Genomic DNA, 112,667 nt, shown 5'->3' with positions numbered 1-112,667 from the left:
GCAGGGCGCCGCTGGCAAGGTCGAGGAAGTGGGTGCCTCGCTCCCGGCTGTCCAGAGCGGCAGCCAGCAGATCGAGGTCGAGGGTGAGGGGGCGCATGGCAGGACTCCGGCACAGGCGAACAGGAGCGGAGTTCTATCTCCGCTCCTGTTGCGACCTGGCACCGGAAGCTGCGTTCAGCCTTTCCGCTGATAGGGGAAGAAGCGCCGCTCGCGCAGGTCGTGCTCGATCTGCTCCAGGCTCTTGCCCTTGGTCTCCGGCACCAGGCGCCAGATGAACAGCAGCGCCACCAGGGAAATCCCGGCATAGAGCCAGAAGGTATGGGCGGCGCCCAGCTTGGTCACCAGGCTCAGGGTAGTGAGGGTCACCAGCAGGTCGAAGCCCCAGTGGCTGAAGGCGCCGACGCTGGCGCCCTTGCCGCGCACGAACAGCGGATAGACCTCGGCGTTGATCAGCCAGATGCAGACGCCGAAACCGCCGCAGTTGAGCATCAGGTAGGCGGCCAGGCAGGCCACCACCGTCCAGCGTTCGACATCGGTCTGGGGACCGGCGCCCTGGAACAGGTAGCCCATGATCGCCAGGGCGATGATGGAGCCGGGAATCAGCGTCAGCAGGTAGCGGCGACGACCGATGCGATCCACCAGGAAGCTGCCGACCACGGTCATGATCACCACCAGGATGGTGCTGCAGCCGGTGGCCAGCACCGCGGTCTGGTCGGAGAAACCGGCCTGGGTGAGGATGGTGGGTGCGTAGTAGATCAGGGCATTGTTGCCGGTGATCTGCGAGAACATGGCGATGCCGGCGCCCACCAGCAGGGCCGGACGGACCCAGGGCGAGAAGAGGTCACTCCAGTTGCCTTCCGGGGCGTTGCTCACGGTCTTGATCTCGGCCAGTTCGGCCTGGGCGGCAGCGGCGCCGCCACGAACCCGTTCCAGTACCGCCAGGGCGTCGCCCTCGCGACCCTTGACCAGCAGCCAGCGCGGACTCTCCGGCAGTACCGCCATGCCCGCCAGCAGGATCAGCGCGGGCACCAGGCCGAGGCCGAACATCCAGCGCCAGTGTTCGTCCAGGGCGAAGCCGGTGAAATAGGCCACGGTGATGCCGAACACCACCATGAACTGGAACAGCACCACCAGCTTGCCGCGGTGCTCCGGCGGCGCCACCTCGGCGATGTACACCGGAATGATCTGGGTGGAGCTGCCGGCCGACAGGCCGAGCAGGAAGCGCGACAGGATCAGCAAGGTGACGTTGGGCGACAGCGCCGAGAGCACCGAGCCCAGGGCGAACACCAGGGCCACGCCGATGATGGTCTTGCGGCGGCCGAGGCGGTCGGAGATCGGGCCGGTGCCGAGGCAACCGAACAGGGCGCCAAAGATGATGGCGCCGGTCACCAGTTGCTTGACGGTGTCGTCCATGGCGAATTCGCGGCCGAGGCCGAGCAGGGCGACGCCGATGATGCCGGTGTCGTAGCCGAACAGCAGACCGCCCAGGGCGGCGATCACGGCGATGAGCACGACCAGCCCCTTGCGCGGGGTGGCCGCCACGGGTGCGGCGAGCGAGGGTGATGAAGCGAGCATGGGGAAATCCTTTCTTGTTTTGCCAGGGCAAGGATCGCGGCGGCGACCTGATCCACCCGCGCGGGCGGGCCGTGGGGGAGCATGGCCCAGGGAAAAGCGCGATGCGGCAGGCAGAGAAACGTTAGGTGAATCGTTTCACCTAATGATGCCAGTTGTAACAGGACTTGTGAAAAGCATCACGCTTGGCGACCGGCAGCGGCTAGCTGCCGATGGTCAGTTCCTGGAAGCGCTGCTCGGGCAGCGCCGCTGCGCCCTGCCCCGGGCGCAGGGCCTGATCGCCCAGGCGCTCGACCAGGAAGTCGATGAACACCTTGAGCTTGGGCGGCAGGTGGCGCGTCGCCGGATAGAGCAGCCAGGCGCCGCCGTGGTAGTGCGGCAGAAAGGACCACTCCGGCAGCACCTGGATGATCTCGCCACGGGCCAGGGCCGCCTGGGCGGTGAACAGGGGCAGACTGCCGATGCCGATGTGGCTGAGCACCGCGTCCAGGCGCACCCCGGTGTGATTGGCGGCATAGCGACCGCGCACATTGACGTGGACCACCTTGGCGCCCTGGCGAAACTTCCAGCGTGAATCGGCCGGTTCCTCCGCCAGGTAGATGCAGCTGTGCCCGGCCAGATCGCGGGGATGGGCGGGCTGACCGTGCTCGGCCAGGTACTGCGGCGTGGCGCAGAGCAGGTGCTCGATGGTCAGCAGCTGACGACCCACCAGCCCGGGCGGCGGCCGATCGGTGATGCGGATGGCCAGGTCGACGTTCTCGTCGATCAGATCGACATAGCGGTCTTCCAGCAGCAACTGCACGTCCACCGCCGGATAGCGGCGCAGGAAGTCGGCCATGTGCGGATGGATCACCGTGCTCCCCACCGCCTTGGGCACCGACAGCCGGACGATGCCGGCCGGCGCCTGGTTGAACTGGCCACTGACCTCCAGCACCGCCCGCGCGGCGCCGACCATGTCGCTGCAGCGCCGATAGACCTCCTCCCCCGCCTCCGACAGGCGCAGCTTGCGCGTGCTGCGATTGAGCAGCCGGGTGCCCAAAGCCTTCTCCAGGCGCGCCACGCTGCGACTGGTGGAGGATGGGGTCAGACCCAGCTGACGGGCCGCCGCAGAGAAGCTGCCGCTCTCCACCACCCGCACGAAGATGGCCATCTCGCTGAGCAGCGGCAGGGGAAGATTTATGCTCACAGCGCAAAATTCCTTTGGAGGGAGGGTGGATTATCACCCTTGCGTGCGCTCTTTAGAATGAGGATGTTTCTCGTTTTCTAGGTAGTAGACGTATGACCGAGCGCCTGTATTTCCTGAGCGACAGCTTGATCGCCGAGGTCGAGGTCCACGCCTGTAGCGCCGCCGAGGACGGTTATGTCGTCGAATTGCTGGCCACGCCCTTCCATCCCCAGGGCGGCGGCCAGCCCAGCGACACCGGCTGGATCGGCACCGCCGAGGTGACCCGGGTGGTCCAGGACGGCGACCGTATCCTGCACCACACCACCCGCCCGCTGACGCCCGGTCGCGTGCTGGCCCGGGTCGACGAAGGCCGGCGCCAGCTGCATTCGCGGCTGCACTCGGCCGGGCATCTGCTCGGTCACATCGGCGAGACCCATGGCTGGAAGCCGGTCAAGGCCCATCACTGGCCGGGCGAAGGCCGCATCGAATTCATTCCGGGCGAGGCGTCGCAGCCTCTGGACAGCGAAGCCCTGCAGGCGCACTTCGACGCCCTGGTGGAAGAAGACCTGCCGCTGCAGATCGAGGTGCAGCCCGATGGCCAGCGCCAGGTGCGCTTTGGCGAGGACGTGGCGCGCTATGCCTGCGGCGGCACCCACGTGCGCTCCCTGCGCGCGGTCGGTGCCCTGAGCGCCCTGGGCGTCAAGGAAAAGAAGGGACGCCTGCTGGTGAGCTACGACATGGCTGGCGCCTGATCAACCGCTCACCTCACCCGCAGAAAGGAAGCGCCATGCTGCTCGAACTCGACGCTCTCGACACCGAGAGTCTGCTCCGTCTCACCGATGAACGCCTGCTGGCCGTGCGGGTGCGCCACTTCGTGCCGCGTCCGCTGGCCGACGACCTCGGCCAGCAAATCCTCGGCAACGGCTTCGCCACCTACACCAACGCCCCCAGCATCGGCCGCATCGGTATGGCCTTCTACGAGGCGGAGCACCAGCGCGCGCAGATGGACGACTACTTCGCCAGCGTCACCAGCAACCTGGAAGAATTGCGCCGCCGCTGCCGCCCCTACCTCAATCCCATCGACCTGGTGCGCTGCACCCTCGACGAGGTCTGGCCGGCCGGGGCCCGCCTGCAGACCCTCTGGGGCCGCAAGATGTACGTCGGCCTGTCGCGGGTGGTGAAGCCGGGGGTGCGCTTTCTCGCCCACCACGACATCTTCGCCAAGGACGCGCCGGGCAGCGAGGAAGCCGAAAGTCTGGTCGCCCAGCTGGCCTGCAACGTCTACCTGACCATGCCCAGTGTCGGCGGCGAACTGCAGCTCTGGTCGCGCGAGCTGTCGCCGGAGGCCTTCGACGCCATGCGCGGCGACAGCTACGGCATCGAACCCGACCGCCTCGGCCCGCCCTGCCTGACCATCCGCCCCGAACCGGGCGATCTGATCCTCTTCAATTCCCGCCGCATGCACGCCGTGACCCCCGGCAACGACCAGCCGCGCCTGTCGCTGTCGTGCTTCGTCGGCTATCGCGGGGCGGCCGAACCCCTCACGTACTGGAGCTGACATGTCCCCCTACCTGAGCGAATTCCTCGCCCTGGCGACCATCCACTTCCTCGCCGTGCTGGCGCCCGGTCCGGATTTCGCCGTGACCGTGCGCCAGAGCGTGAGATTCGGCCGCCTGATCGGTCTCTGTACCGCCCTGGGCATCGGCGCCGGCATCTCGGTGCACGTGCTCTACACCCTGCTCGGCATCGGCGCCCTGATGCATGCCACGCCCTGGCTGTTGGATGCCGCCAAGGTGCTGGGCGGTGCCTATATCCTCTGGCTGGGCTTCAACCTCATCCGCAGCAAGCCCACCGCCGCGCCGCTGGACGACAGCCAGTGGCAGGCCGCCGACCTGGAACGCCAGGCACCGGGCAAGGCCTTTCTCACCGGGTTCCTGACCAACGCCACCAACCCCAAGGCCACGCTGTTCTTCCTGGCCATCTTCACCACCGTGGTCAGCGCCGAGACGCCGCTGGCCATACAAGGGCTCTACGGCCTGTGGATGTGCGCGGTCAACGCCGGCTGGTTCGCCCTGGTCAGCCTGCTGTTTTCCAGTCCGCGTGTTCGCCAGACCTTCCTGCGCCTGGGCCACTGGTTCGAACGAACCATGGGCCTGGTGCTGGTTTTCTTCGCCGGTCGACTGCTGTTGTCGGCGCTTTGACGTTAGCCACCCCTGTTATCTGGAGGTCCGCCATGCCTTACGTCCACCGCGCTCCCGCTGGTATTCCCACGGAAAAGTTCGTCGTCCGCCTGCCCGATGGCATGCGTGAACGCATCGCCGCCGTGGCCCGTACCCATCGCCACAGCATGAACACCGAGATCGTCGCCTGGCTGGAACGCAGCCTGGTGCAGGACGGGGTCCTGGAGCAGCAGCAGGTCGACGCGGACGATGAGTTGCTCAATGCCAGCGAGCAACTGCTGCTGCAGCGCTTTCGCCAGCTCAACGAGCGTCAGCAGAATGCGCTGATCTCGGTCCTGGAGCTGGAGTTGCCCGTGCCGGTGAACACGCGCGAAACCGCCTGAATCCGGCCGGTTCGGGCCCCGTAGCGAACCGGCCGTCGGTTCCGGAGCCGCCAACCAGGCGGCTCTGACGTGCGGCTTTCAAGTATCGATCGGGACAGCCGATGAAGGGGGTCTTCGCACTCTCTTCCGGAATTCCCATGTCTGTATCCAAAGCCTCCTGGCTGAGCAATCTCGGCATTTCCAAGAAGCTGGCCCTGGGCTTCGGCGCCCTACTGGTCATGGTGACGGTGGTGGCCCTGTTCGGCTATTTCACCGCCAATACCCTGCTCGAGCGCATCAACAAGACGCGCTACAGCGGTCAGCTCAAGGCGGATGTCCTCAGCGTCAGGATCGACGAAAAGGCCTATCTGCTCGATCCCAGCGCCGCCAATGCCACCCGGCAACAGGCCACCCTGGCTGGCGTGACGGAAGACATCGGCAAGGGCCTCAGCCTGCTGACCAACCCGGCCAACGTCGCCATCCTGCAGGATATCCAGCGGGAGATGAAAACCTATCAGGAGCGCTTCGCCGCCCTGCAGCAGGCCAACCAGACCAGCGCCGGGGCGCAGAAGGAACTGACCCAGGTTTCCGACACCGTTACCGAGACCCTCGATCAGCTGTTCGAGCTGGTCTTTGCCCCGGGTGGCAGCTACAGCACCGCCGACCTCAAGGCCTTGGCCGAGATGAAGGCGCAGATGGTCGGTGTGCGTCTGGCCATCCGTCGCTTCCTCGGTACCCCGGATGACAGCAAGTCCCAGGCGACCCTCAAGGTCATCGACGAGCTGCTCAAGACGCTGGCCACTGCTCAGAAGCAGATCGACGGCGACACCGCCGCCCGCCTCTACAGCGCCACCCAGGACGTGACCCGCTATCGCGCCTTCTTCGAATCCATCGTCGCCCAGAACCGTCAGGCCCAGGCCGCCGTCGCCAGTCTGCAGGAGCAGGGCAACAAGCTGGTGCAGTTGCTGGATCAGCTGGGCGAGGGTCAGCTCAAGTCCGCCGCCGCCGAGCGCCAGGCCGCCCTGCTCAAGCTGCTGCTGAGCAGCCTGATCGCCCTGCTGATCGGCATCGCCGCCGCCTGGCTAATCACCCGCCAGATCACCCAGCCGCTGGCGACCGCCATGGCCATGCTCAAGCGCGTCGCCGCCGGCGATCTCACCCAGCGCAACGAGGTGAGCCGCCGCGACGAGCTGGGCGAACTGCAACGCACCACCCAGGCCATGGCCGATGACCTGCGTCAGTTGGTCGGGGGCATCGCCAATGGCGTGGGGCAACTCAGCAGCGCGGCCGACGAACTCTCGGCCTTTGGCGTCCAGACCAGCCGCGGCGTCACCCAGCAGCGCGACGAGATGCAGCAGGTGGCCACCGCCATGAACGAGATGGCGGCCACGGTGCACAACGTGGCGCAAAACACCGCCAACGCCTCCAGCGCCGCGCAGAACGCCGACAGCATGGCCCGCGAAGGCAGCCGCACGGTCAAGCGCGCGGCCGAGGAAATCACCCTGGCCGCCGAAGAGGTGCAGGGCCTGGGCGATGCCATGGAGCGCCTGGACAGTGCCAGCGGTCGCATCGGCAGCGTCATCGACGTGATCAAGGCGATCGCCGAGCAGACCAACCTGCTGGCGCTCAACGCCGCCATCGAAGCCGCCCGCGCCGGCGAACAGGGCCGCGGCTTCGCCGTGGTGGCCGACGAGGTCCGCTCCCTGGCGCAACGGACCCAGGAGTCCACCCAGGAAATCGGCGAACTCATCGCCACCCTGCAGCAGGGCACCACCGAAGCCAGTGCGCGGATGCAGGCCAGTCGCGACCGCACCCTGGGCACCGTGACCCTGGCCCAGGACGCCGAGCGCGCCCTGGAGGTCATCTACCAGGCGGTGGCGGAGATCCAGAGTCTCAATCAGCAGATCGCCACCGCGGTGGAAGAGCAGAGCCTGGTGGCCGAGGAGATCAACGGCAACGTGGTCAAGGTCAGCGGCCTGGCCGAGGAGTCGGCCACCGCCAACGCCCATGCCGCCGCCTCGGTCAACGAGCTGGCCCGCCTGGGCGGCGATCTGCAGCAGATGGTCGCGCGCTTCCGCGTCTGACCCTGCTCGCGACGACGCCAAGCGCTGGCGTCGTCGGGTTCAGACCTTGGGCGTCAACAGCTGCCCCTGGATGCCGTCGCCGATCACTAGGAAATGGCCGCCGGCGACGTGGTGCAGGGTGCGCAGGCCGTCCTGGCCGCGAAAATCCCAGCGCCCCTCGCGAAACACCCGGGTATCGGCCCGGGCGGCGACCACCTCGCCGAGGAACAGGTCGTAGTCCTGCTGATTGTGCGCCTCGGGCAGCAGCCGGCATTCCAGCCAGGCCACGCAGCCGGCGATCAGCGGCGCGCTGACCTGTTCGCCCGCCAGCGTCTCGATGCCGTAGGCGGCGAACTTGTCCAGCTCGCGGCCGCTGGTGTTGCCCACCGTCTGCACCAGATCCACCTGGGCGGCGCAGGGCACGCTGAGCACGAAGCTGCCCTCGCCCTCCAGCAGTTCGCGGGTCCAGGTCTGCTTGTCCAGCACCACCGCCACCTTGCCCGGTTCGAAATCCACCGCCATCGCCCAGGCCGCGGCCATGACGTTGCGCCGACCGGCATGGGCGGCGCTGACCAGCACCGTGGGACCGTGGTTGAGCAGCCGATAGGCCTTGGCCAGGGGGACGGCGGCAAGGATCGAATTCATGGAGGGACTCCGGCGGGAAAAGCCCCAGGGTAACGCAGCCCTTGCCGTTCGGCGCCGCGCGGGTAAAAAATTGCCGCTTGGCGACGCGCTCGCCAAACGCCGGGAGACATCAGGGGTCTATCGCCCACTCCCGGCCCGGGACCAACAAGAAACCTGCGTTAAGGATGACCCCTATGCCCACCTGCCTGGCCCGCTCCCTCCTGCTGCTCTGCGCCTGCTGCCTGGGTCTGCCGCTGGCCCATGCCCAGGTCGCCAAGCCGGCGCACAGCGCTCCGCTCACCCAGCCGCTGCTGTCCAGCTCCATCAACGATTTCAGCAACGAAGACTGGGATCGCGGCGTCCTGCGCCGGGTGGCCGGTCTGACCATTCCGGCTACCCCGGCCAACGTCGAAGGCTTCATCAGCGGCCGCCAGGTCCAGCTGGGCGACGGCGAATGGCGCGCCATCACCGAAGTCCAGCGGGTCGGCGACAACCTGGCGGTGTTCGTCGAGGGCAAGCCGCTGGACGCCGAGACCGTGGGCTATCCCAGACGCCTGGCGGTGGATGACGCCCCCGGCACCGGACGCCATCTGCAGCGCCTGCCGGGTCGCTTCAACACCCCGATCAACGATTTCACCAACCAGGACTGGCTAAAGGGCATCTACCGCAAGGCAGCCGGCATCTCCATCCCGGTCACCGAGCGCAATCGCGAGGAATTCAAGCCGGGCGCCATCGTCCGCCTGGCCGACGGCCAGGACTATGCCGTCACCCATGTCAGCGAATTCGGTCGCAGCATGGGCGTGTTCCTCGATAGCCCCGTGCTGCCCGGCGAGAAGTACGGCTATCCGCGCCAGCTGACCTTCGTCGCGCCACCGCCCAAGCCCTAAGGGCCTGTTCAAAGTCTCGCGAGCTAGAGCCAAACGAGGCGAAAAGGCCTGAGGAAGCGGAGTTTACATAGTGTAAATGAGCATTCCGAAGGCCTTTTCAACTCAGGTTGGCCGACGCGCAGCAGACTTTGAATCAGGCTCTGACCGCGGGGACCGGCGCTGGTAGAATTCTTGCCCAGCGTCGTCACCCCGGTCCGCCATGTCCAAGCTCAACCCCCGCCAGGCCGAAGCCGTGGCCTACATCAGCGGTCCCCTGCTGGTGCTGGCCGGTGCCGGCTCCGGCAAGACCAGCGTCATCACCCGCAAGATCGCCTACCTGGTCCAGCAGTGCGGCATCCGCGCCCAGTACATCTGCGCCGTGACCTTTACCAACAAGGCGGCGCGCGAGATGAAGGCGCGGGTGGCCAGCCTGCTCAAGGCCGGCGAAGGCCGCGGCCTGACCGTGTCCACCTTCCACAACCTCGGGCTGAACATCATCCGCCGCGAGTACGCGCACCTGGGCTACAAGCCCGGCTTCTCGATCTTCGACGAGGGCGACATCAAGGCGCTGCTCACTGACATCATGCAGAAGGAATACCAGGGCGACGACGGCCTGGACGAGATCAAGAACTACATCGGTAACTGGAAGAACGACCTCATCCTGCCGGACGAGGCCCTGGAAAAGGCGCGCACGCCCAAGGAGCAGACCGCCGCGGTGGTCTATCTGCACTACCAGCGCACCCTCAAGGCCTACAACGCGGTGGATTTCGACGACCTCATCCTGATGCCGGTGAAGCTGTTCCAGGAACACCCCGAGGTGCTGGAGCGCTGGCGCAATCGCATCCGCTACATGCTGGTGGACGAATACCAGGACACCAACACCAGCCAGTACCTGCTGGTGAAGATGCTGGTGCAGGAGCGCGCCCAGTTCACCGTGGTGGGCGACGACGACCAGTCGATCTACGCCTGGCGCGGCGCGCGACCGGAAAATCTGATGCAGCTCAAGGACGACTTCCCCTCGCTCAAGGTGGTGATGCTGGAGCAGAACTACCGCTCCACCAGCCGCATCCTCAAGTGCGCCAACGTGCTCATCGCCAACAACCCCCACGTGTTCGAGAAGCAGCTGTGGAGCGAGATGGGCCACGGCGATCCGATCCGGGTGCTGCGCTGCAAGAACGAGGACGGCGAGGCCGAGCGCATCGCCCTGGAGATCCTCACCCTGCACCTCAAGACCCAGCGCCCCTACGCGGACTTCGCCATCCTCTATCGCGGCAACCACCAGGCCAAGCTGATGGAGCTCAAGCTCCAGCACCACCAGATCCCCTACCGACTCTCCGGCGGCACCAGCTTCTTCGCCCGCCAGGAGGTCAAGGACGTGATGTCCTACCTGCGCCTGCTGGTGAATCCGGACGACGACAACGCCTTCCTCAGGGTCATCAACGTGCCGCGCCGGGAGATTGGCTCCACCACCCTGGAAAAGCTCGGCAACTATGCCGGTAGCCGGGATCGCTCGATGTACGCCGCCGCCGACGAGATCGGCCTGGGTGAGCACCTGGACGCCCGCTTCACCGAACGCCTGGGGCGCTTCAAGCGCTGGATGGACGGGGTACGCAAGAATTGCGCGGGTGAGGATCCGATCGGCGCCCTGCGCAGCATGGTGATGGACATCGACTACGAGAACTGGATCCGCCAGAACGCCAGCTCTGACAAGGTCGCCGACTTCCGCATGGGCAACGTCTGGTTCCTCCTGGATGCCTTGAAGAACATCCTGGAAAAGGATGAAGACGGCCAGATGACCATCGAGGACGCCATCGCCAAGCTGGTCCTGCGCGACATGCTCGAACGCCAGCAGGAGGAAGAGGAAGGCGCCGACGGGGTGCAGATGATGACCCTGCACGCCTCCAAGGGCCTGGAATTCCCCTATGTGTTCATCATGGGCATGGAGGAGGAAATCCTGCCGCACCGCTCCAGCATCGAGGCCGACACCATCGAGGAGGAGCGCCGCCTGGCCTATGTGGGCATCACCCGCGCGCGCCAGACCCTGGCCTTCACCTACGCCACCCGGCGCAAGCAGTACGGCGAGCTGATCGACTGCACCCCCAGTCGCTTCCTGGATGAGTTGCCGCCCGAGGACCTGCAGTGGGAAGGTCTGGAAGAAGCGCCCCAGGAACAGAAGGCCGCCCGCGGCAACGATGCCCTGGCGGCGATGCGGGCGATGCTCAAGCGGGGTTGAGGGGGAAGGTCCTCAGTGGGTGGCTCCCTCACCCCAGCCCTCTCCCGGAGGGAGAGGGGGTATCCGAAGTCACCCCAGGTTTCGCTCCATGCTGATCAGTCCCCTCTCCCCCTGGGAGAGGGTAGGGTGAGGGTCCGCCCCACGCCAGACTGACACCCTCACCCCAGCCCTCTCCCGGAGGGAGAGGGGGCGTCCGAAGTCATCCCAGGCTTCGCCCCACGCCGATCAGTCCCCTCTCCCCCTGGGAGAGGGTTAGGGTGAGGGCCCGCCCCACGCCGGACTGACACCCTCACCCCAGCCCTCTCCCGGAGGGAGAGGGGGCTAACGCGTGCTGCGTCGAGCTTCGGCGCGCTATCCCGGGTCCAGGCGCCATACCCAACTATTCCCAGCACTGGAGCTATCCCCTCTCCCCCTGGGAGAGGGTCAGGGTGAGGGCCCGCCCCACGCCGGACTGACACCCCCCCATTTCTAGCCCCCAAAACGACACCGCCCCCGCTACCGGTCAGGTAGCGGGGGCGGTGGTCTGGCCGCGCCGGGGTCTTACTTGGCGAAGCTGGTCACCATGTCGAAGATCGGCTTGGGACGCTTGAGGTCGTACATCATCCCGAAGTGGCGCTCGTGGATCACCGAGAGGCTCGGCTCGTCGAGCAGTTCGTAGACGTTGATCTCGGCCACCACGTCCTTGTAGCTGGTGTTGAGCACCGTGAGCATCTGCTTGACGCTGTCGTAGCAGGCCCGGTCGCCGTCACGGCCGCCGTCGGTGTTGCCCTGGTAGACGTTGCCGCAGTTCATCTCGTTGAAGAACACCTTGGTCTTGTACTTGGTGGCCATGGCGCGCATCTGCCCCAGGTACATGTCCATCCAGTAGCCCTTGTCATCGAAGTACGGGTAGTAGTGGAAGCTGATGTAGTCGAAGTTGAAGCCCGACGCCCTGGCCTGATCGAGGAACCACATGGCACCGTTGCGATCACCCGGGCAACGGGCGGTGGCGGTGCGGTCATCCGAGTTGCACGCCATCACGTTGATGGTGGTCTTGAGGTTGGCGCCCAGCTCGTCCGAGGCCTGCTTGATGCCACGGTAGATGCCGACCAGGGTGTTGATGCGATCCTGCGCTCCCGCCTTGGAATAGTCCTGCTCGTTGCCGACTTCCCAGATCTTGATGTCGTTGGCGTAGCGCTTGGCCAGGGCATAGGCCTGCGCCTGGGTCAGCTTGTGGGTGATGACCGGTCGCAGGGTGATGTTGTACTTGCGGGCCAGGGCCACCAGGCGGTCCAGCTCGGGCAGGTTCATCACCAGGTACTCGCCGGAGCGATAGGTGCGCAGGTTGCGCGCAGCCAGGACCTGCAAGCGGGCTTCCATTTCGGCCGGCGGATAGGCCGCGCTGTTGTCGTGGCCGACCACCCCCAGCGGGATGTTCTTGTAGCCGCTCAGCGGAGCCGAGGCAACAGTCCCACCGGTAACCGGCTGGACCACGTTCTGCACCGGTTGCACGCTGGCCGCGGGGGTCGGCGTGGTCGTGGTGGCAGTGCCCTGGGCCAGCGCGGTGCTCACCTTCTTGTCGAAGGCGGTCTTGTCGTCGCCCGCCGCAGCACGCATGACGTCCAGCGGCAGGGTGGCACGCGAGCTGACGCCATTGGTGAGGCGACTGCTCCAGTAGGCACTGCCGCTGCTGTCGGCGCTGCGGCCATAGAGATTCTGGTAGACCTTGTTGACCAGAGCGGCGCCGCTCAGCGCGCCATAGAGGGCGGTCGACTCGCCATTGGCGGCAAAGGTGGCTGCCAGTTGCTCGACGCTCATGTCGCTGGCCAGGCGCGAGGCCCAGTAGTTGAGGCCACCGGCATCGGCCGCCCGGCCGTAGTAGGCCAGGTAGAGCTGCTCGACGGTGGTCAGCTTGGACGAGGTCGCGGCATTGGCGGTGGTGCCGGTAGCCGTACCGGTGGTAGCGCCTGTCGTGGCACCGCCCGTGGTGGTGCCGGTGGTGCCGCTACCCGTGGCGGGCACGGCGCCGGTGGTGGTGCCGGTGGTCGCCCCGGCAGTGCCCGAGGCCCCGGTCCCGCCGGTGGTGCCCGCGGTCGCGCCGCTGGTAGCGGTCTCGGTCTTGGGCGGTGTGGTAGCGGTCGGAGTCACCTGCGGGCCGATGCCGGCGCAGCTGTCCTTGTCCAGGTACTTGGCCAGCACCGCCCATTGCGGACGATCCTTGCCATTGATCGGCTCGACCGCCTGGTTGTAGGTGCCCCAGCCCGGGCCGGCGGCCCAGTAGGTGGCCGGAATGCAGTTCTGCTTCAGATAGGCCAGCATGCCGTCGAGGATGGGCAACCAGCGCGCATCGGTGTCAGGTACGCCGAAGCCGCCGATGAAGCCGCGCTTGTTGTTGGTCTTGAGCCAGGAGACGAAGGGCTTGAGGCGCTCGACGCCATAAGTGGGCGAAAGGGTCGCCACGTTCAGGCTGGTGTCGAAAAAGGCCTGGGCCATGAAGATCAGGTTGTTGGCCGGATCCTTGAGCTTGAGCAGCGCATCGTTCCACTGCGGCCAGCGGGTGGTGTCGGCCCAGCCGTTGCCTTCGATGAAGATCGGGTGGGTCGAATCGACCACGCGCACGCCGTCGATGCCGTACTGGGCAGCGGTCGGCCAGTTGCTCACGGCGTCGTGGGGCTCGTTCATGATGTCGTAGCCATAGAGCGCCGCATGGGTGCCCCAGCGCTGGGCGACGCGGGTCATGAGATTCTGGAAGGCCTCGTAGGGGACTTCGCCCGCGCCGATGACCTTGCCCTGGTAGCGGGCGTAGTTGTGCAGATCGAGGATGACCTTGACGCCATACTTCTGAGCGTAGCCCAGGGTGCGATCGATCAGGCCGGCATAGGTGGGATCGAGATTGACCCCCATGGACGGTTGCAGGCGCTCCCAGAGAATGGGAAAGCGCACCAGCTTCACGCCCTTGGCGCTCCACTGCTGGAAATGGCTCTCGGCCGGGAAGATGAAGTTGCGGTCGTTGACACCGGGCAGTACCTGGGCGGCGAAGGTGGCGCCGGAGAAGTTGAGACCGACCAGGTCAACGGCCTGGGCGGAGGTGGCAAGCGAAGCGGTGGCGAACAGGGCAGGCAAGAGCAGCGCCTGACGCGGCAGGCGGCGGGAGATGGAGCTAAGGATTGTCATGCAAAGGAACCAGATAGGCCGAGGTGCGCGATTCGATCCGTGCATCCCACCTCGGTACAGCAGGAAAACTGCCGGGGAAGATCGTTTCCCCAACACCTGCAAAGCCTAGTGCAAGCGCTAGACCAATAAGAACCCGTGCCATCACGAAGCAGGGGTAAACGCAGCGTTTTGCCAGATGTACGGTGCCGATGATGGCACTTTGTCTACCGTTCGTCGGTGACCGCCTGGTCACCCGAAAGACCTGTCCCAGCGATAAAGTCAGGTTTGTCCGCTTTCTGGCGGCTCAGGGCGTGCCGGCATAGCGACGGACCAGTTCCATGACCGGTTTGGGCCGGTCCAGGTCGTACATCAGCCCGAAGTGACGCTCATGGGCAACTGGATGGGTCGGCTCGTCGAGCAGCTCGTAGACGTTGATCTCGCGCACGATGTCGCGATAGCGCCCATTGAGCTCGGAGAGGATGTATTCGAGGCTGTCATAACAGCTGCGATCCCCCGGCCGGCCACCGTCGGTGGTGCCCTTGTAGATCTCCGCGCAATTGACCTCGTTGTAAAAGATCTGCGTCCGGTACTTTTCCGCCATGGCGCGCATCTGCCCCAGGTAGAGATCCATCCAGTGGCCGCGATCCTGGTAGTGCGGGTAGTAGTGAAAGCTGATGTAGTCGAAATCGAAGCCGGCCGCCTTGGCCTGATCGAGAAACCACATGGAGCCCAGGCGATCGCCCGGGCAACGCGCCTTGGGCCCGGTGTCGTAGGAATTGCAGGACATCACGTTGATGGTGGTCTCGAGGCCGGCGTCCAATTCGTCGGAGGCGCGGCGGATGCCACGGTAGATGTCCACCAGGCGACTGATGCGGATACCCGCGCCGACCCGCGAGTGATCCTGCTCGTTGCCGATCTCCCAGATCTTGATGTCCTTGGCATAGCGCTTGGCCAGGGCATAGGCCTGGGCCTGGGTCAGCTGCTGGGTGATCACCGGTCGCAGGGTGATGCGGTACTGGCGGGCCAGGGCCACCAGGCGATCCATGCGCGGCTGATCCAGCAACAGGAATTCGCCAGAGCGGTAGCTGCGCAGGTTGTAGCGGTCGAGCAGTTGCAGGCGCCTTTCCATCTGCGCATCGGGATAGGCGGCGTTGTTGTCGTGACCGACCACGCCCAGGGGGATGTAGGGCAGCTCGGGCAGGGCAACGGATTCGGCAGCCCGGACCGGGCCACCCAGGCACAGGGCGGCGACCAGGCCGAACCAGGGCAACATTCGAGGCATCAGGCGCATCCTTGCAGGTGGGCAGCAGAGCGGCGGAGCATGGCAAAGTGCCGACAGCCCCTCAATCATGGACGCCTCCAGGCTGCGACCCCCCGCACAACCAGGCGCGTTACAGTAGGTGTCCGCGCGCCTTGTCGAGGACCTGCCCATGACCGCTCTCCTGCTGCTGGCCCAGGCCTACAACAATCGCTGGTCGAACCATCGCCTGCTGGCGGCCTGCGCCGGTTTGTCACCGGAAGCCCTGCGGGCGCCCCAACCCGCCGCCTTCTTCGGCTCGCTCTGGACCCTGCTCGGCCATCTGCTCGACGTGGATCGCTTCTATCTCGATGCCCTGCACGACCAGCCCCGGCCCTACCAGGACACGGACTGGCCCGACCTGGCGACGCTGCATGCAGCCCAGACCGCCAGCGACCAGCGCCTGATCGCGCTGTGCCGCGGCCTCGCTCCGCCGCAACTGAGCCAGCTCATCACCCTGCCCCGCGCCAGCGGCCCGGTCCGGGAAGGGCGACTGCGCACCCTGCAGCATCTCTTCGTGCACCAGCTGCACCACCGCGGCCAGGCCCACGCCCTGCTCCTGGCCAGCGGCGTGGCGCCACCGCAACTGGACGAATTCTTTCTCGTCCAGGACGAACCACTACGCCGGGCGGAGTTGGCGGCGCTGGGGATCGATGAGGAGGGGTTGTGGGGGACTGCTTTGTAGAAGCAACTGTCTTTATCGCGGCCATGCCGGTGCGCCGTAGCGACCGCTCCTACAAAAGCATCACCCCTGTAGGAGCGGCCCATGGCCGCGATTCGCTGCTGAAATTCCTAGCGCGGCGGCCGATCGCAATCTGTCCAGGAGCGCTGGGGACAAACGCCCACTCGGACAGCCCCCTCTCCCTCCGGGAGAGGGCTGGGGTGAGGGCGCCCCCAGGCACCGGCTTCCACGTGGAAAAGACTGCGCCGTTTTCCACCCTACGCGGACAGAAGAACTCAAGCGCCCACTCGGACAGCCCCCTCTCCCTCCGGGAGAGGGCTGGGGTGAGGGCCGCCCCAGACACTCACTTCAACGTGGAAAAGGCTGCGCCGTTTTCCACTCTACGCGGACAGAGGAACTCGAGCGCCCACTCGGACAGCCCCCTCTCTTTCCAGGAGAGGGTTGGGGTGAGGGCTGCCCCAGGCACCGGCTTCAACGTGGAAAAGGCTGCGCCGTTTTCCACCCTACGCGGACAGAGGAACTCGAGCGTCCACTCGGAAAGCCCCCTCTCCCTCCGGGAGAGGGTTGGGGTGAGGGCGCCCCCAGGCACCGGCTTCCACGTGGAAAAGGCTGCGCCGTTTTCCACCCTACGACCGCCATAGCGCAAGCGCTTAGAAATTCGCCGGAGTGGTCGCGCTGATCAGCCGGGCGGGGGCTTCGAAGGGATTGCGGAAGCGGTGCGGGCGGCTGCTTTCGAAGTAGTAGCTGTCGCCGGGTTCGAGGATGTGCACCTCGCCGCCCACGGTCAGCTCCAGGCGGCCTTCCACCACCAGGCCGGCCTCCTCGCCATCATGGGCGTACATCTCTTCGCCGGTGTCGGCGCCGGGCGGATAGGTCTCGTCGAGAAAGGCCAGGGCGCGACTGGGATGGGCGCGGCCAACCAGGCGCATGCGCACGGTGTGGGCGCCGCTGGAGATGTCGATGAGCTCATCGGCGCGATAGACCACCTGGGTCGGCGTGTCCTGCTCCAGGTCCAGGGAAAAGAATTCCACCAGGGACATGGGAATGCCGGCCAGCACCTTTTTCAGCGAACTGATGGAAGGACTGACGCTGTTCTTCTCGATCATCGAGATGGTGCTGTTGGTCACCCCGGCACGCTTGGCGAGTTCGCGCTGGGACAGGCCCTTGAGGGTACGGATGGTTTGCAGGCGGGCACCGACGTCCAAGGTGGAAAAGACTCCTCGAGCAGGCGGGTGAGACGTGGCCAGGCCACGCGCTGAAGGCGTGCCGTGGCACGGTGTTCAGCATCATGGCAACGCTGTTCGAGATTTACAACACTACGGCGGACGTGCGGCCCCGGGGCGGCGCCCGCCTGGCCGCGGCAGCGGGCAAAGGCCCCGTCCAGGGCCTAGTCGCGATAGCTGCGCGCCACCCGCTTGAGGTTGCACAGCAACTGGTAGGGGATGGTGTCGCAGCGCTCGGCCAGGTCCGCCACCGACACCTGGCGGCCCCAGAATTCCACCTCGCTGCCCACCCCGGCCTGGGGATGATCGGTGAGGTCGACGGTGAGCATGTCCATGGACACGCGGCCGATCAGCTGGCCGGGACGCCCTTCGATGGCCACCGGGGTGCCATTGGGCGCATGGCGCGGATAGCCGTCGGCATAGCCCAGGGCGACCACCCCGACCCGGGTCGGCCCGGCGGTGACGTAGCGGGCGCCATAGCCTACTGGCTCGCCAGCCGGCAGTTCGCGCACGGCGATCACCCGCGAGGTCAGGGTCATCACCGGTTGCAGGCGTTCGGCGGCGGCCTGGGCCGAGGCGAAGGGCGAGACGCCATAGAGCATCAGCCCGGGGCGCACCCAGTCGCCGGCCGCCTGGGGCCAGCCCAGGGTCGCCGGCGAATTGCGCAGGCTGGTGGGACCGGGCAGGCCCTCGGTGGCCGCGCGGAAGGTGGCGATCTGCGCCGCGGTGGCCGGGCTATCCGGTTCATCGGCGCGGGCGAAGTGGGTCAGCTTGACGATGCCGCTGACCTTGCCGCTGGCCAGCAGTCGCCGGTAGGCGGCGGCATAGTCCTGGGGAAAGAAGCCGACCCGGTGCATGCCCGAATCCAGCTTCAGCCAGACCTGCAGCGGTCGCGACAGGGCGGTCCGCTCCAGGGCCTCCAGTTGCCAGTCGGCGTGGATCACCGTCCAGAACTCGTGCTCGGCGATCAGCGGCAGCTCGTCGATGCCGAAGAAGCCTTCCAGCAAGAGGATGGGCGCGCGGATCCCGGCGGCGCGCAGTTCCAGGGCCTCCTCGATGCAGGCCACGGCGAAGCCGTCGGCCTCGCCCGCCAGGGCACTGGCCACCGCCACGGCGCCATGGCCATAGGCATCGGCCTTGATCACCGCCAGGGCGCGGGCGTCGGAGAGTTCAAGTGCCAGGCGATAGTTCTGGCGCAGGGCGGCGAGGTCGATGACGGCGCGGGCGGGACGCATGGGAGGTCTCGGCAGGGGAAGAGTGAGGGACAGGAGGGCTGGACAACGCCCTCACCCCGGCCCTCTCCCAGGGGGAGAGGGGGAATAGCGGTCTTACGCCTTGACGGCGGCGATGACGTTCATTTCCACCAGGATGTCCGGCTTGGCCAGCTTGGCCTCGACGGTGGTGCGACCCGGGGTGGCGCCCTGGGCGGCCCACTCGTCCCAGGCGCGATTCATGCCCTCGAAGTGCAGGGCGATGTCGCGCAGGAAGATGGTCACCACCAGGATGTGCTGCTTGTCGCTGCCGGCCTCGGCAAGAAATTTGTCGACGTTGGCCAGGGTCTCGCGGGTCTGCTGATAGATGTCGCCGGAAAAGTCGTCGGCCAGTTGGCCGGCCAGGTAGACGGTGCCGTTATGGATATTGATTTCGCTGAGGCGGCGATCAGTGTGCAGACGCTGTACGGGCATTGCGCGGGGACTCCTGGGTGGCGGAATAACGGGAGATGTCGAGACCCTCGGCGCTGATCTGCGGCTGCTTGCGGGCGATCAGATCGGCCAGCAGGCGACCGGAGCCGCAGGCCATGGTCCAGCCCAGCGTCCCGTGCCCGGTATTGAGGAACAGGTTGCGATAGCGGGTGGCGCCGACGATGGGGGTCCCGTCCGGGGTGGTGGGTCGCAGACCGGTCCAGAAGCTGGCCCGGGCGAGGTCGCCACCGCGAGGATAGAGGTCACCGGTGATCATTTCCAGGGTCGCGCGGCGGCGTGGATCCAGGCTCAGGTCGAAGCCGCAGATCTCGGCCATGCCACCGACGCGGATGCGATCGTCGAAGCGGGTGATGGCGACCTTGTAGGTCTCGTCGAGGATGGTCGAGGTCGGCGCCATGGCGGCATCGACGATGGGCACCGTCAGCGAATAGCCCTTGAGCGGATAGACCGGCGCGCGGATGCCCAGGGGTGCCAGCAATTGCGGCGAATAGCTGCCCAGGGCCAGGACGTAGTGGTCGGCGGTGAGCAGTTCGCCATCGACCCTGACGCCGTCGATGCGATCGCCATTGGCGCTGAGTTGCTGGATCTCGGCGCCGAAACGGAATTCCACGCCCAGGCGGCGGGCTTCCTCGGCCAGGCGATTGGTGAACAGGAAGCAGTCGCCGGTCTGGTCGTTGGGCAGGCGCAGGCCGCCGGCCAGCTTGTGCTTGACCGCCGCCAGCGCCGGTTCGACCCGGGCCACGCCGTCGCGGTCGAGCAATTCGAAGGGCACGCCGGAACGCTCCAGGACGGCGATGTCCTTGGCCGCGGCCTCCACCTGCTGCTGAGTGCGGAAGATCTGGGTGGTGCCCAGCTGGCGGCCTTCGTAGGCGATGCCGGTGTCCTGGCGCAACTCGTCGAGGCAGTCACGGCTGTATTCGGACAGCCGCACCATGCGCTCCTTGTTGACCGCATAGCGCGCCGCGGTGCAGTTGCGCAGCATCTGCGCCATCCACAGGTACTGGTTGCTGTCGCCGGTCAGGCGGATGGCCAGGGGCGCATGCTTCTGGAACAGCCACTTCAGCGCCTTGAGCGGCACGCCGGGCGCGGCCCAGGGCGAGGCATAGCCAGGGGAGACCTGACCGGCGTTGGCATGGCTGGTCTCCAGGGCGGGACCGGCCTGGCGATCGACCACGACCACCTCGAAACCCTGACGGGCCAGATAGTAGGCGCTGGTCGTGCCGATGACGCCGCTCCCCAAAACCAGTACACGCATCGCTAGCTCCTGGCCGGTGAGAGGATTTCGCCGGCTTTCGTCGGAATGAAGGCAGATACGGCAAGTATAGAAAGCCGCTCGCAGTGCTAATCACTGAAGAATTGCCTATATTCGGAGTAATTTTCCGGTAAAGACCCCTTTGGCAGAGACCCCCGCGATGCGTACCCATCACCAGGCCAGACGCGAGCTGGACAAGATCGACCGCAACATCCTGCGCATCCTCCAGGACGATGGCCGCATCTCCTTCACCGAGCTGGGCGAACGGGTGGGGCTGTCCACCACGCCCTGCACCGAGCGCGTCCGCCGGCTGGAGCGCGAAGGCATCATCCAGGGCTACAACGCCCGCCTCAATCCGCAGCACCTCAAGGCCGGGCTGCTGGTGTTCGTCGAGCTGAGCCTGGACTACAAGTCCGGCGACACCTTCGAGGAATTCCGCCGCGCCGTGCTCAAGCTGCCCCAGGTGCTGGAATGCCACCTGGTCTCCGGCGAATTCGACTACCTGGTCAAGGCGCGCATCTCCGAGATGGCCTCCTATCGCAAGCTGCTGGGTGACATCCTGCTCAAGCTGCCCCATGTGCGCGAATCCAAGAGCTACATCGTGATGGAGGAGATCAAGGAGACCCTGAGCCTGCCGGTGCCGGACTGACGGCTGGCGACCCCGGGGTTCACCGTCTAGGCTGCGGGTTTTGCATCGACAGCCAAGGAGGCCGCCCATGGATCCCCACCAGCGTCAGCTCATCACCGCCGCCAATCGCCAGGCCTGGGAGGTGTCGGCGCCGCTGCATGCCCAGGGCGAGGACTGGCAGCGCCTGCTGGAACAGGCTCGCCAACCCGGCTTCTCGGTCCTCGATGCCTGCCTGACCGCCACCCTCACCGCACTGGACATCCGCGGCCTGAGTTGCGCCCAGGTCGGCTGCAACAACGCCCGCGAACTGCTTTCTCTGGCGGCCTTCGGCGCCCGGCCGGCCCTGGGCATCGACCAGTCGCCGGCCTTTCTCGCCCAGGGCGAGCAGCTGGCCACAGCCGCGGGCCTGGCGCCGCGACTGGTGGCCGCCGACATCTATGCCCTGCCCGCCGGGCTCGGCCAGCACGACCTGGTGCTGATCACCATCGGCGTGCTGAACTGGATGCCGGACCTGCCGGCCTTCTTCGCCGCGGTGCGGGGCCTGCTGGCACCGGGCGGACGCCTGGTGATCTACGAGACCCACCCCTTCCTGGAAGTCTTCGAGCCCCATGCGGACCAGCCGCTGGTGCCGCGCTACAGCTACTTCCGCCGCGAGCCGCTGGTCAGCGCGGACCTCATCACCTACGACGGCCTGGATCACGGCCAGGGCGCGCCGAGCTACTGGCATATCCATACCCTCGGGGCCATCGTCACCGCCTGCCTGGACGCCGGCCTGAGCTTGCAACGGCTGGAAGAGCATCCGCACTCCAATCGCGAGGCCGACTATGACGGCTACATCGGCCAGACCGCCCAGTTGCCGATGAGCTTTACCCTGGTCGCCCAACGCCCGACGGCTTAGAACCTATTCAAAGTCAGCTGCGCGTCGGCCAAACCGCGTCGAACAGACTTTCGGAATGCTCATTTACTCTGTGTAAACTCCGCTTCCTCAAGTCTGTTCTCCTTGTCTGGCTCTAGCTCGCAAGACTTTGAACAGGCTCTTGTCCCTTTCGCCTGCTAAATCAGACGCCGCCTATGCAGCCCCACGCGCCTTCCTACTACGCCGCCACCGCCAATCTGGACCTGGACTTTCCGCCCCTGGAGGGCGAGGTCCAGGCGGATGTCTGCGTGGTCGGCGGTGGCTTTTCCGGGCTCAACACCGCCCTGGAACTGGCCGAGCGGGGCGCCCGGGTGGTGCTGCTGGAAGCCCGCCGCATCGGCTGGGGTGCCAGCGGCCGCAACGGTGGTCAGCTGATCCGTGGCGTCGGCCATGACGTCGAGCAATTCGAGTCGGTCATAGGTGCCGAAGGGGTACGCGAACTCAAGCGGCTGGGCTTCGAGGCGGTGGATCGGGTCCGCCAGCGCATCGCCCGCCACGGCATCGACTGCGCGCTCACCTGGGGCTTCGCCGACCTGGCCAACAAGCCGCGCCACTGGCAGCATCTGCAGGAAGAGCACGCCGCGCTGCAGGCGCTGGGTTACCCCCATCCGCTACGACTGGTGCCCAAGGCCCGGCTGGCGGAGGTGGTGGGTTCCGAGCGCTACCAGGGTGCTCTGATCGACGAGGGCTCCGGCCACCTGCATCCGCTCAACCTGGCCCTCGGCGAAGCCGCCGCGGCCCGGGCGCTGGGCGTGCAACTGCACGAAGACAGCCAGGTCACCCGCCTGGAATACGGCCCCCGGGTGCGCGTCCACACTGCCCGCGGCCGGGTCAGCGCCGACACCCTGGTGCTCTGCTGCAACGCCTATATCGACGACCTGCAACCCGACCTCGCCGCCCAGGTCCTGCCGGCCGGCAGCTATGTCATCGCCACCGAGCCGCTCTCCGCCGAGCGCGCCGCGCGGCTGCTGCCGGGCAATCGCGCGGTCTGCGACCAGAACGTGGCGGTGGACTACTTCCGCCTCTCCGCCGACCGCCGCCTGCTGTTCGGCGGCGCCTGCCACTATTCCGGGCGCGATCCCCGGGACATCGCCGGCTATATGAGGCCGAAGATGCTGGAGGTCTTCCCCGAACTGGCGGATGTGCGGATCGACTACGCCTGGGGCGGCATGATCGGCATCGGCGCCAATCGCCTGCCGCAGATCGGTCGGCTGCGCGAGCACCCCAACGTCTTCCATGCCCAGGCCTATGCCGGTCATGGGGTCAACGCCACCCACCTGGCCGGTCACCTGCTGGCCGAGGCCATCCTGGCTCAGTCGGCCGGTTTCGACCTCTTCGCCCGGGTGCCCCATGCGCGCTTTCCCGGCGGTCGCCACCTGAGGTCGCCGCTGCTGGCCCTGGGCATGCTCTGGTATCGCCTCAAGGACAGCCTGTGATCCGCCTGCTCGTCCCCCTGCTGCTGGCGCTGCTGGCCGGCTGCGCCACGCCGATTCCGCGCCACGCCTCCCAGGTGCTGCCGGTCGCCGGCACCGCCCTGGACAGCCAGGTGCGCGCCGCCGGCGCCGCCCATCCGGGGCTGTCGGGACTGCGCCTGCTGGAAACCAGCACCGACGCCTTCACCGCCCGCGCCGAGCTGATCCGCAAGGCCCAGCGCAGCCTGGACATCCAGTACTACATCGTCCACGACGGCCTGACCACGCGACTGCTGGTCAACGAACTGCTCAAGGCCGCGGATCGCGGCGTGCGCATCCGCTTCCTCATCGACGACACCAGCAGCGACGGCAACGATTACCAGATCGCCGTGCTGGCGGCCCATCCCAATGTGCAGATCCGCGTCTTCAATCCGCTGCACCTGGGCCGCAGCACCGGTCCGACCCGGGCCCTGGGCCGGCTGGTGGATCTCAACCACCAGCACCGCCGCATGCACAACAAGCTGTGGCTGGCCGACGACAGCGTGGCCATCGTCGGCGGACGCAACCTGGGCGACGAATACTTCGATGCCCGCCCGGAGATGAATTTCACCGATCTCGACCTGCTCGCCGCCGGCCCGGTGGCGCGCCAGCTGGGCACCAGCTTCGACCAGTACTGGAACAGTCCGCTGAGCCAGCCGGCCCGGCGGCTGCGCTGGTTCGCCCCCTCGCCCACCGCCCTGGTGCGGCTGCGCGCGCGGCTGCATCATTACCTCGACAGCGAACGCACCCGCGACCTGGCGCTGTACAACCGCCTGCGGCGCTACGCCACCGCGCCCCAGCTCGACGGCTGGCTGCAGGAGCTGACCTGGGCCCACGCCCAGGCGTTCTGGGATGCGCCGCGCAAGGTCTTGGCCGAGGACGAACCGGACTGGCAGCTGCTGCTCACCCATCAGCTGCAACCGACCCTGGACGGCGCCCAGCACGAACTGCTGCTGGTCTCTTCCTACTTCGTGCCGATGAATCAGGGGGTCGCCTACCTGGGCGGCCTGGCCGCCCGCGGCGTCGATGTGCGGGTGCTGACCAACGCCCTGGAAGCCACCGACGTGCCCGCCGTGCACGCCGGCTACGCGCCCTATCGCGCGGCGCTGCTGGCCCGGGGGGTCAGGCTCTATGAGTTGCGCGCCCGCCCGGACCAGAAGCGATCCGCTCTGCCCTACAGCTTTGGCGAATCCGAATCCAGCCTGCACAGCAAGGCCATGGCCATCGACGGGCGCTGGTCCTTTATCGGCTCCTTCAACTTCGATCCGCGCTCGGTGCTGTGGAATACCGAGGTCGGCATCCTGGTGGACAGCCCGGTCCTCACCGGCCGCCTGCGCCAGCTGATGCTGCAGGGCATGGACCCGAGCGTCTCCTATGCGGTCAAGCGCGTCGAGGATCGCGGGCAGGTGCGCCTGGAGTGGGTCAGCGAACGCGACGGCCAGCCGCGGGTGCTGCACCACGAACCGGGCAGCGCCTGGCGCCGTTTCAACGCCTGGGTGGTCAAGGCCGTGGGGCTGGAGCGGATGCTCTGACGTAGGTTGGGCTGAGCATAGCGAAGCCAACCAGGTCGCTCAGGTTGGGGCTATTGCGGCCATGACGGTCCACCGCTGCGGCCGCTCCTACGGAATATCCGGCTGCTGTAGGAGCAACCGTCTTTATCGCGGCCATGCCGGTGCGCCGTAGCGACCGCTCCTACAGGGAGTGATGCCTTTGTAGGAGCGGCCCATGGCCGCGATTGGCTTCAGTCCTACGACTTACCCCATACCGAACCCGGTGAAGCTCAACGGACCCGATCCACGCGCCACCGTGTCCCAAACCACACCCCATCAATCTCCCTGCAAAAAATCCGGCAATTGCTCATTTTATGAGCAGTAGTCGACCAGGACTTCGGCTAAGGTCGACCGCATTCATCGGCCCCGCTCCGGCACCCGGCCGTCCTATGCATCGAGGATCTCCCATGAGCGCTACCGCCCTGCGTCACGACTGGACTCTCGCCGAAGTCCGCGCCCTGTTCCAGCAGCCCTTCAACGACCTGCTGTTCCAGGCCCAGGGCGTGCATCGCCAGCACTTCGATCCCAATCGCGTGCAGGTCTCCACCCTGCTGTCGATCAAGACCGGCGCCTGCCCGGAAGACTGCAAGTACTGCCCCCAGTCCGGCCACTACAACACCGGTCTGGAAAAGGAAAAGCTGATGGAGGTGCAGAAGGTGCTGGAGGCGGCCGCCGAGGCCAAGGCCATCGGCTCCACCCGTTTCTGCATGGGCGCCGCCTGGAAGCATCCCTCCGCCAAGGACATGCCCTATGTGCTGCAGATGGTGCAGGGCGTCAAGGCCCTGGGCCTGGAGACCTGCATGACCCTAGGCCGCCTGGACCAGGAGCAGACCCGCGCTCTGGCCGACGCCGGACTGGACTACTACAACCACAACCTGGACACCTCGCCGGAGTTCTACGGCAACATCATCACCACCCGCACCTACGGCGAGCGCCTGCAGACCCTGGCCTACGTTCGTGAAGCCGGGATGAAGATCTGCTCCGGCGGCATCCTCGGCATGGGCGAGTCGGTGGACGACCGTGCCGGCCTGCTGATCCAGCTGGCCAACCTGCCCGAGCACCCCGAGTCGGTGCCGATCAACATGCTGGTCAAGGTCCAGGGCACCCCGCTGGCCGAAGAGAAGGACGTCGATCCCTTCGACTTCATCCGCACCCTGGCGGTAGCGCGCATCCTCATGCCCAAGTCCCATGTGCGCCTGTCCGCCGGTCGCGAGCAGATGAACGAGCAGATGCAGTCCCTGGCCTTCCTGGCCGGTGCCAACTCCATCTTCTACGGCGAGAAGCTGCTGACCACCGGCAACCCCCAGGCCGACAAGGACATGCAGCTGTTCGCCCGCCTCGGCATCCAGCCCGAAGCCCGCGAAGAACACGCCGACGAGGTGCACCAGGCCGCCATCGAGCAGGCCCTGGTGGAACAGCGCAACAGCGAACTCTTCTACGACGCCGCCACCGCCTGACCCCTGTCGTCCCCCTCTCCCCCTGGGAGAGGGCCGGGGTGAGGGTAAACCACCGCCCAACCCGCGCTCCAGACCAACCCCCTCTCCCCTCGGGAGAGGGCTGGGGTGAGGGGCCTTCCAACGCTACCGAGACTCCCCATGGCCTTCGACCTCGCCGCCCGCCTGGCCCAGCGTCACGCCGAGCACCTCTATCGGCGCCGCCCTTTGCTGGAAGCGCCCCAGGGCCCCGAGGTGGTGGTGGATGGCGAGTCCCTGCTGGCCTTCTGCAGCAACGACTACCTGGGCCTGGCCAATCACCCCCAGGTGATCGCCGCCCTGCGCGCGGGCGCCGAGCGCTGGGGCGTGGGCGGCGGCGCCTCGCACCTGGTGATCGGCCACAGCGGTCCGCATCACCAGGTCGAAGAAGCCCTCGCCGACCTCACCGGGCGGCCACGCGCCCTGCTGTTCTCCACCGGCTACATGGCCAACCTGGCAGCCGTCACCGCCCTGGTCGGGCGTGGCGACACCGTGCTGGAAGACCGCCTCAACCATGCCTCCCTGCTCGACGCCGGCCTGCTCAGCGGCGCGCGCTTCGGCCGCTATCTGCACAACGACCCGGCCAGCCTGGCCACGCGCCTAGCCAAGGCCGAGGGCGACACCCTGGTGGTCACCGACGGCGTCTTCAGCATGGACGGCGATCTGGCCGCCCTGCCCGAGCTCTGCGAGGTCGCCCAGCGCCACGGCGCCTGGACCCTGGTGGACGATGCCCACGGCATCGGCACCCTGGGCGCCAGCGGCGGCGGCATCGTCGAGCACTTCGGCCTGGATCAGGGCCAGGTCCCGGTGCTGGTCGGCACCCTGGGCAAGGCCTGCGGCACCGCCGGGGCCTTTGTCGCCGGCAGCGAGGAACTGATCGAGACGCTGATCCAGTTCGCCCGCCCCTATATCTACACCACCAGCCAGCCGCCAGCGGTGGCCTGCGCCACCCTCGCCGCCCTGCAGCTCGTCCGTGAGGAGGGCTGGCGCCGTGAGCTTCTGCACACTTTGATCCAGAGATTCCGCAGGGGCGCGACGGCCCTCGGCCTGGACCTTATGCTCAGCGCCACGCCGATCCAGCCGATCCTGGTCGGCGACAGCGCGCGCGCCCTCGCACTCTCCGCCGCCCTGCGCCGACGCGGGATCCTGGTCACCGCCATCCGACCGCCCACCGTACCGGCCGGCAGTGCCCGCCTGCGGGTGACCCTGACGGCGGCCCATCGCGAAGCGCACGTGGACCTCTTGCTCGACGCTCTGGCCCAGGCCATGGCCGAATTACCGCCTGACGCGGATAAGTGACCGACCAATGCGCGATACCCTGATCTTGCTGCCCGGCTGGGGCCTGGGCAGTGCTCCGCTGGAGCCCCTGCGTGACGAACTCGTCGAGCAGGCACCCTTTCTCGACGTGCTGATCGAGCCGCTGCCGGCCCTGGCCGACACCCAGGACTGGTTCACCGACCTGGAAGCCCGCATCGCCGAAGGCGGCTGGCTGGCCGGCTGGTCGCTGGGCGGCATGCTCGCCAGCGAATTCACCCTGCGCCGCCCCCAGGGCGTGCACGGTCTCATCACCCTGGCCAGCAATCCCTGCTTCGTCGCCCGCGCCGGCTGGCAGACCGCCATGGCGCGCAGCGTCTTCACCGACTTCTTCGAGGCCTGCTCGCTGGACGCCGAGCAGACCCTCAGGCGCTTCACCCTGCTGGTGGCCCAGGGCGCCCGCGACAGCCGCACCCTCGCCCGCCAGTTGCAGGTGACCCTGCCGGAGATCGAGCCCGAGGTGGTCATCGCCGGCCTGGAGTTGCTGGCACGCCTGGACACCCGCGCCGCCCTGCAGGCCTTCAGCGGTCCCCAGCTGCACCTGTTCGGCGCCCACGACGCCCTGGTGCCGGCCGCGGCGGCCCAGGCCCTGCGCGACGAGCTGCCCAATGCCCAGGTCGAGGTCCTGGAGCACGCCAGCCATGGCCTGCCCCTGGAACGCCCGGACGAGGTGGCCACCCGTATCCGTGAATTCATCTATGCAGGACGCGATGGCTGACGTATTGCCCGACAAGCGCCAGGTGGCGCTGTCCTTTTCCCGCGCCGCCGCGCAGTACGACGGCGCCGCCCTGCTGCAACGCCGGGTCGCCGACGGCCTCTTCGCCCGGCTACACGCTCTAGAGGAGCGAGTCTGGCTTGACCCGCAACGCTGGCTGGACCTGGGCAGTGGCACCGGCTATTGCAGTCGCGCCCTGGCCCGCCGTCATCCGCAGGCCGAAGGCCTGGCCCTGGACCTGGCGCCCGGCATGCTTAGCCATGCCCGCGCCCAGGGCGCCGGGGCCCGGCACTACCTCACCGCCGACGCCGAACGCCTGCCGCTGCGGGCGGAGAGCTGCGATCTCATCGTCTCCAGCCTGGCCCTGCAGTGGTGCCCGGATCTGCCCAGGGTGCTCGCCGAGGCGCGGCGCATCCTGTGCCCGGGTGGCGTGCTGGCCTTCAGCAGCCTGGTCGCCGGCACCCTCGACGAACTGCGCCAGAGCTGGGCCCGGGTGGACGACCAGGTGCACGTCAATCGCTTCCGCCCCCAGACGGCCTATGTCGCCGCCGCCCAGGCCAGCGGCCTGCAGGGGCTGACGCTGGAGGTCGCGCCCGAGCGGCTGCACTTCCCCGATCTACGCGCCCTGACCCAGCACCTCAAGGCCATCGGCGCCCACAACCTCAACCAGGGACGTCCCCAGGGCCTCACCGGTCGCCAGCGCCTGGCCGCCTTCACCCAGGCCTACGAGAGCCTGCGCGAGCCCGCCGGGCTGCCCGCCACCTACCAGGTGATCCACGTCCTGCTGCGCAAGGAATGACCCCCATGTCCGCCTACTTCGTCACCGGCACCGACACCGAGATCGGCAAGACCACCATCGCCGCCGGCCTGCTGCACCGGGCCCGGCTGCAGGGTCTCGCCACCGCCGGGGTCAAGCCGGTGGCCTCCGGCTGCGAACGGACCGCCGCGGGCCTGCGCAACGGCGACGCCCTGGCCCTGCTCGGCGAGACCTCGCTGCCGCTCGACTACGCCGACATCAATCCCATCGCCCTGGAACCCGCCATCGCCCCGCATCTGGCAGCCCGCGAAGCCGGCATCGACCTCAGCGTCGCCGCCCTGGCCGCCCCGGTGCGGCGGATCCTGGCGCTGCAGGCCGACTTCACCCTGGTGGAAGGCGCCGGCGGCTGGCGCGTGCCCCTGGCCGGCCGGGAGTCCCTTTCCGATCTGGCCCGCGAGCTGGGTCTGCCGGTCGTTCTGGTGGTGGGCGTGCGCCTGGGTTGCATCAACCACGCCCTGCTCAGCGCCGAGGCCATCCTCGCCGACGGCCTGACCCTGGCCGGCTGGGTGGCCAACCTGGTGGCACCGGCCACCCTGCGCCTGGACGACAACCTCGCCACCCTGCACGAACGCCTGCCGGCGCCCTGCCTGGGCACGGTGCCGTACCTGGCCGCGGCCACGCCGGCGGCGGTCGCCGCGCACCTGCGCCTGCCCGGCTGATATCAGTCTTTCGGGCGATGGCCGGTGGGCCAGGCCGGCGGCAGACTGCCCTGTCTGCCGCTGCCGGATCGCCCGAGTGCCTACCTTCAAGTTCCTGACCTGCCTGGGCCTGCTCGGCCTGACCAGCACCACCTGGGCGCTGGACAACCAGACCCGCGTGGAGCAGCGCGGCGAGCGCCTCGGCGCCTTCCTGAGCCAGGCGCCGGATACCCGCGAGGGCACCCTGGAGGTCAGCCAGAGCGGTCGTGCCAGCCAGGCCTATCTCACCCAGAGCGCCTCCCGGGGCGACCGTACCCGCGTCGAGCAGGGCGGCGTGGGCAACTTCACCAATGTCACCCAGGCCGCCGGTGGCGCGCGCGAGGTCAGCATCGACCAGGGCGAAGCCAGCCAGAGCCACGCCTATGTCTACCAGGGCCATGGCCAGCGCAATACGGTGGAGATCGTCCAGCGCGGCCTGCTCGACGAAGCCCTGGTGCGCCAGGGCGGTGACGACCAGCGGCTGCGCATCGAGCAGGAGGGCGCGCGCAACGGGCTGAATCTGTTCCAGGACGGTCGCGACAGCGCGGCGCGACTCAGGCAGGTGGGCGAGGATCACCTCCAGGACGTGCTGAGCCTGGGCGCGCGCAACGAGGTCGAGCTGCTGCAGGGCGGCGCCGCCAACCGGGCGGTGGTCGAGCAGCGCGGCGACGACAACCGGGCCGGCGCTCGCCAGGGCGCGCGGCAGCAGGACGTCCAGCTGATCCAGATCGGCAACCGCAACCAGGCGGCGGTGCAGCAGAACGGCCTCGACGCCAGCCCCCAGCGCGTCAGCGCGCGGCAACTCGGCGACGACAATGCCGTCCAGGTGAATCTGACCGGCAATGGCAACCGCCTCGAGCTGCAACAGCAGGGCAATCGCAACAGCGCTGGCGTCCTGATCGGCGGTGAGGATTCGCGCCTGACCCTGACTACCCAGGGCAACGACAACGAGATCAGTGCGGTCGGGGTGGGCGACAACCTCGAGCTGAGCGTCGAGCAAATGGGTGATGGCCATCTGCTGCAGGCAGGACTGGCCAGCGATGCGCGCGTCAGCGTTAGCCAGCAGGGCGCCAGCCAGTACGCCTCCATCAGTCAGGTCGGTGCGGGCAACAGCCTCGACCTGCGCCAGAGCGGCCAGGGCAATCGGGCGACGATCCAGCAATAGCCGGACACAGGCGGTGACGGGGACTGCTGGTTCTTTGGCGTCAAAGCTGCTTCAATAGCCCTTTGACATCACCGTCGAGGACCCTGTCCATGAACGTGACTTCAAGCAATTCGCTCTATGCCGGGGTGCAGGCCTACCAGAACGGTAGCCGCACGGTCGAAAAGGCCGGTGCCGCCCTCGCCTCCCAGACGGCCCGCAACGAACAGGAAGCCCTGGCCGCGACCACCAACAGCCAGGCCGATCTGGCCAGCGAGCTGGTCAATCTGGATGTCGGCAAGTACCAGGCGCTGGCCGGTACCAAGGTCATGCAGGCCTCGCAGGAAACCCTGGGCCGGCTGCTCGATACCCGGGCCTGATCAGAAAGCTTTGAGTAGAAGGGGCGCCCTAAAAGGCGCCCCTTTTGCGTGCTAGCCCAGGCGGAAGCGGGTGGTGTTGGCCGTCAGGGTGCGACTGCCCGCCTCCAGACCCACCGCCGTGCTCTGCACCGTGCGCGCATTGCCGAGCAGATCGGCCGCGGCCCCATCGATCTGCTGGATATTGCCACTGACCTGGTCGGCGGTGACCGCCTGCTGTTCGGCGGCGGTGGCGATCTGCACCAGGGTGTCGGAGACGCCCTGCACCGACTCGGCGATCTCTTCCAGCCGCCGCCCCAGCCCGGTGATCGACTGGGCATCGCTGGCGGCCTGGCCGCAGGCCTCCTGCATCAGGGACACGGCCTGCGCCACGGTGCCGCTCAGGCTGCCAACGGTCCCGGCGATCTGCGCCGTGGAAGCCTGGGTGCGCTGCGACAGCGAACGTACCTCGTCGGCGACCACCGCGAAGCCCCTTCCCTGGTCACCGGCCCGGGCCGCCTCGATGGCGGCGTTGAGCGCCAGCAGGTTGGTCTGTTCGGCGATGCCGCGGATGACGTCCACCACCTGCTGGATCTGCCCGGCCTGGGCATTGACCTGGGCCATGGCCGCAGCTGTCTCGTCCAGGCGCTGGTTGAGGCGCTGGATGCTGGCAGTGGTCTGGCGACTGTCACTCTGGCTGGCCTCGGCGATGCCGCGCATCTGCTCGGCGCGCCCGGCGGCCTCTTCGCAACTCTGGGCCACGCCCTGGGCGGTGGCGGCCAGTTCGGTGGCGGCGGTGGCGATCTGGGTGATCTGCTGGCGCTGGGCTTCGACGGCGCCCAGCGCCGCCTCGGCCTGCTGACCCAGCTCCCCGGACGCCGTGCCCACCTGGCGACTCTCCTGCTCGACCGCCTGCAGACTGCCGCGCAGCTGCACCACGGCCAGGTCAAGGGCGCGTCCGATCTCGGCCAGTTCATCCTGGCCAGTCACCTGGGCCGAACGGGTCAGGTCGCCGTCGCGCAGGCCTTCGGCCAGGGTGGTGATGCGCCGGGCGCTGCCACGAATGGCGGCCTGCATGCACAGCAGCAGGTAGCAGGTCACCACCAGCAGCAGGCCGAAGCCGGCGGCGATGGCGGCAAAGCTGCGCACGGCATCGGCGCCATAGTATTGCAGCCGTTGGTCCAGATTCTTCAGGGTCTGCTGGCGGAAGGTCTGCAGCCCCTGCAGGACCCCGTCCAGCGTGGTTTCGAACTGCTCCGGCTTGAGCGTGATCTCGCCGCCGAACACCCCCTGATCGAGGGTCTTGAGACTGGCGTCCAGCTGGCTGCTGAGCTTCTGGTAATCATCCTTCCAGCCGGCCATGTCGGCGGGCAGCTTGTTGCCGAGCAGCACCGCGACCTTGGCCAGGCTCTCGCTGGAATCGCCGACGCGGGCGCGCAGGTCGCGCAACTGCAGGCGGCTCTGCAGGCTGAACTGGCCGGAGACCACACTGGCCTGACCGACGCTGGCCAGGCGGCCGAGGCGCTCGTACAACTCGACCGACTGGGTGGTGCCGATCTGCATCAGCAGGTAGGTTTCCATCCAGGGATCGAGGATGAGGCCGCTGTCCAGGGCGATCTCCTCGCGCAGCGCCTGCACGGCGCCCAGGGCGGCGGTGAATCTGTCGTAGCCGTCCGGCCACCAGCCCAGGCTGCGCAGATCGCTGACCTCAAGCCCGGCGAGCGCCTGCTGCAGGGTCTTGAAGCGCGCCTGCACATCGGCGCTGACCCCTTCGCTCTCCAGTTGCTGTCCGAGCTGGGCGAGCCGCTCGCGCCGACTGTCGTTGCGACTTTCCAGGGCGGCGATGGCGGCCTGCACGGCCGGCGTCTCCTGGCGACTGGTATCGATCGCCTTCCAGCGCGCGGTCAGGTTGCGCCGGAGGGTGAGTTCTTCTTCCACGGCATCCAGCCGTTGCAGCAGTCGCACGCCACTGCGCTCGCCACTGACAGTGGCCAGCTTGGCCTGGAAATCGGCGCCCAGCAGCCAGAGACTGACCGCCAGCGGCAGGATGAACAGCACCAGCAGCAGGGCGAACTTGCGGGCGAAGCCGAACTGGCTCAGCACGCGCATACCCGGTGACAACAAAACACCCATGTTCGACCACTCCTGTGCCAGCCACCGGCAAGCGTCGGCTATCCGTTGCGGATAGCTATAGGACGATTTGTCGGCAAACTAACGACTTTCTTGAAAGATAGGGCACAATCGCCGCCCTCCCGTATTCCCAGACCCGGTCCTGCACTCAGGCCCGGGCGTTGCCGTTAAAGGACCGTCCGCGTGGAACGCCTCAAAGCCAAGATTCGCAGCGAAGGCCAAGTACTCTCCGAGCAGGTGCTCAAGGTCGATGCCTTCCTCAACCACCAGATCGATCCGGCGCTGATGCGCGACATCGGTCAGGAGTTCGCCCGCCGCTTCGCCGACGCCGGCATCACCAAGATCGTGACCATCGAAGCCTCGGGGATCGCCCCGGCGGTGCTGACCGGACTGGAGCTGGGCGTGCCGGTGATCTTCGCCCGCAAGCACCAGTCGCTGACCCTGACCGACAACCTGCTGGTGGCCAGCGTCTATTCCTTTACCAAGCAGACGGAGAGCACCATAGCCGTCTCGACCATGCATCTGTCATCCGACGATCGGGTGCTGATCATCGACGACTTCCTCGCCAACGGTAAGGCGGCCAAGGCGCTGATCTCCATCATCGGTCAGGCCGGGGCCAAGGTCGCAGGGCTGGGCATCGTCATCGAGAAGTCCTTCCAGGTCGGTCGCGCCGAACTCGACGCCCAGGGCTATCGCGTCGAATCCCTGGCCCGCGTCGCCTCCCTGGCCGATGGTCAGGTCACCTTCGCCGAGTAAGCCATGGCTCAGATACTGCGCATTCTCGGGGCCGATCTCGATCGCACCGAAACCTGGATCCGTTACGACAAGGCCATGTGCCTGGACTGCGTGTCCAGCTGCTGCACCCTGCCGGTGGAAGCCCGTCTGTCCGATCTGATCCGCATGGGCGTGGTGGACGAATTCGAGAAGGGCGAGCCGCTCAAGGACATCGCCAGGCGACTCAAGAAGGACGGCGTGGTCGAGCGTCTCAACGCCAAGACCGGGCTCTTCACCCTGGTGCGGCTGTCCAACAACGACTGCGTCTACCTGCATCCCAAGACGCGGCTGTGCACCATCTACGACCAGCGTCCGGAAACCTGCCGCAACCACCCCAGGGTCGGCCCGCGCCCGGGGTATTGCGCCTACAAGCCGCAGAAGCTGCGTTGAATCCCTGATCGCGGCCATGCCGGTGCGCCGTAGCGACCGCTCTGGCTCGGACTATCGCGGCCATGGGCCGCTCCTACAGAAGCCTCATCCCCTGTAGGAGCGGCCCACGGCCGCGATAAGACTTCCCGGCGGCCGAGCCTTTCAGGCGAGCCGCTAGAAATCGCCACTCTCCATCGCCCTTTGCATGTCCGCCCGCTCCTCCAGGCATTCCGGGCCGGCCATGTCGAAGATCCGGCAGACCCAGGGCCGCACCTCGTAGATGCTGCAATTCATCTGCTCGCGATCCAGGGCGGCGCACCAGCCGTCGTCGAGGCGCTTCATGCGGGTACCGGTCCAGTCTTCCTCGATGTAGCGGGCGGGCACGCCGGCGTCGTCGAACAGCAGGACTTCCTGGCGGCAGCACCAGGCCTGACAGCTCTCGCAGGTCACGGTTGGGGTGGAAAGATCGTGCAGGGGGATGTCGCTCATGTGCGCAGTGTACCGCCCCCGACCGCCCAGCGGTTTCCGGCCGATGGCTGGAGCAGTTACCATGCGCGTCCCTGACGGTTGTAACCAGTTGTGACCATGCCCAAGCCCTCTTCTCGCGCAGGAGCCGCCATGACGGCCGCACCCCGCTATCGCTTCTATGTCGTGGTCGTCGTGCTGGTCCTGCTGACCTGCGTGGTCGCCGGCCGCATCACCTACCTCAAGCTGTTCGATGCCGCCTTCCTGGGTGACCAGGGCGACCGCCGCTCGGTGCGCCACATCGCCATTCCAGTGACCCGCGGCATGATCACCGACCGCAACGGCGCGCCCCTGGCGGTTTCCACCGAGGTGGTGACCATCTGGTGCAATCCGTCCGAGATGCAGGACAGCGCCGACCAGCTGGGGCGCCTGGCCCAGGCCATCCACAAGCCCGAAGCCGAACTGCGCAACCTGATCCTCGGCCATCCGGAAAAGCACTTCCTCTACCTGGCGCGGGCCCTGTCGCCCATCGACGGCGAGAACATCATGGCCCTCGGCGTGCCCGGGGTGCGCCAGATCAAGGAGTACAAGCGCTACTACCCCAGCTCCGACCTGGTGGCCCAGGTGATCGGCATGGTCAACATCGACGGCCATGGCCAGGAGGGCCTGGAACTGGGCTTCGAAGACTGGCTGGCCGGTCGCGGCGGGGTGCGCGAGGTGCTGATCAATCCGCGCGGCTCGGTGGTCAAGAACATCCGCGTGGTGCGCCAGCCGCAACCGAGCAAGGACGTGGCCCTGTCCATCGACCTGCGCCTGCAGTTCATCGCCTATCGCGCCCTGCAGACGGCGGTGGAGAAGTTCGGCGCCCAGTCCGGGTCGGCCGTGCTGGTCAATCCCAAGACTGGCCAGATCCTGGCGATGACCAACTTCCCCTCCTACAACCCCAACAACCGCGCCACCCTGCAGATCCCCAACATGCGCAACCGCACCTTGACCGACGCCTTCGAGCCCGGCTCGGTGATCAAGCCGTTCAGCATGTCGGTGGCCCTGGCCTCGGGCAAGTTCAACGAGAACAGCACCGTGGACGTGGCGCCGGGCTGGATGACCATCGACGGTCACACCATCCACGACGTGGCCAAGCGCGGCGTGCTGACCATGACCGGGGTGCTGCTCAACTCGTCCAACATCGGCATGAGCAAGGTGGCCCTGCAGATCGGCCCGCTGCCCATCTACGAACAGCTCAGCCGGGTCGGTTTCGGCAATCCCATGGCGCTGGGCTTTCCCGGCGAGAACGCCGGCTACCTGCCCGGCCACACCAAGTGGTCGCAGATCGCCACGGCCAGTATGTCCTTTGGCTACAGCCTGGCGGTCAACGTCGCCGAATTGGCCCAGGCCTATTCGGTGATCGCCAACGACGGCCTGCTGACCCCCCTGACCCTGCTCAAGGACCAGAAGCAGCAGAGCGTCCAGGCCATGGACCCGACCATCGCCCGGCGCCTGCGCGCCATGCTCAACCACGTGGTGGAAGACGAAGGCGGCGTGATCCGCGCCCGGGTGCCCGGCTATCACGTGGCCGGCAAGTCGGGTACCGCGCGCAAGGCCGGCTCCGGCAGCTACACCGAGCACGCCTATCGCTCGCTGTTCGTCGGCATGGCGCCGGCGGCCGATCCCAAGCTGGTGCTGGCGGTGATGCTGGATACCCCGACCAAGGAAGGCTACTTCGGTGGCCTGGTCTCGGCGCCGACCTTCAGCGAGATCATGTCCGGCGCCCTGCGCGCCCTGGCCGTGCCGCCGGACAATTTGCCCGACACCAATACCGCCCAGCAGGCCAAGACCGAACCGCATTCCCACGGTTGAGCGGCTGACGGAAACGAAAAAGGGCGACCCCAGGGTCGCCCTTTTGCATGCTGTGCTACCCGGCCAGAGCTTGTTCAAAGGCTCGCGAGCTAGAGCCAGACAAGGCGAAAAGACCTGAGGAAGCGGAGTTTACGAGCGGTAAATGAGCATTCCGAAGGTCTTTTCAACGCAGTTTGGCCGACGCGCAGCAGACTTTGGACAAGCTCTCAGCGGTGCAGCACGTACTGACCGGTAAAACGTACCCCATCCTCGCCACTCTCGCTGACGATGCGCGACTGCAGGGTGATACGCGCACGACCGCGGCGGCGGAAGGTGGTCTCGAAGCGTTCCCAGGCGCGCGCCTCGGGCGGCTCACCATAGGCCAGGGCATCGGTGGTGATGGGTCGCGGATAGCTGATCTGGCCTTCCTGGATGAGGATATGGCCTTCCTCGATGCCGGCTTCGCGCAGGCGCAGGTACAGCCAGCCCCAGCCGGCCAGCACGGCCACGCAATAGAGGCTGCCGCCGAACATGGTGCTGGCGTGGTTGATGTTGGCGTCCAGCGGGGCATGCAGCTGCAGGCGCTGCTCGCTCCAGTCGCGGACTTCCAGGCCCAGGGCCTTGGTGATGGGAATATCGTGGTGCAACAGGGATTCGAGATGACGGCAGTCGCGGCTCATGCCGGGGTCCTTACAGACAGAATTTCACTATCAGGAGCAGACGCAAGCCATGACCCATGGGTCACGTCCTGGCGCCATTGTGCACCAAGGAAGGCCGCTCCGGGGAAATGGCCGCCGGCAGGCGGAAGCGGAAGCGGGCGCCGCCCAGACTCGATTCGTCGATGGTCAGGCTGCTGCGATAGCCTTCGAGGATATCCTGCACCACGGCCAGGCCGATGCCCTGCCCGGGGTGCCGGCTGTCCATGCGCATGCCGCGGCGCAGCACGCTCTCGCGGCGCTCGGCGGGAATCCCCGGGCCGTCGTCCTCGATGTCGAGGATCCAGTGCTCGGTGTGCCGACGGGCGCTGACCCGTACCTGGGTCAGGCAGAGCCGATAGGCGTTTTCCAGCAGGTTGCCGAACACCTCCAGCATGGCGGCTTCCTCGGCCTGCACCCGCAGATTCGGCGGCAGGTCCATTTCCGCCTGGACGCGTTTCTCGGCATAGACCTTGTCCAGGGTGCTGAACAGCGACTCCAGCAGCGGCGCCAGCTCCAGCGGCCGGCTGAGCACCGCGCCGCCCTGGCGCGTGGCCCGCTGCAGCTGGTACATCACCTGCTGGTTCATGCGCTCGATCTGGGTCTGCAGGGTGCCGACCTCCTGATCCAGCTGCGGCCGGCGGCGCAATTCCTCGGTCACCCCCTGCAGCACCGCCAGCGGCGTCTTGAGGCTGTGGGCGAGATCGCCGAGGGTGTCGCGATAGCGCTCGCGCTGCAGCCGTTCGTGGTCGAGCAGGCGGTTGAGCGAACGGATCAGCCGGCTGATCTCGCTGGGCACGTTGTTTTCGTCGAGCAGCTCGCGCTGATCGGTCTCCACCGCATCGAGTTGCTGGCTGAGACGGCGCAGCGGGCGCAGGCTCCACTGCATGACCAGTGCCAGCAGCAGCAACAGGGCGCCCAGCACCCCCACCAGCCAGAGAATCACCTGGTGCAGGAAGGTGGCGCGCAGCCGCTCGTATTCCTCGGCCGGCTGCATGGTGACCACGCTGAAGCCCGCCACCGGCGGATTGCCCAGCAGCACCTCGCGATCAAAGACGAAGAAGCCCTGCCCCTGGTCGTCGGTGGCCTTGACCAGCTTGACCCCGCCGCCGTCGAAGGTCGGCTTGTAGTTGGGCCGCTCCTTGATCGCCGAGCGCGAGCGCCACAGCAGGCGGCCGTTCTGGTCGTAGACATAGCCGAGGATCGGCGAGCCGGGCCGGTCGAAGACCTCTTCGGCGATCATCTCCGGCATCGCCAGGCGGCCGTCGATGGCGCGCGCCGCACCGATCAGGGTGTTGGCGTTGGCCTCCAGCCGCGCGGCAACGAAGTTTTCCACGGTGCGGTCGAAGGCGTTGCGGATCGCCGGCACGATCAGCGCCAGGCAGACGCTGACCAGCAGGGCCGCGCTGAGCAGCAGCCGCACACGAAAGGAACGGATCACTGGCAGCGCTCGGTGAACAGGTAGCCGCGGCCCCGGACCGTTTCGATGGGTTGCATCTGGCAGCTGGCCTCCAGCTTGCGCCGCAGGCGCCCCACCAGCACCTCGATGACGTTGCTGTCGTGCTCGCCGTCATCGTCGTAGAGCTGCTCCATGAGCCGCTCCTTGGTGATCACCTGCTGGTGGTTGCGCATCAGGTATTCCAGCAGGCGGTATTCGTAGGCGGTCAGCTGCAGCGGCTGCTCTTCGTTGAAGGCCTGCTGGCGGCCCAGGTCGAGCTTGAGCGAACCGGCGCGGATGCTCGGCTGGACGAAACCCGCCGAACGGCGCAACAGCACGTTGAGGCGCGCCTCCAGCTCTTCGAACTGGAAAGGCTTGACCACATAGTCGTCCGCCCCGGCGCCGAGCCCCTCGACCTTGTCCTGCCAGCTGCCGCGGGCGGTGAGGATGAGGATCGGCAGGGTGGCGCCCTGGTTGCGCAGCTGGCGGATCAGATCGAGACCGCTCATGCCGGGCAGGCCCAGGTCGATGATGGCGAGATCGTGATGGAATTCGCGGGCGCTGTAGAGCGCTTCTTCCGCATCGGCCACGGCATTGACGACATGACCGGCTTCACCCAGACGCACCTTGAGGTGGTGGCGCAGCAGGTTTTCGTCTTCGACGACGAGGATCTTCATGCAGACTCCTGAACAGCTAACGAGACGTTCTCTGGCCGCGACTGCGCCTGTCGCGTGCTTCGCGCAGCGGCGCCCTGGTGCCGATTATGGCGCCTGGAGCCGGCCGGCGGCGAGAGCGGGAAGGGAATGGCTGGGATCACTGACTTTGTTCCGGGCAAAAAAAACCTCTCCAGTTGGAGAGGTAAGGAGCACTTCATGGGGATCGGAAACTGCCGTTGGGGGACGGCTCCGTCGCGAGACGGCTACAGGGGACCAGAGCTGACTTGGTGACCCTGTAGTGGAGTTACAAGGATGAACATCGCCAGGTCGGGTCGAAGTGTCCGGACGATCTGCCGTAGCGGGAGCTGCGCTAGGGTGAACATATCCGGGCGACCTCGGCGTTGCTGATCTGACAGTTGCAGATTAGGCCAATGGCCCTGAACGCTGCCTGAACTCGTCCTGAACGCTAGCTGAACGGCCGCGAAGTGGCCCGAGAGCGACGGACGGTGGCCTCGGCCGATCCGCCGCCGGACGAGGCCTCAGGGCAGCTTGCCCAGGCAGCCGCCCAGGGTGTCGGCCACGTTCTGCAGCAGCTGGGCATAGCCGCCGGCGTTGGCCGGGATGCGGGCGCCGAGGGGATCGAGTTCCACCAGGGTCACCGGCAGGCCGCTGCTCAGGGTAGTGGCGATCTTTGGCTGCAGCGGCGGCTCGGTGAAGACGCAGGTCGGCCCGGCGGCCTTGAGTTCGTCGCGCATGGCGGCCACGTGGCGCGCGCCGGGCTGAACGTCGGCGCCCAGGGCGAAGACGCCGCGATGGCTCAGGCCATAGGCTTCCTCGAAGTAGTCGAAGGCTTCGTGGAAGACGAAATAGGGCTTGCCGGCCAGCGGCGCCAGCTGGGCGCGCAGGGCCTGGTCCTTGGCGGCCAGTCCGCTTTCGAAGGCCTTGAGGTTGCTGGCGTAGCGACTGGCATTGGCCGGATCGGCCTGGCTCAGGTCGGCGGCCACGCGGGCGGCGATCACCCGGGCGTTGGCCGGACTCAGCCAGAGATGGGCATCCAGGCTGCCCGGACGATGATCGTGGTCGTGGGCGTATTCGGGCTCGCCGCCCTGTTCCTCGCCGTGCGCGTGCTCGTGCTCGTCGCCGTGATCGTCGTCATGGGCGTCCGCATGCTCGGCACCGAAGCGGCGCAGGTGCAAGCCGGGCAGCTCCTGGACGGCCAGGCTGGGGCCCTGGCGCTCCTTGAGCACCGCCGGCAGGAAGGCCTCCAGATCCGGGCCGATCCAGTAGACCAGCCGGGCCTCGCGCACCTGGCGCAGGTCCGAGGGCCGCAGGGCGTAGTGGTGCGGCGAGGCACCCGGCGGCAGCAGCACGGCGGGCTGGCCGGCGCCGTCCTGGATGGCGGCGGCGATCAGTTGCAGGGGTTTGATGCTGGTGAGCACCTTCACCTCGGCCTGGGCGGGCAGCAAGGTGCAGGCGAGCAGCAGGGAGGCGACGAGGGGTAGGAGGCGCGGCACGTGAAAATCCCGATTCTTAAGAGAGGTGCAATATAATAACGTCCTGGCTCCCAAGGTACTGTTTCATGACCGACGCCCCCCTGGCCTTTCGGCCCCACGATCATTCGCGCTGCGTCGCCCACGCGCTGGCCGAGGCCGACGCCCTCTGCAGCCGCGCCGGCGTGCGCCTCACCGAGCTGCGCAAGCGGGTGCTGGAGCTGGTCTGGCAAAGCCACAAGCCGCTCGGCGCCTACGACATCCTGGCCGTGCTCAGCGAGCAGGACGGCCGCCGCGCTGCCCCGCCCACCGTCTACCGGGCGCTGGATTTCCTGGTCGAGAACGGCCTGGTGCACCGCATCGCCTCGCTCAACGCCTTCGTCGGCTGCAACCATCCCGGCGAGGCCCACCAGGGCCAGTTCCTGATCTGCCGCAGCTGCCAGGTGAGCATCGAGCTGGAACAGCCGGCCGTGCACCAGGCCATCCTCGACGGCGCCAGCGCCGTGGGCTTCCAGGTCGAAGGCCAGACCGTGGAAGTGGTCGGTCAGTGCGCCGCCTGCCGGAAGCAGGCATGAGCGAGGCGCTGATCCGGCTGCAGGAGGTCGGCGTGACCTTTGCCGGGCAGCCGGTGCTCGAGCAGGTCAGCCTGACCCTGGATCCCGGCCGCATCGTCACCCTCATCGGCCCCAATGGCGCCGGCAAGACCACCCTGGTGCGCAGCGTGCTCGGCCTGCTCACACCCGATCGCGGCAGCGTCTGGCGTCGTCCACGACTGCGCATCGGCTACATGCCGCAGAAGCTGCAGGTGGATGCCACCCTGCCGCTGTCGGTGCTGCGCTTCCTGCGCCTGGTGCCAGGCGTGAATCGCGCCAGTGCCCTGGCCGCCCTGGGCGAAGTGGGCGCCGAAGGCGTCATCGACAGCCCTCTGCAGAGCATTTCCGGCGGCGAGTTGCAGCGGGTGCTGCTGGCCCGCGCCCTGCTCCGCCAGCCCGAGCTGCTGGTGCTCGACGAACCCGTGCAAGGCGTCGACATCAACGGCCAGAGCGAGCTGTACCGGCTGATCGGCCAGTTGCGCGAACGCCATGGCTGCGGCGTGCTGATGGTGTCCCACGACCTGCACCTGGTGATGGGCGCCACCGACCAGGTGATCTGCCTGAATCGGCACATCTGCTGCTCGGGCCATCCCGAGCAGGTCAGCGGCGATCCGGCCTATCAGGCGCTGTTCGGCCAGAGCGCGCGCAACCTGGCCGTCTATCACCACCACCACGATCACGCCCACGACCTGCATGGCGGCGTGGTCAAGACCCCGCATGTCCATGGAGCCCACTGCAAGCATGGCTGATTTTCTGCTGTATGCCCTGCTCGCCGGTCTCGCCCTCGCCCTTGTCGCCGGTCCCCTCGGCTCCTTCGTGGTCTGGCGGCGCATGGCCTATTTCGGCGACACCCTGTCCCATGCCGCCCTGCTCGGGGTCGCCGTGGGCTTCTTGCTGGATGTCAGCCCGACCCTGACCGTCACCGTCGGCTGCCTGGCGCTGGCCGTGGTGCTGGTGGTGCTGCAGCGTCGTCGGGGGCTGGCCGCCGACACCCTGCTCGGCATCCTCGCCCACAGCACCCTGTCGCTGGGGCTGGTGGCGCTGTCGTTCATGCACGAGGTGCGCATCGACCTGATGAGCTACCTGTTCGGCGATCTGCTGGCGGTGGGTCCCGGCGATCTGCGCTGGATCCTTGGCGGCAGCGCCCTGGTGCTGGTCGCCCTGGCCTGCCTGTGGCGGCCGCTGCTGGCCATCACCGTGCACGAGGAACTGGCCCAGGTCGAAGGCCTGCCGGTGACCTGGATCCGCCTGGCGCTGATGCTGCTGGTGGCCATCGTCATCGCCGTGGCCATGAAGATCGTCGGGGTGCTGCTGATCACCTCGCTGCTGATCATTCCCGCCGCCACCGCCCAGCGCCACGCCCGCAGCCCCGAGCAGATGGCCTGTGGCGCAAGCCTGCTAGGCATGGCCGCGGTGTGCCTGGGGCTGACGCTGTCCTGGTACCAGGACACCCCGGCCGGCCCCTCGGTGGTGGTGGCCGCCGCCGGGATGTTCCTGCTGGGCTACCTGTTGCCCCGCCGCGCCTAGGCGCTCTAGCGCGGCGCCTGCCAGACCGCCTGGCTGACGTCCACCGCCCGGGGGATCAGCCCCTGGGCCTTGAAGATGTCGGCGGTCTGCTGCTGGGTGGCGATGATCGCCGGCGTCAGCGCCGTCGCACCATAACCGGTACGCGCCTGCCAAGTGGCGATCACCGCTTCCGGCAGTCCGATCTGCTCGGCCAGGATGCGTGTCACCTCCGGCTTGTGGGTATTGGCCCAGGCACCAGCCTTGGCCAGTTCCGCCAGCAGCAGGCGGATCGCCTCGGGATGGGCGTCGGCGAAGCGGCGGGAGCCCTCATAGAAGCTGTTGGCGTGCAGCAGTCCTTTGTAGTCGGCGAGCACGCGCACCGGCTGGCTCTGCTGGATGGCCGCAAGATAGGGGTCCCAGACCACCCAGGCGTCCACCGACCCATTGACGAAGGCGGCGCGGGCGTCCGCGGGCGGCAGATACACCGGCTGGATGTCCTTGAAGCTCAGCCCGGCTTTTTCCAGGGCGGCGACCAGCAGGAAGTTGGCGCTCGATCCCTTCTGCACCGCCACCTTCCTGCCCCTGAGGCCGGCGACGTCGCGGATCGGCGAGGCGGTTGGCACCAGGATGGCCTCCACCGCCTCGCTGGCCGGTTCGGCGCCCAGGTAGACCAGGTCGATCCCGGCCGCCTGGGCGAAGATCGGCGGTGGCGAGCCGGTATAGCCGACGTCGATGCTGCCGGCATTGAGCGCCTCCAGCAGTTGCGGCCCGGCCTGGAATTCGCGCCAGCTCACCTGGTAGCCCTGGGCGCCCAGGGCCTGCTCCAGGGTACCCTGGGCCTTGAGCACGGCCAGCAGACCTCCGCCTTTCTGATAGCCGATGCGCAGCGCCTGGTCGGCGGCCTGGACCGGGGCGAGCATCCCGAGCGCCAGCAACAGAACGGCGCCCCGCGCCAGCCAGCGTCGAAGAGAGGAGCGAAACATGGCGACCTTCCTTATATTCCATTTGGAAAGGTCAGCCTGGCCTATCTAGACCCGAATGTTTAATACGTTTCTCTGCTAAGGCTATGCCCGGCCAGGCAGCGAGGGCCAGCCAAGGTCCGATTGACGCTGGCCCCAGGATCGCGCCACCCTGCGCCAGCGGCGACCACCGGGGTCGCCGACCCTATCGGAGCCTGCCATGCCTTTTCTGATCGAGACCTTCGACAAGCCGGACAGCCTGGCCCTGCGCCAGCAGCATCGCCCGGCCCACCTGGACTTCCTGCGCGAGAACGCCGCCGCGCTGCTGGCCTGCGGCGCCAAGCTCAGCGACGATGGCGAGACCGCCAGCGGCAGCGTCTACATCGTCGATGTGGAAACCCGCGCCGAAGCCGAAGCCTTCATCGCCCGGGATCCCTTCACCAGCGCCGGACTGCCGGGCGAGGTGCGCATCACCCGCTGGCGCAAGGCGATTCTGGACGGCAAGGCGTTCGTCTAGGTGCTCTCCAGGGCGGCCTGACCGGCCGCCTCCGCCCTACCGCGAATTGGCTTAAGAATCCCTTAAACCTGGCAAAATGCCACCTTAATCAACGCCGTTCGCAGCCGTTGCAAGTTCACACTTCTAGGAATCGCTTCACAGAAAAGTGATGCAGCGCAAGAAAAGCCCGAGTTTTCCCGGCGCTACCGCAAGGAAGCTAACGAACTAGCCTAAGCTCACCGGGCTCAGATGATCTGATGCGCCGACATCCTTTCCCACTCCTGTGGAAACGCTGTCTCGCTTAGCTAGTACAGAGGACTCAGCATGACCAAGACCACGCCTGAAAAGGATCTGCGCATCGAGACGATTCGCGGCCTGGCGCTGTTTCTGATGGTAGCGGGCCACGTCATCGGCAGTTCGTCGACCCTGGGCATGAAGGTGCCCGACGACTCCGTGCTGCGCTATCTCTACGACTCTCTCGTCTATGTCCGGATGCCGCTGTTCACCGCCATCTCCGGCTACGTCTATGCCTTGCGCCCGGTGAATACCGGCAGCGACCTGTCGCGCTTCTACCAAGGCAAGTTCAAACGCATCGGGATTCCCCTGCTGGTGGTGTCGACGCTGTTCTTCGCCCTGCAGATGGCCGTGCCCAACACCAACTACAAGCCGCAGCTGACCGACATCTTCAGCATCTACTTCTTCAGCTATGCGCACTTCTGGTTCCTGCAGTCGATCTTCTGCATCTTCGTGGTGATCGCCCTGCTGGAGAAGGCCGGCCTGCTGCTGACCTTGCGCAACTTCGGCCTGGTGTTCGCCGTGGCCCTGGCGGCGTCCTTCGCCTGGGAGAGCTTCCCGGACCTGTTCAGCCTCTACAAGGCGGTGCAGCTGTTCCCCTTCTTCCTCCTGGGCTTAGGTCTCTACCGCTTCGGCGCGCAACTCATCACCCAGCGCAACGTCACCACCATGGCCGTGGCCCTGGCGATCCTGGTGATCATCGACCAGGCGTATCTGTTCGAACTGGTGGATCTCGACGAGAACGACATGGCCGTGGTCGGCACCGCCCTGGGCCTGGCCGCCATCAGCCTGCTGATCGCCCGCCGCTTCTACTTCAAGCCGCTGGCCTGGCTGGGTTATTTCTCCTTCGAGATCTACCTGTTCCACGTCTTCGGTACCGCCGGTGCCCGCATCGTGCTGAACAAGCTGCAGGTTCACGACGTCTGGGTGGTCTTTACCGTCAGCATGGTCATGGGCCTGTTCCTGCCGGTGGCGCTCAAGCTGGTGCTGGAACGCATCAGTCCGCTGCACTTCCTCAGCGTGGCCTTCTTTGGCGCCAAGACCCGGGTCAATCGGGCTACGCCGCCGCTGCAGAAGAAAGCCACCGCCTAGGCGCCCGGCTCGGACGACCCGCCATAAAAAACCCACGCCTTGGCGTGGGTTTTTTCATTGTCTGGCGGATCAGTCGACGCTGAGCACGACCCGACCCCGGGTGGGGCACTGCTCCATGCAGCGGTGGGCCTCGACGAATTGCTCGAAGGGAAAGACCTGCTTGATCTGCGCCTTGAGCAGGCGATCGCGGGTCAACTGGTCGATGTGCTGCAGGGCCTCGCGCACCGCGGCGCAATCCGCCTCCAGACCCATCTCCGGCTGGCCGGTGAAGTCCTGGACGCAGTGGATGTACAGCTTGAATTTCTTCTTGAAGGCCGCGCAGGCCGGCAGCGGGGTCTGGTTGCCCCCATTGAGGCCGTAGAGCAGCAGCCGACCGCGGGGCGCCATGGCCTCGCCGAGCAGGGCCAGTTGCGGACCGCCCAGGGCATCCAGGGCCACGTGCACGCCAACGCCGTCGGTGATGCTGGCGATGCGGCTGACCAGATCCTCTTCCTCGGCGGCGATGACCCTTTCCGCGCCCAGTTCGCGCAGGTAGTCACGGTCGCCGGCGTCATGGGTGCTGGCGATGACCCGGGCCCCCAGGGCCTTGGCCAGCTGGATGGAGGCCGGACCGCAGCAGCGACTGGCATCGGTGATCAGCACCCATTCGCCCGGTTGCAGCCGGGCCTGGTGCATCAGCGCGGTATAGACGGTGAGCAGCGGGTTGTAGTGCACCGCGGCTTCCACCGGGGTGAGCACGTCCGGGTAGCGCACCAGGGAGGTGGCCGGATAGACCAGCTCGTCACCATAGGCCGGATAGCGATTGATGTCGTGACCCAGGAAGCTGGCCACGCGATCGCCCACCGCCAGGTCGGCCACGCCTTCGCCCAGGGCGGTGACCACCCCGGCCAGCTCGCAGCCGAGACCGGCCGGCGGCACGGCCTGCTCGGGGGCCAGATTCTGCCGCCAGAGCACGTCGTACCAGCTCACGCCAATGGCCTGGACCCGCACCAGCACCTCGCCTGGCCCCGCCACGGGCGTGGGCCGGTCGATGCAGGCGAGCACCTCCGGCGGGCCGAATTCGGTGAACTGGATCAGGCGGGACATGGCATTACCTCGCGTTGATGCCAACCCCGGGACGTGTGCCGAGGCGGACTGCTATGACTAGGACTCTAACCAGCCTTCCCTTAGGATTCTATGCATCCCCATCGATAATGGACATCGGGGGTATCGATCCACTCCCTGCCGGGGCCTGAATGAACCGTACCGATCTGCGTCGCGTCGACCTCAACCTGCTCATCGTGTTCGAGACCCTGATGCTCGAGCGCAGCGTCACCCGTGCCGCGGAAAAGCTGTTTCTCGGCCAGCCGGCGATCAGCGCGGCCCTGGCACGGCTGCGCACCCTGTTCGACGATCCGCTGTTCGTCCGCACCGGGCGCAGCATGGAGCCCACGCCGCGGGCCCAGGAGATCGCCGCCCTGCTGTCGCCGGCACTGGACCAGATCTCCAGCGCGGTGAGCCGGACCCAGAGTTTCGAGCCGGCCAGCGCCGACCGGGTATTCCGCGTCGGCCTCTCCGACGACGTCGAATTCGCCCTGCTGCCACCGCTGCTCAGGCGCATCCGCATCGAGGCGCCGGGCACCACCCTGGTGGTGCGCCGGATGAACTACCTGACCGCCGCCGGCATGCTGGCCTCCGGCGAGATCACCGTGGCGGTGGGCTATACCGAGGAGCTGCCGGCCAACGCCAAGCGCCGACCGGTGCGCCGCTTCGGCTTCAAGGTGCTGCGCGCCGACAGCAAGCCCGGTCGCCTGACCCTGGACGAATACTGCGCGCGGCCCCATGCCCTGGTGTCCTATGCCGGTGACCTCACCGGCTATATCGACGAATTGCTCGACAAGCTCGGCCGCCAGCGCCGGGTGGTGCTGGCGGTGCCCCAGTTCAACGGCCTGGGTTCGCTGTTGGCGGAAACCGATCTGCTGGTGATGGTGCCGGACTACACCGCGCGCCTGCTGGCCAGCACCGGTGGCCTGAGGTACGAAGACCCGCCAGAAGAACTGCGCGACGGCAGCCATGAATTGCCCATGGCCTGGAGCGGCGCCCAGGATCACGACCCCGGCGAGCGCTGGCTGAGGTCGCGCATCCAGATGTTCATTGGCGATCCGGACAGTCTTTAGCGCTTGTCGGCGTCGGGCTCCTGATCGCCGCGAGGCGTCCGACGCTCAGGGATGACGGCGCCCTCGGCACCGTCCGCACCCTTGGCGCCGGGAACGCCGCCAGGTCCGGCGGCACCACCCTGGCCTCCGCTACCGCCCTTGCCCGGTAGCGCGCCGCTACCGCCTGCGCCACCCGCACCGCCGGCTCCTCCGTTGCCGGCCAGGAGCAGGTATTCGGAATGGGCGGGCACAGGCGTCGGCAAGAACGGCTGGGCGACCGTTGCCGCGCTGGCCAGCAGCGCGGTGATCAGTACCAGGGTGTGGCGGGATAGCGACATCATCATCCTCCTGCAGCGGGGGTCTCGACCGGGGCCTGGCGACCACCGCGGCGCGCTTGGGCAAGGACAGGGTCTGCAGCCCCAACTCTAGCCCAGGGCTGACGCCGAGCTGAAGGGCTCTAGATAGCCGCTCTGCGCCCATTACCATCACCGCCAGCGATACCTACAGCAAAACCATCACCGTCATCGATAAATGAGTTCGAGCCCTTCGATTCGTCGGCGCCCTTCCCCGGCGGCAGACTCGCCTCCCTGACCTCTTTCCACCTCGGGCGGACTCGAACATGGATCTCTTCGCGAAAACCCTCGGCCCCCTGGCCCTGACCTCCACGCTGTTCCTTGCCGCCTGCGGCGATTCCCATCCCCAGGCCAGCGCGGCACCGCCCGCGCCCAAGGTGAGCGCCGCCGAGGTGCTGCGCCAGCCGGTGGTGGAATGGGACGAGGTGACCGGCCGCCTGGAAGCGCCCGAGTCCGTGGTGGTGCGTCCCCGCGTCTCCGGCTATGTCGACCGCGTGCTCTTCCACGAGGGTGCCCGGGTCAAGCGCGGCGACCTGCTGCTGCAGATCGATCCGCGCCCCTTCCAGGCCGAGGTCAAGCGCCTCGAAGCCGAGCTGCAACAGGCCCGCGCCAACGCCAGTCGCACCGCTGACGAAGCCGCCCGTGGCGAACGCCTGCGCAGCAGCAACGCCATCTCTGCGGAAATCGTCGAGGCCCGCCGCAGCGCCGCCCAGGAAGCCAAGGCCAGCGTCGCTGCCGCCCAGGCGCAACTGGACGCCGCGCGCCTGAATCTGGGCTTCACCGAGGTCCGCGCCGCCATCGACGGGCGCGTCGGCCGTGCCGAGGTCACTGCCGGCAACCTGGTCAACGCCGGAGACACCCGCCTCACCACCCTGGTCTCCACCGACATGGTCTATGCCTATTTCGACGCCGACGAGCGCGTCTTCCTCAAGCAGCAGGCCCTCGCCCGCCAGGGCCAGCGCGGCGCGGCCAGCCCGGTCTACCTGGCGCTGTCCAACGAAGACGACTTCTCCCACGAAGGCCACATGGACTTCATGGACAACCAGCTCGATCCGCGCACCGGCACCATCCACGGTCGCGCCGTGTTCGACAATGCCGACGGCCGCTTCACCCCGGGACTCTATGCCCGGCTACGGCTGGTGGGCAGCGGCACCTACGAAGGCACCCTGATCCAGGACGCCGCCGTGGGCACCGACCTGGGCAAGAAATTCGTGCTGGTGGTGGACGGCCAGAACAAGGCCGCCTATCGCAACGTCGATCTGGGCCCACGCCTGGAAGGTCTGCGCATCGTGCGCAAGGGGTTGGAAGCCGGCGATCGCATCGTGGTCAACGGCCTGCAGCGAGTGCGTCCGGGCATGACCGTCGACGCCCAGTCGGTGCCCATGGCCGATGCCACCACCCTGGCCGCCCTCAAGCGCCAGCGCGACGCGGTCCTCGCCAGCCTGCCGGCGCCCACCCAGCCGCTCAAGGTGGGTAGTCGCTAGACCCCAGGCTCAACCTTCTTCCCATTTCAGACTTTCACCGTCCAGGCATCGCGTCTATCGCGGTCATGGACCGCTCCTACCGCAGGAGCGGTCCATGACCGCGATGGACGCGACGGCCGCCTGTTGCCCAAGGAAAGCCCGATGAACTTCTCCCAGTTCTTCATCCGCCGGCCGATCTTCGCCGCCGTGCTCTCGCTGATCATCCTGATCGGCGGGGCCATCTCGCTGTTCCAGCTGCCGATCAGCGAATACCCCGAGGTCGTCCCGCCCACCGTGGTGGTGCGCGCCACCTTCCCCGGCGCCAACCCCAAGGTGATCGGCGAGACCGTCGCCGCGCCCCTGGAGCAGGCCATGAACGGCGTGGAGCACATGCTCTACCTGTCGTCCCAGTCCACCGCCGACGGCAAGCTGACCCTGACCATCACCTTCGCCCTGGGGACCAATCTGGATACCGCCCAGGTGCAGGTGCAGAACCGCGTCACTCGCACCCTGCCCAAGCTGCCGGAAGAGGTGCAGCGCCTCGGCGTGACCGCCGACAAGGCTTCGCCGGACCTGGCGATGGTGGTGCACCTGACCTCGCCGGATCAGCGCTACGACATGCTCTATCTGTCCAACTACGCCCTGATCAACGTCAAGGACGAGCTGGCGCGACTGGACGGCGTGGGCGACGTCCAGCTGTTCGGCATGGGCGACTATTCCCTGCGCGTCTGGCTCGATCCGGACAAGGTGGCCTCGCGCGGCCTGACTGCCAGCGACGTGGTCACCGCCATCCGCGAGCAGAATCGCCAGGTCGCCGCCGGTGCCCTTGGCGCGCCGCCGGCCCCGGGCAGCACCAGCTTCCAGCTGGCCATCAACACCCAGGGCCGCCTGGTGGACGAGGAAGAATTCGCCAACATCATCGTGCGCGCCGGCAGCGACGGCCAGATCACCCGGCTGCGCGACATCGCCCGCATCGAACTGGGCTCCAACCAGTACGCCCTGAGGTCCCTGCTGAACAACCAGCCGGCGGTGGCCATCCCGATCTTCCAGCGCCCCGGCAGCAACGCCATCGACCTGTCCAACCAGGTACGCGCCAAGATGGCCGAGCTCAAGCAGAGCTTCCCCCAGGGCATGGACTACGAGATCGTCTACGACCCGACCATCTTCGTGCGCGGCTCCATCGAGGCAGTGGTGCACACCCTGTTCGAAGCCATCATCCTGGTGGTGCTGGTGGTGATCCTGTTCCTGCAGACCTGGCGCGCCTCCATCATTCCCCTGGCGGCGGTGCCGGTGTCGCTGATCGGCACCTTCGCGGTGATGCACGCCTTCGGCTTCTCGCTCAATGCGCTGTCCTTGTTCGGCCTGGTGCTGGCCATCGGCATCGTGGTGGACGACGCCATCGTGGTGGTGGAAAACGTCGAGCGCAACATCGGCCTCGGCCTCGATCCGGTGGCCGCCACCCGGCGCGCCATGGGCGAGGTGACCGGTCCGATCATCGCCACCGCCCTGGTGCTCTGCGCGGTGTTCGTGCCGACCGCCTTCATCTCCGGTCTCACCGGGCAGTTCTATCGCCAGTTCGCCCTGACCATCGCCATCTCCACGGTGATCTCGGCCTTCAATTCCCTGACCCTGTCGCCGGCCCTGGCCGCGGTGCTGCTCAAGGGCCACGACGCGCCCAAGGACCGTTTCTCGCGGCTGCTCGACCGGCTGTTCGGCGGCTGGCTGTTCGCCCCCTTCAACCGCTTCTTCGAGAAAGCCAGCCACGGCTACGTCGGCGCCGTGCGCCGGGTGCTGCGCGGCGGTTCCATCGTGCTGGTGCTCTATGTGGTGCTGCTCGGCCTGACCGGCCTGGGCCTGGTGAAGACGCCGACCGGCTTCGTGCCGCCCCAGGACAAGCAGTACCTGGTGGCCTTCGCCCAGTTGCCCGATGCCGCCACCCTGGATCGCAGCGAAGAGGTCATCCGCCGCATGTCGGCCATCGCCCTCAAGCACCCGGGCGTGGAAAGCACCGTGGCCTTCCCCGGCCTGTCCATCAACGGCTTCACCAACAGCCCCAACAGCGGCATCGTCTTCGTGACCCTGAAGCCCTTCGAGGAGCGCCGCGATCCCTCGTTGTCCGCCGGTGCCATCGCCGCCCAGCTGAACGGCGAATTCGCCGCCATCCAGGAATCCATCATCGCCATCTTCCCGCCGCCGCCGGTACAGGGGCTGGGCAGCATCGGCGGCTTCCGCCTGCAGGTGGAGGACCGCGGCAACCTGGGTTACGAAGAACTCTACGCCCAGACCCAGAGCGTGCTGGCCAAGGCCCGGCAGCTGCCGGAACTGGCGCCGGAGTCGCTGTTCACCAGCTACCAGGTCAACGTGCCGCAGATCGATGCCCACATCGACCGCGAGAAGGCCAAGACCCACGGGGTGCCCATCGACGCCATCTTCGACACCCTGCAGGCCTACCTGGGCTCGGTCTACGCCAACGACTTCAACCGCTTCGGCCGTACCTTCCAGGTCAACGTCCAGGCCGACCAGCGCTTCCGCCTGGAACCCGAGCAGATCGGCCAGCTCAAGGTGCGCAACGACCGCGGCGAGATGGTGCCCCTGTCCACCTTCGTCAAGGTCAGCGACACCGCCGGTCCCGACCGGGTGATGCACTACAACGGCTTCCTCACCGCCGAGATCAACGGCGCGCCGGCGCCCGGCTACAGCTCCGGCCAGGCCCAGGCGGCCATCGAGGGGCTGCTCAAGCAGGAGCTGCCCAACGGCATGACCTTCGAATGGACCGAGCTGACCTACCAGCAGATCCTCTCCGGCAATACCGCCCTGCTGGTGTTCCCGCTCTGCGTGCTCCTGGCCTTCCTGGTGCTGGCCGCCCAGTACGAGAGCTGGAGCCTGCCGCTGGCGGTGATCCTGATCGTGCCCATGACCCTGCTCTCGGCCATCACCGGGGTGATCCTGGCCGGCAGCGACAACAACATCTTCACCCAGATCGGTCTGATCGTGCTGGTGGGCCTGGCGTGCAAGAACGCCATCCTCATCGTCGAGTTCGCCAAGGACCAGCAGGCCACCGGCAAGGACCGCGTCGCCGCGGTGCTGGAGGCCTGCCGCCTGCGCCTGCGGCCTATCCTGATGACCAGCTTCGCCTTCATCATGGGTGTGGTGCCCCTGGTGACCTCCACCGGCGCCGGCGCCGAGATGCGCCACGCCATGGGCGTCGCGGTGTTTTCCGGGATGCTCGGGGTGACCTTCTTCGGTCTGCTGCTCACGCCGCTCTTCTATGTGCTGGTACGCGCCTTCGTGGAGCGTCGCCAGGCTCGCTCCGCCGTTGCCCAGGAGGCCCAGGCATGAAGGCTTTCGCTTCCCTGCTGCTGGCGCTGGCGGTCTCCGCCTGCGCCGTCGGCCCGCACTACCAGGCGCCTGAGCAGGCACCCGTCCAGCTCAAGGCCAGCCAGCAGCCCAGCGCCTACGACCAGGGCCGCTTCGAGGCGCTCTGGTGGCGCCAGTTCGAGGACCCGACTCTCAACGCCCTGGTGGCCAGCAGCCTGGACGGCAACCGCGAATTGCGCGCCGCCTTCGCCCGGCTGCGCGCCGCCCGCGCCCTGCGCGACGACGACGCCAACGACCTCTATCCGACGGTCACCAGCCGTGCCAGCAGCCAGCTCGGCAAGGCCCAGCAACCCGGTTTCACCGAGGAGCGGGTCAACAGTGATCGCTACGACCTGGGCCTGGACATGGCCTGGGAGCTGGACCTGTTCGGTCGGGTCCGCCATGCCCTGGAAGCCAGCGATGCCCGCGCCGAGGCCGCGGCGTCGGATCTCGCCGCGCTGCAGGTCAGCCTGATCGCCGAGCTGGTGGATGCCTATGGCGATCTGCGCGGCGCCCAGCTGCGCGAACGCATCGCTCGCGACAACCTCGGCAACCAGCGCGAAGCGCGCCGCCTGACCGTGACCCTGAGGGACGAAGGCATGGGCAGCGACCTGGACGTGCAGCGCAGCGAAGCGCGGCTGGCGGCCACCGAAGCCAGCCTGCCGGAATTCCAGGCCCAGGCCACCCGCGCGCGCAATCGCATCGCCACCCTGCTCGGCCAGCGCCCGGATGCCCTCAGCGTGGATCTCTCACCCAAGGCCCTGCCGGCCATCGCCAAGCGCCTGCCCATCGGCGATCCCGGCGAATTGCTGCGCCGTCGGCCGGACGTGGCCGCCGCCGAACGCCGGCTGGCCGCCGCCACCGCCGACGTGGGCGTGGCCACCGCCGATCTCTTCCCGCGGGTCAGCCTCTCGGGCTTTCTCGGCTTCACCGCCGGGCGCGGTTCGCAGATCGGCAGCAGCGCCGCCCGGGCCTGGGGACTCGGCCCGAGCATCACCTGGCCGGCCTTCGACCTGGGCAGCGTCCGCGCCCGCTTGCGCGGCGCTCGCGCCGGCTCCGAAGAGGCCCTGGCCAACTACGAGCAGCAGGTGCTGACCGCCCTGGAAGAGAGCGCCAACGCCTTCAGCGACTACGGCCGTCGCCAGGAGCGCCTGCAGGCGCTGATCCGTCAGTCGGTGGCCAGCCGCGCCGCTGCCGACCAGGCCGAGATCCGCTACCGCGAAGGGGGCACCGACTTCCTGGTGCTGCTCGATGCCCAGCGCGAACGCCTGGCCGCCGAGGACCAGCAGGCCCAGGGCGAGATCGAGCTCTATCGCGGCATCGTCGCCCTCTACAAGGCCCTGGGTGGCGGCTGGGACGTGCAACCCGCGCGTCTCGCCCAGGGCAACGCTTCCCCCGCGCCGGCGCTCTGACGCCGGCGCTTACCCCCGGCACGCGTGTTCCCCTGCTCCTTTGGCGTGTCGGTTTTTTTCTTCCCCCCGCCCCGCTGCGACGCTCCTGGCACCGCAGCGGGGCACCCCCTGCCCGGCGACGCGAGCAAAAGCCCGTTGCAGAGGTCTCAAAGAGGTCCGGGCCTCTGCCCGCCGGTGTCTGCCCCCCAGGCTGGACGCCTTGCGGCTGTTTCCTAATATTTTGTAAGGGAGACAGGCCTAGGAATCTGTGGTCTCTCTTTTATTATCACCTTAGGTTATTAAACCGCCGGTTCTTGTACGAAACTCAGAGATCGCTTCGCGCGCCCCTTGCCGTCCCGGCAAGCGTCCCGGCGCGGGAATCGAATGCCGCTCGAGGCCTCTAGGGAGCCCCATCTACCAACCGCCGTGAGGCGGCTCAGCTAAAGGATGCAGGCATGGTATTGGCGCTGATCATCGCGTTGCCCTTCCTGGGAACACTGCTGTCGCTGGCGACCGATCGCTTCGGCCGGCGCGCCTGCGCCCTGGGCACCGCCGTGGCCCCCGCCCTGGCCCTGGCCCTGCTGGCCACGCAACTGCCCGCAGTTCTCGACGGCAGCGTGCTGCTGCACCGGGTCGACTGGCTGCCGGCGCTGGGGCTGAATCTCAGCCTGCGTCTGGACGGCCTGGGGCTGATGTTCGCCCTGATGATCCTGGTCATCGGCCTGCTGGTGATCCTCTATGCCACCTACTACCTGAGCAAGGACGAACCGGTCGGGCGCTTCTTCGCCTACCTGCTGCTGTTCATGGGCGCCATGCTGGGCGTGGTGCTGGCGGAAAACCTGCTGCTGCTGATGGTGTTCTGGGAGCTGACCAGCCTGTCGTCCTTCCTGCTGATCGGCTTCTGGAGCCACAGCAAGGAAGCCCGCCAGGGCGCACGCATGGCGCTGACCGTCACCGGCGGCGGCGGCCTGGCCCTGCTCGCCGGCATCCTGTTGCTCGGCCATATCGTCGGCAGCTTCGAGCTGAGCGACGTCCTCGCCGCCGGCCCGCTGATCACCGGCCATGCGCTCTATCCGCTGGCGCTGATCCTGGTGTTGCTGGGCGTCTTCACCAAGTCCGCGCAATTCCCCTTCCACTTCTGGCTGCCCCAGGCCATGGCCGCGCCGACGCCGGTCTCGGCCTATCTGCACTCGGCGACCATGGTCAAGGCCGGGGTTTTCCTCTTGGCGCGCCTCTATCCGGCCCTGGCCGATTCCGAGTGGTGGTTCTACATCGTCACCCTCACCGGCCTCACCACCCTGGTGGTGGGCGCCATCCTGGCGCTGTTCCAGCACGACCTCAAAGGCCTGCTGGCCTATTCCACCATCAGCCACCTGGGGCTGATCACCCTGCTGTTCGGCCTCGATACCCAGCTGTCCACCGTGGCGGCGGTGTTTCACATCCTCAACCACGCCACCTTCAAGGCCTCGCTGTTCATGGCCGCCGGCATCATCGACCACGAGACCGGCAGCCGCGACATGCGCCGCCTGGCCGGCCTCTGGCGCTACATGCCGCACACCGCGGTGCTGGCCATGGTCGCCGCCGCGGCCATGGGCGGGGTGCCCCTGCTCAACGGCTTCCTGAGCAAGGAGATGTTCTTCAACGAGACCCTCAACCACGGCCTGTTCGGCAGCTTCAGCTGGATCGTACCGGCGGTGGCGGTGCTCTACGGGGTCTTCTCGGTGGCCTATTCGCTGCGCTTCATCCATGACGTCTTCTTCAACGGCGAGCCACGCGACCTACCCCACTATCCGCCCCACGAACCGCCGCGCTACATGAAGATCCCGGTGGAGATCCTGGTGCTGCTCTGCCTGCTGGTGGGCGTGGTGCCCGGCTACACCGTGGCGCCGCTGCTGGCCGCCGGCGCCAGCGCCGCCCTCGGCGGCAGCCTACCCGACTACAGCCTGGCCATCTGGCACGGCTTCAACACCGCCCTGGTGATGAGCATCCTGGCCATGGTCGGCGGGGTGCTGGTCTATGCCTTCCGTCAGCCGCTGTTCCGCTGGCAGGAAGGCCTGCCCGACGTCGATGCGCGGCTGGTCTTCGAACAGGGCCTGAATCGGCTGATCGGCTTCGCCCAGCGCCTCACCGGGCGCCTGGAGAGCGGCTCGCTGCAGGGTTATATCGCCCTGATGCTGACGGCCACCCTGGTGCTGCTGGTGGCGGCGCTGTCCGGCATGGACAGCCTCCACGGCCCGGTTGCCCTGTCGCCCTTCGATCCGCTCACCGCCCTGGGCCTGGGCATCCTCATGCTGACCGCGGTGCTGACGGTGTTCTTCCACCGCAACCGCCTCAAGGCGCTGATGACCCTGAGCACCGTGGGCCTGATCGTGTCCCTGCTGTTCGCCCGCTATTCGGCGCCGGACCTGGCGCTGACCCAGCTGTCGGTGGAGGTGGTGACCATCATCCTGCTGGTGCTGGCGCTGTTCTTCATGCCCGATCGCACCCCCATCGAATCCAGCAGCCTGCGCGGCCTGCGCGACGTGCTGCTGGCCGGCGGCCTGGGGCTGCTGGTGGCGCTGCTGGCCTATGCCGTGCTGACCCGCCCCTATGAGGGCATCGGCGACTTCTTCCTGGCCAACTCGGTGTCCGGGGGCGGTGGCTACAACGTGGTCAACGTCATCCTGGTGGACTTCCGCGGCTTCGACACCCTCGGCGAGATCACCGTGCTGGCCATCGCCGCGGCGGGCGTCTACGGCCTGCTCAAGCACCTGCACCTGCCGCATCCGCTGGTCGATCCCAAGGGCACGCCCTGGTCCCGCGACAGCCACCCGATGATCCTCAACAACGTGGCGCGAGTGCTCTTGCCGCTGGCGCTGCTGGTGTCGGCCTTCATCTTCGTGCGTGGCCACAACCTGCCCGGTGGCGGCTTCATCGCCGGCCTGATCACCGCCATCGCCCTGATCCTGCAGTACGTGGCCCACGGCGTGACCTGGACCCAGCGGCGCCTGCCGATCAGCTACCACGCGCTCTGCGGCCTCGGGGTGCTGATCGCCGCCCTCACCGGGCTGGGCTCGCTGGCGTTCGGCCGGCCCTTCCTGACCACCGCCTTCGACTACTTCGCCATCCCCCTGATCGGCAAGACCGAACTGGCCACCGCGCTGATCTTCGATCTCGGGGTCTACCTCGCCGTCGTCGGCGCCACCCTGCTGATCCTCTCCAACCTGGGCCACGTCAGCCGGGACGAGAAGGACACGGACGGCTCCAGTCAGGAGGTGCTCTAGCATGGAAATCCTGTTCTGCACGGCCCTCGGGGTGCTCACCGCCAGCGGCGTCTACCTGCTGCTGCGGGCGCGTCTCTATCCAGTGGTGCTCGGCCTCACCCTGCTCTCCTATGCGGTCAACCTCTTCCTGTTCGCCATGGGTCGCCTGCGCACCGGCGTGCCGGCGGTGATCGGCCAGGCCGCCGAGCAGGCCGACCCGGTGCCCCAGGCGCTGGTGCTCACCGCCATCGTCATCGGCTTCGCCATGACCGCCTTCGTGGTCGCCCTGTCGCTGCGCGCCCTGGGCGAGTTGCGCACCGACCACGTGGATGGCGAGGAGCCGCGCCGATGAAGCACCTGATCATCCTGCCGATCCTCGTGCCGCTGTTCATGGGTGCCTTCCTGCTCATGCGGCCGCGGCTGTCCGCCCGTACCGCGCGCGGGCTGTCGCTGCTCGCCACCGCGACCCTGCTGCCGCTGGCGCTGCTGCTCCTGCAGCGGGCCAACGGCGGCCAGCTGGAGGTCTATGCCCTGGGCGACTGGCCGGCGCCCTTCGGCATCGTCCTGCTGCTGGATCGCCTGGCCGCGCTGATGCTGGCGACCGTGGCGGTACTGGCCGCCGGCGCGGCGCTCTACGCCTGCCGCGGCGACGACAACCGCGGTCCGGATTTCCACGCGCTGTTCCAATTCCAGCTGCTGGGCATCAACGGCGCCTTTCTCACCGGCGACCTGTTCAACCTCTTCGTCTTCTTCGAGATCCTGCTGATCGCCTCCTATGCCCTGCTGGTGCACGGCGCGGGACCGGCCCGAGTGCGCGCCGGCCTGCACTATGTGGTGCTCAACCTCGTGGGCTCGGCGCTGTTCCTGATCGGCATCGGCCTGCTCTATGGCCTGCTCGGCACCCTGAACATGGCCGATCTGGGCCTGAGGGTGGCCAACGCCGATCCCGCGCAGGCACCGCTGCTGGCCGCCGCCGGCTTCCTGTTGCTGGTGGTGTTCGGCCTCAAGGGCGCCCTGCTGCCGCTGTACTTCTGGCTGCCCAGCGCCTATTCCGCCGCCAGTGCGCCGGTCGCCGCCCTGTTCGCCATCATGACCAAGGTCGGGCTCTACGCCATCGTCCGGGTCTTTCTGCTGGTGTTCGGCGCCGCCGCCGGCCCCCTCGCCCACTATGTGCTGCCCTGGCTCTGGCCATTGGCGGCGGTCACCCTGGCCGCCGGGGTGTTCGGCGCCCTGGCGGCCCATCACCTCAAGGCCCTGCTCGGCTATCTGGTGGTCGTCTCGGTGGGGATGCTGCTGACCGGCGTGGCCCTGGGCAGTGTCGCCGGACTCGCCGCCAGCCTCTTCTACTTGGTGCACAGCACCTGGATCGCCGGCGCCCTGTTCCTGCTGGCGGATCTCATCGCCCAGCAGCGCGGTGCCCAGGGCGATACCCTCGGCAGCGGTCCGCCGCTGGCGCACCCCCGACTGCTCGGCGGGCTGTTCTTCCTCGGCGCGGTCTCCGTCGCCGGCCTGCCACCCTTCCCCGGCTTTCTCGGCAAGGTGATGCTGCTGCAGGCCACCGGCACCGCCTGGCCGGCGCTGATCATCTGGCCGGTGGTGCTGCTCGGCGGACTGGGCATGATCATCGCCCTGTCCCGCGCCGGGACCACGCTGTTCTGGCGCGGCCGGGGCGCGGCCCTGGACGTCCGCCTCGATCCCATCCAGCTCACCGCCACCCTCGGCCTGCTGCTGGGTAGCCCGCTGCTGATGGCGCTGGCGGCGCCGCTGCATGGCTACGCCCTGGAGACCGCCCGGCAACTGCTGGACGTCGCACCCTACTTCGATATCGTCCGGGGAGTTGGCCCATGAAGCGCTGGCTACCGCACCCACTGCTCACCGTCCTGCTGACGCTGACCTGGCTGCTGCTCAACAACAGCCTGAGTCTGGGCCAGCTGCTGCTGGGTCTGCTGCTCGGCTGGGGCATTCCGCTGCTCTGCCAGGATTTTCTGCTGCACGCCCCCCGCTTGCGCCGCCCCCTGCTCCTGCTGCGCTACATGCTGGTGGTGCTGTACGACATCATCGTCGCCAACCTGCACGTCGCGCGGCTGGTGCTGGGGCGGACCGAGGCGCTCAAGCCCGCCTTCATCGAGGTCCCCATCGACATCGAGGACGAATTCCTGCTCACCCTTCTCGCCTGCGTGGTGTCCCTCACCCCCGGCACCGTGTCGTCAGGCCTCAGCGGCGATCGCAAGACCCTGCTGCTGCACGGTCTGGATGTCGCCGACAAGGACGAGGTGATCCGCCAGGTCAAGACGCGCTATGAGGCCCCACTCAAGGAGATCTTCGAATGCTCACCTACGTGACCCTGCTGTGCATGGGGATGATGGGCGTGGCCGCCGTGCTCAACGTCTATCGCCTGGTGAAGGGACCGGACATCCCGGATCGGGTGCTGGCCCTGGACACCCTCTATATCAACGTCCTGGCGATCATCATCCTGTTCGGCATCTGGCTGGCCACCGACGTCTTCTTCGAGGCCTCGCTGCTCATTGCCGTGACCGGCTTCGTCGGCACCGTGGCGCTGGGCAAGCACATGCTGCATGGCGAAATCATCGATTAACGGAGCGCTATCCCATGCCCTTCTGGCTCGAACTCCTGATCTGCGCCCTGCTGCTCATCGGCAGCAGTTTCGCCCTCATCGGCGCCATCGGCCTGTACCGGCTGCCGGACTTCTTCATGCGCCTGCACGGGCCGACCAAGGCCACCACCCTGGGCGTGGGCAGCACCATCATCGCCTCGATGCTGTTCTTCAGTGTCCAGGGCGAGGGCCTCAGCCTGCACGAGCTGCTGATCGCCCTGTTCATCTTCATCACCGCGCCGGTCAGCGCCCATATGCTGGCGCGCGCCGCCATCCAGCAGAAGGTCAAGCAGGTGGAGCGCACCGACGGCCAACCCTGGCGTTAGGGCTGGCCGCGCCGCACGCGCTGCTAGCGACCGCCGCTGACCTTGCTGAAGTCCTGGCGGCCGAAGGGATTGGGCTGGTAGCCCTCGACGCCATTCTTGGCCAGCACCGTCACCGTCGGGTGCGCCAGCGGCAGCCACAGCGCCTGGTCGTGGATGATGCGCTGCGCCTGGTGGTACACCGTGGCCCGCGCCATCTGGTCGGACAGGGTCTTGCCCTTGCTGATGGCGCCATCCAGGGTCTTGTCGCAATAGCGGGCGAAGTTCAGGCCCGACTGCACCGAGGCGCAGGAGAATTGCGGCGTCAGGTAGTTGTCCGGATCGCCGTTGTCGCCGGCCCAGCCCATGAACAGCAGGTCGTGCTCGCCGGTCTTGGCGCGGCGGATCAGTTCACCCCACTCGATCACCTGGATCTGCGCATCGACGCCGATCTTCTTCAGGTCGGCCTGCAGCATCTGCGCGCCCAGCTGCGGATTGGGATTGAGCAGGCTGCCGCTGGGTCTCGTCCAGATGGTGGTCTTGAAGCCGTCCTTGAGGCCCGCCTGGGCCAGTAGCGCCTTGGCCTTGGCCGGGTCATAGGGATAGGCCGGCACGTCCTTGGCATAGCCCCAGGTGGTGGGCGGATAGACGTTGTCGGCGGCCACCGCGGTGTCCTGGAACACCGCCTTGAGATAGCTCTGCTTGTCGAACGCCAGGTTGATGGCCTGGCGCACCTTGATGTTGTCCAGCGGCGGATGGCTGGTGTTGATGCCGACGAAGGCGGTCATGAAGGCCGGCGTCTGCAGCACCTGCAGACTCTTGTCCTCATGGGCGCTCTGCAGATCCTGGGGCTTGGGCGACAGGGCGATCTGGCACTCGCCGCGCTTGAGTCGCTGCAGGCGCACCGCCGAATCCGGGGTGATGGCGTAGATCAGCCCGTCCAGCTTGGGCTTGCCGCCAAAGTAGTCCGGGTTGGCGGCGTAACGCACCACGGCGTCCTTCTGGTAGCGCTTGAAGACGAAGGGACCGGTGCCTATGGGCTCGTCGTTGAGCTGCTCGGTCTTGCCGGCCTTGAGCAGCTGCTCGGCGTACTCGGCCGAGTAGATGGAGGCGAAGCCCATGCTCAGGGTCGGCAGGAAGGTGGCATCCGGGCTGTTGAGCACGATGCGCACACCGAGGTCGCTGGTCTTTTCCACGCTCTTGATCAGCTTGGGCCACTGCATCGACTGGGCATGGGGATAGCCGCTCTTGGCCACCCCGTGCCAGGGATGGTCCTTGTCCAGCATGCGCTGGAAGCTGAACACCACGTCGTCGGCCGTCAGGGTACGGCTGGGGGTGAAGTAGTCGGTCTGGTGAAACTTCACGTCCGGACGCAGGGCGAAGTCGTAGGTCAGGCCGTCGTTGGAGATCGTCCAGCTCTGCGCCAGGCTCGGCACCAGCTTGGCTTCGCTGGCATCGTATTCCACCAGGCGATTCATCAGCACGTCGGCCGAGGCGTTGGTGGTGGTCAGAGAGTTGTACTGCACCACGTCGAATCCATCCGGACTGGCTTCGGTACAGACACTGAGCGTGGCGGCCTGCGCCAGCAGGGGCGCGAAGAGCAGTGGCAAGGCGGCGAAACGCATAGAACGATTCCTTGTAGAGCCGAAGTGGGCAGACGGCGCACGGATGACTGGCAACGGCGGACAGGGCGGTCGTCTGGCGGGCGTGGATTGAGTTTGGCAGTCGCTCTAAACTAGACCACCCGTCCGTCCGTCACAATGCTTCCGACCGACGAACGGTTGGCATTCCGGCCGGGCCCGCACAGCGCCCGGTGCGCGGGCATTTCATCCGTCGCCCTACCTTGTTATGCCCGAGTACTTCTGGTATAAAACAGCGCTCTTTTTTCGGGGTATGGCCGCTTCAGGTCCCCGGCGTTTGCCGGCTCTCCCCGTCAAAACAGGAATCAATACAGTTACAAGCGGCCAACCCATGCCGGGTTTGGCATGAGGTTTATGAGGGCTGAGCCATGTCGAGAGTTTGCCAAGTAACCGGTAAGGGTCCGATTACTGGGAACAACGTTTCCCACGCTAACAACAAAACCCGTCGTCGTTTCCTGCCGAATCTGCAGCACCACCGTTTCTGGGTAGAATCCGAGAAGCGCTTCGTGCGTCTGCGCGTTTCTGCCAAGGGCATGCGTATCATCGACAAGCGCGGTATCGAAACCGTACTGTCCGAGCTGCGTAGCCGCGGCGAAAAATTCTAAGGGGATTCGTCATGCGTGAATTGATCCGTTTGATTTCCAGTGCCGGCACCGGTCACTTCTACACCACTGACAAGAACAAGCGCACCAAGCCCGAAAAGATCGAAATCAAGAAATTCGATCCGGTCGTGCGCAAGCATGTCATGTACAAGGAAGGCAAGATCAAGTAATTGATCGCCCCCTTGAACAAGAAACCCGCCTCGGCGGGTTTTTTGTTGTCTGGCGTCCGGCCCGGCAGCTCCGGCGCCCGGGGCGCCGGAGGCCGCTCGGCCCGCTACTTGAACTGACCGGTCAGCTCGCGCAGGGCGGCTTCGGCTCCAAGGATCTTCTGCATGCACTCCCGCGCCTTGGCCGGATCGATGCTCAGCCGCGCATAGAGCTCGTCGGGAATCGGCTGGGCCGGGCCGTTGCCGATGCCCTCGGCGCGCAGCAGCTGCACGGCCAGGAAGATCAGGTTGGGATAGACCGCCTGCTCGCCCTGGTAGCCCGGATCGCCCTGGAAGCGCAGCGCCGTCACCACCTCTTCGGGCATTTCCCAGCAGCGCATCAGGGCCGCGCCGATCTGCTCGCGGGTGATGCCCAGCAGGTGGTGCTCGATGACCTGGTGATCGAGCTGGCGGTTGGCTTCCAGGTGGCGGCAGATCAGCGAGAAGTGCGGCGGAAAGACGTGGGCCAGCACCAGATAGCCGAAGTTGTGCAGCAGGCCGCCGAGATAGGCCAGGCCCATCTCCGGCCGCTCCGCGCGCGGCATGGAGCGCGCCAGGCCCTCGATCAGGGCGGCGGTGTAGATGGCCTGCTTCCAGTAGGGGGTTTCCTGCTGGGCCTGGTCGCTGGGCAGGCTCAGGGTCTTGCCCAGGGCCAGGCCGAGGGCCAGGTTGATCACCAGGTCGAAACCCAGCACCCGCACGATGGCGTCTTCCACCGAGCGGATCTTGCCGGGCGCGGCATAGTAGGGCGAGGCGGCCCAACTGATCACCTGGGCCGCCAGGGCCGGATCGGTCTCCACCACGTTGGCCAGATCGTCCACCGTGGCCTCGGGATCGACCCGCAGCTTGATGACCTTTTCCGCCGTCTTGGACAGCGGCGGGATCTCCAGCGTCTCCTCCAGGCGCTGGCGGATGCGCCGCGCGGTGAAGGCGGTGGCGGCATGCAGGATCTCCGCCTCGTCGCGTTCCGGTTGCCGCAGATTGGGCTGGATACCGGCCGCCGGGATGCCGAAGCTGCCCGCGGTGGCCTGATTCAGCAGGCGCCTATAGTCAGACGTTTCCACTTCCAGCAGCAGCGAGCGCTCACCGGATTCCAGCAGCAGGCGCGGCGCTTCCAGCAGTCGCTCGTCATACAGGCAGGGGGAATTGGTCAGCGACGGCAGCCCCGGCAGGACATCCAGTTCGTAGCGCTCCAGGGTGCGCATCAGCCGCTCCGGCGCCACCACTGCCAGCTGCCGCCCGGTGAATTCCACCAGCCGGCGCAGGTCCAGCAGCTGATCCTCGGGCAAGAGCACCAGCAGCATGCCGACGCTGTCGCTCAGAAGCACCGTGTGTACCCGATTCGCCTGCGGCAGGCGCGTCGTCGCCGGGACCGGCCGATAGGCCAGGTTCAACTGGGCGAGCAACTGCTGGATCGAAGGGGGAACCTCAGGGAGGGGCGAAGCGAGCGCTACATCGGTCATGGCATTTTCTTCCTCACGTACGCCCTGGAGTATAACCATTCGGCTCCGTAGGTAGCGTCGTCTGTATAAGCTTTGTCAAACCTGGCCGTATTGCTGGCCATGGCGCAACCAGCGCTCCAGCAGCGGACCGGCATGACTGGGCCAGCGGGCCAGCAACTCCTGGGCGGCATCGCGCACCGCCGGCAGCCAATGGGCGTCGCGCATCAGATCGGCCACCTTGAACTGCAGCAGGCCGGTCTGACGGGTCCCCAGCATCTCGCCCGGGCCGCGCAACTCCAGGTCCTTCTCGGCGATGATGAAGCCGTCGTTGGTCTCGCGCATGATAGCCAGCCGCTCACGACCGATCTGCGACAGCGGCGGATGGAACAGCAGCACGCAGTGGCTGACGGCGCTGCCCCGCCCGACCCGGCCGCGCAGCTGGTGCAACTGGGCCAGACCCAGGCGCTCGGGATTCTCGATGATCATCAGACTGGCGTTGGGCACGTCCACCCCCACCTCGATCACCGTGGTGGCCACCAGCAATTGCAGGTTGCCGGCCTTGAACTCGGCCATCACCGCGGCCTTTTCCGTCGGCTTCATGCGTCCATGGATCAGCCCGACGTGCAATTCGGCCAGGGCCAGCTGCAATTCCTCGTAGGTGGTCTCGGCCGCCTGGCAGGTGAGCTCCTCGGATTCCTCGATCAGGGTGCAGACCCAGTAGGCCTGGCGCCCTTCGTGGCAGGCGGCGCGCACCCGCTCCACGACTTCCTCGCGACGGCTGTCGGTGACGCTCACGGTATTGACCGGCGTCCGTCCCGGCGGCAGTTCGTCGAGCACCGAGGTGTCCAGATCGGCATAGGCGCTCATGGCCAGGGTGCGCGGGATGGGGGTGGCGGTCATGATCAGCTGGTGCGGCGCCAGGCGACCGTCGACGCCCTTCTGGCGCAGCGCCAGGCGCTGCTGCACGCCGAAGCGGTGCTGTTCGTCGATCACCACCAGCGCCAGGCGGGCGAAACGCACCTCGTCCTGGAACAGCGCATGGGTGCCCACCACCATGGGCGCCCCGGCGGCGATGCGCTCCAGGGAGCTGGCGCGGGCCTTGCCCTTGAGCTTGCCGGCCAGCCAGGCCACCTCGATGTCCAGGGCGGCGAACCAGCGCTGGAAGTTGAGGAAGTGCTGCTCGGCAAGGATCTCGGTGGGCGCCATCAGCGCCACCTGGTAGCCGGCCTCGATGGCCTGCAGGGCGGCCAGGGCCGCGACCACCGTCTTGCCGGCGCCGACGTCGCCCTGCACCAGCCGCAGCATGGGCTCGGGCTGGGCCAGGTCATGGGCGATCTCGCGCCCGACGCGCTGCTGGGCGCCGGTGGGGGTGAAGCCGAGGTTGTCCAGATACAACTGTGGCAGCCGGCGGGCGGCCGGCAGGGGCACCGCACGCTGGGCGCGCAGGGTCTCGCGCAGCCGCTGCAGGGACAACTGGTGGGTGAGCAATTCTTCGAAGACCAGCCGCTCCTGGGCCCAGTGCCGGCCCTCGGCCAGCTCTTCCAGGTCCGCGTCCGGCGGCGGTCGATGCAGGTAGCGCAGGGCATCGGCCAGGGGACCCAGGCGATAGTGCGCGGCCATCTCCGGCGGCAGCCAGTCGGGCAGGGATTCGGGCCCGAGTCGTTCCAACGTCTGGGCGCTGAGCTGGCGCAGGCGCAGCTGGGTGAGGCCTTCGGTGGTCGGGTAGATGGGCGTCAGCGTCTGCTCGACCGGCGCCGGGGCGTTCTCGTCCTGGGCGCGGTATTCGGGATGGTAGATCTCCAGGCCTGAGGCGCCGGGGCGCACCTCGCCATAGCAGCGCAGCAGGGTGCCGCGCTTGAGGCCGTCCTTTTGCGCCTGGCTGAAGTGGAAGAATCTCAGCGACAGGGTGCCGCTGCCGTCCTGCAGGCGCACCAGCAGGCTGCGCCGCCGGCCCATGAGCACCTCGGCGGAGGCGACCATGCCCTCCACCACGGCGTCCTGACCGGGCCGCAGGGCGCCGATGGGCACGATGCGGGTGCGATCCTGATAGCGCAGCGGCAGGTGGAAGAGCACGTCCTGCAGGGTTTCCAGGCCGACCCGCGCGAGCTTCTCCTGCAGAGCGGCGCCGACCCCCTTGAGGGCGGTGACCGGCGTCGCGGCCAGTTCACTCATGCCGGCTGCACGACGCCCTTGGCTTCAGGCCGCGCCACCGAGCACAGACGGACCGAGTCGGCCAGCACCTCGATGGCCTTGGGCCGCGGAAAGCTGGCGCGCCAGGCGATGGCCACGGTGCGATAGGGCACCGGCCGCTCGAAGGGGCGCACCTCGATGATTCCCGGCGCATAGTGGTGACTCTCCACCGCCGAGAACGGCAGCACCGAGACGCCCAGGCCGGAGGCCACCATGTGGCGGATGGTTTCCAGCGAAGAGGATTCCACCGTGGAATTCTTGTTTTCCTCGTGCTTGCGCACGGTCGGACAGGCTTCCAGGACCTGGTCGCGGAAGCAGTGGCCTTCACCCAGCAGCAGCAGACTCTTGTCGCTGAGCTGGTTCTGCGGGATGGCCTTGAGCTTGGTCCAGGGGTGCCGGGCCGGCATCATCACATAGAAGGGTTCGTCGTACAGCGGCAGGGTCAGGACGTCCGGCTCGTTGAACGGCAGGGCGAGGATGACGGCATCCAGCTCACCGGTGCGCAGCTTGTCGCGCAGCAGGTGGGTGAAGTTTTCCTCGATGTACAGCGGCATCTCCGGCGCCACCCGGTTGAGCTGCGGGATGAGGTGCGGAAAGAGATAGGGCCCGATGGTATAGATGGCACCGATCTTCAGCGGCGCGGTGAGCTGGTTCTTGCCGGCCTGGGCCAGCTCGCGGATGCCCTGGGCCTGCTCCAGCACCTTTTGCGCCTGGGCGACGATGCCCTCGCCGGTGGGGGTCAGGCGCACGGCACTCTTGCTGCGCTCGAAGATCAGAATGCCCAGCTCGTCCTCGAGCTTCTTGACGCCGACCGACAGCGTCGGCTGGCTGACGTGGCAACGCTCGGCAGCTCGGCCAAAGTGCTGTTCCTGGGCGAGCGTGACGATATAGCGCAGTTCAGTCAGGGTCATAGTCAAATTCCATGGGGTGCCGGCCAATCTTAGCGGCTGTCTCTATCAACGGCCAAGCGCGACGGGCAGCAGCCTGCGCTCTCGGGTTGGACCACGGCCGGGCGCAGGCTACCCTGGCCGTCTGTCCCGGCCTTTGCAGAAGGAAACACCGATGAGCACCATCCTGATCGCCGGTTGCGGCGATGTCGGCAGCCGTCTCGGCCTGCAACTGGTCGCCCAGGGCCACCGGGTCTTCGGCCTCAGACGCACTGTCGCCGCCCTCCCCGCCAAATTGCTGCCGGTCGCGGGCGATCTCGCCGAGACCACGCCGCCGGCCGCCTGGCCGCGCGAACCCCTCGACCAGGTGGTCTATGCCACCGCCGCGACCCACCATGACGAAGCCGGCTATCGCGCCGCCTATGTCGAGGGCCTGCGCCACCTGCTCGGCTGGCTGGCCGCCTGCGACCAGCGTCCGCAGCGCCTGCTGTTCGTCTCCAGCAGCGGCGTCTATGCCCAGGGCGATGGCGCCTGGGTCGACGAAACCGCTCCCGCCGAACCCGAGCGCTTTTCCGGGCGCATCCTGCGCGAGGCGGAAGACCTGGCGCTGGGCAGTGGCCTGCCCGCCAGCGTGGTCCGCCTGACCGGCATCTACGGCCCGGGCCGCGAGGCGCTGCTGCGCCAGGTGCGCGAGGGCTCCCGGGTGACCCGCGAGCCGCCGCTGTATGGCAATCGCATCCATGTCGAGGACGCCGCCGGCCTGCTGGCGCTGCTGCTGCAGCGGGATCGCGAAGGCGTCGCGCTGGACGCCTTCTATCTGGGCGTGGACGACGATCCGGCGCCGCTGGATGAGGTGGTGGACTGGCTGCGGGCGCGCCTGGGCATCACCTTCTGGTCCGACGAGGCCCAGCTGCGCCGCGCCGGCAGCAAGAGGTGCAGCAACGCCCGCGCCCGGGCCCTGGGCTGGACGCCCCGCTACCCCAGCTATCGCGAAGGCTACGCGGCGATTCTCGACCGCTGAAAGGAAAGAGCCCGGCACAGGGCCGGGCTCCGTTCTCCGCTAGCCAGCCACTCAGTCGCGCAGGGCTTCACCGCGGGTGGCCTGAGGACGTTCCTCGACCTTGGCGGTGCTCTTCAGGTGCGGCAGGGCTGCCCAGTAGGCGGCGCCCTTCTCGGCGTCGTAGAGACCTTCCCACTTGGCGATGACCAGCGCGGCCAGGGCGTTGCCGATCACGTTCAGGGCGGTGCGCGCCATGTCCATGATGCGATCCACACCGGCGATGAAGGCCAGGCCTTCCAGCGGAATGCCGACGCTGCCCAGGGTGGCCAGGAGCACCACAAAGGACACGCCCGGCACGCCGGCGATGCCCTTGGAGGTGACCATCAGGGTCAGCACCAGCAGCAGCTGCTGGCTCAGCGACAGGTCGATGCCATAGAGCTGGGCGATAAACAGCGCCGCGATGCTCTGGTAGAGGGTGGAGCCGTCCAGGTTGAAGGAATAGCCGGTGGGCACCACGAAGCTGGTGATGGACTTGGGCGCGCCATAGGCCTCCATCTTCTCGATGATGCGCGGCAGCACGGTTTCCGAACTGGCGGTGGAATAGGCCAGGATCAGCTCGTCCTTGAGGATGCGGATGATGCGGAAGATCGAGAAGCCGAACAGCTTGGCCACCAGGCCCAGCACGCCGAGGGCGAAGAAGCCGATGGCGACGTAGACCAGCACCACCAGCTTGGCCAGTGGCAGCAGGGAGGCGAAGCCGAAGTTGGCCACGGTCACCGCGATCAGCGCGAAGACACCGATGGGGGCGTAGTTCATGATCATGTGGGTGACCTTGAACATGGCCTCGGAGATGCCCTGGAAGACCCGCACCACCGGATCGCGGGTGGCTTCCGGCAGGGCGCCCAGGCCCAGGCCGAACATCACCGCGAAGAAGATGATCGGCAGCATCTCGCCACGGGCGACGGCGGCGAAGACGTTGGACGGGATCAGGTTGAGGATGGTCGCGATGAAGGCGTGGTCATGCTGCACTTCCGCGGTGGTCTTCTGGTACTGGGAGATATCGGTGGTGCCCAGGGTGCTCATGTCGATGCCGGCACCGGGCTGCACGCTGTCGGCGAAGAACAGGCCGACAACGATGGCCAGGGTGGTGACGATCTCGAAGTAGAGGATGGTCTTGAGACCGATGCGACCAAGCTTCTTGGAATCGCCGACGCCGGCGATGCCGACCACCAGGGTGGCGATGACGATGGGCACCACGATCATCTTGATCAGCCGGATGAAGATGTCGCCGGCCGGCTTGAGGACGTTCGAGATCCACCAGGCTTTCTCGGCGCTGAAGTGGTTGAGCAGTGCGCCGACGGCGATCCCCAGCACGAGGCCGATAAGGATCTGCCACGCGAGGCTGAGCTTGGGCTTGGTCATGTACCGACACCTTTGTTCTATTTGGATGGAGTTCGGGACGAACGTCACCGTGTCGGGTCGTGATGCGCGAAGCGCATGCAACGCCAACGAGAGGGTGCGTTCAGGCTGCGGAAACGGTGCTCGAAAAGGACTGGGAGCACCAAGGCGTCACACTTTTGCCAGAGGGTAACGGGGTATGTCTAATGCCGCTGTCGCCTGCCCTATGCCGATCCGGCATGAGGTGTCCCGAAAGGGCCGCGCAGCATACAGGCACTGGCGCCTTGCGCGCCAGGCATACAGAGGCGCCGCTCATCGCGGCGCCCCCTGAACGTCAGCCGTTGAAGGTCGCGGGGTCCGGACCCAGACGCTTGTCCTGGTTCAGCCCGGCGATCTGCCGCATGTCCTCGTCGTCCAGGGCGAAGTCGAAGATCTGCATGTTCTCTTCGATGCGCTTGGGCGTCTTGGATTTGGGGAAGATGATGTTGCCGAGCTGGATGTGCCAGCGCAGCACCACCTGGGCCGGCGTCTTGCCGTGCTTGGCCGCCAGTTGCTGCAGCACCGGGCTGCCCAGCAGCTCGCCACCCTGGGCCAGCGGGCTCCAGGCTTCGGTAGCGATGCCCTTGTAGGTGTTGAAGTCGCGCAGCTCCTGCTGCTGCAGCAGTGGATGACACTCGATCTGGTTGACCACCGGCACCACGCCGGTCTCGGTCAGCAGGGTCTCGATGTCGGCCTGGCGGAAGTTGGACACGCCGATGGACTTCACCCGACCCTGGTTGCGCAATTCGATCAGCGCCTTCCAGCTGTCGAGGAACAGGCCCTTTTCCGGCAGCGGCCAGTGGATCAGGTAGAGGTCGACATGCTCCAGACCCAGCTTGGCCAGGCTGGTGTCGAAGGCGCGCAGGGCGCTGTCGTAGCCCTGGTCAGCATTCCACAGTTTGGTGGTGACGAACAGCTCGTCACGCGGCAGACCGGCCTGGACGATGGCCTGGCCGACGCCCTCTTCGTTGCCGTAGATGGCGGCGGTGTCGATGTGTCGATAGCCGAGGTCCAGGGCTGTCTTGACCACCTGAGCGGTCTCTTCGGCCGGGGTCTGCCAGACCCCCAGGCCGAATTGCGGAATGTGGTGACCGTCGTTGAGCTGAAGACGGGTGATCGCGGACATGCGTCGCTCCTCTGAGATTGATGACTGTCAGAGGTGTGACTGGCGGCAGTGGCCTTTTGCTCCCGATCAGTCGAGCCGCACGGCTTCGGGGACGCTGTAGCTCTCGACCCAACCCAGCAGGGTACGACCGTCCTGCTGCACCTCGATGCGCTTCCAGCGCTGGAAGGAACGGGTCTCGATCACCCGCACCTGGGTGTCGCCGTCCAGCCGCGTCAGGGTGTTGCGCGCGCGCTCACGACTGCGGTCGTAGACGAAGGGCCACTTGAGCACATCGACCGGGCCGCGCAGCATCCAGCCCTGTCCTTCTTCGGCGAAGCGAAAGGACACTCCGCCCTCGGCGCGGGCTGGGTTGCTACCCAGCAGCATCAGGGCCGCCACCAGCAGTGAAGGAAGGATACGGCGAAGGGTCGAAAGGACATTCGGGGTCATGTTGGCCTCGTCTGTGGCACCAAAAAAAACAGCGCCCGGGGTGGACGCTGCGGAGGTAGACCCTCTGGTACGACAAACGACTGCACGGCTTGCCCGAGAAATGCCAAATGGCCAGCAGTCTCGGACAAAATCCTTAGTGCAATAGCTAGGCCGCGCTGAACAGCTTGTGCGGATCGATGACGAATTTCTTCGGGACGCCCGAATCGAATTCGCTGTAGCCGCGGGGGGCCTCGTCCAGGGTGATCACCTGCACACCGACGATGTCGGCGATCTTGATGCGATCCCACATGATCGCCTGCATCAGCTGGCGGTTGTACTTCATCACTGGGGTCTGGCCGGTGTGGAAGCTGTGGGACTTGGCCCAGCCCAGACCGAAGCGGATGCTCAGAGCACCCTGCTTGGCGGCGGCGTCCACGGCACCCGGATCGTCGGTGACGTAGAGGCCGGGGATGCCGATCTTGCCGGCCACCCGCACGATGCCCATCAGTGAGTTCAGCACGGTGGCCGGGGCCTCGCTCTTGGCGCCTTCGTGACCATGGCCACGGGCTTCGAAGCCGACGGCGTCGACCGCACAATCCACCTCCGGCGTGCCCAGCAGCGCGGCGATCTGCTCGTGCAGCGGGGTGTCCTGGGACAGGTCGGCGATCTCGAAGCCCTGGGCCTTGGCGTGGGCCAGGCGTACCGGGTTGACGTCGCCGACGATGACCACGGCGGCGCCTAGCAGGCGGGCCGAGGCGGCCGCGGCCAGACCGACCGGGCCGGCCCCGGCGACATAGACGCTGGTGCCCGGACCGACGCCGGCGGTGACGGCGCCGTGGTAGCCGGTGGGCAGGATGTCGGACAGGCAGGTCAGGTCACGGATCTTTTCCATGGCCGCGTCGCGATTCGGCAGCTTGAGCAGGTTGAAGTCGGCATAGGGGACCAGCACGTATTCGGCCTGGCCACCGACCCAGCCGCCCATGTCGACGTAGCCGTAGGCACCGCCGGCGCGCGAGGGATTGACGGTCAGGCAGACGCCGGTGTCCTGCTCCTTGCAGGTGCGGCAGCGACCGCAGGCGACGTTGAAGGGCACCGAGACCAGATCGCCGACCTTGAGGGTCTCGACGTCACGACCCGCTTCGATGACCTCGCCGGTGATCTCGTGGCCGAGCACCAGGCCTTCGGGGGCAGTGGTCCGGCCGCGCACCATGTGCTGATCTGAACCACAGATGTTGGTGGAGACCACGCGCAGGATGACGCCGTGGTCGATACGCTTGCCCTGCGGGGTTTCCATCTTCGGGTAGGGAATGGTCTGCACCTCGACCTTGCCCGCGCCCAGATAGACGACGCCACGATTACCGGACATGTTGCACCTCGCTGTTATTGTTGGACTGGCTCTAGCGGTTCGAGCCTAGTCCTCGCGAAGCGCGGCGTCTGTGGGGATGGCGTTTTTGGTGATGCCGAGGTCGCCCTTGCGGGTCGGCCTGGCCAACCCGGTCACGCCGCCACGGCGGGCGGCGCGACCGGCCGGGATCAGGCGGTTGCCAGGGCGGCGGCGCGGCGCTCGCGGCTGAGCAGGTAGCAGCCGATGCCCACGCCCAGCAGGGCCAGGCCCATGACGTACCAGGCCGGGCCCAGCGGATGCTGCTTGAGCATCAGGGTGACGACCATGGGGGTCAGGCCGCCGAAGATGGCGTAGGCCACGTTGTAGGAGAACGACAGCCCCGAGAAGCGCACCTTGGGCGGGAAGGCCAGCACCATCACCCGCGGCACGCCGCCGATGACGCCGACCGCCGCGCCGGCCAGGGCATAGAGCGGGAACAGCCATTCCGGATGGACCTTGAGACCGGCATAGAGCGCCCAGCTGGCCACTGCCAGGATGAGACCGCCGCCGATGAACACCGGGCCGCTGCCGAAGCGATCGGACAGGGCGCCGGAGACGATGCAGCCCAGGGTCAGGAAGACGATGGCCAGGCTGTTGGCCTTGAGCGCCAGGGCGGCGGAGAAGCCGTACTGGGTCTGCAGCAGGGTCGGGGTCATGAGGATGACCACCACGATGCCGGCGGTGAGCATCCAGGTCAGCAGCATGGACAGGATCACGCTGCTGCGGTGGTCGCGCAGCACGGCCTTGAGCGGCACTTCCTCGGCCAGCGACTTGTGGATCGCCAGTTCGGCGAACACCGGCGTCTCGTGCAGCCAGCGGCGCAGGTAGACCGAGAACAGGCCGAAGACGCCGCCGATCAGGAAGGGAAAGCGCCAGGCGTAGTCGGCCACTTCCACCGGGGTGAAGACGGTGTTGATCAGGGTCGCCATCAGCGAGCCGAGCAGGATGCCGAAGGTGAGACCGGCGGTCAGGGTGCCGCAGGCATAGCCGACGTGCTTGCCGGGGACGTGTTCGGAGACGAACACCCAGGCGCCGGGCACCTCGCCGCCGATGGCCGCGCCCTGGATGATGCGCAGCACCAGCAGTAGGATCGGCGCGGCCACGCCGATCTGCGCGTAGGTGGGCATCAGGCCCATGCCCAGGGTCGGCAGGGCCATCATGAAGATGCTCAGGGTGAACATCTTCTTGCGCCCGAGCAGGTCGCCGAAGTGGGCCATGATGATGCCGCCCAGCGGACGTGCCAGATAGCCCGCGGCGAAGATGCCGAAGGTCTGCATCTGTCGCAGCCAGTCGGGCATGTCGGCGGGAAAGAACAGCTTCCCCACCACCGCGGCAAAGAAGACGAAGATGACGAAGTCGTAGAACTCCAGCGCGCCGCCCAGGGCGGACAGCGAGAGGGTCTTGTAGTCGTTGCGGCCCAGAGGGCGCGACGTGAGCGGCGCAGAGGCGGATTGCAGTTTCATCGAGGATCCCGGACAAGAGAGGAGCGCAAAGGAAATTCGGCCTCTGGCATCCCTCCGGGTGTAGCGGACAAGACGCGGCCCCGAGTGACCGTCCGCCTGGAGCGGCTGGCAGGGATCGGGCGGGTCGCCGGATGGGCGCCGGACCTGCACCGCGCCGCCTGCGCTCTTGTGGAGCACGGCGACAGCAGGTCTACCGATCATTACCTGATCATCGGACGTGCAGGGCCCTCTGGATTGCCTGGCCGTGCACGGTCTCCACGATAGCAAATCTGCAAGGAATTTCCGCTATTCATTCAGTGCCCATTCAGGGCTCATCTGCCGAGCTATGGCTGTTCCATCCTGGTGCAAAAGCGGTCGAGCCGCCCTGCCCCAGGCGTTATACTGTAGCCCCCTAACGATCTCCGCCGAGAGATTGGCAGCATTCTTGCGTGCAGATGCTGAACGTTACCTACCTATCCGGGCTCCCGAGGGCCCTGTCATGATCGAAGAGCTCGAACAAGAAGATCCCATCCCCCAGGGCGACCTGGCCATGCAGATCACTGCGCTGCCCCGCGAGACCAATGGCTTCGGCGACATCTACGGCGGCTGGCTGGTGGCCCAGATGGACCTGGCCGGCAGCGCCATGGCCAGTCGCCTGGCCGCCGGGCGTGTGGCTACCGTGGCCATCGACCGCATGGCCTTCATGACACCGGTGCCCGTGGGCGCACAGCTCTCCTTCTATACCAACACCCTGGAGGTGGGCCGCAGCTCCATCCAGATCCTCATCGAGGTCTGGAGCGACGATCCGCTGTCCAGCGAGTGGAGCAAGGTGACCGAGGCGGTGTTCGTCTTCGTGGCCATCGATGGCAGCGGCCGCACCCGCCCCCTGCCCGCGCGGCGCTAGCACCCGCCGGCCTTGCCGCTAGGGCTCCCGGGCCAGCGGCGCCTCGCGCACCTGGGTCGGCCGTCCGTGGCGGATGCCTTCGACCTGCTCCAGCGCCTGCCGGACCTCGGCGGCGGTGGCCAGCAGCCGATAGTCGAGGGTGAAGTCGCGCGTGCCGCCGGCTTCGATGCGCGGCACCAGCCCCAGGGCCCGCTGCTGGCTGCGGTTGTAGGAAAAGCTGGTGCCCGGCTCCAGGCCGGTGACATAGCCCTGGGCCTTGGCATCGGTGTTCTTCCACAGGGTGAAGACCGGCAATTCCCGCACATTGAAGGCCAGCGCCACGCCCTGGTGGGCACTGCGATCGTGCAGTACCGCGAGGCTGCGCCCCTGATCGTCGCCCCAGGGATAGAGGTTGTAGACCGTCTCGCCATAGCCCGGCGTGGGCGCGCGATAGGTCTGCCAATCCGCCAGCTCCTGGCGCGCCCGCGCATCGAAGGGTGACACCTCCCGCACCGGCGCGGCGAACCGGGCGCCTTCACCGAGCAGCGGCGGCCCGAAATTGCTGTGATAGAGCACCTGGTACTCGGCGGCGTGCGCCCCCTGGTTGGTCAGGCGATCGTGCAGGGTGAAGCCGGTGGCCCCGGCGTGGGTGACCAGTTCGGTGTCGATGCGAAAGTTGGCCTGCTTGAAGGCTTCTTCGTGCAGCACGCCCTTGAGGCTGATGCGGTGCGGCGGCTGTTCGTCGATGGTCAGCACCACCTGGCTGGCCGGCAGGTAGCTGGCCCGACCGTGCAGGGTCAGCAGTTGCCCCCGGTCCATTCCGGGGTGGCCGACCCACTCGAAGCCGGCGCGCGCCACCAGTTCGTTGAAGCCTTCCAACCAGCCCAGGCCATTGCGGCTCTCCAGGTTGACGAAGGCCGGATTGACCACCTCGCGCACCGGCGAATCCCAGCCCAGTCGCAGGGTGCCGGCCTGGGCGCGCAGGACGTTCATGCCGCGGGTCGCCACCACGGTGAGCTGCAGGGCGCCGGTGTCGATCTCGATCAGCACCGAGCCTTCCTGGCGTCCGCCACTCAGGCGGTGCACCCCGACGGCAAAGGCCAGGCCATCGCGCAGGCCCAGGCGATCACTGCTGATGCTCCAGTTCTGCACCGGCTTGTCGGGGGCAATGAGGGTGTATTCCCAGGCCGAGGCGCTGGCACTGACAAGGAACAGGAGACAGCCGGACAGCAGACGAGCATGGATCATGGAGTCCCCTTGGCGGCGCGATCGCCTTGAGTCTAGACCAGCCTTCGCCCGGCTGCAGGCCTCGTTCCAGACCCGGAAAACGGCCGAGACCGGCGATTCCCGTATAGGTTTGTTCAAGGAAATCAAAGGAATGGGTAAAGACAACCTTTACCATTCAAACGACCGTTCGGTACTTGCCAGGGCAGCGATTTTTGCCGAGGATCGGCTCGTCTCTACCACGGAGTGGACTCCATGAAACCTTCAGCCCTGTTCTTGTTGCTTGCCCTGGCGGGCGTTGCCCCGGCGTATGCGGGCAATACCGAAGCTGGACTCGGCGGCGCCGTGGGTGGCGTACTGGGTACTCTGGTCGGCCAGCAGGTCGGCGGCAGCACCGGTGCGGCCATCGGTGCCGGCGTCGGCGGTGCAGCAGGTGGTGTACTGGGCGCTGACCGGCGCAATCGGACCGAGGCCGCCATCGGCGGTGGCCTGGGCGCGGCGGGCGGCAACGTGATCGGCAATAGAGTCGGTGGTAGCACCGGCGGTCTGGTCGGCGCGGCCCTGGGGGGCGGTGCCGGCGGTGCCCTGGGCAACAACCTCGGCGACAGCGGTCGCGACGACCGCGGCTATCGGGGCTATCGCGACCACCCCGGCAAGGGCTGGAAGCACGCCAAGCACCGACACAAGCACTGGGATCGGTAATGAAAAACGCCCGGCTATGCCGGGCGTTTTCCTGTGCGCTCGAGCCTACTGACCGAGGTCGCGCAGGCGCTTGCCCTGCATCAGGTTGCGTTCGATGCGCTCCAGGGTGACGCCCTTGGTCTCCGGTACCAGCAGGAACACCAGGAAGATGAACACCACGTTCAGACCGGCATAGATCCAGAAGGTGGTGCCCTGCCCCAAGGTGCCCAGCATGGTCAGGAAGGTGGCGCCGACGATCATGTTGGCGATCCAGTTGGTAAAGGTGGAGCAGCCGATGCCGAAGTCGCGGCCCTTGAGCGGCTGGACTTCCGAGCACAGGGTCCAGATCAGCGGACCGGCCGACATGGCGAAGCCGACGATGAAGATCAGCAGCATGACCACGGTAAAGGTCTGCTGGCCGTGGCTCAGGTTGCCCATGCCGAGCATGGTGCCGACCACGCCCAGGCCCACGGCCATGACCACGAAGCCGGTATAGAGGATGGGTTTGCGGCCCCACTTGTCGACCAGGAAGATGGCGATGAAGGTGGCCAGCACGTTGGTCAGACCGACCGCGGCGGTAAACCACATCTGGGCAGCGGTGTCGTAGCCCATGCCTTCGAAGATGCGCGGCGCGTAGTACATCACCACGTTCATGCCGGTGAATTGCTGCACCACCTGCAAGAGCACGCCCAGGCCCACCGAGCGGCGGAAGTTGGCGTTCTCCTTGAACAGCGACCAGCCCTTCTGCGGCACCTTGAGCTGCTCTTCGATCTCGGCGACTTCCTGCTGGATGACCTTTTCGTCACCGCGCAGCTTGTGCAGGACCTTGATGGCCTCCTGCTTGCGCCCGGCCATGATCAGCCAGCGCGGACTGTCCGGCAGGGCGAAGACGCCGATCAGGAACAGCACCCCGGGGATGGCGATGATGCCGAGCATCCAGCGCCAGGCCTCGTAGTAGCTGAAGGCGGTGTTGGACAGGAAGGCGATCAGGATGCCCGCGGTGATCATCAGCTGGTACAGCGAGATCATCGAGCCGCGGATGTTTTCCGGGGCGACCTCGGCCAGGTACAGCGGCGCGGTGAAGGAGGCGATGCCGATGGCCAGGCCGAGCAGGAAGCGGGCGAAGATCAGCATGGTCGGCGAGGTGGCCAGGCCACAGAGGATCGAGCCGATGACGAACAGGATGGCGCCCAGCATCAGGGACTTCTTGCGACCCAGCTTGGCCGACAGCGAACCGGCGCCCAGCGCGCCCAGGGCGGCGCCGGCCATCATGCTGGAGACGATCCACTCGATCACCTGATCGGAGATCTGGAATTCCTGCTGGATGAATTTGGTGGCGCCGGAAATGACGCCGATGTCGAGGCCGAACATGAGGCCGGCCAGGGCGGCCATCAGGCAGGCGAAGATCGCCTTGGGCTGCGCCTTTTCGGTGACGTGACCGTCGGCATGGGTGGTGGTGTTGCTCATGACTGAGGCTCCTCGCTCGCCTTGTGGGCGATCTTGTTGTCGCGGGTCGTTCCGTATCCGTTTGTTACAGACCTGTCCAACGACCCTTGGTTCGGCTGATGAGAAGCCCCTACCAGAGCCGCGCGGGCTGGGCGTTCACATAGGTGGCATAGAGCGAACCACCGCCGGTGATGAACAGGCGATTGCCCTTGAGGCCGCCGAATTCGACGTTGGAGACGGTTTCCGGCAGGTGCAGGGTGGCCAGTGGCTGGCCGCCTGGCGTGAAGACCCGCACGCTGTTCTGCTCGGCCGAGCCGGCCCAGCTGCACCAGAGGTTGCCGTCGCTGTCGACGCGGAAGCCGTCGATCACGCCCTGCTCCTTGGCGTCGATCAGCACCTCGCCACCGCCGAGGGTGCCGTCGTCCTTCACGGTGAACGCCCTGAGGTGATTGGGCTTGCCGGGATTGCCGCCGCCGGCGGTGTCGCTGATGTAGAGGCGCTTGCCGTCGGGCGCGAAGGCCAGGCCATTGGGTCGGCCGAAGTCGCCCACCGCCACTGTGGCCTTGCCCTGGGGATCGATGCGATAGACGTTGGTGGGCAGCTCGAAGTCGGCCTTGTGGCCCTCGTAGGCGCCGAGGATGCCGTAGCCCGGATCGGTGAACCAGATGGCGCCATCGGCCCCGACCACCACGTCGTTGGGGGCGTTCAGCGGCTTGCCGTCGAAGCGGTCGAGCAGCACCGTGACGCTGCCATTCAACTCGCGGCGGGTCACGCGGCGGCTGTCGTGCTCGCAGCTGATCAGCCGACCCTCGCGATCGCGGGTGTGGCCGTTGGCGTTGTGGGACTGGTCGTCATAGACGCTGACATGGCCGTCGTCGGCGCTCCAGCGCATCACCCGGGCATTGGGGATGTCGCTGAACAGCAGGCAGCGCCAGTCGGCCATCCACACCGGGCCTTCGGTCCAGAGACCGCCGGACCACAGCCGTTCGACGAAGGCATTGCCCAGGCGGCCCTTGAAGGCCGCATCGTGGATCTCCCAGGCGGGATCAGGCATGACGATGGGCGGCTTGCCCTCCCAGTTGCGGGTGAGGCCGAACTTGTCGTCGGCCAGGGCGCGGCTGGCGACCAGACCGGCCGAGGCGGCCAGGGACACGCCAAGAAAGGTGCGACGGGCGAGTGGCATGGGGAGACTCCTTTGTTGTCGTTATGGGTCCGGCACGGCCGGTGGCAGAGCGCCTCCGCAACCAGAGCGGAAGGCGCTCCTTTAGTCGCCCTTATTCGGGCAGACGTTCCACCTTGCCCACCACCAGGCCGTAGCAGAGGGCGCCGATCAGCGCGGTCACGCCGATGAAGGCGATGGCCGGAGCGAAGCTGCCGTCCTTGACCAGGAAGCCGATGACGATGGGCACGCAGATGGCCGAGAGGTTGCCGATGAAGTTGAACATCCCGCCGGTGAGGCCGATCAGCCGCTCCGGCGCCATGGCCGAGACCATCGACCAGGTGATGGAGGCCAGGCCGTTGCCAAAGAAGGCCAGTGCCAGGCAGGCGATGATCAGCGCGGGCGAGTCGACGAAGTTGGCGCCGACGATGCTGGTGGAGATCAGGAGGCCGCCGATGATCGGCAGCTTGCGCGCCAGGCCTACGGAAGCGCCGCGCCGAATCAGCCAGTCCGACAGCAGCCCCGAGCAGATCACGCCGAGAAAGGCGGCGAGGAACGGCAGCGAGGCGAGGAAGCCGGCCTTGATGAAGTCCATGCCGCGGTATTTCACCAGGTAGGTGGGGAACCAGGTCAGGAAGAACCAGAGGGTGGAATTGAGGCAGAACTGGCCGATGTAGATGCCCCAGAGCTTGCGCTTGTTGAGCACGCTCCAGAGGTCACGCCACTGGAAGGCGGCGCGGCTGCGGTTCTTCTGTTCCAGGTCGACCAGGCCACCGCCCTCCTGGATCAGCGCGACCTCGGCGGCATTGGCACCGCGGAAGTCCTTAGGTTCGCGATAGACCAGGTACCAGATGGCCGCCCAGAGGATGCCGACGCCACCAGTGACGACAAAGACCATGTGCCAGCCGAAGGTCTGCTGCAGGTAGATCAGCACCGGGGTGAGAAAGGCCAGGCCGACAAACTGGCCGGAGGTGTAGAAGCCGATGGCGGTGGCCCGCTCGCGCTCGGGGAACCAGGTGGTGACCACCCGGTTGTTGATCGGATAGGCCGGGGCCTCCAAGGCACCCACGGCGAGGCGCAGGATGATCAGACCGATAAAGCTGCCGACGAAGCCCAGGCCGATGGTGGCCAGCGACCAGAGCGCGATGGCCACCGGATAGAGGATGCGCGGGGCGACCTTGTCCACCAGCCAGCCACCGGGGATCTGCATGGCGGCGTAGGTCCAGCCGAAGGCCGAGAGGATCAGGCCCATGTGCACCGGCTCGATGCCCAGGTCCTGGGCCAGGTGCGGCGCGGCGATGGAGAGGTTGCTGCGGTCGAGGTAGTTGATCACCACGGTGACGAACAGCAGCGTCATGATGAAGAAGCGGGCCCGACTGGGCTTGGCCAGGGTCGGCGCGGCCGCGGCCGCCGCCGGGGAGGCGTGGGTGGGAGTGGGCATGGCTCGGGTCCTGTAATTGACGTTGTGGCGAGCGTTGTCGATGTCTGGGGTCAGGCTGCTGGAGCGGCCCTCACCCTAGCCCTCTCCCAGAGGGAGAGGGGATGGTCGGTGCGGAGGTCGAGCCCCCGCGCTCCTGTTCTTGCTCCCTCTCTCCTTGGGAGAGGGTTGGGGTGAGGGGTCAGCGGCGGTGGTCCGGCTTTCCCTCACCCTGGCCCTCTCCCAGAGGGAGAGGGGACGGTCCGAACGAGAGCGAAACTCCGCGCTCCTGCTCTTGCCCCCTCTCCCTTGGGGAGAGGGTTGGGGTGAGGGCGTCTCTCACCACTCGGCGAAACTGCCGTCCTTGTGCCGCCAGATCGGATTGCGCCAGCGATGGCCAATGGCGGCTTGTTCCTTGACGAATTCCTCGTTGACCTCGACGCCCAGCCCCGGCCCCTGGGGAATCTTCACGTGGCCATCGGCGTAGTCGAACACCTCGGGATTCTTGATGTAGTCGAGCAGGTCGTTGCCCTGGTTGTAGTGGATGCCCAGGCTCTGCTCCTGGATGAAGGCGTTGTAGCAGTTGGCGTCCAGCTGCAGGTTGACCGCCAGGGCGATGGGACCGAGCGGGCAATGCAGGGCGATGGCGACGTCGTAGGCCTCGGCCATGTTGGCGATCTTGCGCGTCTCGGTGATGCCACCGGCATGGGACGGATCGGGCTGCAGGATGTCGACGTAGCCTTCCTGGAGGATGCGCTTGAAGTCCCAGCGCGAGTACAGCCGCTCGCCCAGGGCGATGGGCGTGTTGCTCATCAGGGCGATCTCCTTGAGCGCCTCGTGGTGCTCGCTGAGCACCGGCTCCTCGATGAACATCAGGCGGAACTGCTCCAGTTCCTTCACCAGCACCTTGGCCATGGGCTTGTGCACCCGGCCATGGAAGTCCACGCCGATGCCGAAGTGCGGACCGCAGGCGTCGCGGATGGCGGCGACGTTGGCGATCACCTGGTCGACCTTGTCGTAGGTGTCGACGAACTGCATCTCTTCGCTGGCGTTCATCTTGATCGCGGTGAAGCCCTTGGCCTGGCGCTCCAGGGCCTGGGCCGCGGTCTCCGCCGGGCGGTCGCCGCCGATCCAGGAATAGACGCGGATGCTGTCGCGCACCTGGCCGCCGAGCAGTTCGTGCACCGGCACGCCCAGGGCCTTGCCCTTGATGTCCCACAGCGCCTGGTCGATGCCGGCCAGGGCGCTCATGTGGATGCCACCGCCCCGATAGAAGCCGCCGCGGTAGAGCACCGTCCAGTGGTCTTCGATGTTGCGCGGGTCCTTGCCGATCAGGTAGTCGGCCAGTTCCTCGACCGCCGCCGCCACGCTGTGGGCGCGGCCTTCCAGCACGGGTTCGCCCCAGCCGTGGATGCCTTCGTCGGTCTCGATCTTGAGAAAGCACCAGCGCGGCGGGACGACATAGGTGGTGAGTTTGGTGATCTTCATGGTGTGGAGTCTCGATTTTAATTGTTGGATCGAGGGATCGCGGTCATGGACCGCTCCTACAGTAGGAGCGGTCCATGACCGCGATCAGATCAGGAAAGAGCGCGCCACCCGGCCGCAAACGCCTGGGCATTGGCGCTCACCTGCGCCGCGCTCAGGCCCGGCTTGTACAGCGCCGAGCCGAGGCCGAAGCCGTTGGCACCGGCGGCCACGTAGGGGCCCATGTTGTCCGGGGTGATGCCGCCCACCGGCAGCAGCGCCAGCTCCTTGGGAAAGACCGCGCGCCAGGCCTTGACCACCGCCGGGCCGAGTTGCTCGGCGGGAAACAGCTTGAGGCTGTCGGCACCGGCGTCGAGGGCGGCGAAGCCCTCCGAGGGCGTGGCCACGCCCGGGGCGCTGACCAGGCCGGCGGCCTTGCTGGCGCGGATCACCGCCAGGTTGGCGTTGGGCGAGACGATCAGGCGGCCGCCGGCAGCGTCCACCTCGGCCACCTGGGCTTCGGTGAGCACCGTGCCGGCGCCGATCAGGCAGCTCTCGCCCAGCTCGGCGGTGAGCCGGCGGATGCTCTCGTAGGGCTGCGGCGAATTGAGCGGGATCTCGATGACGCGAAAGCCGGCGTCATGCAGGGCGCGGCCGACAGCGACGATCTCGTCCGGGGTGACGCCGCGCAGGATGGCGATCAGCGGCAGGTCCTTGAGATAGGTATCAAGCATGGGAGCCTCCAGAGGTGGGGAGCAGGCCGGCGGCCTGGGCCAGGCGCCAGAGCCCGGCCCGGGTGGCCTGCTCCAGCAGGCGGACCTGGTGGATGTCGAATAGCGCCAGGGCGTCGCGATAGCGCTGGCAGAGCGCCGCGTCGCCGATCAGCACCAGGGGTGGACAGGTGGCGCCCGCGAGGGCGGCGACCTGGCTGCGCAGCTCTTCGCCGATCAGCAGGCCGGAGAGGTAGTCGAGGCTGTGCGCCGCGCCCAGTTCGCCGGCCAGGACCCGGCTGCGGGCGGTGAAGAGGCGGCCGAACAGGCCCTCGGCGCCGGCGTCGCGGGCGGTGGTGAGACCCAGGCGGAAAGCCTCGGCACTGGCCTCGGGACCGGCCTCGGCGGCTGGGCGACCCAGGATGGAATGCTCGCGCAGCACGGCGAACAACTCGCCGGTCATGTAGGTGGCGAAGTCGGTGAGACGACCGTCGCGCACCCGCACCCACTTGCTGTGGGTGCCGGGCAGGACCAGCAGGGCCTCGGCGGCCAGGTCCGGCTCCAGTTCGAGGGCGCCGAACACCTGGGTTTCCTCGCCACGCAGGACGTTGGGCAAGGCGCCGCGCTGCATCACTCCGGGAACCAGGTGGAGGTCGCCGCAGCCCGTGTCCAGGCGCAGCAGGCCGGCGGCCAGGCTGTGGACGTCGGCCGGGCAGTCGGCATAGGGCACCTCATGCCAGCCGCCGCGACTGCCGACCATGCCGCAGGCGATGGCGGGCAGGTCCGGCTGGGCCTCGCGCCAGTCGCCCACCAGGGCGCGATAGGCCGCGGCGAAGTCGCCGTCGGGCACATGCATGATGCCCCAGGGCCGGCTGCGGGTTTCCAGCACGGCGCCCTGGGCGTCGAACAGCTGGGCCCGCAGGGACGAGGTGCCCCAGTCGAGGCCGATGAGGTGCGGGGTGGCGGTCATGCGGGGCTCCAGCCAAGTTCGCGGGAAATGGCCCGGGCGCAGGCAGTGACCTCGGGCTGCAACTCGTGCAGCCGCGCCTCGGGCATGTAGGGGATGGCGCTGGCCACGCTGAGGGCCGCGACGATGGCGCCGTCGGCGCCACGGATGGGCGCGGCCACGCAGCGGATGCCCAGTTCGTTTTCTTCCAGATCCAGGGCATAGCCCTCGGCGGCGTGGCGCCGCAGCCGCGCACGGTAGTCCGCCCAGGGCAGGAAATCCTCGCGCAGCCCGGGCTGGCCGGTGCGCCGGGCCACGCCTTCGCCATAGAGGGCTTCCCACTCGCCCTCGGCGAGATCCAGCATCAGCGCCTTGCCGACCCCGGTCAGCGCCAACGGCATGCGCAGCCCGACCCGGGATCTCATCTCCAGGCCACGGCTGCCGGGCAGCTTGTCGAGATAGAGGACATCGCCGCCCTCGCGCACGCCGAGGTGCACGGTGTCGCCACAGTGCTGGGCCAGGCGTTGCAGGTGGGGCCGGGCCACACCGGTCAGCGGCAGCTGCTCGCGGGCCTGGTAGCCGAGGGCGATGAGATGGCTGCCGAGGATCAGCCGCCCGCCATCGCTGCGCAGGTAGCCCGCCTGGGTCAGGGCAGCAACCAGCCGATGGGTGGTGCTGCGGGTGCAGCCGATGGCGGCGCCGACCTGGGCCAGGCTGTCAGCCCCAGCGGCCACGGCTTCGAGCACGGCCAGGCCGCGGAACAGGGCCTGGGCCCCGCTGGGCGCTTCGCCCTTGTTGGAATTGTTGTCGTTCATGGCCTTCACTCTAGAAGCCTCTTCGGCAAATCTCAATATGTGATACGTCATCCCATATGTTGGGATACAAGTTAGATATGACAGCCTTGTCACATAGCTGCAATATTGGCGCTATCTAATGCACGGCACATTGCAAGGACTCGAGAGGCAGAGCGCTCCATGACGGGTAAATCCATCCTGATCGTCGACGATGAGGCGCCCATTCGCGAGATGATCGCCGTGGCCCTGGAAATGGCGGGCTATGAATGCCTGGAGGCGGACAACAGCAAGGACGCCCACGCCCTGATCGTCGATCGCAAGCCCGATCTCATCCTGCTCGACTGGATGCTGCCCGGCACCTCCGGCCTGGAACTGGCCCGCCGCCTCAAGCGCGACGAGCTGACCGATGCCATCCCCATCATCATGCTCACGGCCAAGGGTGACGAGGACAACAAGGTCCAGGGCCTGGAGACCGGTGCCGACGACTACATCACCAAGCCCTTCTCGCCCCGCGAGCTGGTGGCGCGCCTGAAGGCCGTGCTGCGCCGCACCGGCCACCTGGAGAACGACGGTCCGCTGGAGGTCAACGGCCTGATCCTCGATCCGATCAGCCACCGGGTGACCATCGACGGCGCGCCCGCCGAGATGGGCCCCACCGAATACCGTCTGCTGCAGTTCTTCATGACCCACCAGGAGCGTGCCTATACCCGCGGCCAGCTGCTGGATCAGGTCTGGGGTGGCAACGTCTATGTCGAGGAACGCACCGTGGACGTGCACATCCGCCGCCTGCGCAAGGCCCTCGGCGAGACCTACGAGAACCTGGTACAGACGGTGCGCGGCACCGGGTATCGCTTTTCCACCAAACTCTGACGCGGGATCACCGCCGCCGTGAACATCAACTGGCGCTCCCGCCTGGCCACCCAGCTGTCGACCGTGGTCGCCGGCTGCGCCCTGGCCGGCTGGCCCTTCGGCCATGTCGGCCTGGCGGTGGCCCTGGGACTGGCGGTCTATCTGGCGGTCACCCTGAGGCACCTGTTGCGCCTGCAGGCCTGGCTGCTGAGCGAGGCCCCGGGCGCGCCGCCGGAAGCCGAGGGCCTGTGGGGCGAGGTGTTCGACCGGCTCTATCGGCGCCAGCGCCACGAACAGCGCCAGCGCGAGGAATTGCTCGCCGTGATAGGTCGCGCCCAGGCTTCCACCGAGGCCCTGCGCGACGCCATCATCCTGGTGGATCGCCATGGCAACCTGGAATGGTGGAACCGCGCCGCGGAAACCCTGCTGGGCCTGCGCCAGCCCCAGGACCTCGGCCAGCCCATCACCAATCTGGTGCGCCATCCGCGCTTTTCCGACTACTTTCTCGGCGGCGACTATGGCGAGCCGCTGGAGCTGGCCTCGCCGCTCAACGACGACCAGTACCTGCACATCCTGGTCACCCGCTTCGGCGAAGGCGACCGGCTGCTGCTGGTACGCGACGTGACCCGCGTCCATCAGCTGGAACAGATGCGCAAGGATTTCGTCGCCAACGTCTCCCACGAATTGCGCACCCCGCTGACGGTGATCACCGGCTACCTGGAGACCCTGCTGGACAACGCCGACCACGCCACCCCTCGCTGGCGGCGGGCGCTGGGGCAGATGCAGCAGCAGGCCGGACGCATGCAGCACACCATCGACGACCTGCTGTTGCTGGCGCGCCTGGAAGCCACCGATTATCCCGCCGACAATCGCCCGGTGGCCCTGGAGCCGCTGCTCGCCTCCATCCTGCAGGACGGTCGCGCCCTGTCCGGCGCCGTCGGCCATCGCCTGAGCCTGGAATGCGAGCCGGGTCTGGCCCTGCTGGGCAGCGAGACGGAGTTGCGCAGCTGCTTTTCCAACCTTGTGTTCAACGCGGTCAAGTACAGCCCCGAAGGCGGCGAGGTGCGGGTGCGCGCCTGGCAGGACGCCGCAGGCGCCCATGTCGCGGTGCAGGACAACGGTCCCGGTATCGACGCCCGCCACCTGCCGCGCCTGACCGAACGCTTCTATCGCCTCGACGCCAGCCGCGCCTCCAGCACCGGCGGCACCGGCCTGGGCCTGGCCATCGTCAAGCACGTGCTGATCCGTCATCGCGGCGGCCTGGACATCCACAGCGTGCCTGGCGAGGGCAGCTGCTTCACCTGCGATTTCCAGCCTGAACAGATCGCCCAACGCACCGCCGCCTCGGCCTGAGCCGTCCCCTCCCCGCCGTGCTATCGTCCGGCCATCCCTGCCACGGTCTCCTGCCATGCCCCCAGCCCTGCGCCTGCTGCCGGTCCTGCTGCTCGCCCTGATCGGCTGTCTGTTGCTGGGCAGCCAGGCCTGGCACCGCGCCGAACAGGCGAGCCTGGCCGAGGCCAGCCTGCTCGGCCAGGAGCAGTTGCGCCTGCACGCCAGCGGCCTGCAGACCCTGATCGACCGTTTTCGCGCCCTGCCGGCGGTGCTGGCCCAGGACCCGGAGCTGATCGCCGCCCTGAGCACCCCGCCCGATGCCGCCACCACCGAACACCTCAATCTCAAGCTGGAGCGCCTGAACACGGCGGCGCAATCCTCGACCCTGGAACTCCTGGATCGCACGGGCCTGGCCATCGGCGCCAGCAACTGGCGGCTGCCCACCAGCTACGTCGGCCACAACTACGCCTTCCGCCCCTATTTCAGCGAAACCCTCGCCGGCGGCAGCGGACGCTTCTATGCCGTAGGGGTCACCACCGGCATCCCCGGCTATTTCCTCTCCCACGCCGTGCTGGACGCCCAGGGGCGCTTTCTCGGCGCGGTGGTGGTCAAGCTGGAATTCCCCGCCATCGAGGCGCGCTGGGGCGAGCACCCCGAGGTACTGCTGGTCAGCGATGCCCGCGGCGTGGTCTTTGCCGCCAATCGCCCGGCCTGGCGCTATCGCCTGCTGCGCGAGCTGACCCCGGCCGATCGCGCCGAGCTGGCCACCACCCGCCAGTACGACCGGCGCACCCTGCAGCCCCTGCCCTATCGCCAGGAGCGGGTGCTCGGCGAGCAGCGCCAGGTGGCCCACATCCAGGCCCCCGAAGGCAGCGCCGACTACCTCTGGGACAGCCTGCCACTGCCCAGCGAAGGCTGGACCCTGCACCTGCTCCGGCCCACCCGGGACCTGCAGGGCGGCGGCCCGGGTGCGGCACTGGCCGCCGTCTGCGTCTGGCTGCTGCTGGTCTGCGCCGGTCTCCTCTGGGCGCAACGGCGCCGGCTGCAACGCCTGCGCCAGCGCAGCCGCCTGGAACTGGAGCAGCTGGTGGAGGCCCGCACCGCCGAATTGCGCACCGCCCAGGACGGCCTGGTGCAGGCCGCCAAGCTGGCCGCCCTGGGGCAGATGTCGGCGGCCCTGGTGCACGAACTCAACCAGCCGCTCACCGCCCAGCGCATGCACCTGGCGAGTCTGCGCCTGCTGCTGGATCACGGGCGGCTGGACGAGGCCCGCGCCGCCCTGGAACGTCTCGATGGCCTGCTGACCCGCATGAGCGGTCTCACCGCCCACCTCAAGACCTATGCGCGCAAGACCCCCGCCGGCCTGCGCGAGCGGGTCGATCTGGCGCGGGTGGTGGATCAGGCGCTGGAGTTGCTGGAGGCCCGCCGTGCCGAGCTGGCCGTGGAGCTGATCCTGGAGTTGCCGCGCCCGGCCTGGTTGCTGGGCGATCCCATCCGCCTGGAGCAGGTACTGGTCAATCTGCTGCGCAACGCCCTCGACGCCGTGGCGGAGCGACCCCGGCCGCAGGTCCGGGTCAGCCTAGCGCGGGAGGGGGATGCCTGGTTGCTGGAGGTGGCCGACAACGGTGGCGGCATCGCCGCCGAGCACCTGGACCAGGTGTTCGATCCCTTCTTCACCACCAAGCCGGTGGGCGAAGGCCTGGGACTCGGCCTGGCGGTGTCCTCGGCCATCGTCCAGGCCCAGGGTGGCAGCCTGGCCGCCCGCAACGGCGCCGAGGGCGCGGTCTTTGCCCTGCGGCTGCCGGCTGCGCCGGAGTCAGCCGGCTAACGCACGCAGAGCGTCACCAGCAGGGCGAAGCCCCAGCCGAGCACCCCGGTTACCAGCAGGGTCGCCGCATCCCAGGGCCCGCGGGTGGCATCCAGCAGCGGCAGGCCGACGCCACCGATCAGGGCGCTGGCGAGGATGCCCGCCAGGATCCGCACCAGCGGCCAGTGGCTGTCGGCGGCTTCCTCGGGAGCGGCAGCAAGGGGCTCTTCTTCGGACATGGCAGGGCTCCACCAGGGGATATGGAAGGCGACCCTAGCCCGGCAACCTGAAGCTGCGATGAAGCGGCGCTTCAGATTGCCTTCAGCTTGACCGCCAAGACTGCGCCTCGTATTCCCCCGGAGAGGTCGCGATGCTCGACGTGACTTGGCAGTCCCCGTACAGCTTTACCCTGGCCGACCGCAGCGGTTCGCTGCTGGCCCGCCTGGAGCCGCGCGAGGCACCCGGCCGGCAGGCGACCGAAGCCTTCATCGGCGCGCGTTTCGCCCTGGAGCACGGCGCCCGCATCAGCCACTTCCTGCCGCTGCTGCTCGCCCTGCGCGATGCCGAGGGTGTGCTGCAGGCGGCGGTGGGGATCCGCTCCGCGCTGGACCAGTCGCTGTTTCTCGAACGTTATCTGCCCCAGCCGGTGGAGACCCAGGTGGCGGTGGCGCTCGGTCGGCCGATCGAGCGCGCGGAGGTGGTGGAGGTCGGCAATCTGGCGGCGCTGGGTCCGGGCCAGGCGCGCCTGCTGATCATCGTCACCACCTGGCTGCTGGCCCGCAGTGGCCGGCGCTGGGTGACCTTTACCGGCGCCACCCGCCTGATCAACAGCTTTCATCGCCTCGGCCTGGCGCCCCAAGTGCTGGGCGCGGCCGATCCGGCCTGCCTGGGCGCCGAGCGCGAGAGCTGGGGCTCCTACTACGCCAACGCTCCCCAGGTCTGCGCCGGTGACATCCGCCAGGGCTATCAACAGTTGCTGCAGGCCGGCATCTTCGCCCGCCTGGGCCTCACCCCCCTTGGCGAGGAGGACTGCCATGTCGCCTGAAGCCCGCTCCGTCAGTGATTTTTTTCTGGCCCTGGAACGCCACGTCGCCTGGGACGGCGAGCGCCCCGCGCTGAGTGGTGCCCAGGAAACCTGGAGCTATCTGCGGCTGTGGCGGGAGATTGCCCGGCGCGTCACCTGGCTGGCCGAGCACGGCATAAAGCGTCTGGCCCTGGACCTGCCCAATGGGCCCGAGTTGCTGGCCTGGGACCTGGCCGCCCTGCGCGCCGGACTGCCCTGCATCATCCTGCCGGACTTCTTCAGCCCGGCGCAGCGCGCCCATGTCCTGCAGGACTGTGGCGCCGATCTGTTGCTGGGCAGTCCCGAGCGCGCCGCGGAATGGACCGCGGCAGGCTTCAGCGAGGGGCCCCACGGCTGGCAGCGTTCAGCCGCGGCAGCCACCGCGCTGCCGGCGGGCACCGCCAAGCTCACCTACACCTCCGGCACCACCGGCACCCCCAAGGGCGTCTGCCTCAAGGCCGGACAACTGCTGCGGGTGGCCGCCAGCCTGGAAGCCGCCAGCGGCGCCCTGGCGCCCCGACGCCATCAGGTGCTCCTGTCGCTGGGCATCCTGCTGGAAAATCTCGGGGTCTATGCCGCGCTGCTGGCCGGTGCCGAGGTGGTGGTGCTCAAGGCCGAGGACCAGGGTGTCCGCGGCTCCGCCGGCATCGACTGGGCCCAGCTGGCCGCCTGCCTGCAGGAGCGCCAGCCGCACAGTCTGATCCTCATGCCCCAGCTGTTGCAGGGACTCGTGGAGCTGGGCGAACGCGGGCTGCTGCGCCTGGACGGGCTGCGCTTCGCCGCCGTGGGCGGAGCCCCGCTGAGCGAGGCGCTGCTGACCCGCGCCGGCGCCCTGGGCCTGCCGCTGTTCCAGGGCTATGGTCTGTCGGAGTGCGCCTCGGTGGTGGCTCTCAATCGCCCTGAGGCCAACCGCCCGGGCAGCGTCGGCCAACCGCTGCCCCACGTGCGCCTGCGCCTGGCCGCCGATGGCGAGATCCTGGTCGGCGGCGTCGATTTCGCCGGCTACCTGGGCGAGCCCGGCAGCGCCACCGACGAGGTGGCCACCGGCGATCTCGGCGAATTCGACGCCGACGGCTATCTCCACCTGCGCGGCCGCAAGAAACACCAGTTCAGCCTGGCCTCGGGACGCAATGTCGATCCGGGCTGGATCGAGGCCGAACTCACCCAGGGCGGACCCATCGCCCAGGCCTATGTGCAGGGCGAAGGTGCCCGGCATCTGGTGGCGCTGCTCTGGCCGCGGCAGCCGGACCTGCCCGACAGCCTGCTCGCCGACCAGGTCGCCCGCCTCAACCAGCGCCTGCCCGACTATGCCCGCATCGGCGCCTGGCGCCGCCTCGCCGAACCCTTCACCCCCGCCAACGGCCTGCTCACCGCGACCGGACGCCTTCGCCGCGACGCCATCCAGGCGCATCACGCGGCCCTGCTCTCGCACCTTCTGGAGGTACCAGCATGAGTTTCTTCGCCACCCTGCAAGCCGAAACCGCCGTGGAACGCCAGGCGCTGTTCGAGGTGCCCATCATCCGCGCCGCCCTGGGCGGCAACGTCGCCCTGGAGAGCTATGTCGCCTTTCTCGGCCAGGCCTATCACCACGTCCGCCACACCGCGCCGCTGATGATGGCCTGCGGCGCCCGCCTGCCGGCGCGGCTGGAATGGCTGCGCGGCGCGGTCTGCGAATACATCGAGGAAGAATACGGCCACGACCAGTGGATCCTCAGTGACATCGCCGCCTGCGGCGGCAACGCCGAGGCGGTACGCGCCAGCCGCCCCGAACTGCCCATCGAGCTGATGGTGGCCTATCTCTACGATTTCATCGCCCGCGACAATCCGGTCGGCCTGTTCGGCATGGTCAATGTGCTCGAGGGCACCAGCATCGCCCTGGCTACCCAGGCCGCCGGCGCCATCCGCGGCCAGCTGGGCCTGCCGGCGACGGCCTTCAGCTACCTGGACTCCCACGGCAGCCTCGACCAGGAACACATGGCGACCTACCGCCAGCTGATGGATCGCCTGGACGATCCGGCCGACCAGGCCGCGGTGATCCACGTGTCCAAGGTGGTCTATCGCCTCTATGCCGACATGTTCCGCGCCCTGCCCGGCGCCGGCCAGCAACCGGAGCAGCGCCATGCAGCTGCCTGACTGCCGCGTCCTGCTGACCGGCGCCAGCGGCGGCATCGGCCTGCCGCTGGTGGAACAACTCTGCGCCGGCGGCGCCCAGGTGCTGGCGGTCGCCCGCGACACCCGCGCCCTGCAGCCGCTGGCCGAGCGCCTGGGTGGCCGGTTGCGCCTGCTCGATGCCGATCTCACCCGCCGGGCCGATCGCCAGGCGGTGCTGGCCGAAGCCAGCCGCGGCCAGGGCGTCAACGTGCTGCTCAATGCCGCCGGCAGCAACAGCTTCGCCCTGCTCGACGCCCTCGACGACGATGCCATCGACAACCTGCTGGCGATCAACATCGGCGCGGCCATCCAGCTGACCCGCCTGCTGCTGCCGCTGCTGCGCCGCCAGCCGCGAGCGGTGATCGCCCATGTCGGCTCCACCCTGGGCTCCATCGGCTATCCCGGCTATGCGCCCTATTGCGCCAGCAAGTTCGCCCTGCGCGGCTTCACCCAGGCCCTGCGCCGGGAGCTGGCCGATACCCGCATCCGGGTGCTCTACGTGGCGCCCCGCGCCACCCGCACGGCGATGAACGGCCCGGCGGCCATGGCCGTGAACCAGGCGCTCAAGAGCCAGGTGGACGACCCCACCGTGGTCGCCGGCGCGGTGATCCGTGCCCTGGTCGAGGACCGCCAGGAGCTCCATCTCGGTTGGCCGGAAAAGCTCTTCGTCCGCCTCAACGGCCTGCTGCCCGGCCTGGTGGATCGCGCCCTGCGCCGCCAGCTGCCGGTGATCCGCCGCTTCATCGACCCCGCCTTCGCCCCGGAGAAACACCCATGATGTCCCCACGCAAGGCCCTCGGCCTGCTGCTCGCCGCGCTGCTCGCCAGCCCCTTTGCCCTGGCCGACGATGGCCAGCGCCTGGCCCAGATCCAGCAGCGCTGGGCGGAGATCCAGTACCGCCTGCCCAGCGCCGAAAAACCCGCGGCCTTCGAACAGCTGGCCGGCGAAGCGCGCGCCTTCACCCAGGCCGCGCCTCAGTCGGCGCCGGCACTGATCTGGCAGGGCATCGTGCTCAGCAGCTGGGCCGGCGCCCAGGGTGGGCTGGGGGCGCTGGGCAAGGTCAAGGAGGCCCGCAGCGACCTGGAACAGGCGCTCAAGCTCGATCCCACGGCGCTGCAGGGCTCCGCCTACACCAGTCTCGCCGCCCTCTACGACCGGGTTCCCGGCTGGCCGATCGCCTTTGGTGACGCCAGCGAAGCCGATCGTCTGCTGCAGCGGGCCCTCGCCCTCAACCCCAGCGGTATCGATACCCTATACTTCTGGGGTGACCACCTGTATCGCCAGCAGCGCTATGCCGAAGCCCGCGCCGCCCTGCTCAAGGCGCAGCAGGCCGCCCCGCGGCCGGGACGCGAACTGGCCGACCAGGGACGGCGGGGCGAGATCGCCGCGCTGCTCAAGGACGTCGACCAGAAGCTGAAGTGACGAGGCCTCCATGCGCGTGCTGCTGATCGAAGACGATCCCGACCTCGGCGAGGGCATCCGCACCAGTCTGCGGGAAGAGGGCTATACCCTGGACTGGCTCAAGGACGGCGAAAGCGCCGTCCACGCCCTGCGCGAAGAGGGCTTCGACCTGGTGGTGCTGGATCTCGGCCTGCCGCGCCTGGACGGCATCCAGGTGCTGCGCCAGAGTCGCGCCAATGGCCTGACCACCCCGGTGCTGATCCTTACCGCCCGCGACGACACCGAGGACCGGGTCGCCGGCCTCGACGCCGGCGCCGACGACTACCTGGTCAAGCCCTTCGATATCAAGGAACTCAAGGCCCGCCTGCGCGCCCTGCTGCGCCGACGCAACGGTCCCTCGCAGATCCAGCTCGAAGGCGGCGGCATCGCCCTGGATCCGGCCACCCGCCGGGTCACCTTCGATGGCCAGCCGGTCAACCTCACCCCGCGCGAATACCAGCTGCTGCACGAACTGCTGGCCAATCCGGGCAAGATCTTCAGTCGCGACCGCCTCATGGGGCTGCTCTACGGCTGGGACGAGGGGGTGGAAAGCAACACCCTGGAAGTCCACATCTACAACCTGCGCAAGAAGCTGCGCGCCGACCTGATCCGCACGGTCAGGGGCATCGGTTACCGCCTCGAATGTCCATGACCTCCATCCGCCGCCGCACCGTCGGCCTGGTGCTCTCGCTGCTGCTGATCGGCACCCTGCTGATAGCCCTGACCAATGTCCACGACAGCCAGCGCGAGATCGGCGAGATCTACGATGCCCAGCTGGCGCAGAGCGCGCGCATCCTGCAGGGCATGCTGCGCGCCGCCCCCCGCGGCGAAGGCCGCCTGGCGCTGCATGCCAGCGTCACCCAGGCCCTGGCCGAAGCCACGGAGAGCCCCTATGGCCACAGATACGAGGCCAAGATGGCCTTCCAGGCCTGGAACGCCCGCGGCGTCCCCCTGATGCGCTCGCCCAGCGCGCCCATCTTCAGCATGCCGACGACCCCGGGTTTCACCGAGCAGACCCTGGAGGGCGAGGCCTGGTATGGCTTCCTGCTGCCCGATCCCGAGCACGACCTGATGCTCTGGGTCGGCGAACGCGAAGAGGTGCGCGCCGATCTGGTCCGCCGCATCCTGCGCCATACCCTCACGCCGCATCTGATCGGCCTGGTGCTGCTGTCGCTGCTGGCCTGGCTGGCCATTGGCTGGGGCCTGAAACCACTGCGGCGCATGGCCGGGCTGATCCGCCACCGCGACCCGGAATCCCTGCAACCGCTGCAGCTCGATCCCCTGCCACGCGAACTGGAACCCATGCAGGCGGCGCTCAATCGGCTGCTGCTGCAGATCGAGCAACTGCTGCAGCGCGAACGCCGCTTCATCGCCGACGCCGCCCACGAGTTGCGCACGCCGCTGGCGGTGCTACGCCTGCACGCGCAGAACGCCCTGTCCGCGCAGACGGCGACGGCCCGCGACGAGGCGCTGAAATTCGTCGTCAGCGGCACCGACCGACTGACCCGGGTGGTCAACCAGCTGCTGATCCTGGCGCGTCTGGAACCCCGGCCGAGCTGGAGCGCCGAGCAGCGCTTCGATTTGCGCACCGCCCTCAGCGCCACCCTGGAAGAACTGGGCCCCTGGATTCTCGACAAGGGCCTGGACCTCAGCCTCGACGCCGAAGCCAGCCGGGTGCAGGTCCATGGCGACAGCGCCATGCTGGGCATCGCCCTGCAGAATCTGCTGACCAATGCGGTCAACGTGTCGCCTCCCGGCGGCGAGATCCGCATCCGCCTGGAGGTCACCGCCGACTGGGCGGAGATCCAGATCCTCGACCAGGGCCCCGGCATCGCGGAGGAGATCCAGCCACGGCTGTTCGAGCGCTTCTACAGCAGCGGCGCGGCCAACGGCGCCGGCCTGGGACTGTCCATCGTCCAGACCGTCGCCCAGCACCTGGGCGGACGCATCGAACTGGGCAACCGCCCGGAGGGCGGCGCCTGTGCCCGTCTCGGCCTGCCGGTGCTGCCGGGACCCGGCTAGGGACTCGACCCGTCGCCGGCCTTCGGGCAAGGTAGCGGCGCACCGGCCGCGAGAGGACGCCTCCCATGCAAGCTCAGGTCTATCTGGTCGACGACGAAGCCAGCATCCGCGAAGCGGTGCGCCAGTGGCTGGAGCTGTCGGGGCATCAGGTGCGGCTGTTCGCCCGCGCCGAAGACTGCCTGGCGGCAGTGACCCCGGATTTCGCCGGGGTGGTGGTCAGCGACGTGCGCATGCCCGGCATGGACGGCCTGGCCCTGCTGGAACGGCTGCAGGCCCTGGATGCCGACCTGCCGGTGATCCTGCTCACCGCCCACGGCGACGTCGCCCTGGCGGTCAGCGCCATGCGCCAGGGCGCCTACGATTTCCTGGAAAAGCCCTTCAGCCCCGAGGCCTTGCTCGGCGATCTCGGCCGCGCCCTGGAAAAGCGCCGGCTGGTGCTGGAGAACCGCCAGCTGCACCGCCGGGTCGACGACCAGAGCACCCTCGCCCGCCGCCTGCTCGGCGTCTCGCCCGGCATCGTCCGCCTGCGCCAGCAGATCCTCGACCTGGCGCCGACACCGGTCAACGTGCTCCTGCGCGGCGAGACCGGCAGCGGCAAGGAACTGGTCGCCCGCTGCCTGCACGACTTCGGTCCCCGCGCCGACAAGGCCTTTGTCGCCCTCAACTGCGCGGCCATCCCCGAGCAGCTGTTCGAGAGCGAATTGTTCGGCCACGAGAGCGGCGCCTTCACTGGCGCCCAGGGCAAGCGCATCGGCAAGCTGGAATACGCCAACGGCGGCACCCTGTTTCTCGACGAGATCGAGAGCATGCCCCTGGCGCAGCAGGTCAAGCTCTTGCGGGTGCTGCAGGAGCAGCGTCTGGAGCGCCTCGGCTCCAACCAGAGCATCGCCCTGGACCTGCGCATCGTCGCCGCCACCAAGCCGGATCTCCTGGAAGAAGCCCGCGCCGGACGCTTTCGCGAAGACCTGGCCTATCGCCTCAATGTCGCCGAGCTGCACCTGCCGCCGCTGCGGGCGCGCCGCGAAGACATCCCCCTGCTGTTCGATCACTTCCTCGCCGAGGCCGGCGCCCGCCTGGGGCGCCCGGTCACCCCGCCCGGCGCGGCGCGCCTGGCCCAGCTGCTAGGTCACGGCTGGCCGGGCAACGTGCGCGAGCTGGCCAACGCCGCCGAGCGCGAGGCCCTCGGCCTGGGTACCCCCGCCACCGCAGCCGCGGGCCACTCCCTGGCCGATCAGCTGGAAGCCTTCGAGGCCCAGTGCCTGCGCGCCGCCCTGGCCCGCCACGGCGGCGAGATCAAGGCAGTGATGGACGAGTTGCAACTGCCACGGCGCACCCTCAACGAGAAGATGCAGCGCCATGGCCTGGTGCGGGCCGACTTCCGCGACGAGGATTGAGAGGCAATAGGCGGAAATCCGCTCATTGCTCACCGCCTTTCGGCGATCTTTCGCCGATCCGTATCTGCAAAACCTAGTCAGGACGCGGCTTCGCGACCTGGCACGCGCCCTGCTATAGCCCTTGTCGACGCCCCGAGCGCCCTAATAACAACGACAAGAGGAACACCCTGTGGATAGCACCGCTACCCTCGCGGCCGGCCAGACCGCGCCCAAGACCACCTCGCAGCGCATCAAGTCCATCTTCAGCGGTTCCGTCGGCAACCTGGTCGAATGGTACGACTGGTACGTCTACGCCGCCTTCTCGCTGTATTTCGCCAAGGCCTTCTTTCCCAAGGGCGACCAGACCGCCCAGCTGCTCAACGTCGCCGCCATCTTTGCCGTGGGCTTTCTCATGCGCCCCATCGGCGGCTGGCTGATGGGCCTCTATGCCGACAAGGCCGGCCGCAAGTCCGCGCTGATGGTCTCGGTGATCATGATGTGCGCCGGCTCGCTGATCATCGCCCTCACCCCCAGCTACACCACCATCGGCGTCGCCGCCCCCATCATGCTGGTGCTAGCGCGGCTGCTGCAGGGCCTCTCGGTGGGCGGTGAATACGGCACCTCCGCCACCTACCTGAGCGAGATGGCGACCAAGGAAAGCCGTGGCTTCTACTCCAGCTTCCAGTACGTCACCCTGATCTCCGGCCAGCTGCTGGCGCTGGCCACCCTGATCGTGCTGCAGCAGACCCTGACCGTCGAACAGCTGGAAAGCTGGGGCTGGCGCATCCCCTTCCTGATCGGCGCCGCCTGCGCCGTGACCGCGCTCTACCTGCGCCGCGGCATGGAAGAGACCAGCTCCTTCAAGAAGGCCGAAAAACCCAAGGAATCCCTGATGCGCACCCTGATGCGCCATCCCAAGGAATTCTTCACCGTGGTCGGCCTGACCATGGGCGGCACCCTGGCCTTCTACACCTACACCACCTACATGCAGAAGTACCTGGTCAACTCGGTGGGCATGAGCAAGACCGACGCCACCTCCATCTCGGCGGCGACGCTGTTCCTGTTCATGCTGCTGCAGCCCGTGGTCGGCGCCCTCTCCGACCGCGTCGGCCGGCGCCCGGTGCTGATCGCCTTCGGCGTGCTCGGCACCCTGTTCACCTACCCGATCCTCACTGCCCTGGGCAGCGTCACCACCTGGTGGGGCGCCTTCGGCCTGATCATGGTGGCGCTGGTGATCGTCAGCTTCTACACCTCGATCAACGCCGTGGTGAAGGCCGAGCTGTTCCCCACCGAGATCCGCGCCCTGGGCGTCGGCCTGCCCTATGCCCTGACCGTGTCCATCTTCGGCGGCACCGCCGAATACCTGGCCCTGTGGTTCAAGAGCATCGGCATGGAGAGCGGCTACTACTGGTACGTGACCGGCTGCATCGCCTGCTCGCTGCTGGTCTACGTCTTCATGAAGGACACCCGCGATCACTCGCGCATCGTCCACGAATAACCGCTCGTCCCTGGGGGCGGGCCTCTCGGTCATTAGATTTGGCCGTCCGGCCCGCCCCCCTTTGCCTGGGCTTTGGGGCACGCCATCGTAGTGTCACCGGCAGCGTCCACAACGGTCATTTCGCTGACCGCTGTGGCGAGTTCGCCCCCTCCTCCCAAGCCCCGGTTACACACTCATGGAAATCGACTACGGTCCCAGCTACGCCAAACTGGGTCTCCAGTTTCAATACCAGTGGAGCAGCCTGCTGCGCGATGCCCTGAAGAAGCACGGCATTACCGACGCCCAGGCCAAGGCCATCTGCGGCGACTTCGCCTTCGATCTCTCCAAGCTCATCGACGAAGCCGAAATCAAGGCCGATGGCCTCTCCTATCGCCCGGTGATCGCCTTCACCGAGGACGAGGAAACCCTGCTGGTGCAGTCCGCCGAATTCGACTATCACGAAGCGGCCTACGCCACCGCCGCGGCGGCGTTCGAGAAGAAGTAAGCCTCGCGGGGGGGCCCTGCGCCCTCACCCCAACCCTCTCCCCCAGGGAGAGGGGGCGGTCTGGAGCGGTGGCGGGCTCTTCCTCCAGACGTGGGTTCCAAGCCTGTTTTCAGTGTTACTGCGATAGCGATTCGCTTAGGCCAGTTGAGGCCGTTTCACCTCCACCCCCTCCAACTTCATCGACAGAGCCGAAATCAAGGCTGACAGCCTCTCCTAGCGCTCGGTGATCGCCTTTATCGAGACTAGGAAATCATGTTGGTGCAGTCAGCCAGCTTTGAATATCACAAAGCGGCCTATGCCACTGCTGCTGCGGCGTTCGAGAAGAAGTAAGGCTGGCCGGGGGCCCTCACCCCAACCCTCTCCCCCAGGGAGAGGGGGCGGTCTGGAGTGATAGCGGGCTCTTTCTCCAGACGTTGGTACTGAAGCTGTTTTCAGTGCTGCTGCGATAGCAGTTTTGACTGTCTTTCAGCGAGAGCTACTCCATAGCTCCGCTTCGCTCCGTATGGCCCCCTCTCCCCCCGGGAGAGGGTTGGGGTGAGGGCCGCACAGGCACCCTTGTCATAGCCGCACGAACCGCGCGTTAGAGCCTCGCCAACACGATTTCCCCAGGCGATACTCCCCGGATCACCTCTCACTCCGTACCACCCCCTCTCCCTCCGGGAGAGGGTTGGGGTGAGGGCCGCATCGGCACCCACGTCATAGCCTTGCGAACCACGCATTAGAGCCTCGCCAACACTATTTCCCCAGGCGATACTCCTCAGATCACCTCTCACTCCGTACCACCCCCTCTCCCTCCGGGAGAGGGTTGGGGTTGGGGTGAGGGCGAACCCGACACCAGAACCCCCAGGGAAAGGATTCCCATGCCCCTCATCAGCCATGCCCGCGCCCTGCGCCGGGGTCAGACCGACGCCGAGCGCGCACTCTGGTATCACCTGCGCGGCAACCGTCTACAGGGTCATAAATTCCGCCGTCAGCATCCCTATGGCCGCTATATCCTGGACTTCGTCTGCCTGGAAGCGCGGCTAGTGATCGAACTGGATGGCGGCCAGCATCAGGGCAGCGGCAACGACCGCGAGCGCGACGCCTGGCTGCAAGCCCAGGGATTCAAGATCATTCGCTTCTGGAATCATGAGGTCCTGACCCAGCCCGACGCTGTGCTCGAACGCCTTCACGCAGCCCTCAGCCCGGCTTGACCCTCGGCTTGCGCGCGCGTGGCGGTGCGCCACCCGTCTTCGCCGTCGCCTTGGCCTTGCTCCCGCCCGTACGCCGCTTCTTCTTCCAGGGCGCGCCCTTGCCCGCCGGCGGCGGTCCGCTGATGGTCAGGGTCAGGCCGAGACAGCGCTCCACCTGCTTGCCCATCCAGGCCGACTGCTTGGTGACGAATTCAGCCAGGCTCAGCTCGCCCTCCTGCACCCGATCCAGCGCCTGCTCCCAGAGCGCCGTGGTGCCCGGATCGGCGATGGCCCGGGGCACGGCGTCGATCAGGCCGAAGGCCGCCGGCGTCGCCGCCAGGGCCTTGCCCTGCTTGACCAGGTAGCCGCGGTCCAGCAGGCCCTGGATGATGCTGGCGCGGGTCGCCTCGGTGCCGATGCCGGTGGTGTCCTTGAGCTTCTGCTTGAGGGCGGGATCCTCCACCAGCTTGGCGACATTCTTCATCGCCTTGATCAGATCGCCCTCGGTGAAGGGCTTGGGCGGTTGGGTCAGCTGATCCTTGCAACGCACCTCGACCACCGGATAGGACTCACCCTCGCGCAACTCGGGCAGCGCCTGGGGCGGCGGTGCCTCGCGACCCTTGGGCGGCGTGAGCGACTCGGGCAAGGCGCGCCGCCAGCCCGGTTCCACCAGCCGCTTGCCGGTGGCCCGCAGGCGTTCGCCGCCCGCCTCGAAATCGGCCTGGGTGCGATCGAATTCGTGCGGCGGCAGGAATTGCGCCAGGTAGCGCGCGCGGATCAGGCCGTAGACGTTGCGCTCCTGCGGACTCAGGCGTCCCAGGTCGCGGGTCACCTGCGTCGGGATGATGCCGTGGTGGGCGCTGACCTTCGCATCGTTCCAGGCCCGCGAGCGGCGACTGGCGTCCAGATGGTCGCGCAGGGGGGCGAGACTGCTGTCGGCGCCCAGCAAGGCGGCCAGCAGCGCCGGCGCCTCGGCGTGCTGGGACAGCGGCAGGTAGCCGCAATCGCTGCGCGGATAGGTGATCAGCTTATACTTCTCGTAGAGCGCCTGGGCGACGTCCAGGGTCTGCTGGGCGCCCAGGTTGAGGCGCTTGGAGCAGACCTCCTGCAAGGTGCCCAGATCGAAGGGCAAGGGCGCCGCCTCGCGGACGCGCTCGGTCTTGAGCTTGACCAGCCGCGCCTGCCCAGCCGCCTCGATGTCCCGCGCCGCCGCCTGGGCCACCTCGGGCTTGAGACAGCGGCCCTGGTCGTCGCAGACGTCCTCTGGCGGTTGCCATTGGGCCTGGAAGCGACTGCCGGAGGCGTCCAGGGTCGCCTCCACGGTCCAGAAGGGCACCGGCACGAAGGCGGCGATGGCACGATCGCGGTCCACCACCAGGCGCAGGGTCGGCGTCTGCACCCGTCCGACCGAGAGCACGCCCTGATAGCCGGAGCGGCGCCCCAGCAGGGTGAACAGCCGGCTCATGTTCATGCCGATCAGCCAGTCGGCGCGCGAGCGTCCCAGGGCGGACTGATAGAGCCCATAGGTCTCGGCACCGGGCTTGAGCGCGGCCAGGGCGCGGCGGATGGAGACGTCATCCAGCGCCGACAGCCACAGCCGGCGGATCGGCCCGCGATAGCGGCAATGCTCCACCAGCTCGCGGGCGATCATCTCGCCTTCGCGATCGGCGTCGGTGGCGATCACCAGTTCGCTGGCCTCGCCCAGCAGGCGCTTGACCGCCTTGAACTGGCTGCCGGTGGTCTTTTTGACCTGCAGCTTCCACTGCTCGGGAACGATGGGCAGGTCGTCCAGCGACCAGCGCTTGTAGCGGGCGTCATAGGCGTCCGGTGGCGCCGTTTCCAGCAGGTGGCCGATGCACCAGGTCACGGTCACGCCCTGCCCCTGCAGGCAGCCCTCGCCGCGGCGGGTGGCGCCGAGGATGCGGGCGATGTCCTTGGCCTGGGAGGGTTTTTCGCAGAGATACAGCTGCATGGCGGGCGTCGCACGAGGGGAATCGCCACAGGATGCAAAGCCTGCGCGAGCGGCGCAAGGCCTAATCTGTATATCCGTACAGAAAGCGGCCTTTGCGCAAATTCGCCCAGTGGGCCACAGCGTGCTCAGGACGTGGATCACAGCTTGAACGGCGGCCGCCGCGGACGCGGAATCTTGCCGTGGCTGGGCAGTCCTTGGGCTACGGCACTTTCGCCGTCTTTAGCCGAGCTCTGGGAGGCGTCAATGAACACTGTAGCTATGGATCGCGCCACGGCCGAGAGCACCGGCGCCGGCAATCTCGTCGACACCGCCAGCGGCCAGGCCCTGCGGGCCAGCATTTCGGCCATGCGCCGGACCACCAGCCAGGTGCAGCGCATCAACGATCAACTCTGGGAAGTCTGGCCGGACGGCCGTCGCAAGCTGCTGCTGCGCTAAGACCTCCCGCCCGACGCCCTAGGCGGGCGTCGGCGCCTCCAGCGCGGCCAGATAGGTCGCGACCTCGGCCTGGATCCAGGCACTGAAGCGCTCCTGCTTTTCCGCCGATTCGGCGCGTTCCGGCCAGACCAGCCAGTAGGCATAGGGATAGGGCGCCGTTACCGGACTGAGCTGGACCAGACGTCCCTCGTCCAGCGCGGCCTGCACCAGGCTGCGCCGCTCCAGCGCTAGCGCCTGACCAAGGCGTAGCGCCTCCAGTACCACGTTGGAATCATTCACGCTGATGCCGCGATTGGGTGCTGCTTCGCCTAGACCAGCCGTTTCGCCCCAGTGCAGCCAGGTTTCCTCCGTGTGCAATAGCGGCTGCGCGAGAGCCTCGTCCAGGCTGCACGGCAGTTGCCCACCGTTGTAACCAGGTGCCGCCACCAGCAGCACATCGTCCTGAAACAGCCGAAGCGCCGTCAGGCCATCCCACTGGCCCTCGCCCATGCGCACTCCGATATCCACCATGCCCTGGCGCAGATCCTGGAAATCCAGGCTGGTCTGGATACGGATGCGATAGTCCGGGTACAGGGCGCGAAATCGCGGCAGCCGCGGCAGCAGCCAGTGGGTGGCGAAGGAGGGAAAGGTGGCGAATACCAGTTCGTTGCGCCGCGGACGGGCCTGCAGGCGCCGGGTCGCCTCGCCCAGATCCTCGAGCAGCTGGCGGACCTGCTCGGCATAGACGCGACCGTCGCCGGTGACCTCGATCCCGCGCCCCTGGCGCTCGAACAGCACCATGCCCAGCTGGTGCTCCAGGCCCTTCACCTGCTGACTGACCGCGGCATGGGTGAGGTGCAATTCATTGGCGGCGCGGGTCACGCTGCCCAGGCGGGCAACCGCTTCGAAGCAGCGCAGGGCATTCAAGGGCGGCACACGGGACATGTAAGCTTTCCTTAATGATCCGGTCAGAATTTCTCGCTGGAAGCAGCTTCACCGAATCCTTAATGTCTTGTCCAGAGCGGCACCTGGCGTGAAACACGTGACCAGGATGACGTTCCACGTGAAACAGGATTCACTCTTTCTGACAGGACGCCCCCATGCAACTCATCGGCATGCTCGACTCCCCCTATGTGCGGCGGGTCGCGATCTCCCTTCGCCTGCTGGTTCTGCCCTTCGAGCTGCGCCAGATCTCGCTGTTTCGTGAGGTCGAGCGCTTTCGCAGCTTCAATCCGGTGCTCAAGGCACCCACATTGATCTGCCTGGACGGTCAGCGGCTGATGGATTCGTCGCTGATTCTGGACTATGCCCAGCATCTCGCCTGTGGCAGTCGGCAATTGCGGCCGAGCGGCCACGCGGCCCGGGCCACCGCCCTCAGTCGCAGCGGCCTGGCGCTGGCCCTGTCCGAGAAGGCGGTGCAGCTGGTGTACGAGCGTGATCTGCGACCGGAAGAGAAGCGTCATGCGCCCTGGCAGCAGCGCGTGGAAGGTCAGTTGCGTGCGGCCTGTGGCGCCCTCGACAAGGCCTGGCTGGGCCCGCGTCCGCCGCTGGGTGAAGACAACATCGGTCAGGACGCCATCGACACGGCGGTGGCCTGGACCTTCCTGCATTTCGCCCTGCCGGGGCTGATCGAGCGGCGTAACTACCCGACGCTGGAGGCCCTGGCCGCCGAAGCGGAGGCGCTGTCGGTGTTTCGCGATTATCCGCTAGCCTGAAAGGCATCGCGGCCATGGGCCGCTCCTACGGGATCCTGTAGGAGCGGCCCATGGCCGCGATAAAACGGTCAATCCTCGTCACCGGAGCGGCCGCAGCGGCGGACCGCCATAGCTACGATCAGCCAGCCCGATCTTTATCCGCGATAATACCGCTGCGGCACGAAGGGGGTCTTGGCGACCTTGACCGGCACCTGCTTGCCGCGCACCACGGCGAACAGCTGGGTATCCAGGGCGGCGAAGTCGCTGTCGACATAACCCATGGCCACCGGCGCCCCCAGGGTCGGGCCGAAGCCGCCACTGGTGACACGGCCGATGCTGGCGCCATTGGCATCCACCAGCTCGGCACCCTCGCGCACCGGCACCCGCTCCTGCACCAGCAGGCCGACGCGCTTGCGGCTCACGCCTTCACGCTGCTCGGTGAAGATGCGCTCGGCACCGGGAAAACCGCCGGCGCGACCGTTGCCTTCACGCCGCACCTTGGACAGCGCCCACCCCAGATTGGCCATCACCGGCGTGGTACCGGCATCCATGTCATGGCCATAGAGGCAGAGGCCGGCTTCCAGGCGCAGGGAGTCGCGCGCGCCCAGGCCGATGGCCTCGACCTCCGGCTCGGCCAGCAGGCGGCGGGCCAGGGCCTCGGCGGCGGCGCTGGGCACCGAGATCTCGTAGCCGTCTTCGCCGGTATAGCCACTGCGACTGACGATGCAGGGCTGGTCCAGCAGCTTGACGCGGCGGACCTGCATGAAGGTCATCTCGGCCACTTCTGGCGCCAGGCGCGCCAGCACCGCGGCGGCGGCCGGGCCCTGCAAGGCCAGCAAGGCGCGATCGAATTGCGGCAGCACCTGACAGCGATCGCCCAGGTGCTTTTCCAGGTGGGCGAGGTCGGCTTCCTTGCAGGCGGCGTTGACCACCAGATAGAGGCAGTCACCCAGGTTGGCGACCATCAGGTCGTCGAGGATGCCGCCGTTGTCGTCGGTCAGCAGGGCATAGCGCTGCATGCCGCTGGGCAGGTCGATGATGTCGACCGGCACCAGGGACTCCAGGGCTTCGGCGGCTTCTTCGCCTTCGAGCAGGACCTGACCCATGTGGGACACATCGAACAACCCGGCCTGGGCGCGGGTGTGCTGGTGCTCCTTGAGCACGCCGAGCGGGTATTGCACCGGCATCTCGTAGCCGGCGAAGGGCACCATGCGGGCGCCGAGTTCCAGGTGCAGGGCGTGCAGCGAAGTCTTGAGCAGGGACATGGTGGGGCTCCGTGTCGGGTGGCGGCTGTCGCGCCCCAGGCAAGGGGAACGGGACAGCGCTGGGCTATGGGTCGCGACGTGGGTGATGGGGTCAGCCCTCACCCCGGCCCTCTCCCTGAGGGAGAGGGGCCGGGGGTGAGGGTCAGGCCTCGCCGTAGGCTTCGATCGGCGGGCAGGAGCAGACCAGGTTGCGATCGCCGTAGACGTTGTCGATGCGCGCCACCGGCGGCCAGTACTTGCCGTCCACCAGACTCGGCAGCGGGAAGACCGCCTGCTCGCGGCTGTAGGGGTGGGTCCACTCGCCCGCCAATTCGCGCGCGGTGTGCGGCGCGTTCTTCAGCGGGTTGTCCTGGGGATCCAGGGTGCCGGCTTCCAGGGCGCGGATCTCTTCGCGGATGGCGATCATGGCGTCGCAGAATCTGTCCAGTTCCTGCTTGGACTCGCTCTCGGTGGGCTCGATCATCAGGGTGCCGGCCACCGGGAAGGACATGGTCGGCGCATGGAAGCCGAAGTCGATCAGGCGCTTGGCCACGTCGTCCACGGTCACGCCGCTGCTGTCCTTGAGCGGGCGCAGGTCGAGGATGCACTCGTGGGCCACCAGGCCGCCGGTGCCGCTGTAGAGCACCGGGTAGTGCTCTTCCAGTCGGCAGGCGATGTAGTTGGCGCTGAGGATGGCAACCTGGGAGGCGCGGGTCAGACCGGCGCTGCCCATCATCTTCAGGTACATCCAGGAGATCGGCAGGATGCTGGCGCTGCCATAGGGCGCCGCGCAGACCGCGCCCTCCTTGCGCTCCAGCCGGGCATGGCCAGGCAGGAAGGGCGCCAGGTGCGCCTTGACGCCGATGGGGCCGACGCCCGGACCGCCGCCGCCATGGGGGATGCAGAAGGTCTTGTGCAGGTTGAGGTGGGAGACGTCACCGCCGAACTGACCCGGGGCGCAGAGACCGACCATGGCGTTCATGTTGGCGCCGTCGATATAGACCTGGCCGCCGTGGTCATGGACCACCTGGCAGATCTCGCGGATGGCTTCTTCGAACACCCCGTGGGTGGACGGGTAGGTGATCATCAGCGCGGCCAGGCGCTCGCTGTGCTGCTCGGCCTTGGCCCGCAGGTCGTCAAGATCGACGTTGCCGCGCTTGTCGCAGGCCACCACCACCACGCGCATGTCGACCATGCTGGCGGTAGCCGGGTTGGTGCCGTGGGCCGAGGCCGGGATCAGGCAGACGTCGCGCTCGCCCTGGCCGCGGCTCGCGTGATAGGCACGGATGGCCAGGAGGCCGGCGTACTCGCCCTGGGAGCCGGCATTGGGCTGCAGGGAGACGGCGTCATAGCCGGTGGCGGCGCAGAGCATGGCCTCCAGCTCGGTGGTGAGCTGAGCATAGCCCTCGGCCTGGTCGGCCGGGGCGAAGGGGTGGATACCGCCGAATTCCGCCCAGGTGACCGGGATCATCTCGCTGGCGGCGTTGAGCTTCATGGTGCAGGAACCCAGCGGGATCATGGTGCGATCCAGCGCCAGGTCCTTGTCCGCCAGCTTGCGCAGGTAACGCATCAGCTCGGTCTCGGACCTGTGGCTGGCGAACACCGGATGGGTCAGGAAGGCCGATTGGCGCTGCAGCGCCGCGGGCACTTCCACGCCCTGGGCATCGCCCAGCTCGGCGACCTGGGGCGCGGGCTTGCCATCGGCCAGGATCTCCAGCAGTGCCTGGACATCGGCCAGGGTGCTGGTCTCGTCCAAGGACACGCCCAGGGCCTCGGCGCTGACTTCGCGCAGGTTGTAGCCACGGGCACGGGCGGCCTCGTGCAGGGCGGCGGTGCGCGCCCCGAACACCAGGGTAAGGGTGTCGAAGGCGGTGTGCTGGGTCTCGTGGCCCAGGCGCTGCAGGCCGGCGGCCAGCAGGCTGGTCAGACGCTGCACCCGGGTGGCGATGCGGGTCAGGCCTTCGGGACCGTGGTAGACCGCGTACATGCTGGCGATGTTGGCCAGGAGCACCTGGGCGGTGCAGATGTTGCTGGTGGCCTTCTCGCGGCGGATGTGCTGCTCGCGGGTCTGCAGCGCCAGGCGATAGGCCGGGTTGCCGTGGCGGTCGATGGACACGCCGACGACGCGCCCGGGCATGTCGCGCTTGTACTTGTCCTGCGTGGCGAAGTAGGCCGCGTGCGGGCCGCCGAAACCGAGCGGTACGCCAAAACGCTGGGCGGTGCCGATGGCCACGTCCGCGCCCAGTTCGCCGGGCGGGGTGAGCAGGGTCAGGGCCAGCAGGTCGGCGGCCATGGCCACCAGGGCACCGGCGGCCTGGAAGGCCTGGATGCTCTCCCGGTAGTCACGGATCTCGCCGGTGGTCATGGGGTACTGGAACAGCGCACCAAAGAAGCGGCCGTGGTCCTCGATCTCGGTTTCCACGCCCACGACCACCTCGATGCCCAGCGGCTCGGCACGGGTGCGCAGGACGTCCAGGGTCTGCGGATGGCAGTGCACGGAGGCAAAGAAGGCGCTGGCCTTGTTTTTCGCCAGGCGCTTGCAGAAGGTCATGGCCTCGGCGGCGGCGGTGCCCTCGTCCAGCAGCGAGGCGTTGGCCACCGGCATGCCGGTGAGGTCGCCGATCAGCGTCTGGAAGTTGAGCAGGGCTTCCAGGCGACCCTGGGAGATCTCCGGCTGGTAGGGGGTGTAGGCGGTGTACCAGGCCGGATTTTCCAGCAGGTTGCGCAGGATCGGCGCCGGGGTATGGGTGTTGTAGTAGCCCTGGCCGATCAGGCTCTTGAGCAGGCGATTCTTGCCGGCGATGGCGCGCAGCTCGGCCAGGGCGTCGGCTTCGGACAGCCCGGCGGGCAGGTCCAGCACGCTGGTGCCCTTGATGCTCTCGGGAATCACCTGGGCGGTCATGGCGTCCAGGGATTCATAGCCGAGCAGATTCAGCATGGCGATCTCGTCGAGCTCGCGCGGACCTATGTGGCGCGGGACGAATTCGTCGGCGGTGCTGAGGGTGTCGTGCAGCGACATGGCGGTCTTACCCCTTGATCAGTTGCTGATAGGCGGCTTCGTCGAGCAGCGCGGCGAAGGCTTCGGCATTGGCGGGCTGGAAACGAAAGAACCAGCCGGCGTTCAGCGGATCGCTGTTGATGGTCTCGGGCGCATCGTTCAGCGCCTCGTTGACCGCCAGGACCTCGCCGTCCAGCGGCATGGTGATGTTGCTGGCGGCCTTGACCGACTCCAGCACCGCCACCTCATCGCCCTGGGCGTAGCTGCGCAGCTCCGGCAATTGCACGAAGACCAGGTCGCCCAAGGAGTCCTGAGCATAGTCGGTGATGCCGACGGTAATGCTGCCATCGGCTTCCTGACGCAGCCATTCGTGTTCTTCGGTATAGCGCAGACCCATTGCCAGACTCCTGCGGACCTTTGTCCTGATGGATAGATGGGTCTGGGATTGCAAGGGTGATGCCAGGAACAAAGGCCAGTGTTTTCAGGGGGTTAGCTAAAGAACCCCTATTGCGCCGTAGCGAAATCGTTACGATTGACGCCCCAACCCGCCACACTCGTATCGATTTACAAACGGCGTATCGAAATCGTTACGATATTAGCCAGGCTCCTGGGTCCGACAGCTGGGCTGTACGCCAGGGCCCTGCTGTTCCTTATCACTGTGCCGCAGTCAGAGGCGGATAGAGCGCCTTGCGCGCTAATTTCCTGCCGCAGTGACCCAGTCTTCAACGCGCAGGCCTGGCACCCGGTCGAACTCGCGACGGTTGTTGGTGACCACGATCAGGCCCAGGGAGCGCGCATGCCCCGCGATCATCTGATCGTAAGGACCGATCTGCTGACCCGCTCGGGCTAGTTCGGCGCGCAACTGCCCGGTATGGGCTGCGGCTTCGGGACCGTACGTCAACACCTCCAGCCGCGCGGCGAAGCCCTCGATCACCGCCAGGTTGCGCTCCGGGCTGGAAGACTTTTCCGCACCGTAGATCAGCTCCATCAGGGTGATCGTACTGATGCACAACTGCCCCTGGTGCCGGGTGAAGGCCTCGCGAACCGACGTCGGTCGGTTCTTGATGGTGAAGATGCAGGTGTTGGTGTCGAGCATGAACTTGAGCATCAGAAGCCCTCGCGCTCCTGCTCGGCGGGCTGGTCCCGTTCCGCCATGAAATCCGCCGTGACACCCTCCCCCTCGAACCAGGAATCCCAGGATTCCCCGGCCGGGGTAATGATCCTCGTGCGGCCGACCGCGACCACATCGACGCGCTTCACGTCTGCGGGCAGGGCAACCGCCTTTGGCAGTCTTACCGCCTGACTGCGATTGCTTTGGAATACGGCGCCTTGATCCATGATCGACCTCCGGGATATATCGGATGTATATCCCATAGTAGGGACAAGGCTGGATCTGTCAATCGGCACCCTCGCGGCATCAGGCATCACGGCTGGCATAGCGCTCTTCGCGCGGATGACACCTGGTGAAGCCTTGGGAAAGACGCCGGAGGCGGAAATGTCATCGGCTCGTGGCAAGATTCGGACAAGCGCACCCGCCGCGAACTTCCGCCCCGCTTCGTCGGACCAACAAGGCACAACAAGACCTCTGCCAAGCGGCTTTGCCCTCTTCCATCCTTGTCTGGAGTCTTTGTCATGGCTGTGAAAACCGTTGCCGATCTGCTCGTCGCCACCCTCGAAGCGGCTGGTGTCGACACCATCTGGGGCCTGCCGGGCGATTCGCTCAACGGCCTCACCGAAAGCCTGCGCAAGCGTGAGCGCATCCGCTGGCGTGGCGTGCGGCACGAAGAAGCTGCGGCCTTCGCCGCCAGTGCCGCGGCCGACACCAGCGGGCGTCTGGCGGTCTGCGCCGGCTCCTGTGGCCCGGGCAACCTGCACCTGATCAATGGCCTGTTCGACGCCCAGCGCAGCGGTGCGCCGGTGCTGGCCATCGCCGCCCAGATTCCCTCCAGCGAGATCGGCCTGGGCTATTTCCAGGAGACCCATCCGGAGCGGCTGTTCCGTGACTGCAGCGACTTCTGCGAGGTGGTTTCCCATCCCGAGCAACTGCCGCGCATCCTCGAGACCGCGATGCGTTCGGCCATCCTCAATCGTTCGGTGTCGGTGGTGGTGATTCCCGGCGACGTGGCCCTGGCCGAAGCGCCGATCAAGGAAGCCCAGTGGAGCGAGCCGGTGCGTCCGGTGGTGGTGCCACCGGACGCCGAGCTGGATGCCCTGGCCGAATTGCTGGCCGGGGAAAAGCGCATCACCCTACTCTGCGGCGCTGGTTGCGCCGGTGCCCATGCCCAGGTGGTGGCCCTGGCCGAGCGCCTGCAGGCGCCGGTGGTCCATGCCCTGCGCGGCAAGGCCCATATCGAGTATTCGAATCCCTATGGCGTGGGCATGACCGGCCTGATCGGCTTTTCGTCCGGCTATCATGCACTCAAGGAATGCGACCTGCTGCTGATGCTGGGCAGCAACTTTCCCTATCGCAACTTCTTCCCGGATCACGGCCGCGTGGTGCAGATAGATGTGCGCGGCGCCCACCTGGGCGTGCGTACCCCGCTGCTCAAGGGGCTGGTGGGCGATGTCCGCGCCACCCTCGACGCCCTGCTGCCGCGACTCCAGCCCAACAGCCACAGCCGCTTCCTGGAAAAGGCCCAGCAGCACTACCGCAAGACCCGCGCCGAGCTGGACGAACTGGCCACCGCCACCGCCGATGGCGAGCCGCTGCATCCGCAGTACCTCACCACCCGCGTCAGCGAACTGGCCGCAGCGGATGCCCTCTTCACCTGCGACGTCGGCACGCCCACGGTGTGGGCGGCGCGCTACCTGGCGATGAATTTCGAGCGCAAGCTGGCCGGCTCCTTTACCCATGGCTCCATGGCCAATGCCCTGCCCCAGGCCATGGGTCTGCAGGCGGCCTATCCCGACCGCCAGGTGGTGGCGCTGGCCGGCGACGGCGGACTGTCCATGCTGCTCGGCGAACTGGCGACCCTGGCCAGCGAGAAGCTGCCGGTCAAGGTCATCGTCTATGACAACGCCACCCTGGGCTTCGTCGCCATGGAGATGAAGGCCGCCGGCATGATCGACGAGACCACGGATCTCGCCGCCGTCGACTTCGCCCAGGTGGCCGAGGCCTGCGGCGTGCGCGGCTGGAAGGTGGAATCGGCCAGTCTGCTCGACGCCACCCTGGAGGAGGCCTTCGCCCACCCCGGCCCGGCGCTGGTGGACGTGCGCATCGCCAAGCAGGAGCTGTCGCTGCCGCCGAAGATCGAAGCGGCCCAGGCCAAGGGCTTCAGCCTCTACATGCTGCGCGCGGTGATGAGCGGGCGCGGCAGCGAGGTGCTGGACCTGGCCAAGACCAACGTGCTGCGTTGATCCAGACGCCCGCGGCCGCTAGCGCCGCGGGATGCCGTAGCGCCGCAGGCGCATGGCGATGGCCGAGTGGGACGTCTGCAGGCGCGCGGCCAGCTGGCGGCTGGACGGGTACTGCGGATAGAGTCGTTCCAGCAGCGCCGCCTCGTAGCCCTGGACGGCGGCCTCCAGGGTGCTGACCTCGGTCTCGACCTGCCCCGCCACCGCCGTGCCGGCCAGGTCGAGGTCGTCGACGTCGATCTGGCCACTCTCGCTGATGGCGGCGGCGCGA

104 protein-coding genes (2 of these 104 only partly in view) are annotated in these 112,667 nt (G+C 67.4%); 59 read left to right on the top strand and 45 right to left on the bottom strand.

Going from position 1 to position 112,667, the window contains the following annotated elements; all coding sequences use genetic code 11:
- From OXS31_RS01820 to OXS31_RS01810, 3 genes are all read right to left on the bottom strand, one after another.
- On the bottom strand, nt 1–97 hold the beginning of the coding sequence (locus tag OXS31_RS01820; RefSeq protein WP_115946355.1) for a UPF0158 family protein. Its footprint begins 392 nt before the window's first position; the window shows 97 of its 489 coding nt (coding positions 1–97); the start codon lies at nt 95–97; its stop codon lies off the left edge, out of view.
- A gap of 77 nt (nt 98–174) precedes the next feature.
- Nucleotides 175–1,575 (bottom strand): sugar porter family MFS transporter, encoded by a 1,401-nt coding sequence (locus OXS31_RS01815; RefSeq protein WP_037006622.1) that lies wholly within the window; start codon nt 1,573–1,575, stop codon nt 175–177.
- A gap of 199 nt (nt 1,576–1,774) precedes the next feature.
- The gene (locus OXS31_RS01810; protein WP_267397566.1) at nt 1,775–2,758 is read right to left on the bottom strand and encodes a LysR family transcriptional regulator; all 984 of its coding nucleotides are present in this window, start codon (nt 2,756–2,758) and stop codon (nt 1,775–1,777) included.
- 92 nt (nt 2,759–2,850) lie between these two features.
- On the opposite strand from OXS31_RS01810, the gene OXS31_RS01805 reads away from it, so the two are divergent.
- The 5 genes from OXS31_RS01805 (at nt 2,851) to OXS31_RS01785 (ending at nt 7,363) form a co-directional block, all read left to right on the top strand.
- Nucleotides 2,851–3,489: an alanyl-tRNA editing protein gene (locus tag OXS31_RS01805; protein WP_267397565.1), complete on the top strand. Its 639-nt coding sequence runs from the start codon at nt 2,851–2,853 to the stop codon at nt 3,487–3,489.
- A 35-nt stretch (nt 3,490–3,524) separates the two neighbouring features.
- Nucleotides 3,525–4,295 carry a 2OG-Fe(II) oxygenase gene (locus OXS31_RS01800; RefSeq protein WP_007159850.1) on the top strand — a complete coding sequence of 257 codons (771 nt, stop codon included), beginning with the start codon at nt 3,525–3,527 and terminating at the stop codon, nt 4,293–4,295.
- Between the two features lies 1 nt (nt 4,296).
- Nucleotides 4,297–4,938 carry a LysE family transporter gene (locus tag OXS31_RS01795; protein ID WP_267397559.1) on the top strand — a complete coding sequence of 214 codons (642 nt, stop codon included), beginning with the start codon at nt 4,297–4,299 and terminating at the stop codon, nt 4,936–4,938.
- Nucleotides 4,939–4,970: 32 nt separating this feature from the next.
- Nucleotides 4,971–5,300, top strand: coding sequence for an Arc family DNA-binding protein (locus tag OXS31_RS01790; protein ID WP_077171100.1), 330 nt, complete (start codon nt 4,971–4,973; stop codon nt 5,298–5,300).
- A gap of 137 nt (nt 5,301–5,437) precedes the next feature.
- Nucleotides 5,438–7,363 (top strand): methyl-accepting chemotaxis protein, encoded by a 1,926-nt coding sequence (locus OXS31_RS01785; RefSeq protein ID WP_042134594.1) that lies wholly within the window; start codon nt 5,438–5,440, stop codon nt 7,361–7,363.
- Between the two features lie 39 nt (nt 7,364–7,402).
- Here OXS31_RS01785 and OXS31_RS01780 read toward each other — a convergent pair whose 3' ends face one another.
- Nucleotides 7,403–7,987 (bottom strand): flavin reductase family protein, encoded by a 585-nt coding sequence (locus OXS31_RS01780; protein ID WP_267397552.1) that lies wholly within the window; start codon nt 7,985–7,987, stop codon nt 7,403–7,405.
- 173 nt (nt 7,988–8,160) lie between these two features.
- Between OXS31_RS01780 and OXS31_RS01775 the strand changes: the two genes are divergently transcribed.
- Together OXS31_RS01775 and rep are read left to right on the top strand one after the other, a co-directional pair.
- Nucleotides 8,161–8,853: a hypothetical protein gene (locus OXS31_RS01775; RefSeq protein ID WP_027600665.1), complete on the top strand. Its 693-nt coding sequence runs from the start codon at nt 8,161–8,163 to the stop codon at nt 8,851–8,853.
- A gap of 199 nt (nt 8,854–9,052) precedes the next feature.
- Entirely contained in the window at nt 9,053–11,065 is a 2,013-nt protein-coding gene (rep, locus tag OXS31_RS01770) for a DNA helicase Rep (protein WP_027597433.1), read from the top strand.
- 540 nt (nt 11,066–11,605) lie between these two features.
- On the opposite strand, the gene OXS31_RS01765 is transcribed toward rep, so the two are convergent.
- Complete coding sequence (locus OXS31_RS01765; RefSeq protein ID WP_267397546.1) at nt 11,606–14,218, bottom strand: cellulase family glycosylhydrolase; 2,613 nt, start codon at nt 14,216–14,218, stop codon at nt 11,606–11,608.
- 283 nt (nt 14,219–14,501) lie between these two features.
- Complete coding sequence (locus OXS31_RS01760) at nt 14,502–15,479, bottom strand: glycosyl hydrolase 53 family protein (RefSeq protein WP_244898742.1); 978 nt, start codon at nt 15,477–15,479, stop codon at nt 14,502–14,504.
- Between the two features lie 148 nt (nt 15,480–15,627).
- Between OXS31_RS01760 and OXS31_RS01755 the strand changes: the two genes are divergently transcribed.
- On the top strand, nt 15,628–16,179 hold the full coding sequence (locus tag OXS31_RS01755) for a DinB family protein (protein ID WP_267397543.1): 552 nt from the start codon (nt 15,628–15,630) through the stop codon (nt 16,177–16,179).
- Nucleotides 16,180–16,826: 647 nt separating this feature from the next.
- Here OXS31_RS01755 and OXS31_RS01750 read toward each other — a convergent pair.
- The 4 genes from OXS31_RS01750 to dadA form a co-directional block, all read right to left on the bottom strand.
- Nucleotides 16,827–17,381: a cupin domain-containing protein gene (locus OXS31_RS01750; protein WP_150340471.1), complete on the bottom strand. Its 555-nt coding sequence runs from the start codon at nt 17,379–17,381 to the stop codon at nt 16,827–16,829.
- A gap of 182 nt (nt 17,382–17,563) precedes the next feature.
- Nucleotides 17,564–18,634, bottom strand: a complete 1,071-nt coding sequence (alr, locus tag OXS31_RS01745) for an alanine racemase (RefSeq protein ID WP_267397539.1) — start codon at nt 18,632–18,634, stop codon at nt 17,564–17,566.
- A gap of 93 nt (nt 18,635–18,727) precedes the next feature.
- The gene (locus tag OXS31_RS01740) at nt 18,728–19,084 is read right to left on the bottom strand and encodes a RidA family protein (protein ID WP_027597427.1); all 357 of its coding nucleotides are present in this window, start codon (nt 19,082–19,084) and stop codon (nt 18,728–18,730) included.
- Nucleotides 19,059–20,357, bottom strand: a complete 1,299-nt coding sequence (gene dadA / locus OXS31_RS01735) for a D-amino acid dehydrogenase (protein ID WP_267397534.1) — start codon at nt 20,355–20,357, stop codon at nt 19,059–19,061. The genes OXS31_RS01740 and dadA overlap by 26 nt, the downstream gene beginning before the upstream one ends.
- A 157-nt stretch (nt 20,358–20,514) precedes the next feature.
- On the opposite strand from dadA, the gene OXS31_RS01730 reads away from it, so the two are divergent.
- The 11 genes from OXS31_RS01730 to OXS31_RS01680 all read left to right on the top strand — a co-directional run bounded on the left by OXS31_RS01730 (nt 20,515) and on the right by OXS31_RS01680 (nt 31,415).
- Complete coding sequence (locus OXS31_RS01730; RefSeq protein ID WP_007159864.1) at nt 20,515–21,003, top strand: Lrp/AsnC ligand binding domain-containing protein; 489 nt, start codon at nt 20,515–20,517, stop codon at nt 21,001–21,003.
- A 67-nt stretch (nt 21,004–21,070) separates the two neighbouring features.
- Nucleotides 21,071–21,880 (top strand): class I SAM-dependent methyltransferase, encoded by an 810-nt coding sequence (locus tag OXS31_RS01725; protein ID WP_267397528.1) that lies wholly within the window; start codon nt 21,071–21,073, stop codon nt 21,878–21,880.
- 173 nt (nt 21,881–22,053) lie between these two features.
- Nucleotides 22,054–23,334, top strand: coding sequence for an FAD-binding oxidoreductase (locus OXS31_RS01720; RefSeq protein WP_267397526.1), 1,281 nt, complete (start codon nt 22,054–22,056; stop codon nt 23,332–23,334).
- On the top strand, nt 23,331–24,881 hold the full coding sequence (locus OXS31_RS01715; RefSeq protein WP_267397525.1) for a phospholipase D family protein: 1,551 nt from the start codon (nt 23,331–23,333) through the stop codon (nt 24,879–24,881). Before OXS31_RS01720 ends, OXS31_RS01715 begins: the two co-directional genes overlap by 4 nt.
- 425 nt (nt 24,882–25,306) lie before the next feature.
- Nucleotides 25,307–26,356, top strand: a complete 1,050-nt coding sequence (bioB, locus tag OXS31_RS01710; RefSeq protein WP_007159868.1) for a biotin synthase BioB — start codon at nt 25,307–25,309, stop codon at nt 26,354–26,356.
- A gap of 138 nt (nt 26,357–26,494) precedes the next feature.
- Nucleotides 26,495–27,670, top strand: coding sequence for an 8-amino-7-oxononanoate synthase (bioF, locus tag OXS31_RS01705; RefSeq protein ID WP_027597422.1), 1,176 nt, complete (start codon nt 26,495–26,497; stop codon nt 27,668–27,670).
- A gap of 7 nt (nt 27,671–27,677) precedes the next feature.
- A complete protein-coding gene (locus tag OXS31_RS01700) occupies nt 27,678–28,403 on the top strand; it encodes an alpha/beta fold hydrolase (RefSeq protein ID WP_042134626.1) in 726 nt (241 codons plus the stop codon).
- Nucleotides 28,384–29,199 (top strand): malonyl-ACP O-methyltransferase BioC, encoded by an 816-nt coding sequence (bioC, locus tag OXS31_RS01695; protein WP_267397518.1) that lies wholly within the window; start codon nt 28,384–28,386, stop codon nt 29,197–29,199. Before OXS31_RS01700 ends, bioC begins: the two co-directional genes overlap by 20 nt.
- Nucleotides 29,200–29,204: 5 nt before the next feature.
- Nucleotides 29,205–29,876, top strand: a complete 672-nt coding sequence (gene bioD, locus OXS31_RS01690; RefSeq protein ID WP_169855075.1) for a dethiobiotin synthase — start codon at nt 29,205–29,207, stop codon at nt 29,874–29,876.
- Nucleotides 29,877–29,952: 76 nt separating this feature from the next.
- Complete coding sequence (locus tag OXS31_RS01685) at nt 29,953–31,059, top strand: hypothetical protein (protein WP_267397514.1); 1,107 nt, start codon at nt 29,953–29,955, stop codon at nt 31,057–31,059.
- A gap of 89 nt (nt 31,060–31,148) precedes the next feature.
- On the top strand, nt 31,149–31,415 hold the full coding sequence (locus OXS31_RS01680) for a hypothetical protein (RefSeq protein ID WP_108581639.1): 267 nt from the start codon (nt 31,149–31,151) through the stop codon (nt 31,413–31,415).
- Nucleotides 31,416–31,466: 51 nt separating this feature from the next.
- On the opposite strand, the gene OXS31_RS01675 is transcribed toward OXS31_RS01680, so the two are convergent.
- Nucleotides 31,467–33,524 (bottom strand): methyl-accepting chemotaxis protein, encoded by a 2,058-nt coding sequence (locus tag OXS31_RS01675; protein ID WP_267397511.1) that lies wholly within the window; start codon nt 33,522–33,524, stop codon nt 31,467–31,469.
- Between the two features lie 180 nt (nt 33,525–33,704).
- On the opposite strand from OXS31_RS01675, the gene OXS31_RS01670 reads away from it, so the two are divergent.
- Together OXS31_RS01670 and OXS31_RS01665 are read left to right on the top strand one after the other, a co-directional pair.
- Entirely contained in the window at nt 33,705–34,277 is a 573-nt protein-coding gene (locus OXS31_RS01670) for a xanthine phosphoribosyltransferase (RefSeq protein ID WP_144954432.1), read from the top strand.
- Between the two features lie 3 nt (nt 34,278–34,280).
- Nucleotides 34,281–34,685 carry a YkgJ family cysteine cluster protein gene (locus tag OXS31_RS01665; RefSeq protein ID WP_144954435.1) on the top strand — a complete coding sequence of 135 codons (405 nt, stop codon included), beginning with the start codon at nt 34,281–34,283 and terminating at the stop codon, nt 34,683–34,685.
- A gap of 153 nt (nt 34,686–34,838) precedes the next feature.
- Here the strand turns inward: OXS31_RS01665 and OXS31_RS01660 are convergent, their stop codons facing one another.
- Complete coding sequence (locus tag OXS31_RS01660; RefSeq protein ID WP_144954439.1) at nt 34,839–35,153, bottom strand: YkgJ family cysteine cluster protein; 315 nt, start codon at nt 35,151–35,153, stop codon at nt 34,839–34,841.
- Nucleotides 35,154–35,282: 129 nt separating this feature from the next.
- Between OXS31_RS01660 and OXS31_RS01655 the strand changes: the two genes are divergently transcribed.
- Nucleotides 35,283–36,986, top strand: coding sequence for a penicillin-binding protein 2 (locus tag OXS31_RS01655; protein ID WP_027597412.1), 1,704 nt, complete (start codon nt 35,283–35,285; stop codon nt 36,984–36,986).
- A 206-nt stretch (nt 36,987–37,192) separates the two neighbouring features.
- Here OXS31_RS01655 and OXS31_RS01650 read toward each other — a convergent pair whose 3' ends face one another.
- From OXS31_RS01650 to znuA, 4 genes are all read right to left on the bottom strand, one after another.
- The gene (locus OXS31_RS01650) at nt 37,193–37,645 is read right to left on the bottom strand and encodes a thioesterase domain-containing protein (RefSeq protein WP_007159880.1); all 453 of its coding nucleotides are present in this window, start codon (nt 37,643–37,645) and stop codon (nt 37,193–37,195) included.
- 61 nt (nt 37,646–37,706) lie between these two features.
- Entirely contained in the window at nt 37,707–39,101 is a 1,395-nt protein-coding gene (locus OXS31_RS01645; protein ID WP_028700289.1) for an ATP-binding protein, read from the bottom strand.
- Nucleotides 39,098–39,775 carry a response regulator transcription factor gene (locus OXS31_RS01640; protein WP_007159882.1) on the bottom strand — a complete coding sequence of 226 codons (678 nt, stop codon included), beginning with the start codon at nt 39,773–39,775 and terminating at the stop codon, nt 39,098–39,100. Before OXS31_RS01640 ends, OXS31_RS01645 begins: the two co-directional genes overlap by 4 nt.
- Before the next feature lie 518 nt (nt 39,776–40,293).
- Complete coding sequence (gene znuA / locus OXS31_RS01635) at nt 40,294–41,268, bottom strand: zinc ABC transporter substrate-binding protein ZnuA (RefSeq protein ID WP_144954442.1); 975 nt, start codon at nt 41,266–41,268, stop codon at nt 40,294–40,296.
- A gap of 65 nt (nt 41,269–41,333) precedes the next feature.
- Between znuA and OXS31_RS01630 the strand changes: the two genes are divergently transcribed.
- Genes OXS31_RS01630 through znuB form a run of 3 tightly spaced genes read left to right on the top strand, consistent with a single transcriptional unit; the run spans nt 41,334 to nt 43,364 of the window.
- Nucleotides 41,334–41,819 carry a Fur family transcriptional regulator gene (locus OXS31_RS01630; RefSeq protein ID WP_027597410.1) on the top strand — a complete coding sequence of 162 codons (486 nt, stop codon included), beginning with the start codon at nt 41,334–41,336 and terminating at the stop codon, nt 41,817–41,819.
- Nucleotides 41,816–42,586 (top strand): zinc ABC transporter ATP-binding protein ZnuC, encoded by a 771-nt coding sequence (gene znuC, locus OXS31_RS01625; RefSeq protein WP_027597409.1) that lies wholly within the window; start codon nt 41,816–41,818, stop codon nt 42,584–42,586. Before OXS31_RS01630 ends, znuC begins: the two co-directional genes overlap by 4 nt.
- The gene (gene znuB / locus OXS31_RS01620) at nt 42,579–43,364 is read left to right on the top strand and encodes a zinc ABC transporter permease subunit ZnuB (protein WP_017642327.1); all 786 of its coding nucleotides are present in this window, start codon (nt 42,579–42,581) and stop codon (nt 43,362–43,364) included. Before znuC ends, znuB begins: the two co-directional genes overlap by 8 nt.
- Nucleotides 43,365–43,369: 5 nt before the next feature.
- On the opposite strand, the gene OXS31_RS01615 is transcribed toward znuB, so the two are convergent.
- Nucleotides 43,370–44,326, bottom strand: coding sequence for a sulfonate ABC transporter substrate-binding protein (locus OXS31_RS01615; RefSeq protein WP_077171116.1), 957 nt, complete (start codon nt 44,324–44,326; stop codon nt 43,370–43,372).
- A 196-nt stretch (nt 44,327–44,522) separates the two neighbouring features.
- Between OXS31_RS01615 and OXS31_RS01610 the strand changes: the two genes are divergently transcribed.
- Both OXS31_RS01610 and OXS31_RS01605 read left to right on the top strand, forming a co-directional pair.
- Nucleotides 44,523–44,819, top strand: a complete 297-nt coding sequence (locus OXS31_RS01610) for a YciI family protein (RefSeq protein WP_007159888.1) — start codon at nt 44,523–44,525, stop codon at nt 44,817–44,819.
- A 303-nt stretch (nt 44,820–45,122) separates the two neighbouring features.
- Entirely contained in the window at nt 45,123–46,184 is a 1,062-nt protein-coding gene (locus tag OXS31_RS01605; RefSeq protein WP_027600645.1) for an acyltransferase, read from the top strand.
- A gap of 69 nt (nt 46,185–46,253) precedes the next feature.
- Here the strand turns inward: OXS31_RS01605 and OXS31_RS01600 are convergent, their stop codons facing one another.
- The gene (locus OXS31_RS01600) at nt 46,254–47,270 is read right to left on the bottom strand and encodes a zinc-dependent alcohol dehydrogenase family protein (RefSeq protein ID WP_267397476.1); all 1,017 of its coding nucleotides are present in this window, start codon (nt 47,268–47,270) and stop codon (nt 46,254–46,256) included.
- A 149-nt stretch (nt 47,271–47,419) separates the two neighbouring features.
- Between OXS31_RS01600 and OXS31_RS01595 the strand changes: the two genes are divergently transcribed.
- Nucleotides 47,420–48,340: a LysR family transcriptional regulator gene (locus OXS31_RS01595; RefSeq protein ID WP_027597405.1), complete on the top strand. Its 921-nt coding sequence runs from the start codon at nt 47,420–47,422 to the stop codon at nt 48,338–48,340.
- On the opposite strand, the gene OXS31_RS01590 is transcribed toward OXS31_RS01595, so the two are convergent.
- A complete protein-coding gene (locus tag OXS31_RS01590) occupies nt 48,337–48,657 on the bottom strand; it encodes a hypothetical protein (protein WP_267397472.1) in 321 nt (106 codons plus the stop codon). The genes OXS31_RS01595 and OXS31_RS01590 overlap by 4 nt on opposite strands.
- 281 nt (nt 48,658–48,938) lie before the next feature.
- Here OXS31_RS01590 and OXS31_RS01585 point away from each other — a divergent pair, with 281 nt between their 5' ends.
- From OXS31_RS01585 to OXS31_RS01545, 9 genes are all read left to right on the top strand, one after another.
- Entirely contained in the window at nt 48,939–50,156 is a 1,218-nt protein-coding gene (locus OXS31_RS01585) for an efflux RND transporter periplasmic adaptor subunit (protein ID WP_267397470.1), read from the top strand.
- A gap of 141 nt (nt 50,157–50,297) precedes the next feature.
- A complete protein-coding gene (locus OXS31_RS01580; protein ID WP_027597403.1) occupies nt 50,298–53,474 on the top strand; it encodes an efflux RND transporter permease subunit in 3,177 nt (1,058 codons plus the stop codon).
- Nucleotides 53,471–54,904, top strand: a complete 1,434-nt coding sequence (locus tag OXS31_RS01575) for a TolC family protein (protein WP_267397465.1) — start codon at nt 53,471–53,473, stop codon at nt 54,902–54,904. Before OXS31_RS01580 ends, OXS31_RS01575 begins: the two co-directional genes overlap by 4 nt.
- Nucleotides 54,905–55,338: 434 nt before the next feature.
- A complete protein-coding gene (locus OXS31_RS01570) occupies nt 55,339–58,146 on the top strand; it encodes a monovalent cation/H+ antiporter subunit A (protein WP_267397463.1) in 2,808 nt (935 codons plus the stop codon).
- Nucleotide 58,147: 1 nt separating this feature from the next.
- Entirely contained in the window at nt 58,148–58,477 is a 330-nt protein-coding gene (locus OXS31_RS01565; RefSeq protein ID WP_027597400.1) for a Na+/H+ antiporter subunit C, read from the top strand.
- On the top strand, nt 58,474–59,973 hold the full coding sequence (locus OXS31_RS01560; protein ID WP_267397457.1) for a monovalent cation/H+ antiporter subunit D: 1,500 nt from the start codon (nt 58,474–58,476) through the stop codon (nt 59,971–59,973). The genes OXS31_RS01565 and OXS31_RS01560 overlap by 4 nt, the downstream gene beginning before the upstream one ends.
- Entirely contained in the window at nt 59,970–60,467 is a 498-nt protein-coding gene (locus tag OXS31_RS01555; protein ID WP_027597398.1) for a Na+/H+ antiporter subunit E, read from the top strand. Before OXS31_RS01560 ends, OXS31_RS01555 begins: the two co-directional genes overlap by 4 nt.
- Nucleotides 60,452–60,721: a K+/H+ antiporter subunit F gene (locus OXS31_RS01550; protein WP_007159900.1), complete on the top strand. Its 270-nt coding sequence runs from the start codon at nt 60,452–60,454 to the stop codon at nt 60,719–60,721. The genes OXS31_RS01555 and OXS31_RS01550 overlap by 16 nt, the downstream gene beginning before the upstream one ends.
- A gap of 14 nt (nt 60,722–60,735) precedes the next feature.
- Complete coding sequence (locus OXS31_RS01545) at nt 60,736–61,065, top strand: Na+/H+ antiporter subunit G (protein WP_017642340.1); 330 nt, start codon at nt 60,736–60,738, stop codon at nt 61,063–61,065.
- A 23-nt stretch (nt 61,066–61,088) separates the two neighbouring features.
- Here the strand turns inward: OXS31_RS01545 and OXS31_RS01540 are convergent, their stop codons facing one another.
- Complete coding sequence (locus OXS31_RS01540; RefSeq protein ID WP_027597397.1) at nt 61,089–62,666, bottom strand: ABC transporter substrate-binding protein; 1,578 nt, start codon at nt 62,664–62,666, stop codon at nt 61,089–61,091.
- 383 nt (nt 62,667–63,049) lie between these two features.
- On the opposite strand from OXS31_RS01540, the gene rpmB reads away from it, so the two are divergent.
- Complete coding sequence (gene rpmB / locus OXS31_RS01535; protein WP_007159903.1) at nt 63,050–63,286, top strand: 50S ribosomal protein L28; 237 nt, start codon at nt 63,050–63,052, stop codon at nt 63,284–63,286.
- 11 nt (nt 63,287–63,297) lie between these two features.
- The gene (gene rpmG, locus OXS31_RS01530) at nt 63,298–63,453 is read left to right on the top strand and encodes a 50S ribosomal protein L33 (RefSeq protein ID WP_007159904.1); all 156 of its coding nucleotides are present in this window, start codon (nt 63,298–63,300) and stop codon (nt 63,451–63,453) included.
- Nucleotides 63,454–63,557: 104 nt separating this feature from the next.
- Here rpmG and OXS31_RS01525 read toward each other — a convergent pair whose 3' ends face one another.
- The 3 genes from OXS31_RS01525 to OXS31_RS01515 all read right to left on the bottom strand — a co-directional run bounded on the left by OXS31_RS01525 (nt 63,558) and on the right by OXS31_RS01515 (nt 68,032).
- Nucleotides 63,558–64,952: an aminoacyl-tRNA deacylase and HDOD domain-containing protein gene (locus OXS31_RS01525; RefSeq protein ID WP_027600639.1), complete on the bottom strand. Its 1,395-nt coding sequence runs from the start codon at nt 64,950–64,952 to the stop codon at nt 63,558–63,560.
- Between the two features lie 75 nt (nt 64,953–65,027).
- A complete protein-coding gene (recG, locus tag OXS31_RS01520) occupies nt 65,028–67,103 on the bottom strand; it encodes an ATP-dependent DNA helicase RecG (protein WP_108581644.1) in 2,076 nt (691 codons plus the stop codon).
- Nucleotides 67,100–68,032: a hydrogen peroxide-inducible genes activator gene (locus OXS31_RS01515; protein ID WP_007159908.1), complete on the bottom strand. Its 933-nt coding sequence runs from the start codon at nt 68,030–68,032 to the stop codon at nt 67,100–67,102. The genes recG and OXS31_RS01515 overlap by 4 nt, the downstream gene beginning before the upstream one ends.
- 151 nt (nt 68,033–68,183) lie before the next feature.
- On the opposite strand from OXS31_RS01515, the gene OXS31_RS01510 reads away from it, so the two are divergent.
- Nucleotides 68,184–69,029, top strand: coding sequence for an NAD-dependent epimerase/dehydratase family protein (locus OXS31_RS01510; RefSeq protein WP_144954467.1), 846 nt, complete (start codon nt 68,184–68,186; stop codon nt 69,027–69,029).
- A 51-nt stretch (nt 69,030–69,080) separates the two neighbouring features.
- Here OXS31_RS01510 and gltP read toward each other — a convergent pair whose 3' ends face one another.
- The 5 genes from gltP to OXS31_RS01485 all read right to left on the bottom strand — a co-directional run bounded on the left by gltP (nt 69,081) and on the right by OXS31_RS01485 (nt 74,820).
- The gene (gene gltP, locus OXS31_RS01505) at nt 69,081–70,430 is read right to left on the bottom strand and encodes a glutamate/aspartate:proton symporter GltP (protein WP_044342529.1); all 1,350 of its coding nucleotides are present in this window, start codon (nt 70,428–70,430) and stop codon (nt 69,081–69,083) included.
- A 310-nt stretch (nt 70,431–70,740) separates the two neighbouring features.
- A complete protein-coding gene (locus tag OXS31_RS01500) occupies nt 70,741–71,571 on the bottom strand; it encodes an aldo/keto reductase (RefSeq protein ID WP_027600635.1) in 831 nt (276 codons plus the stop codon).
- Between the two features lie 66 nt (nt 71,572–71,637).
- On the bottom strand, nt 71,638–72,000 hold the full coding sequence (locus tag OXS31_RS01495) for a hypothetical protein (RefSeq protein WP_267397409.1): 363 nt from the start codon (nt 71,998–72,000) through the stop codon (nt 71,638–71,640).
- 145 nt (nt 72,001–72,145) lie between these two features.
- A complete protein-coding gene (gene fdhA, locus OXS31_RS01490) occupies nt 72,146–73,345 on the bottom strand; it encodes a formaldehyde dehydrogenase, glutathione-independent (RefSeq protein WP_027597391.1) in 1,200 nt (399 codons plus the stop codon).
- Between the two features lie 167 nt (nt 73,346–73,512).
- The gene (locus OXS31_RS01485; RefSeq protein WP_267397848.1) at nt 73,513–74,820 is read right to left on the bottom strand and encodes an MFS transporter; all 1,308 of its coding nucleotides are present in this window, start codon (nt 74,818–74,820) and stop codon (nt 73,513–73,515) included.
- 487 nt (nt 74,821–75,307) lie between these two features.
- Here OXS31_RS01485 and OXS31_RS01480 point away from each other — a divergent pair, with 487 nt between their 5' ends.
- A complete protein-coding gene (locus OXS31_RS01480) occupies nt 75,308–75,709 on the top strand; it encodes an acyl-CoA thioesterase (RefSeq protein ID WP_026083995.1) in 402 nt (133 codons plus the stop codon).
- An 18-nt stretch (nt 75,710–75,727) separates the two neighbouring features.
- Here the strand turns inward: OXS31_RS01480 and OXS31_RS01475 are convergent, their stop codons facing one another.
- Nucleotides 75,728–76,936 carry an aldose 1-epimerase family protein gene (locus OXS31_RS01475; protein WP_037006615.1) on the bottom strand — a complete coding sequence of 403 codons (1,209 nt, stop codon included), beginning with the start codon at nt 76,934–76,936 and terminating at the stop codon, nt 75,728–75,730.
- A 231-nt stretch (nt 76,937–77,167) separates the two neighbouring features.
- Between OXS31_RS01475 and OXS31_RS01470 the strand changes: the two genes are divergently transcribed.
- Nucleotides 77,168–77,614, top strand: a complete 447-nt coding sequence (locus tag OXS31_RS01470; RefSeq protein ID WP_007159917.1) for a hypothetical protein — start codon at nt 77,168–77,170, stop codon at nt 77,612–77,614.
- 45 nt (nt 77,615–77,659) lie between these two features.
- On the opposite strand, the gene OXS31_RS01465 is transcribed toward OXS31_RS01470, so the two are convergent.
- From OXS31_RS01465 to OXS31_RS01435, 7 genes are all read right to left on the bottom strand, one after another.
- On the bottom strand, nt 77,660–79,060 hold the full coding sequence (locus tag OXS31_RS01465) for a sugar porter family MFS transporter (RefSeq protein ID WP_027597387.1): 1,401 nt from the start codon (nt 79,058–79,060) through the stop codon (nt 77,660–77,662).
- Between the two features lie 109 nt (nt 79,061–79,169).
- The gene (locus OXS31_RS01460; protein WP_074584206.1) at nt 79,170–80,222 is read right to left on the bottom strand and encodes an SMP-30/gluconolactonase/LRE family protein; all 1,053 of its coding nucleotides are present in this window, start codon (nt 80,220–80,222) and stop codon (nt 79,170–79,172) included.
- A 91-nt stretch (nt 80,223–80,313) separates the two neighbouring features.
- Entirely contained in the window at nt 80,314–81,639 is a 1,326-nt protein-coding gene (locus OXS31_RS01455; protein ID WP_077171127.1) for an MFS transporter, read from the bottom strand.
- 315 nt (nt 81,640–81,954) lie between these two features.
- Nucleotides 81,955–83,103 carry a galactonate dehydratase gene (dgoD, locus tag OXS31_RS01450; RefSeq protein ID WP_017642356.1) on the bottom strand — a complete coding sequence of 383 codons (1,149 nt, stop codon included), beginning with the start codon at nt 83,101–83,103 and terminating at the stop codon, nt 81,955–81,957.
- A gap of 89 nt (nt 83,104–83,192) precedes the next feature.
- A complete protein-coding gene (locus OXS31_RS01445; RefSeq protein ID WP_027597384.1) occupies nt 83,193–83,813 on the bottom strand; it encodes a 2-dehydro-3-deoxy-6-phosphogalactonate aldolase in 621 nt (206 codons plus the stop codon).
- Nucleotides 83,806–84,759 carry a 2-dehydro-3-deoxygalactonokinase gene (locus tag OXS31_RS01440; protein WP_077171128.1) on the bottom strand — a complete coding sequence of 318 codons (954 nt, stop codon included), beginning with the start codon at nt 84,757–84,759 and terminating at the stop codon, nt 83,806–83,808. The genes OXS31_RS01445 and OXS31_RS01440 overlap by 8 nt, the downstream gene beginning before the upstream one ends.
- Nucleotides 84,756–85,550: an IclR family transcriptional regulator gene (locus OXS31_RS01435; protein WP_027597382.1), complete on the bottom strand. Its 795-nt coding sequence runs from the start codon at nt 85,548–85,550 to the stop codon at nt 84,756–84,758. Before OXS31_RS01435 ends, OXS31_RS01440 begins: the two co-directional genes overlap by 4 nt.
- Before the next feature lie 159 nt (nt 85,551–85,709).
- Here OXS31_RS01435 and phoB point away from each other — a divergent pair, with 159 nt between their 5' ends.
- Genes phoB through OXS31_RS01420 form a run of 3 tightly spaced genes read left to right on the top strand, consistent with a single transcriptional unit; the run spans nt 85,710 to nt 89,538 of the window.
- Entirely contained in the window at nt 85,710–86,399 is a 690-nt protein-coding gene (gene phoB / locus OXS31_RS01430; protein WP_007159925.1) for a phosphate regulon transcriptional regulator PhoB, read from the top strand.
- Between the two features lie 18 nt (nt 86,400–86,417).
- Nucleotides 86,418–87,731 carry a phosphate regulon sensor histidine kinase PhoR gene (phoR, locus tag OXS31_RS01425; protein WP_027597381.1) on the top strand — a complete coding sequence of 438 codons (1,314 nt, stop codon included), beginning with the start codon at nt 86,418–86,420 and terminating at the stop codon, nt 87,729–87,731.
- Between the two features lie 55 nt (nt 87,732–87,786).
- On the top strand, nt 87,787–89,538 hold the full coding sequence (locus OXS31_RS01420; RefSeq protein ID WP_144954470.1) for an ATP-binding protein: 1,752 nt from the start codon (nt 87,787–87,789) through the stop codon (nt 89,536–89,538).
- Here OXS31_RS01420 and OXS31_RS01415 read toward each other — a convergent pair.
- The gene (locus OXS31_RS01415) at nt 89,535–89,756 is read right to left on the bottom strand and encodes a hypothetical protein (protein WP_027597379.1); all 222 of its coding nucleotides are present in this window, start codon (nt 89,754–89,756) and stop codon (nt 89,535–89,537) included. The two genes, OXS31_RS01420 and OXS31_RS01415, sit on opposite strands and share 4 nt — an antisense overlap.
- Before the next feature lie 131 nt (nt 89,757–89,887).
- Between OXS31_RS01415 and OXS31_RS01410 the strand changes: the two genes are divergently transcribed.
- The 11 genes from OXS31_RS01410 (at nt 89,888) to OXS31_RS01360 (ending at nt 100,741) form a co-directional block, all read left to right on the top strand.
- Nucleotides 89,888–90,562, top strand: a complete 675-nt coding sequence (locus OXS31_RS01410) for a thermostable hemolysin (RefSeq protein ID WP_267397374.1) — start codon at nt 89,888–89,890, stop codon at nt 90,560–90,562.
- Nucleotides 90,552–92,033, top strand: coding sequence for an AMP-binding protein (locus tag OXS31_RS01405; protein WP_267397373.1), 1,482 nt, complete (start codon nt 90,552–90,554; stop codon nt 92,031–92,033). The genes OXS31_RS01410 and OXS31_RS01405 overlap by 11 nt, the downstream gene beginning before the upstream one ends.
- Nucleotides 92,030–92,713, top strand: coding sequence for an iron-containing redox enzyme family protein (locus OXS31_RS01400; protein WP_027597376.1), 684 nt, complete (start codon nt 92,030–92,032; stop codon nt 92,711–92,713). The genes OXS31_RS01405 and OXS31_RS01400 overlap by 4 nt, the downstream gene beginning before the upstream one ends.
- Nucleotides 92,700–93,509 carry an SDR family oxidoreductase gene (locus OXS31_RS01395; RefSeq protein ID WP_074584213.1) on the top strand — a complete coding sequence of 270 codons (810 nt, stop codon included), beginning with the start codon at nt 92,700–92,702 and terminating at the stop codon, nt 93,507–93,509. The genes OXS31_RS01400 and OXS31_RS01395 overlap by 14 nt, the downstream gene beginning before the upstream one ends.
- Nucleotides 93,506–94,153 carry a hypothetical protein gene (locus tag OXS31_RS01390; RefSeq protein WP_223855397.1) on the top strand — a complete coding sequence of 216 codons (648 nt, stop codon included), beginning with the start codon at nt 93,506–93,508 and terminating at the stop codon, nt 94,151–94,153. The genes OXS31_RS01395 and OXS31_RS01390 overlap by 4 nt, the downstream gene beginning before the upstream one ends.
- A 10-nt stretch (nt 94,154–94,163) precedes the next feature.
- Entirely contained in the window at nt 94,164–94,823 is a 660-nt protein-coding gene (locus OXS31_RS01385; RefSeq protein WP_027597373.1) for a response regulator transcription factor, read from the top strand.
- Nucleotides 94,820–96,193 (top strand): ATP-binding protein, encoded by a 1,374-nt coding sequence (locus OXS31_RS01380; protein ID WP_267397372.1) that lies wholly within the window; start codon nt 94,820–94,822, stop codon nt 96,191–96,193. The genes OXS31_RS01385 and OXS31_RS01380 overlap by 4 nt, the downstream gene beginning before the upstream one ends.
- A gap of 65 nt (nt 96,194–96,258) precedes the next feature.
- Entirely contained in the window at nt 96,259–97,587 is a 1,329-nt protein-coding gene (locus OXS31_RS01375) for a sigma-54 dependent transcriptional regulator (RefSeq protein WP_027597371.1), read from the top strand.
- Nucleotides 97,588–97,756: 169 nt separating this feature from the next.
- A complete protein-coding gene (locus OXS31_RS01370; RefSeq protein ID WP_042134690.1) occupies nt 97,757–99,064 on the top strand; it encodes an MFS transporter in 1,308 nt (435 codons plus the stop codon).
- A gap of 175 nt (nt 99,065–99,239) precedes the next feature.
- Complete coding sequence (locus tag OXS31_RS01365; protein WP_027597369.1) at nt 99,240–99,548, top strand: hypothetical protein; 309 nt, start codon at nt 99,240–99,242, stop codon at nt 99,546–99,548.
- Nucleotides 99,549–100,408: 860 nt separating this feature from the next.
- Nucleotides 100,409–100,741: an endonuclease domain-containing protein gene (locus tag OXS31_RS01360; protein ID WP_267397371.1), complete on the top strand. Its 333-nt coding sequence runs from the start codon at nt 100,409–100,411 to the stop codon at nt 100,739–100,741.
- Here the strand turns inward: OXS31_RS01360 and OXS31_RS01355 are convergent.
- Nucleotides 100,728–102,692: a DNA topoisomerase III gene (locus OXS31_RS01355; RefSeq protein ID WP_267397370.1), complete on the bottom strand. Its 1,965-nt coding sequence runs from the start codon at nt 102,690–102,692 to the stop codon at nt 100,728–100,730. The genes OXS31_RS01360 and OXS31_RS01355 overlap by 14 nt on opposite strands.
- A 243-nt stretch (nt 102,693–102,935) precedes the next feature.
- On the opposite strand from OXS31_RS01355, the gene OXS31_RS01350 reads away from it, so the two are divergent.
- Entirely contained in the window at nt 102,936–103,127 is a 192-nt protein-coding gene (locus OXS31_RS01350; RefSeq protein WP_132832609.1) for a hypothetical protein, read from the top strand.
- An 18-nt stretch (nt 103,128–103,145) separates the two neighbouring features.
- Here the strand turns inward: OXS31_RS01350 and OXS31_RS01345 are convergent, their stop codons facing one another.
- Nucleotides 103,146–104,051, bottom strand: a complete 906-nt coding sequence (locus OXS31_RS01345; RefSeq protein ID WP_027597365.1) for a LysR substrate-binding domain-containing protein — start codon at nt 104,049–104,051, stop codon at nt 103,146–103,148.
- 155 nt (nt 104,052–104,206) lie between these two features.
- Here OXS31_RS01345 and OXS31_RS01340 point away from each other — a divergent pair, with 155 nt between their 5' ends.
- Nucleotides 104,207–104,821, top strand: coding sequence for a glutathione S-transferase (locus tag OXS31_RS01340; protein WP_169855055.1), 615 nt, complete (start codon nt 104,207–104,209; stop codon nt 104,819–104,821).
- 134 nt (nt 104,822–104,955) lie between these two features.
- On the opposite strand, the gene gcvT is transcribed toward OXS31_RS01340, so the two are convergent.
- The 5 genes from gcvT to OXS31_RS01315 form a co-directional block, all read right to left on the bottom strand.
- Nucleotides 104,956–106,065, bottom strand: coding sequence for a glycine cleavage system aminomethyltransferase GcvT (gene gcvT / locus OXS31_RS01335; protein WP_027597363.1), 1,110 nt, complete (start codon nt 106,063–106,065; stop codon nt 104,956–104,958).
- 142 nt (nt 106,066–106,207) lie between these two features.
- Nucleotides 106,208–109,063 carry an aminomethyl-transferring glycine dehydrogenase gene (gcvP, locus tag OXS31_RS01330; RefSeq protein ID WP_267397369.1) on the bottom strand — a complete coding sequence of 952 codons (2,856 nt, stop codon included), beginning with the start codon at nt 109,061–109,063 and terminating at the stop codon, nt 106,208–106,210.
- 7 nt (nt 109,064–109,070) lie between these two features.
- Nucleotides 109,071–109,439, bottom strand: coding sequence for a glycine cleavage system protein GcvH (gene gcvH / locus OXS31_RS01325; RefSeq protein ID WP_007159937.1), 369 nt, complete (start codon nt 109,437–109,439; stop codon nt 109,071–109,073).
- A gap of 297 nt (nt 109,440–109,736) precedes the next feature.
- Nucleotides 109,737–110,150 (bottom strand): tRNA(fMet)-specific endonuclease VapC, encoded by a 414-nt coding sequence (gene vapC, locus OXS31_RS01320; RefSeq protein WP_074584223.1) that lies wholly within the window; start codon nt 110,148–110,150, stop codon nt 109,737–109,739.
- On the bottom strand, nt 110,150–110,380 hold the full coding sequence (locus OXS31_RS01315; RefSeq protein WP_027597360.1) for an AbrB/MazE/SpoVT family DNA-binding domain-containing protein: 231 nt from the start codon (nt 110,378–110,380) through the stop codon (nt 110,150–110,152). The genes vapC and OXS31_RS01315 overlap by 1 nt, the downstream gene beginning before the upstream one ends.
- A 294-nt stretch (nt 110,381–110,674) precedes the next feature.
- Here OXS31_RS01315 and poxB point away from each other — a divergent pair, with 294 nt between their 5' ends.
- Nucleotides 110,675–112,399 (top strand): ubiquinone-dependent pyruvate dehydrogenase, encoded by a 1,725-nt coding sequence (poxB, locus tag OXS31_RS01310; RefSeq protein ID WP_144945259.1) that lies wholly within the window; start codon nt 110,675–110,677, stop codon nt 112,397–112,399.
- An 18-nt stretch (nt 112,400–112,417) separates the two neighbouring features.
- Here the strand turns inward: poxB and OXS31_RS01305 are convergent, their stop codons facing one another.
- Nucleotides 112,418–112,667, bottom strand: the end of a protein-coding gene (locus OXS31_RS01305) for a sigma-54-dependent transcriptional regulator (RefSeq protein WP_044342499.1). 1,268 nt of this gene lie beyond the right edge of the window; the window shows 250 of its 1,518 coding nt (coding positions 1,269–1,518); the start codon falls outside the window, past its right edge; the stop codon is at nt 112,418–112,420.

The sequence above is a fragment of the Pseudomonas sp. GM_Psu_1 genome (assembly GCF_026544185.1).
Taxonomy (GTDB): domain Bacteria; phylum Pseudomonadota; class Gammaproteobacteria; order Pseudomonadales; family Pseudomonadaceae; genus Chryseomonas; species Chryseomonas oryzihabitans.
The sequence above is the reverse complement of the archived record's forward strand: the minus strand, read 5'-3'. Positions and strand labels throughout refer to the sequence as shown.

Bases quoted from the DNA above. Each gene is read 5' to 3' on its own strand.
- OXS31_RS01815 (WP_037006622.1), bottom strand. From the start codon at position 1,575: ATGCTCGCTTCATCACCCTCGCTCGCCGCACCCGTGGCGGCCACCCCG.
- OXS31_RS01805 (WP_267397565.1), top strand. From the start codon at position 2,851: ATGACCGAGCGCCTGTATTTCCTGAGCGACAGCTTGATCGCCGAGGTC.
- OXS31_RS01800 (WP_007159850.1), top strand. From the start codon at position 3,525: ATGCTGCTCGAACTCGACGCTCTCGACACCGAGAGTCTGCTCCGTCTC.
- OXS31_RS01795 (WP_267397559.1), top strand. From the start codon at position 4,297: ATGTCCCCCTACCTGAGCGAATTCCTCGCCCTGGCGACCATCCACTTC.
- OXS31_RS01790 (WP_077171100.1), top strand. From the start codon at position 4,971: ATGCCTTACGTCCACCGCGCTCCCGCTGGTATTCCCACGGAAAAGTTC.
- OXS31_RS01785 (WP_042134594.1), top strand. From the start codon at position 5,438: ATGTCTGTATCCAAAGCCTCCTGGCTGAGCAATCTCGGCATTTCCAAG.
- OXS31_RS01780 (WP_267397552.1), bottom strand. From the start codon at position 7,987: ATGAATTCGATCCTTGCCGCCGTCCCCCTGGCCAAGGCCTATCGGCTG.
- OXS31_RS01775 (WP_027600665.1), top strand. From the start codon at position 8,161: ATGCCCACCTGCCTGGCCCGCTCCCTCCTGCTGCTCTGCGCCTGCTGC.
- rep (WP_027597433.1), top strand. From the start codon at position 9,053: ATGTCCAAGCTCAACCCCCGCCAGGCCGAAGCCGTGGCCTACATCAGC.
- OXS31_RS01765 (WP_267397546.1), bottom strand. From the start codon at position 14,218: ATGACAATCCTTAGCTCCATCTCCCGCCGCCTGCCGCGTCAGGCGCTG.
- OXS31_RS01760 (WP_244898742.1), bottom strand. From the start codon at position 15,479: ATGCCTCGAATGTTGCCCTGGTTCGGCCTGGTCGCCGCCCTGTGCCTG.
- OXS31_RS01755 (WP_267397543.1), top strand. From the start codon at position 15,628: ATGACCGCTCTCCTGCTGCTGGCCCAGGCCTACAACAATCGCTGGTCG.
- alr (WP_267397539.1), bottom strand. From the start codon at position 18,634: ATGCGTCCCGCCCGCGCCGTCATCGACCTCGCCGCCCTGCGCCAGAAC.
- OXS31_RS01740 (WP_027597427.1), bottom strand. From the start codon at position 19,084: ATGCCCGTACAGCGTCTGCACACTGATCGCCGCCTCAGCGAAATCAAT.
- dadA (WP_267397534.1), bottom strand. From the start codon at position 20,357: ATGCGTGTACTGGTTTTGGGGAGCGGCGTCATCGGCACGACCAGCGCC.
- OXS31_RS01730 (WP_007159864.1), top strand. From the start codon at position 20,515: ATGCGTACCCATCACCAGGCCAGACGCGAGCTGGACAAGATCGACCGC.
- OXS31_RS01725 (WP_267397528.1), top strand. From the start codon at position 21,071: ATGGATCCCCACCAGCGTCAGCTCATCACCGCCGCCAATCGCCAGGCC.
- OXS31_RS01720 (WP_267397526.1), top strand. From the start codon at position 22,054: ATGCAGCCCCACGCGCCTTCCTACTACGCCGCCACCGCCAATCTGGAC.
- bioB (WP_007159868.1), top strand. From the start codon at position 25,307: ATGAGCGCTACCGCCCTGCGTCACGACTGGACTCTCGCCGAAGTCCGC.
- bioF (WP_027597422.1), top strand. From the start codon at position 26,495: ATGGCCTTCGACCTCGCCGCCCGCCTGGCCCAGCGTCACGCCGAGCAC.
- OXS31_RS01700 (WP_042134626.1), top strand. From the start codon at position 27,678: ATGCGCGATACCCTGATCTTGCTGCCCGGCTGGGGCCTGGGCAGTGCT.
- bioC (WP_267397518.1), top strand. From the start codon at position 28,384: ATGCAGGACGCGATGGCTGACGTATTGCCCGACAAGCGCCAGGTGGCG.
- bioD (WP_169855075.1), top strand. From the start codon at position 29,205: ATGTCCGCCTACTTCGTCACCGGCACCGACACCGAGATCGGCAAGACC.
- OXS31_RS01680 (WP_108581639.1), top strand. From the start codon at position 31,149: ATGAACGTGACTTCAAGCAATTCGCTCTATGCCGGGGTGCAGGCCTAC.
- OXS31_RS01675 (WP_267397511.1), bottom strand. From the start codon at position 33,524: ATGGGTGTTTTGTTGTCACCGGGTATGCGCGTGCTGAGCCAGTTCGGC.
- OXS31_RS01665 (WP_144954435.1), top strand. From the start codon at position 34,281: ATGGCTCAGATACTGCGCATTCTCGGGGCCGATCTCGATCGCACCGAA.
- OXS31_RS01660 (WP_144954439.1), bottom strand. From the start codon at position 35,153: ATGAGCGACATCCCCCTGCACGATCTTTCCACCCCAACCGTGACCTGC.
- OXS31_RS01655 (WP_027597412.1), top strand. From the start codon at position 35,283: ATGACGGCCGCACCCCGCTATCGCTTCTATGTCGTGGTCGTCGTGCTG.
- OXS31_RS01650 (WP_007159880.1), bottom strand. From the start codon at position 37,645: ATGAGCCGCGACTGCCGTCATCTCGAATCCCTGTTGCACCACGATATT.
- OXS31_RS01640 (WP_007159882.1), bottom strand. From the start codon at position 39,775: ATGAAGATCCTCGTCGTCGAAGACGAAAACCTGCTGCGCCACCACCTC.
- OXS31_RS01630 (WP_027597410.1), top strand. From the start codon at position 41,334: ATGACCGACGCCCCCCTGGCCTTTCGGCCCCACGATCATTCGCGCTGC.
- znuC (WP_027597409.1), top strand. From the start codon at position 41,816: ATGAGCGAGGCGCTGATCCGGCTGCAGGAGGTCGGCGTGACCTTTGCC.
- znuB (WP_017642327.1), top strand. From the start codon at position 42,579: ATGGCTGATTTTCTGCTGTATGCCCTGCTCGCCGGTCTCGCCCTCGCC.
- OXS31_RS01615 (WP_077171116.1), bottom strand. From the start codon at position 44,326: ATGTTTCGCTCCTCTCTTCGACGCTGGCTGGCGCGGGGCGCCGTTCTG.
- OXS31_RS01610 (WP_007159888.1), top strand. From the start codon at position 44,523: ATGCCTTTTCTGATCGAGACCTTCGACAAGCCGGACAGCCTGGCCCTG.
- OXS31_RS01605 (WP_027600645.1), top strand. From the start codon at position 45,123: ATGACCAAGACCACGCCTGAAAAGGATCTGCGCATCGAGACGATTCGC.
- OXS31_RS01600 (WP_267397476.1), bottom strand. From the start codon at position 47,270: ATGTCCCGCCTGATCCAGTTCACCGAATTCGGCCCGCCGGAGGTGCTC.
- OXS31_RS01595 (WP_027597405.1), top strand. From the start codon at position 47,420: ATGAACCGTACCGATCTGCGTCGCGTCGACCTCAACCTGCTCATCGTG.
- OXS31_RS01590 (WP_267397472.1), bottom strand. From the start codon at position 48,657: ATGTCGCTATCCCGCCACACCCTGGTACTGATCACCGCGCTGCTGGCC.
- OXS31_RS01585 (WP_267397470.1), top strand. From the start codon at position 48,939: ATGGATCTCTTCGCGAAAACCCTCGGCCCCCTGGCCCTGACCTCCACG.
- OXS31_RS01580 (WP_027597403.1), top strand. From the start codon at position 50,298: ATGAACTTCTCCCAGTTCTTCATCCGCCGGCCGATCTTCGCCGCCGTG.
- OXS31_RS01575 (WP_267397465.1), top strand. From the start codon at position 53,471: ATGAAGGCTTTCGCTTCCCTGCTGCTGGCGCTGGCGGTCTCCGCCTGC.
- OXS31_RS01570 (WP_267397463.1), top strand. From the start codon at position 55,339: ATGGTATTGGCGCTGATCATCGCGTTGCCCTTCCTGGGAACACTGCTG.
- OXS31_RS01565 (WP_027597400.1), top strand. From the start codon at position 58,148: ATGGAAATCCTGTTCTGCACGGCCCTCGGGGTGCTCACCGCCAGCGGC.
- OXS31_RS01560 (WP_267397457.1), top strand. From the start codon at position 58,474: ATGAAGCACCTGATCATCCTGCCGATCCTCGTGCCGCTGTTCATGGGT.
- OXS31_RS01555 (WP_027597398.1), top strand. From the start codon at position 59,970: ATGAAGCGCTGGCTACCGCACCCACTGCTCACCGTCCTGCTGACGCTG.
- OXS31_RS01550 (WP_007159900.1), top strand. From the start codon at position 60,452: ATGCTCACCTACGTGACCCTGCTGTGCATGGGGATGATGGGCGTGGCC.
- OXS31_RS01545 (WP_017642340.1), top strand. From the start codon at position 60,736: ATGCCCTTCTGGCTCGAACTCCTGATCTGCGCCCTGCTGCTCATCGGC.
- OXS31_RS01540 (WP_027597397.1), bottom strand. From the start codon at position 62,666: ATGCGTTTCGCCGCCTTGCCACTGCTCTTCGCGCCCCTGCTGGCGCAG.
- rpmB (WP_007159903.1), top strand. From the start codon at position 63,050: ATGTCGAGAGTTTGCCAAGTAACCGGTAAGGGTCCGATTACTGGGAAC.
- rpmG (WP_007159904.1), top strand. From the start codon at position 63,298: ATGCGTGAATTGATCCGTTTGATTTCCAGTGCCGGCACCGGTCACTTC.
- OXS31_RS01525 (WP_027600639.1), bottom strand. From the start codon at position 64,952: ATGACCGATGTAGCGCTCGCTTCGCCCCTCCCTGAGGTTCCCCCTTCG.
- recG (WP_108581644.1), bottom strand. From the start codon at position 67,103: ATGAGTGAACTGGCCGCGACGCCGGTCACCGCCCTCAAGGGGGTCGGC.
- OXS31_RS01515 (WP_007159908.1), bottom strand. From the start codon at position 68,032: ATGACCCTGACTGAACTGCGCTATATCGTCACGCTCGCCCAGGAACAG.
- OXS31_RS01510 (WP_144954467.1), top strand. From the start codon at position 68,184: ATGAGCACCATCCTGATCGCCGGTTGCGGCGATGTCGGCAGCCGTCTC.
- gltP (WP_044342529.1), bottom strand. From the start codon at position 70,430: ATGACCAAGCCCAAGCTCAGCCTCGCGTGGCAGATCCTTATCGGCCTC.
- OXS31_RS01500 (WP_027600635.1), bottom strand. From the start codon at position 71,571: ATGTCCGCGATCACCCGTCTTCAGCTCAACGACGGTCACCACATTCCG.
- OXS31_RS01495 (WP_267397409.1), bottom strand. From the start codon at position 72,000: ATGACCCCGAATGTCCTTTCGACCCTTCGCCGTATCCTTCCTTCACTG.
- fdhA (WP_027597391.1), bottom strand. From the start codon at position 73,345: ATGTCCGGTAATCGTGGCGTCGTCTATCTGGGCGCGGGCAAGGTCGAG.
- OXS31_RS01475 (WP_037006615.1), bottom strand. From the start codon at position 76,936: ATGATCCATGCTCGTCTGCTGTCCGGCTGTCTCCTGTTCCTTGTCAGT.
- OXS31_RS01470 (WP_007159917.1), top strand. From the start codon at position 77,168: ATGAAACCTTCAGCCCTGTTCTTGTTGCTTGCCCTGGCGGGCGTTGCC.
- OXS31_RS01465 (WP_027597387.1), bottom strand. From the start codon at position 79,060: ATGAGCAACACCACCACCCATGCCGACGGTCACGTCACCGAAAAGGCG.
- OXS31_RS01460 (WP_074584206.1), bottom strand. From the start codon at position 80,222: ATGCCACTCGCCCGTCGCACCTTTCTTGGCGTGTCCCTGGCCGCCTCG.
- OXS31_RS01455 (WP_077171127.1), bottom strand. From the start codon at position 81,639: ATGCCCACTCCCACCCACGCCTCCCCGGCGGCGGCCGCGGCCGCGCCG.
- dgoD (WP_017642356.1), bottom strand. From the start codon at position 83,103: ATGAAGATCACCAAACTCACCACCTATGTCGTCCCGCCGCGCTGGTGC.
- OXS31_RS01445 (WP_027597384.1), bottom strand. From the start codon at position 83,813: ATGCTTGATACCTATCTCAAGGACCTGCCGCTGATCGCCATCCTGCGC.
- OXS31_RS01440 (WP_077171128.1), bottom strand. From the start codon at position 84,759: ATGACCGCCACCCCGCACCTCATCGGCCTCGACTGGGGCACCTCGTCC.
- OXS31_RS01435 (WP_027597382.1), bottom strand. From the start codon at position 85,550: ATGAACGACAACAATTCCAACAAGGGCGAAGCGCCCAGCGGGGCCCAG.
- phoB (WP_007159925.1), top strand. From the start codon at position 85,710: ATGACGGGTAAATCCATCCTGATCGTCGACGATGAGGCGCCCATTCGC.
- OXS31_RS01420 (WP_144954470.1), top strand. From the start codon at position 87,787: ATGCCCCCAGCCCTGCGCCTGCTGCCGGTCCTGCTGCTCGCCCTGATC.
- OXS31_RS01415 (WP_027597379.1), bottom strand. From the start codon at position 89,756: ATGTCCGAAGAAGAGCCCCTTGCTGCCGCTCCCGAGGAAGCCGCCGAC.
- OXS31_RS01410 (WP_267397374.1), top strand. From the start codon at position 89,888: ATGCTCGACGTGACTTGGCAGTCCCCGTACAGCTTTACCCTGGCCGAC.
- OXS31_RS01405 (WP_267397373.1), top strand. From the start codon at position 90,552: ATGTCGCCTGAAGCCCGCTCCGTCAGTGATTTTTTTCTGGCCCTGGAA.
- OXS31_RS01400 (WP_027597376.1), top strand. From the start codon at position 92,030: ATGAGTTTCTTCGCCACCCTGCAAGCCGAAACCGCCGTGGAACGCCAG.
- OXS31_RS01395 (WP_074584213.1), top strand. From the start codon at position 92,700: ATGCAGCTGCCTGACTGCCGCGTCCTGCTGACCGGCGCCAGCGGCGGC.
- OXS31_RS01390 (WP_223855397.1), top strand. From the start codon at position 93,506: ATGATGTCCCCACGCAAGGCCCTCGGCCTGCTGCTCGCCGCGCTGCTC.
- OXS31_RS01385 (WP_027597373.1), top strand. From the start codon at position 94,164: ATGCGCGTGCTGCTGATCGAAGACGATCCCGACCTCGGCGAGGGCATC.
- OXS31_RS01380 (WP_267397372.1), top strand. From the start codon at position 94,820: ATGACCTCCATCCGCCGCCGCACCGTCGGCCTGGTGCTCTCGCTGCTG.
- OXS31_RS01375 (WP_027597371.1), top strand. From the start codon at position 96,259: ATGCAAGCTCAGGTCTATCTGGTCGACGACGAAGCCAGCATCCGCGAA.
- OXS31_RS01365 (WP_027597369.1), top strand. From the start codon at position 99,240: ATGGAAATCGACTACGGTCCCAGCTACGCCAAACTGGGTCTCCAGTTT.
- OXS31_RS01360 (WP_267397371.1), top strand. From the start codon at position 100,409: ATGCCCCTCATCAGCCATGCCCGCGCCCTGCGCCGGGGTCAGACCGAC.
- OXS31_RS01355 (WP_267397370.1), bottom strand. From the start codon at position 102,692: ATGCAGCTGTATCTCTGCGAAAAACCCTCCCAGGCCAAGGACATCGCC.
- OXS31_RS01350 (WP_132832609.1), top strand. From the start codon at position 102,936: ATGAACACTGTAGCTATGGATCGCGCCACGGCCGAGAGCACCGGCGCC.
- OXS31_RS01345 (WP_027597365.1), bottom strand. From the start codon at position 104,051: ATGTCCCGTGTGCCGCCCTTGAATGCCCTGCGCTGCTTCGAAGCGGTT.
- OXS31_RS01340 (WP_169855055.1), top strand. From the start codon at position 104,207: ATGCAACTCATCGGCATGCTCGACTCCCCCTATGTGCGGCGGGTCGCG.
- gcvT (WP_027597363.1), bottom strand. From the start codon at position 106,065: ATGTCCCTGCTCAAGACTTCGCTGCACGCCCTGCACCTGGAACTCGGC.
- gcvP (WP_267397369.1), bottom strand. From the start codon at position 109,063: ATGTCGCTGCACGACACCCTCAGCACCGCCGACGAATTCGTCCCGCGC.
- gcvH (WP_007159937.1), bottom strand. From the start codon at position 109,439: ATGGGTCTGCGCTATACCGAAGAACACGAATGGCTGCGTCAGGAAGCC.
- vapC (WP_074584223.1), bottom strand. From the start codon at position 110,150: ATGCTCAAGTTCATGCTCGACACCAACACCTGCATCTTCACCATCAAG.
- OXS31_RS01315 (WP_027597360.1), bottom strand. From the start codon at position 110,380: ATGGATCAAGGCGCCGTATTCCAAAGCAATCGCAGTCAGGCGGTAAGA.
- poxB (WP_144945259.1), top strand. From the start codon at position 110,675: ATGGCTGTGAAAACCGTTGCCGATCTGCTCGTCGCCACCCTCGAAGCG.